Origin of the sequence: Providencia sp. TYF-12, assembly GCF_041344805.1 — a bacterium.
GTDB classification, from domain to species: Bacteria; Pseudomonadota; Gammaproteobacteria; order Enterobacterales; family Enterobacteriaceae; genus Providencia; species Providencia huashanensis.
In genome coordinates this window covers 2,535,851-2,651,193 of sequence record NZ_CP166833.1, presented here as the reverse complement: position 1 = coordinate 2,651,193, position 115,343 = coordinate 2,535,851, and the positions used below count along the sequence as shown (strand labels likewise).

The following is a 115,343-nucleotide window of genomic DNA, read 5'->3' as shown; positions in this document are numbered from 1 at the left end:
TAATAATAGCAGGCTAAATTGGTCGAATTTTAGACGATAACAGAGGGGCTCAATGTGATTGGTCGTTTACGTGGCATTGTATTAGAAAAACAACCACCAATAGTATTATTAGAGTTGCAAGGGGTTGGCTATGAAGTCCATATGCCAATGACGTGCTTCTATGAACTACCAGATATTGGCCAAGAAGCTATTGTTTTTACTCACTTTGTAGTTCGTGAAGATGCCCAATTATTGTACGGTTTTAATGATAAGCAAGAAAGAGCGCTATTTAAGGAATTAATTAAAGTCAATGGTGTTGGTCCAAAATTGGCTCTGGCGATTTTATCGGGTATGTCCGCCCAACAATTTGTTTCAGCAATAGAACAAGAAGCAATTGCATCACTAGTGAAACTTCCCGGTATTGGTAAAAAAACCGCAGAACGCTTAGTGGTTGAAATGAAAGACCGCTTTAAAGGCCTTAATGGGGATCTGTTTAATCAAACAAGTGATATCAATCTTCCTAATGTTAACAGTAAACAGCCAAGCACTGCGGATATTGAAGCTGAGGCAGCGGCAGCCTTGATTGCTTTAGGTTATAAACCGCAAGAGGCCAGCCGGATGGTCAGCAAAGTAGCTAAACCTGGTAGTGATTCAGAAACATTGATCCGTGATGCCTTACGTGCAGCACTCTGATTGAGAGACTATTAATATGATTGAAGCTGATCGCCTAATTACCGCTGAAGTGTTGCAGTCAGATGAAGAAGCTATTGACCGTGCGATCAGGCCTAAGCTGTTGAATGAATACATTGGTCAGCCACAAGTTAAAAACCAAATGGAAATTTTTATTCAAGCAGCCAAAATGCGGGGGGACGCACTCGATCATTTATTAATATTTGGGCCACCAGGGCTGGGTAAAACAACGCTTGCAGGGATTGTCGCAAATGAATTAGGCGTGAATTTACGTACCACATCAGGGCCGGTCTTAGAAAAAGCAGGCGATCTTGCTGCTATGTTGACTAATCTTGAACCCCATGATGTGTTATTTATTGATGAAATTCATCGGCTTTCGCCTGTTGTTGAGGAAATTCTCTATCCTGCCATGGAAGATTACCAATTAGATATCATGATTGGTGAAGGCCCAGCTGCACGTTCAATCAAAATTGATTTACCACCTTTCACTCTAATTGGGGCAACTACACGTGCTGGGTCATTAACTTCTCCGTTAAGGGATCGCTTCGGTATTGTGCAACGCTTAGAGTTTTATCAAGTGGACGACTTACAGCATATTGTTAAAAGAAGTGCACAATACATGGGGTTAGATATCACCGAAGGTGGTGCTCATCAGGTAGCCATGCGCTCAAGGGGGACTCCACGCATAACAAACCGTTTGTTACGTCGTGTACGGGATTTCGCACAGGTTAAAGGTGATGGGTCTATTGATGAACAGATTGCTAACCAAGCACTAGACATGCTAAATGTTGATGCCGCAGGGTTTGATTATTTGGACCGTAAATTATTAGTCGCAATTATTGATAAATTTATGGGGGGGCCGGTTGGCGTGGATAACCTTGCCGCAGCTATTGGTGAAGAACGCGAAACAATAGAAGATGTACTGGAACCTTATTTGATCCAACAAGGCTTTATCCAGCGTACACCTCGAGGTCGCATGGCAACAACACATGCCTACAATCACTTTGGTTTGTCTCCGAAAGAGGTTTAATTACTTTTTTCACGGTTGGGGAAAGCTAAATAACAGGTAGTTTGCAAGCTTGATATACGGTTGTAAATAACGACAAAGGCATAAACGGGCATGTTCACAGAGTATCAATATTCTGTTTAAACTTAAATTATTCGTTATATTATTAATAATTTATGCCTTATTCAATTCTATGACCTTGGCAAGTAGCAAGGTCTTAGTAGTCACTTTTTTATTACTATAATATTGTATCGTATTATATAACCTTGCTGTCTTATATCTGAAGTTAATATAGGCTAAACTTAATTATTATTTTAAATAATAATTGCCCTATAAAAATACGACTCTTTATTCTTTTTGATGAATGCTGAAAGTAAGCCCACTAGGGTAGAGGTAGCTTTTATTTAATCTTACTCAAATTAGTTAGCCACTCTATACAAAAAAATAAAAGAAAAGTAATAAACAAAGGAAAGGTAATAAATAAGAGGGTAAGCTCATAACAAAGTGCCCTAGTTAAAAAAGACTAGGGCATATGCATATTTTGATAATGAATTAATTCTTTGCTTTAACTAATAAGCTAAATATAAATAAGACCGCTGAAATTAACACCACAGACGGGCCTGCTGGCGTGTCGTAAAAAGCGGAAAAGGTGAGCCCCCCAGTAACTGAAAGCATACCAATGATAATTGCTATAAATGCCATTTGCTCAGGGGTGTGGGCAAATCGACGGGCTGTAGCTGCGGGTATAATTAATAAGGAGGTAATAATTAGCGCACCAACAAATTTCATTGCGATACCAATAGTTAATGCAGTAACTAACATAAGCAATAAACGTAAGCGTTGGATATTAATACCATCCACAAATGCTAATTCAGGGCTGACAGTAATAGATAAAAGTGCCCGCCAACGATAAAAAAGCAACCCACAAACGACAATAACACCAACCAGTATTATGGTAATATCTTCGTAACTTACAGAGAGTAGGTCGCCGAATAAATAGGCCATTAGGTCTACACGGACATTTGCCATTAAACTAACAACGACTAAACCTAATGACAGTGAGCTATGAGCCATAATACCAAGCAAGGTATCAACAGCAAGTTGAGGGCGTTTTTCTAACCATACCAGTATTAAAGCTAATAACAAAGTTACGGCAATAATCGCATAAAATGGGTTTATGTTTAAAAGCAACCCAAAGGCGACACCTAATAAAGAGGCATGGGCCAACGTATCGCCAAAATAAGACATTCGGCGCCATACAACAAAAGAACCAAGAGGGCCAGCCGCAATAGCAAGTAGCATGCCTGCAATCCAACCAGGTAATAACAATTCAATCATGTTTACAGTCCTTGTTATGCTGATGCCCTGAAATAATATTACCTTCTAAATCGTGTTGGTGATTATGTTGATGACGGTATACCCCTAATTGTTGTGCGCCTCGGTAGCCGAACATGGCAACAAATTCAGGGTGATTTGAAACTACATCCGGAGCGCCTGAACAACAAATATGCCCATTGATACATAGCACTTTATCCGTTTTAGCCATAACCAAATGCAAATCATGGGAAACCATTAATACCGCGCAACCGAGCTCAGTTCTTAATTGGTTAATTAAGTCATATAGCGCAACTTGCCCTGTAATATCGACACCTTGCGCAGGTTCATCAAGAACCAGCAGGTCAGGTTTATTCAGTAATGCGCGAGCGAGCAAAACTCGTTGGGTTTCACCACCTGATAATTTTTGCATTGGTTGGTCAAGTAAATGTGCTGCTTTAACCCGTTCCAGTGCAGGCAGTAAATGTTCTTTGCGTGCACCGAGTTTTAATAACATAAAGCGCTTAACAGTAAGAGGAAGGGTTGTGTCCAAATGAAGTTTTTGTGGAACATAGCCAATGGCAAGAGAAGAGTCGCGTGTTACGGTACCCGATGTCGGGGCCAGTAACCCTAACACGACACGTACAATTGTCGATTTCCCCGCCCCATTAGGGCCTAAAAGCGTGACGATATCCCCTTTATTTAGCTCAAAGGAGACGTTTTCGAGAACTTGTCTTTCGCCAAATGAAACAGAAATCTTATTTAAAGTGAGTAATGGTTGCATATGAAAAACATCTTGCAGAATTCATGTTGTGTTATATTATAACATTTCAAAATTAAAATCACGGAAAAAGACTGCTATGATACATAAATCGAAACATATTGCCCGTAAATTTCTTTTCGGGGCGGTGGCAACATCCGTATTGAGTGCAACTATGGTGTCTGCATCCTATGCGGATGTTGTCACTTCAATTCGTCCATTAGCTTTTATCGCAGCGGGAATTGCTGACGGTGTAACCGGTACCCAAGTTCTCCTTCCCGATGGCGCATCCCCCCATGATTATGCGCTTAAACCTTCTGATTTGAAAAAAATTAAACAGGCTGACTTATTCGTTTGGGTTGGACCGGATATGGAAATGTTTTTACAAAAGCCAATCAATACGTTACCACAGAATAAAAGACTAGCATTGGCCGAGCAGGAAAATATCAAATCATTACTTTTAGCAGAGCCTCACGAAGATGAGCACACCCATGAACATGGTGATGAGGCTAACTATGACAAGGATCACGAACATCATCACCATGGTGAGTATAATATGCACATCTGGTTATCCCCAGACATTGCAAATTCTGCTGCACAGGACATTTATGAACATTTAGTAGAGCTTTATCCGGAACAAAAAAATAAGCTAGACGTAAACCTTCGTAAATTCAAAGAAAATATGGCGCAAAATGATGAAAAAATTGCTAAGATTTTGCAGCCAGCTAGAAACAAGGGTTATTTCGTTTTTCACGACGCTTATGGCTACTTTGAAAAACACTATCAATTAGCTCCATTGGGGCATTTTACGATAAATCCGGAAATACAGCCTGGTGCGCAGAAATTACATCAAATACGAACTCAATTGGTTGAGCATAAAGCGCAATGTGTTTTTGCTGAGCCACAATTCAGGCCTGCTGTGATTGAAAGTGTAGCACGTAATACGGGAGTAAAAATGGGAACTCTCGACCCACTTGGAATTGGGCTGGCTATAGGGCCAGATAGCTACATGCAGTTTTTGACACAATTGTCGGAACAATACGCCAGCTGCCTGAATTAAAAAATAGAAGGAATTGTTTAAGTGCAGCAAATGGCCAAAAGTCTGGCTCAGGTATATGGTAGCCTGTCTAGAACTCACAAAATTGTATTAAGTACGCTCACAGTAGCTACCATGGCCGTCGCAATTTGGCGGCCAGTCCATATACCAGCCACTTCTGAAAATGATGGTACGCCTGATACTATTATTCCACTCTCTTTACTTTCTCCTCGTGACGCCACTGACGATATAATTCAAGATAGTAGCGATCAACTTCCTGATGAAGGGTTAGCTGACACTGAGGCTGAAGCTGCTGAGACCGGTGGAGAGGTTGCGCCATTACCCCATGAGTATGTTGTGGCAAGTGGTGATAATTTAACAACCATTTTAACCCAATTCGGTATAGAAGCAGGTGATGTTGCGACGCTATCAAATCAACATAAATCACTAAGAAATCTTAAAATAGGTCAATCGTTAAATTGGTCTTTGACAGATCAAGGCGAGTTAGAGTCTTTAACATGGGAGGTTTCTCGCCGTGAAACTCGTGTGTTTACCCGTGTTGGAGCAACGAATAAATTTGAAGAAGCTAAACAAATTCGCACTGGCGAATGGACAAATAGCGTCTTAAAAGGGACAGTCGACGGTACATTTGCACAAAGCACGAGTAAAGCAGGTTTAACGCGTAGTGAAGGTCGTGACGTGATTAAAGCTTTACAATGGCAAGTTGATTTTCGTAAATTGAAAAAAGGCGACAAATTTAGTGTTCTAATGAGCCGCGAAATGCTTAATGGTCGTAGTGAGCAAAGCCAGTTAATAGGTGTTCGGTTGCAAACTAATGGGAAAAGCTATTATGCATTCCGTGCGGAAGATGGCCGTTATTATGACAGTGAAGGGAATGGTTTAGAACGTGGTTTTTTACGTTTCCCAACGGCAAAACAATTTAGAGTTTCTTCCCAATTTAACCCACGTCGTGTAAACCCGGTTACAGGGCGTGTAGCACCTCATAAAGGTGTCGACTTTGCTATGCCAGTAGGGACACCTGTCCTTGCAGTAGGGGATGGCGAAGTGATTGTATCGAAATACAGTGGTGCGGCAGGGAATTTTATCGCGATCCGCCATGGTCGCCAGTATACCACTCGCTATATGCACTTACGTCAATTATTAGTGAAGCCAGGCCAAAAAGTTAAACGTGGTGATCGTATTGCATTATCTGGTAATACAGGGCGTTCAACGGGGCCTCATTTGCATTTTGAAATGTGGGTTAACCAACAAGCAGTGAATCCACTAACAGCAAAATTACCAAGTTCTGGTGGTTTAACGGGGAAAGAAAGGAAAGAATACTTAGCGTTAGTTAAAGAAACAAAACCCCAACTTAAACTGCAATAATTAATGATCTTATTTTTCATAGCTGGCAGGTACTTGTATCTGCCAGTTTTCTTTGTAATGCTTTCGAAAATTATTATTATAGGCTATAAAAGATAGCCGTTATTCACTTGAGTGCAGCATGAATAAAGACCAAGACACTGATAGTAAAAAAGGGTATGTGCCAACCTTTCATCGTTCCTATCTACTACCTAAATATTGGGGAGTTTGGATGGGCGCAGCTGTATTAGCAGGCTTAGCTTACATCCCTGTTAAAGTTCGGGACCCATTACTAGCAAAGGCAGGGAAATGGGTAGGACGGGTAGCTAAAAGTGCGCGTCGTCGCGCTAAAATCAATTTACTTTATTGTTTCCCACAATTAACGGAATCACAAAGAGAACAATTGGTTGACCGCATGTTTGAAACTGCGCCGCAGTCTTTTGTTATGTTAGCTGAATTATGTCTTCGCGGAGCAAATAAAACACTCGCAAGAACACATTGGCATAATGAAGAAATCATTGAACGCTTAAAACAACAACAAAGTAATGTGATTTTTATGGTGCCTCATGGTTGGGCAGTTGATGTCCCAGCTATGTTATTAGCGGCAAGAGGTCAGACTATGGCCGCTATGTTTCATCACCAGAACAACCCTGTAGCGGATTATTTATGGAATAAAGCCCGCTATCATTTTGGTGGGCGTTTACACTCAAGGGAGGCGGGTATCAAACCGTTTATCGCCTCTGTCAGGCAAGGATACTGGGGGTTTTATCTTCCAGACCAAGACCATGGTGAAGAGCACAGTGAGTTTGTCGATTTTTTTGGTACTTATAAAGCGACGTTACCTGCAATTGGTCGGTTGATGAAAGTGTGCAAAGCAAAAGTTGTTCCGCTATTTCCTGTATATGACCATAAAACACATCAATTACATATTTATATTCGTGAACCGATGGATGATATTGATGGTAAGGATGATGAATATATAGCACGAAGAATGAATGAGGAATTGGAATACCTTGTTTCACCGAACCCTGAGCAATATACGTGGATATTGAAATTACTAAAAACCCGCAAAGAAGGGGAAATTGAGCCTTATCAGCGTAAAGATTTATATCGCTAACTATCGGATACTATACGTTAACAATGAAATGAGCCCCCGCCTGAATAGGCGAGGGCAAAAGGTTATTCGACTTCTAAAATACGGCAAGTATTGGTACTACCGATAGTCCCCATCAAGTCACCTTGAGTAACTAGGACAATATCACCACTCATTAAATAGCCGTTGTCGCGTAGGCGAGTTACCGCTTCATTGGCGGCAGCAATTCCATCAGTATGGGTGCTACAGAAAACCGGAGTAACGCCACGGTATAGTGAACACTGGTTGAGTGTTTTCTCATGGCGTGACATTGCAAAAATAGGCAAGCCAGAACTAATACGTGACATCATACGAGCGGTACGGCCTGATTCTGTCATCGCAATAATGGCTTTAACCCCTTTAAGGTGGTTAGCTGCGTACATTGTTGACATCGCAATAGCTTCTTCTGGGCTATTAAATTCTGCATCTAAACGGTGTTTAGAGACATTCAAGCCAGGCATTTTTTCTGCGCCAAAACACACTTGCGCCATCGCAGCAACAGTTTCTGCTGGGTATTGACCTGCTGCCGTTTCAGCTGAAAGCATAACCGCATCTGTACCATCAAGCACCGCGTTTGCTACGTCCATAACTTCTGCACGAGTTGGCATTGGGTTGGTGATCATCGATTCCATCATTTGTGTCGCGGTGATCACGACGCGGTTTAATTGACGTGAGCGGCGGATCAATTTTTTCTGAACCGCGACCAGTTCAGGATCGCCAATTTCAACACCGAGGTCACCACGAGCAACCATAACGACATCAGATGCAAGGATCACTTCATCCATGACTTCATCATTAGCAACGGCTTCGGCACGTTCAACTTTCGCTACAATTTGGCATTCACAGCCTGCATCTCGTGCTAAACGACGTGCATAATCTAAGTCTTCACCTGAACGAGGGAAAGAAATAGCTAAATAGTCTACGTTAATTTTTGCTGCGGTTTTAATGTCTTCTTTGTCTTTATCAGTTAATGCTTCAGCAGAAAGGCCACCGCCTAATTTATTAATGCCTTTATTATTTGAGAGCTGACCACCAACCGTAACTTCAGTGAATACTTGCAGGCCTTGGACTTCACGTACTTTTAATTGAACACGTCCATCATCAAGGAGCAGGATATCGCCAGGTACTACATCAGCAGGCAAACCTTTATAGTCAATACCTACTTTTTGCTGATCGCCTTCCCCTTTACCTAGGTTAGCGTCAAGAATAAATTTGTCCCCAACATTTAAGAAAACTTTGCCATCTTTAAAGGTAGAAACGCGAATTTTTGGACCTTGTAAATCACCGAGGATCGCAACATGACGACCTAAACGAGCGGCAATTTCACGTACTTTATTAGCACGTATTTGATGGTCTTCTGGAGTTCCGTGGGAGAAGTTAAGGCGAACAACGTTGGCACCAGCGTTAATAATTTTTTCAAGGTTATTATCACGATCAGTAGCTGGACCAAGAGTTGTAACAATTTTAGTTCTTCTAAGCCGTCTAGACATGTATTACTCCGTTGACCTGTATGGTGTTGATAAAAGAGTGAAACCATTTCACTCCATTTCGAAACCTGTTTACTGCAAATAGGGATGCTGACACGAGCACAGCTATTATATACTGCGAATATTTTTATGCTATCAGGTCTGCAAAACTATTAAAGTCTGATAAGCAAAGAAAATCATTCACACTGTCAATTTATTGTATTCAGGCATTATCAAACCGCGAATCACGTAATGCTTCTTTGACGCGCTTCAAGTTATCTCTAAATTTTTCACCTCTTCTTAACGTAAAGCCAGTGGTTAACACATCAATAACAGCGAGCTGTGCCATTCTGGAAACCATTGGCATGTACATATCCGTATCTTCTGGGACATCGATAATAATGGCAAGGGAGGCGGCTTGTGCTAAAGGGGTATTTTCTGAGGTGATAGCAATTACGGTGGCATCATTTTCACGGGCTAAATAAGCCATATCAACGAGTGCTTTGGTTCTTCCTGTATGGGAAATTAACACGATGACATCTCCTTCAATACTATTGATGCAGCTCATGCGTTGCATAACAATATCATCAAAGTACATGACAGGAATATTAAAGCGGAAAAATTTATTCATCGCATCATGAGCGACAGCCGCAGAAGCACCAAAACCAAAAAAGCTTATTTTTCGTGCTTGCGTTAATAAATCGACTGCTCGATTGATGGCACTGATATCTAAGGTATGTTTTACGTTATCAAGGCCTGCCATAGCTGATTCAAAAATTTTGTGTGTATAAGTGTTTACGGTATCCGTTTCTTCCACATGGCGGTTTATATAGGGGGTGCCATTCGCTAAATTTTGTGCGAGCCGTAATTTAAAATCAGGGAACCCTTTAGTGTCCATTTTTCGGCAAAAACGATTCACTGTTGGTTCGCTAACGTCTGCTAATTGTGCTAAGGCTGCGATACTAAGATGAATAGCGTTTTGCGGCATGCCTAGAATGACTTCAGCCACTTTTTTTTCTGATTTACTTAAAAAATCGAGACTCATTTTCATTTGTTCTAAAATATTCATATAGCAAAAGCGCCTATTTCATCGAAAGGAGAAATTTTTGAGCCATCACGTTATCCTAGTGTTGATTTTAAGTTTCTTATTCATGAGGCTGTTATGGTGTGTGAAAATATACTATGTATGATGTGTAAACTATCTGAATGCAGAGGCTAAATGGTAGCTTTTTTGTGAAACTTTGACCCGTATCTAATTTTCAGATTAGTAAACATCCTACAGATTTGGTTATTTTGTTTCACGGGCTGGCTCCATTCAGTTTTGATGCGCACTTTTCGTACAATAAAGAATATTCCCGTTATAACATGAGATTAGGACAAAATTATGTTGTTTTTTTCAGCATAAAAACTGTGATCGGCATCATGAACATTTACTGGACACTTGCAACAGGGTACATTAGCGGAATTAGGGCTAATTTTAACAAAATTACAATAAGGCCTATCCTAGTTAGGTCTTAGATTCCGCAAATTGAGGAGAACCAATATGGCGGTACATAATGCTGCTCAAGCTTGTGACTTAATTATCTTTGGCACCAAGGGTGACCTTGCACGTCGCAAACTGCTGCCGTCGCTTTATCAATTAGAAAAGGCAGGCTACATTCACCCAGACACGCGTATCATAGGTGTTGGCCGTGCAGAGTGGAGCCAAGATGATTATGTTAACTTCGTCGAAGAAGCGTTACATAAGTTCTTAAAAGAGGAACTCGATTCAGCATTGTGGGAAAAGCTCAGCGCACGCTTAGATTTCTGTAACTTGGACGTTAATGAAACAGAAAGTTTTGTTCGTCTCGCTGAAATATTAAAACAAGATTCCCAGCCAGCTATCCATTATTTCGCTATGCCGCCAAGCACATTTGGGGCTATGTGCCAAGGGCTGGGTCATGCAAAATTAAATAAAAAACCTAATCGTGTCGTAATGGAGAAACCATTAGGAACGAATTTGGCATCCTCACAAGAAATTAATAATGAAGTAGCGAAGTATTTCGATGAAAGCCAAGTTTATCGTATTGACCACTACCTTGGTAAAGAAACGGTTTTAAACTTATTAGCTCTGCGTTTTGCTAACTCGTTATTTATTAATAACTGGGATAATCGCACTATTGACCATGTGCAAATTACCGTAGCAGAAGAGGTTGGTATTGAAGGTCGCTGGGGTTACTTTGACCAAGCAGGGCAAATGCGTGATATGGTACAGAACCACTTGCTGCAAATTTTAACGATGATAGCAATGTCACCCCCAGCAGATTTAACGACCGACCGTATTCGTGATGAAAAAGTGAAAGTATTACGTTCACTGCGCCGAATCGACCACAGCAATGTGCGTGAAAAAGCTGTTCGTGGGCAATACACTGCAGGTTTTGTGCAAGGCAAAAAAGTCCCTGGTTATTTAGAAGAAGATGGGGCGAATAAACAAAGCATGACTGAGTCATTTGTTGCCCTGCGCGTAGATATTGATGATTGGCGTTGGGCTGGCGTTCCTTTCTACTTACGTACCGGTAAACGTTTACCTGCAAAATGTTCTGAGGTGGTTGTTTACTTTAAAAAACCGGCATTGAATATTTTCTCTGAAAGCTACCAAGACCTGCCGCAAAATAAATTAACCATTCGTCTACAGCCAGATGAAGGGATTGATATTGAAATTATGAACAAGGCACCGGGTCTTGATCATAAACATCGGTTACAAACTACAAAACTGGATTTAAGCTTTTCAGAAACTTTCAATCAAACACACTTAGCCGATGCCTACGAACGCTTACTACTCGAAGCGATGAGAGGGATCCAAGCATTGTTTGTACGACGTGATGAAGTAGAAGAAGCGTGGAAGTTTGTTGATTCCATTATTGATGCATGGGCAATGGATAATGACGCACCAAAACCATACCAAGCAGGTACATGGGGGCCGATTGCTTCTGTTGCCATGATTGCTCGCGATGGGCGTTCTTGGAATGAATTTGAGTAACAGCTGATGTTATTTAGTTAACTCATCCCGCAAAAGCCAAACAATTGTTTGGCTTTTTTTGTCGTGAGGGGGAGATAAACACTTAGAGAATTAACTCACTGCGGCCCGTGGCAACCATATGAATAATGCCTTGTTCGATACGTAAACAGGCCATTTTGGCTGCGTCAGGTACTGAAAGCCCCGCAAGAAGTTGGGCGGTTAACTCTGCACCAAATAAGTCACCAGTCCCTTTGGGGGTCACGGGGTAACGTTTGTGACGGATCACCGCAACCTCATGTTGTGTCACGCAAACTACCTCGATATTGTCTTCATCAGGCTGAAATGCGCTGGTGATAATCACCCATTGAGTATTACCTTTTAATAGCGTGCGTGCCGCGTTAACAGCGTCATCTAAATTATTGACCTGTTTACCACTCAATGTCATTAATTCGAATTTATTTGGAATGATACCCGTTGCTAAAGGGATGACCTTGTCACGGTAAACTTCGGCGATTTCTGGCGGAATATAAAAGCCGCTATCTTCATCCCCCATAACTGGGTCAACAATAACTGGCAATGTTGGGCGTTGCTCCCGAATGCGTATTAGCCAGTTAGCTAAGTCTTGTGCTTTCTCAGGGGAACCTAAGTAACCTGTAAGGATAGCTCTTACTGAGTCTAAACTACCTCGCTCTATAAAGCCGTTTAAGTAGCCACGAAACCATTCACCAGGCAATTCACCACCATAGCAAGTAGAATAATGTGGGGTATTGCTGAGTACCACAGTGGGAACGGCAGCAACACGCAGGCCTTGCTTGGTGAGTGCAGGTACCGCAATACTATTACCGACGCTACCATAAATAACTTGAGATTGGATTGATACAACATCATAGGGTAGTGGAGTCGCATCGGCGGCATTTTGAAAACTATTGGAGGTAAGGCTGAAGGTGTTCATGACTCTCTCTTAGGTATATTTCAATCATATAGCTACTATAAGAAGCTTGTTCAACTGGCTTGTCAATGTTAAAGATCAAATAGCATATTAGTGCTGCCTGTAAAGTGAAAAAAAGGGTAAAAATCTATTTTTTTATTAAAAAATATTTGTGTAAAACGTATTATCTTCGACTGTTTATTCGTTTTTAGAATGCCAAAGTCACGTTTATCGTGTTTATCGATGCATAATTATGCGATTTTTTATTCAAACTAAAAGGTGTTTATATTCATTGACTTAATAAAAATGACATGCTAAAAATAAGCAGTAATTAACTATCAACATGAGGGTTCGGAGTAAATTGGGTAGATGTCTACCTGATGAAAAGAATGAGATATCATGCTTAGCTCAACTAGCGGCAAGATCAGTAAGTCCCAAAAAAGAACGACACATCGGCTTTTCCTTTCAGCTATCCTTTCCAGTGAACACTACTGGTGTGGTGCATTATAGCGTCTCTCTCGATTATTCATTCTGCTGAATAAACTCAGCAACACGTTGTTATTTATTTGAATTTTCAACAACTGCGTATGGGTATTTTGACCCCTTGGTCTGTATAAAAAATAGTCTATTACGCGGCTGCATATAGAGAGATATTATAATGATTTATTGGATATTTTTAGTATTAGCTATCATAACCGAGGTTATCGGTACCTTATCAATGAAACATGCCAGTGTCAGTGGCGATTTCACCGGTATGGTGGTGATGTATGTCATGATAGCAACATCATATATTTTATTGGCCGTTGCAGTAAAAAAAGTGGCTTTAGGTGTGGCATACGCACTGTGGGAAGGTATCGGGATCTTATTTATTACGACATTTAGCGTAATGTGGTTTGGAGAAACGTTATCACCCATGAAAATCGGTGGGTTAGTATTACTGATCACCGGTATTGGCTTGATTAAATCAGGGACCAAAAAAGCCACTGTTCGCCAATCTGCACAAAAGGTAAAACAAGTAACGCAAAATGCGGTCAATGCAGCCAAAACTAATGCTCTAGTTGGACGCGAAGCTAAGTCGGAGGCATAAGATGGCCAGTCATTTTGAATGGTGGCATGCAGCCTTTTTGATCCTAGCAGTAGTACTCGAAATTATCGCCAATATTTTACTAAAGATGTCGAATGGTTTTAAACGATATTGGTTAGGTATTTTATCGTTGGTGGCGGTATTAGGGGCTTTTAGTTCCTTAGCCCAAGCAGTAAAAGGCATTGAATTATCAATTGCTTATGCTCTATGGGGCGCGTTTGGTATTATTGCCACAGTAGCTGCAGGCTGGATACTCTTCAACCAGCGGCTAAATTATAAAGGTTGGGGTGGGATAGTGCTGCTATTGCTAGGAATGGTGCTGATTAAAATGTCTTAACCTATTTGGTATATTGAAAAGTAATATAAGCCCAAGTCGGACTGAGGAGTTCGGCTTGGGCTTATTGTTATCTATCAATAGGTTAAAAGTATATTCTTTTAATTTTTGCCTTTTGTCGTAGTTGCATCTCGCACTGATTTGACATCACTAACCGTCACTTTCTCTGCATTATTCCCCCAACTACTACGGATGAACGTCAATAAATTAGCCATTTGTAGGTCATCTAAACGCCACGCAAAATCAGGCATAGTTAACCCGGTTGGCGCATCTTGAGTCACAGGGACTTGGCTGCCATTTAATACTATCCTTATCAAAGAGTCGGGTTTTTCACTTAAGACTACTGGGTTGCCTGCAAGGGATGGGAAGGTTTTAGTATAACCCTGACCATCAATACGATGGCATGCAGAACAGTTGTCCATATACTCTTGAGCACCAGGTTGGCTCATATCTCCGGCAACTAACGAAGTGGTTGTGTTGCTAGTTGTTGAAGACGCTGAGTGTTTACTCGTTGATGTTAATGATTTTAAATACACGGCTATTGACGTTAGGTCTTCATCTGACAAATATTGTGTACTATTTTTAATCACATCAGACATTGAGCCAAATGCGGCATTTTTATCATTATGGCCAGTTTTTAAAAATTGAATGATATCTTGCTTAGACCAATTACCTAATCCACTTATCGCATTTTCAGTTAAGTCAGGTGCATACCAGTTATCGATTAGTGCCCCTGTTAAATAAGTCTGATCAGATTGGTCTAGTGCTTTTTCTGCGAATCCAATCCCCCTAGAGGTATGGCAGGCCCCACAATGCGCTAACCCTTGAACTAAATAAGCACCTCGGTTCCATTGTTCGCTTTTTGAATTGTCTGCTTGATAAATACTGTTGTCTAAGTAGATTTCATTCCAGACAGCCAGCGGCCAGCGCATACTGATTAGCCAAGGGATATCACTTTCTAAGTTGGCTTGCTTTACAGGTTTAACTTGCGTCATGAAATAATCATAAATCATGCGCATATCTTGGTCAGTCACTTTTGCATATGAAGTATAAGGCATCGCGGGGTAGAGGTTACGGCCGTCTTTGGCAACCCCCTCACGTACTGCCTTAACGAAGTCATCATAACTATAATTACCGATACCAAACGTTTTATCTGGTGTGATATTTGAAGAATAAACGGCCCCAATTGGGGTGATCATCTTCAATCCTCCCGCGAAAGGAGCTCCGTCTTTAGCGGTATGACAAGAAATACAATCTCCAGCTGCGACCAACTGTTGACCATTAGTGAAATTATTGTCTGCTTTGGCTGCAATGCTACAAAGGCCAATAATCAATAATAGAGAGTTTATTTTTAGCTTACCCATCATATTCCCCTTTATTTAGGCTTGAACCAAAGGACCTGGGTTTGGTAAATAAAGTTCACGTATAGCGTTTGCAGCAAACAGTGCTGTCGCACCCACTATCCCGGTTGGGTTATAAGCAAGGTTTTGTGGAAAACAACAAGCCCCTAATACAAATACATTGGGAACATCCCAAGTTTGCATGTACTTATTGACGACACTATTTTGTGGGGAGTCACCCATCACTGCACCACCGGTGGTATGGGTTGATTGGTATGGGCGTACATCATAATGTGCATCCATTGACATAAACCCCATTTCATAATGTTTAGGGTTCATTCTTTTTGTTATTTCTTCAGCCTTAGAACCGACAAAGCTAGTCATTTTCAATTCGTTGGGTTGCCAATCGAATGTCATTCTTAACAGTGGTAGGCCATGCTTATCTTGGTAAGTTGGATCAAGGTCTAGGTAACATTGTTTATAAGGCATGACAGACCCTGAGGCCCCAATATGCATTGAGTGTAAATAATTTTCTTTAATAGCTTTTTTCCAACCTGTTCCCCATGTTGGCGAATCTTTTGGTATCGTCATTTGCTGAATAGGGCGTCCACCTGAAGTTGTCGTCGATATTGTTGAACCGCCGATAAAGCCTAGTTGGCTATGGTCAAAATTTTCAGCGTTATAGTTATCAATAAAACTACCTGTGCAGCCCGCGGCGGCGAATGGATTCATGAATTGGTTTTGATCGTAAAATAAAGTGACTCCACCGTTCATTTGATAAGCAAAGTTACGACCGACAACCCCTTCTCCTGTAGTAGGGTTATAAGGCTTTCCTATATTCGATAACAAAAGTAGCCGGACATTATGTAATTGGAATGCACTTAAGATAACAAGGTCTGCTGGCTGTACAACACGCTGCCCATGGCTATCTATATAAGTGACTCCCGTTGCTTTTTTCCCCGTCGAATCCATATTGACTTGAACAACATGTGAGTTTGTTCGTAATTCAATGTTCTTATGTTGCCTTAATGCTGGGAGCACACAGGCTTGAGGGGATGCTTTAGAATAGTTAAAACAGCCAAAACGTTCACAATAACCACAATAATTACAAACCCCAAGTTGAACGCCATAAGGGTTGACGTAAGGCTCTGTACAGTTAGCACTTGGTGTTGGGAAAGGGTGGTAACCAAGGGATTTTGCTGCTTCATTAAATAATATGGATGAATATTGCATTTTTAATGGTTTAGTTGGATAAGGGTTTTTCCGTTCAGACTCGAAAGGGTTTCCTCCATCCAAAATTTTGCCATTAATATTACCGGCTTGGCCTGAAGTTCCACAAATTTTTTCAAATTTGTCAAAATAGGGCTCCATTTCTTCATAACTAAAAGGATAATCCTGTACAGTCATGTCCGATGGAATAAAGTCAGCCCCATACTTTTCAATAACAGTACTGCGCATTTTGATATCTGCATGTAACGGTCGCCAAAGCATGCCATTCCAGTGAACACCCGCACCACCAACCCCATTTCCGGGCAAGAAAGAGCCTAAACGCCGATAAGGCAGCGCAGTGTCTGATTGTTTATGCCTTACCGTTATGGTTTCTCCAGATATATTTTGGAATAATTTCAGTCGAATACCATAAGTCAATTCATCTGCAATTCGAGGATAAGCAAAATCAGGATAAGTATCCCGTTTTTCACCTCGTTCAAGAGCGACTATTTTTAGACCTGTATTGGCGAGCTCCATGGCCATTAATGACCCAGTCCAACCAAAACCCACAATGACAATATCAACAGGATCTTTTTTAATTTCCATGGCTATATTCCTCTTTTCTTACCTGAAATACTCACGGGCCCTAATGGGTACGGTTGACCAGGATTATCCATAACTTGTTGATAATCAGCTCTAGCACCAGGGAACCCAATTAATTTCCACGAAGCCATCGTTTGATTTCCGCCATGAATCGGGTCAGAAAAATAGCCCTCTTTTGTATTTTCAAGCATTTGTGTGAAGAACAGTTCGCTTGGAACGGAGGAAAGTTCAAGCGCGCCATTTTCAAGCTGAGTGAGTATTTCATCTTGCTCTGCCGTTTCTAGTTCAGCGAACATTTTATTGTGGTGTTGTTGACACCATACATTGACATCCTGAATCCCATTGCGCCATAAATCACGAGGGGTTAACGGAGATTGATAACCTAATTCTGGAACACTAGTTGCAAAGGGGCCATGCATATACCAAAGATGCCCATATCCATAAGGTTGTTCCATTTGTTTATCAATAAAAATAGGGATACCTTCATCGACGGCACCTGGACCATATTGGTCGGCAGGAATAAGCCTATTGGTGGCAGCAAGAACGAATTGCCACTCAATTTCATTAAAAAAAGCGGGGAATATAGCGTTGATAAATTATTGGGTGAATGAGATGTAGCAGCTAAACTGTCCATGGTTATTAGATTGCTGCCTAGCGCGGTAAGCGGAATGATAGCTAATGTTTTTTGTAAAAAAATTCGCCTAGGAGGTACGTTTTCTTTTTTGCTCATATTACTATCCCAGTTATGATCTATTAATTTAAATAAACACATAAGTTTCTTTTAGTGTGCGATAGAAGATAGAACTATCTAAAATTTATAGTCGTTTATTTTAATGAGGGATATTTGCCTAAAAAAGGTTTCTAAATGTGTTTTATGTAACAAAACGCAGATTTTAGTGGCAATAAATTGTTAATAAGGGAAGCTGGATTGAGAAAATTGGGATGCTGCTTTAGCTATTTTATTCGCGGGCGATTGCAGACAGGAGGCAGTTTTAAATTTAAAGGGTATATTTTTAGTTTAGAGCCCCAGTTTCGTTACTAGGACTCCTAAGCTAACCCTACAATCACTTATATTTAAATATAAAATCAATCAATTGCAGCAATTATCTTTATTTCAACTTTATATTCAGGCTTCATCAATAATGCCTGTACAGTACAACGTACAGGTGCACTTCCCGCAACGACCCATGCATCCCATGCTTGGTTCATCCCAGCAAAATCAGCTTTATCAGCCAAGAAAATTGTTGCATCGAGGATTTTGCTTTTATCCGAACCTATACGCTCTAACATGACATCAATTGCAGCAAGTGTATTGGCGGTTTGCGCCACGATATCGGCATCGAGGTTTTCTGGCACGCTGGTGTAGTAAACAACATTATTATGAATAACAGCTTCAGACCAACGATTATCTGGGTCAATACGTTTAATGGACATAATCATTCCTTATTATACATGTAACTCAAGAATAGCAGCTTGATAGCCGGATGAAAATCAGTTGTTCAACCAAGTATTAATTAGCTCAGCAGGGTAAGCCAACTCATGGTAAAGTGTGCTACTCATTTTTTTGATAAATAGGTTTTTGTTGTGCACGATGATTTTTCTGCGGATGGCTTTTTAGCCAGAACAATTCCTGGTTTTCAACCTCGTGAAGCTCAGGTTACTATGTCCAAAGCCGTAGCTGAGTCGATTGAACAGCAACAGGTGCTGGTGGCTGAAGCGGGAACGGGAACAGGAAAAACCTATGCTTATTTAGTGCCAGCATTGCGTAGTGGGAAAAAAGTTATTGTTTCAACAGGGTCAAAAGCACTACAGGATCAATTATATCATCGGGATTTACCCTCAATAATCGAAGCGATGAACTATACTGGGCGCACAGCTTTATTGAAAGGGCGCTCCAATTACTTGTGTTTAGAAAGGTTAGATCAGCAATCATTAGGTGGCGGAAGCCTCGAACCAGAAATTTTATCTGCCGTTGTTAGGTTACGTAGTTGGTCAATAGAGTCTGAGTTAGGCGACACCAGTACTTGCCATGATATTGCTGAGGATAGCCCGGTTTGGCCACTAGTCACTAGTACCAATGATAATTGTCTGGGAAGTGATTGCCCTCGTTATAAAGAGTGTTTTGTTCTCAAAGCTCGCCGTAAAGCTTTAGAAGCGGATATTGTCGTCGTCAATCATCATTTATTCATGGCGGATAGAGTCGTCAAAGATACGGGGTTTGGGGAACTAATCCCCCAAGCAGAGGTGATGATTTTTGATGAAGCACACCAAATTCCAGATATTGCCAGCCAATATTTTGGCCAACAGTTAAGTAGTCGTCAATTACTTGACCTTGCCCGGGACATGGTCATGACGTATCGAACGGAGTTGAAAGACCAAGTACAACTGCAAAAAAGTGCGGATAGGCTAACGCAAAGCACGTTAGATTTTAGGTTGAATTTGGGGGAAAACAGCTTCCGTGGGAACTTACGTGACTTACTTAAGCTACCTGCAGTGCAAAGGGCGCTGACATTACTCGATGATTCATTAGAATTATGCTATGAGGTAATTAAAACCTCTTTAGGGCGCTCTCAAAGCTTAGATTCTATTTTCGAGCGAGTGACTATGTATCGCAACCGGCTAAACCGGCTTAAAGATGTTTCTATTGCTGGCTACAGTTATTGGTTTGAAAGCTATGGACGTCATTTTTTACTCGCTTTGACCCCATTAACGGTCGCAGAAAAATTTAGTGAGATGATTAATAGCACACCTGCGAGTTGGGTTTTCACATCAGCAACGTTATCTGTCAATGAAAAGCTAAGTCATTTTACAGACCGATTAGGTTTGGTTAAAGCCAAAACATTATTACTGGCGAGCCCATTTGATTATCAACGTCAAACGTTGTTGTGTGTGCCGCGTTTTTTACCGGAACCGAATCAACGCGGAGTTGCACAAAAACTGGCAACGATGTTACGGCCTTTAATCGAGAAAAACCAAGGGCGGTGCTTCTTTTTGTGTACATCTCATGTGATGATGCGTGAATTAGCCGAAGAATTTAAAGCCTCATTAACGTTACCCGTATTAATGCAAGGGGAGAGCAGTAAGAACAAACTGTTATCTCAGTTTATTGCGGCAGGAAACGCTGTGTTAGTCGCAACAAGTAGTTTCTGGGAAGGGGTAGATGTACGTGGCGATGAACTTACTTGTGTGATTATTGATAAACTGCCATTTACGGCACCAGATGACCCCTTATTGAGGGCGCGAATTGAAGACTGTGAATTACGCGGTGGCGACCCTTTTGCCGATGTACAGCTACCTGATGCTGTTATTACCTTAAAACAAGGTGTTGGTCGGTTAATTCGTGATACAAGTGATTATGGTGTGATAGTGATTTGTGATAATCGCCTAGTGACTCGCCCTTATGGTGAGGTATTTTTACGCAGCCTTCCTCCATCTCCACGGACGAGAAGCGTAACCAAGGCTATCGAATTTCTTGAAGAAAAAAGGCGACAGTCTCCCTAAAAAGAGTCAATTCCTTGGCGTTTTTCTGCTGTTACGGAAGTTCTTTGTGTTAATATGCATAACATCTTTTAATCAAAAATTATTAATTTGCCGGAGTTTAGGCATGTCGACCCGTATTCTTGCTGTTGATACAGCAACCGAAGCATGTTCAGTTGCACTTTGGTGTGATGGTGAAATCATTTCACGCTTTGCTATTTCCCCTCGTGAACATACACAAAAAGTTTTACCCATGGTTGAAGAGGTTTTGGCCGAAGCAGGTATGGGGCTAAACCAGTTAGATGCATTAGCATTTGGTCGTGGCCCGGGTAGTTTCACGGGAGTGCGCATTGGTGTAGGGATAGCACAAGGGTTAGCATTAGGTGCTGATTTGCCAATGATTGGTGTTTCTTCATTAATGACTCTCGCTCAAGGTGCATTACGTCTCACGGGGCAAACGCAAGTCCTAGTTGCCATTGATGCACGTATGTCTGAAATCTATTGTGCTCAATATCAATATGTTGTAGATAGGCAATGGTTAGGTGAAGGCACAGAAGCTGTTCTACAACCTGATGACTTTAAAGCCCAATTCACCTCATTGACTGGGCAATGGTGCTATGCCGGTACAGGTTGGGCAGCTTATCCAACATTATTAGCTGGTGATAAGGCATTGAGTGATAGTCAGGTGACGTTACCTGATGCGCAAGACATGCTGCCAATTGCTGCACAGTTATGGCAACAAGGTAAAGCGATTGCAGTTGAAAATGTAGAACCAACTTATTTGCGTAATGAAGTGACTTGGAAAAAATTGCCCGGTAGAGAATAAGTTCAGCAGAAGTCATCAAAAATTGAATTGGCTGTATCTTATCACTAAATATATAGCCAATTTATTATCTAATTTAGGTAATACATAATATCTTGATAAATTAAAATACAAATCGAATTGTTTAAAAAGATAGGTTATTATTAAAAGGTAATGTATGCCTGTTTAACATATTGTGTTGTCTCAAATTAAGACTATTTTAAACAACACAATATAAAATTATACTATTGCTAATCGGAGGTGGTCTATGAATATTGAATTAAACTGCCGCACTGCACTTAAAGGTCTTTTTGTCGCAAGCGTATTAGCACTAACAGGGTGCGTCTCGATACCCGCATCAATTCAAGGGTCGGTACAAAACCCTACGGATAACTTAACATCCGTACAAAATGCACCTGAAATGTATATTGGTCAAGAGGCACGCTTTGGTGGAAAAGTCCTTGCTGTGGCAAATGAGCCGACAAGGACTCGCTTAGAAATTGCGGTGATGGCATTGAGTAAATACGATGCTGCACCTGAACTCAATGCTCCATCTATTGGTCGTATATATGCTTATTTGAATGGCTTCCGTGAGCCGAGTGATTTCACTAATCGTTACGTCACGGTAGTCGGTAAAATCACTGGTGAACAACCAGGTAAAGTCGGGCAAGTTCCTTACAAATATGTCACTTTAGATGTGACAGGTTTTCAACGTTGGAATATTGCACAAAGTGTTATGATACCACCGAGTGGGCCGTGGAATTATGGCTACTACGGGGACCCTTACTATTATAACCATCCTTGGGGGTGGGGATATGGCTATCCAGGCGGCCCGGCTCAGGTTCACACTTACTTAACTGAGTAATATTTTATCTCTGTTTTTGAACTTAAGACTCACTAAGTAAAAAGGAAAAGGCTGTTACCTTTAAAGTAATGGCCTTTTTTTGTGCTTGAAGATAAATAATGGCGTTCTTCGGCAGTCTTTTATACCACTAAAACTATCTTTTTTTGATATGGCAAGTTATTAAGCATCGATAAGCTCTCCAAACTTAGTGTAGTTCGGTGTATAATTACGTTATCTTGTATAGATTTACATCTATTTAATTAATCTTAAGACAAACAAGGCGGCATAGACCGCCTTGTTTTTTCTTAGAAGAATAAAATTTATTTAGTGATAGAGGTCTCAACCTTGACATTGTCTGTTTTTCAAACTGGTACGCTGAGTTAATAATTTGTTAAAACATGTGTTGAGTATAATAAATTCACTAAATTCAGGAGTAACATTTTGGAAAAAATCTGGCTAAAAAATTACCCTACTGATGTGCCGGAAGAAATCAATCCTGATCGCTTTGCCTCTTTGGCTGAGTTACTTGAAAACGCGGTTTCTCAATATGCTGATCAGCCTGCATTTATCAATATGGGCGCAGTCATGACTTATCGGAAGCTGGAGGAAAGAAGCCGTGCTTTCGCTGCTTATTTGCAAAATGGGCTTGGTCTAAAAAAAGGGGATCGTGTTGCATTAATGATGCCGAACCTCTTGCAGTACCCTATTGCTTTGTTTGGGATATTGCGGGCAGGTATGGTAGTGGTGAATGTTAATCCACTGTATACACCGCGAGAACTAGAACATCAACTAAACGATAGCGGTGCCGCAGCGATTGTGATTGTGTCGAATTTTGCTCATACGCTAGAAAAAATTGTTTATAACACCAAAGTTAAGCATGTCATTTTGACGCGAATGGGCGATCAACTCTCACGACCAAAAGCGACCATTGTGGATTTTGTTGTTAAGTATGTGAAACGCTTAGTTCCTAAATACAATTTACCCGATGCCATATCATTTCGTCGTGCAATGCATTATGGCTATCGTATGCAATATATTAAACCAAACATTGCAGGTAGTGATTTGGCTTTCTTGCAATACACGGGGGGAACAACAGGGGTTGCCAAAGGCGCGATGTTAACCCATCGCAATATGTTAGCGAATTTAGAACAAGCGAGAGCAGCTTACGGCCCTGTGTTGAAGTTTGGGGAAGAGTTTGTTGTGACTGCATTACCTCTTTACCATGTATTTGCGCTGATGGTGAACTGTTTGTTATTCATCAATGTTGGGGGAGTCAATTTACTTATAACTAACCCGCGTGATGTACCAGACACGGTGAAGCAATTAGGGCGTTATCCTGTTACATCCATTACTGGGGTGAATACATTGTTTAATGCATGGCTTCATAATGATGAATTTAAGAAGTTAGATTTTTCACGTTTACGTCTTTCGGTTGGTGGGGGGATGCCAGTACAAAAAGCAGTGGCTGAAAAATGGCAGCAGCTCACCGGGAAACATTTGCTTGAAGGGTATGGTTTGACAGAATGTTCACCATTAGTGACGGGGAACCCCTATACCTTAACGTCTTATAGTGGAAGTATTGGTTTACCTGTTCCATCAACTGATGTTAAATTCCTTGATGATGATGGTCATGAAGTTGCCATTGGTGAACCCGGTGAAATGTGGGTAAAAGGCCCTCAGGTTATGAAAGGGTATTGGAATCGCCCTGACTCAACCGCGGAGGCCATCGTTGATGGCTGGTTAGCGACAGGGGATATCGCTGAAATAGATACTGAAGGCTATATTCGCATTGTTGATCGCAAAAAGGACATGATTATTGTTTCTGGTTTTAATGTTTATCCAAATGAAATTGAAGATGTCATTTCGGCACACCCTGATGTGATTGAATGCGCTGCAATTGGTGTTCCTAGCGAAAGTACAGGGGAAGCCGTTAAAGTGTTTGTTGTGACGAAAAATACGAATTTAACTGCTGATGAACTTAAAACCTTTTGCCGTCGTTCGTTAACCGCGTATAAAGTGCCTAAGTTATTTGAATTTCGTGATGAATTACCAAAATCTAACGTAGGTAAAATTTTACGTAAAGATCTGCGTGATGAAGAAAAATTGCAAAGAGATAAAACACCAGTATGATGATGGTTTAGTCTCATAAAGATAATAAGTAACGCCGGTTTATACCGGCGTTACTGTGATGAAAATATAAAAAGAGAAACTTGTTTTGAATTATCGTTTAGTAACTACAGATAGTGAACTAGCCCAAATATGTCAAGAAGCGAGCCATGCGCCATGGCTTGCGTTGGATACCGAGTTTGTTCGTACCAGAACGTATTATCCTCAATTAGGTTTGCTACAGCTGTATGATGGAAAGCAAGTTTCGTTGATTGACCCGTTATCAATAACGGATTTTAGCCCGTTCAAAGCACTTTTGACTAACCCAAATCAAATTAAGTTCTTACATGCGGGCAGTGAAGATCTCGAAGTCTTTATGCATGATTTCGGCTGCGTTCCTGAACCCATGATTGACACGCAAATTATAGCGGCTTTTTTAGGGTATCCTATTTCGTGTGGTTTTGCGTCGTTGGTATCAGAACATCTGGGAATTGAGTTGGATAAAAGTGAGTCTCGTACTGATTGGTTAGCGCGCCCATTGAGTGAAAAACAGTGTGATTACGCAACAGCGGATGTGCTGTATTTACTACCATTAGCTGAAATCCTGATGGCTAAAGTGATGGAGGCTGGGTATTTAGAAGATGTTAAAGATGAGTGCCAACGTGTTGTCGCTCGTCGTCAAAAAACACTCAAACCGGAAAAAGCATACCTAAATATTCATAATGCTTGGCAATTACGTGATGAACAACTCGCGTGTTTACAGTTACTCGCGGCATGGCGATTAAATCAGGCAAAAGCTCGTGATATGGCAATTAACTTTGTTGTAAAAGAAGAGCACTTGTGGAAAGTGGCTCGTTTTTTACCGGGTTCTCTCGGCGAACTTGATAGCTTAGGTTTGACGGGGCAAGAAATCCGTTGTCACGGTAAGCGTTTGTTAGCTATTGTGGATCAAGCTAAAAAACTTGATGCAAGCCAATATCCTGCACCTGTGGCAAATATTACTGAACAAAGTGAATATAAAAATCTCTTTAAAGAAATTAAAGCTATCGTCAAAGATATCGCTGAAAATGAAAAATTTAATGCAGAATTATTAGCCTCAAGAAGGCAGATTAACCAGTTACTTTCTTTACATTGGGGGCTAAAAACTTCGGCAACGCCCCCTGAGCTTCTCGATGGTTGGCGTGGAAAGTTGCTTGCAAAACCTATTTCAAAGTTACTAACAAACGTATAATCGTTTAAGGTACAGGGGGTTTTCCCTTGTACCTACTAAAAACATCCTTTTCAGTTATATTATCATTTCATTACTCTAACAAATAAATTCTAGTTAATCGCCTGCTATATTTAAATAAAAATTGGTTTTTAATTAAATTTACTCTTAAAAATAAACAAACAAAAAAGAGTAAAGGGGGATAATATAATTAATTACTATAAGGTTATTTTTTAATAAACTGAAAATAAACCATTATTTTTGTTTTTCACCAAATAATAAAAAAGCTAATTATATTAAGCTTATTTGTAAATGAAAGGTGATTTCATATACTGACATCTACGCATTAAAGGAAAATATAATATTTTCTTAATGTGCATTTTTATTTAACAAGGTAAGTTAATTTCTATTGAAAAGGACCCAACAAATGGGAAAAATATCGGTATTAACATTAGCAGTTACATTCTCTATATTTTCTAGTAGCACTATGGCTGAAACCATCTCAGGGCAAAGCCAAAGTTATGATAATAATATGGTAAATATAAGAATAGATGAAACTGAATCAACAATGGGACCACACGGTGGTGCGTTAGGTACCCCCGGTATTGGTTATCGAAGCATAGCAGGAGGAAAAACTATATCATTTTCAGGCTTAAAAAGTAGCGATATTAAGAAGCCTGATAATGTTTATCTTCTTGATGGTACTACTATACCACATGGTAACATGGGCAAGTTTCAATTTAGTCAGGTTGCGGATGCCGAAGTATATTTCGGTGATTGGTCACAGACAGGGGTAAACGGTGATACAACACACACAGCTTATTTCTCGGGTGAGAACGCGATGAGTGAGGTTCCATCTAGTGGGCAAGCCAATTATACCCTAGAAGGAATCAACCAATTTGATGGTGAAACAAAACTAATAGGCTCATTCACGGCTGATTTTAATGATAAGTCGTATAAAGGCTCATTAAAAGGGAAAACATTAAGTATTTCGATGGGGGGGAATATTGCAGAGCAAGGGAAATTCAGTGGTAATGCTATAGCGAATGATACAATAACAGGTAGTAGTATGGGGCAGTTATTTGGCGATAATGCAGAGCAAGTTGCAGGTATTACTTCATTTAAGGGGCATGAGCACTTAGATACCGCATTTGGTGGCAAAAAAGACTAATAATTAAACTTAAATAAAGACAAGTAGGCAAAATATTATTTTGTCTGCTTTTTTTATCACTAAAGAATAGGTTATTTATGGTCGTATATATTAAGTATATAATTGGTTTTATTATTGTAAGCTCATGTAATTTTGTAACCCCAATATTTGCGGGGCAACAATTAGACGAACAATTTATTAGTATTTTAAGTATAGATAATAATGATAAACATGAACTGAAAATAAAAAAAACAAAAAATAATGAAAAAAACATCGACGAACTTGGGTTTATTCTTTATGATCTTGTTCGTAAAAAAGAGTTTGATAAAATAGAAACTATAATTTTTCTTTATAAAAGCGATCATCAGCATGATGAAAACCTAGTTAAATATATTTACGCTGAAAAGGCACTGGTAAGGCGAGAGTATGAGATAGCGATTGGTTTTTATAATGAAATTTTGGCTGTACAGCCGGATTTACCCTTAATTGAAATAAAGCTTGCACTTGCACTTATTGGTATTAAGCGCTATGAAGATGCTTTATTGGTGTATCAAACATTGCTAACCAAGTATAAAAATAAACTATCAGTAAGCCTGAGTAATTTCATTAGTAGTCAAATAATTTTACTGGAAACTAAAAATCATTGGCAGGGTACGATTAAACTTGGTGCAAGCTATGATTTTAATTTAAATGAAGCATCCAATAGTAATAATATTTATTGTTTTCGAAGCAAGTGTATGGGGAGTAGTAAAAAGGCGATAGCTGGTGGGGAATGGCATTATTCTATTGAACTATCGAAACGCTATCCATTATTAGGTAATCATGCTGGGCAGTTTTCATTTAACATTGTTGGGTTAGAACCGATGAAAACAGTGTCCACTAAAAAAATAAGTGTTTTACTCAATGGAGGCTACCAGTTTGAAGGTGCAAATAAAAAAATACAGTTGTTACCGATTGTTGAAACTAAATGGCATGATAATCAATATCATAGTTTGAAATTAGGGGCACGGATAGCCGTAGAATACGAATTTACGCCTCAAGTAATATTATTCGGGGGGGTAGAGTTAAAAAATAAAAATTATATTGATAAATATAACTTTAATGATGGTAATAAACTCTCTTATTCACTGATTAGTGGTTATTTTCTTAATCCAAATCTATTATTTTTTTCAGGGATAGATGTTATCAATAGGGAGAAAAAATTCAAAATCGACAGTTATCTGCAATATGGAACAAAAATTGGGCTATTAACAGTTGTCGACCCCTATAAGTTATTGGTTGTTACTGGTTATAAATATACAGAGTTTAAACAGTTTGATGATTATTTGAATACAAAAAGAAGTGATCATAATTGGTATTTGAATACACAACTGACATTAGAAAAATACAAAGTATTAAGCTTTACACCGGCGGTGTATTTTAATAGCCAAATAAATAAAAGTACGGCTCATATTCTTTATTCTTTTAAGCAAAGTGAAGTTGGTGTCAATTTTAGCAAAAAATTCTAATGTTTAGCGGAAGGAATAATGAAAGTAAAAACAGTAATAGCGATTAATATTGCGACAGGGTTGTCTGTTTGTAGTATTCCTAATTTATTGTATGCACAAGAGCGTGAAAATATCGGTTCTATCATAGTTAATGATAAAACAACCACAATTAAACAGCGCGATAAAAAAGGGGCTGATGATCAGTATGATAAAGATGAATCGAATATCTATATCAGTAAGGAAGAAATCGAGCGTTATAAGGGGACAAACCCAGCCGACACTATCAACCATGCTGTTGGGGTGTATAGTGGTGATGCCCGCAATAGTGGGGCGTTAGATCCTAACGTACGGGGTATTCAAGGGCAAGGGCGTGTTCCTGTTACGGTTGATGGTACTGAACAGGCTATCACGGTTTGGCGTGGTTACAATGGTGCTAACAACCGTAATTATATTGACCCGAACATGATTAGTCGTATTAGGGTGATGAAAAGCGGGGGACTCAGTCGTGATGTGCGTACTTCGACAGGTGGGGGAATCGCAATAACAACTATTGGTATTGATGATGTTGTTGATGCAGATGAACAATTTGGGTTTGATATCAAGTTAGAAACCAGTAGTAATTCAACAAAGCCGAGAATTCGTCAGGTAAATTATGGTGTGGATTATCGGGATGACAAACGCCTATTAGAAACTCTGAATTATAAAAAATTTCGCGGGATCTATTTCCAAGACTCCCAAGTCCTTGTTAAACCTCGTTCTAGAGGGAATGCCAATTTCTTTAATTTACAAGATAAAGCGGCACGTTTTGCCATTGGTACACGGCAAGAAAAATTTGACCTTATGTTAGCCTATAGTTATCGCAACCAAGGTAATTATTTTGCGGGAAGTCGTGGGTCAGGCAAATATACAGGCGAGATTATTACTTATGACCCAGCTTCGCCACAGAAATCCATTGACCCCTATATGCCATTTGTTGCCAAAATTTATGCTCCCAATAAAGAGGTTGGTAACACGTCTAATGAAATGTCTACATTATTAGCAAAATTAAATCTTATGCTGCCTAATGCACAAGATTTGTCTCTTGGTTACATGAGAACAACCAGCCACTATGGTGAAATCATGCCATCACAGATCCGCTATCATGATTTAACTGGCAGTATCCCACAGTGGTCTTTAGCTAATTTAACCTTAAATACCTTTTATGCGAATTATTCTTTCAAACCGGAATCTATGGATTGGGTTGATTTTCGTTTAGGGTATTGGCTGACGAAAATGGATTTAAATTCGAATACGGCGGGAGGTCAGCCTAGGGAGCCTATGCAAAGAGATTGGTCTTATGAATTTAAAACTCGACCTCGCTTAGCTGAGCTCAATGGTACATTAGTCAATGGCATTAAATTAAGCCAGCTTAATGATCGTTATGGTATTTCGTTATCCAATAAATTTCAATTAGCCCCTGAGTTTAAAATCACATTAATAGGAAATTTAATTGATGAAAAGATAGGGAGTAGAGACGATGTGTATAATTCAAATACAGTTCCGATAAGTGGTTTATTCCGTGCGGTACCAAGGGAAGGTAAACGCAGGGAATACAATGGTGCAATAAGGCTTGATTGGCAACCAACAGATTGGTTAAGCCTTAATGCAGGGGCTCAATATATTAGCTATTGGTCTAGGGACACTTTAAAAGAAAGAAGGGTAGCGGTAAAAGACATAAATTTTGCTCGAGTCAGTCAGGTAACAGCTAGAAATTTTCGGTTAACCCGTGTGTTAACAGCCGATGAATTTAAACTAATACAGAATTATGTTAATAGTAAGGGGCAAAGTTTTGCAAGCATAAAAGATAAACTACCATATGATACAAAGGTCTTGATTGAAGAAGCTTTAGGCATGCCGAAACATTCTTTAATATGGGCAAGTAATATTAAAGGAAAACGCGAATTTAGAATTGCGGGAAAAGACTACATAGTTAAATGGAAGGCCGATACCAACAACCGCTTTATGCGAAAAAATAATCCTTTTTATAATGGTGAAGTTGATTTAAAAGAAGAGGTTATCGACCCAGTCACTGGTTTGACAGCGAAAAAATATGGATTGACTGAGTTAAATAAAAGGAAAGATAAAATTAAATTTACAGAGGTTGAAAAATTTAAAGCCCCGAAAAGAAATGAAGATTCAGCTTGGGCGCCAGCCTTTGGTATAACTGCATATGTCACGGATAATGACCGTCTATTTGCCCGTTATTTAGAAACCGTTAGGATGCCAAGTCTTTTTGAAGATACTGTTGGTTTTTCGAGCAGTAGAGGTGTTAGTTATGTCCCCCCTACATTTTTACCTGAGCGTAGCCATACTATAGAATTTGGTTATGTGCGCAACTTCCAAGAATTATTAAATGCTGAAAACCACGCTGATTTAAGAATAAATTATTACAATACAGTGGTGACCAATGCGTTTGAGCGAGATATGAATTTAATTTTCACTCAAGTAGATAAACATAAAACAGCAGGGATAGAGCTATTAGCTCGTTATGATAATGGCTGGTTTTTTGGTGATGTGGGGTTAGATTACCGCTTAAAAAACGAAGTGTGTGATGAAGCGTCATTAGTATCAATGGACCCCTACAATAAATATGGAGGCTCAGAATGCACAACTGCAGGGTTTCCAGGGGGGTATTTACGGACTCAATTACAACCTAAATACAGTATTCATACTAACTTAGGGTTACGTTTCTTAGATGAAACGTTGGAAGTGGGTAGTCGTATGCGTTATCACAGTAGGGCGAAAAATGAAGATGAAGAAGCGATGATAAATAAATACCCATATCATTTTGCACCTTTAAATAATAGCCCAATGCATTGGAATGCTGTTTTTACTACAGATGCTTACGTCAATTACCAAGTGAATAAAGACCTATCATTAGAGCTCTTAGCGACTAACTTATTTGATGAATATTATATTGACCCATTAACACGTAGCATGATGCCTGCGCCAGGTAGGGCAATACGTTTTAATTTAACCAGCAGATTCTAACAATTAACCCTTTATGTGGTGAAGTGTGGTCGCATAAAGGGTTTTTTATGTAGGAAAAGAGATGACTTATTCACGTTTTGTGTATGCAGTTATTGTCTCATTACTGCTACATGGTGGGCTAACTTATTACAGTCTACGGAGCAGTTCAGTATCTGCAAAAATATTGGTACCGATTAATTCAGATGTCATAACGGTTGCTCTATCTCAATTACTGGTTGAAAAACAAATCGCTAAAACTGAAGAGCCCCTTGTTGGCTCTGGTGGATTAATGAGTTCGCCAGTTGAATTGGAAAGCGCACTAATTGAGGTCGCAAAAACAAACAGTGAAACGCATAGCGAAGACAGTTCATCGAAAACAAAAGTTAATTTGAATAAGCCCAAGAAAAGCTCAGAGAGTGAGAATAAAAAACGGGTCATCTCGAAAGAGATAGTAGAAAAAATAAACCATGATGAAACTGAGCAGCAGTTTAAGGAGGGGGATAACCAAATAGAATCGCTAGCGAGTGGGGAACAAGGGGAGCAGAAAACGAGAATGGTGGGCGATAATAGCAATGATATTCGGTTAAATTACCTTACAAGAATACGTAATGAGTTAGAACGCCATAAAAAATACCCACGGCGAGCGAAAATGATGAATAAGGAGGGCCATGTTGTTGTTCACTTTGAAATTACACCGCAAGGGGAGTTAACTAATGTTTATATTGTGAGGTCTGAACATAGTGAAATGTTTGGTAAAGCAGTACTTGACGCAACTAGACGTTACAGATCTGTTGGTGTAAAACCTGAAGGTGTTAATGCATTGAACAGCCTAACAATTTATTTCTCATTAGAGAAATAATAAGATAGAAAGACTGGCATCACAGCGATGTAATGCTTGGGTTGAAAAGCAAGCCGCCATAGTAAATAGCGGCTTCTTTGCAAATTATTTTTCAGCTGTTGAACTTTTTATTTCGTCACCTTCAGGTAACGTAACATTGAGCTCTAGAACAGAGATATCATCGCCTTTTTGTTCAAACTGCACTGATAACATATCAGGGTCAACCTGAACATATTTACAAATAACTTGCAGAATATCGCGTTTCATATCGGCCAGATATGGGGGCTCACTATCACCACGGCGACGTTCTGCAACGATGATTTGCAATCGCTCTTTTGCGATATTCGCTGTCGGTTTTTTTCTCGACAGAAAGAAATCCAATAAAGCCATTATTTATCCCCCAAATAGGCGTTTTAAGAAACCTTTTTTCTCTTCTTCAATGAAACGGATAGGGCGTTCTTCGCCTAAAATACGTGCAACACAATCATCATACGCTTGGCCCGCTTCGGACTCAGTATCTAAAATAACGGGTTCACCTTGGTTAGATGAGCGCAGTACCGATTGATCTTCAGGAATAACACCAATTAAAGGAATGCAAAGGATTTCAAGTACATCTTCCATACTTAGCATATCACCGCGGGTAACACGGCCTGGGTTATAACGAGTCAGTAGTAAATGTTCTTTAATTGGCTCTTCACCTCTTTCAGCACGACGTGATTTAGAGGCTAAAATACCTAAAATACGGTCAGAGTCACGGACGGAAGAAACTTCTGGGTTTGTAGTAATAATAGCTTCATCAGCAAAGTAGAGCGCCATTAATGCGCCACTTTCAATACCAGCTGGTGAGTCACAAACGATAAAGTCAAAGCCCAAGTTATCACTTAATTCATCAAGGACTTTAGCGACCCCCTCACGAGTTAATGCATCTTTGTCGCGAGTTTGTGAAGCGGGTAAAATAAATAGGTTTTCGGTGCGTTTATCTTTAATCAGTGCCTGATTTAGGGTAGCGTCACCTTGGATGACGTTCACGAAGTCATACACTACTCGACGTTCACACCCCATAATAAGGTCAAGGTTACGTAGGCCGATATCAAAATCGATCACTACCGTTTTGTTTCCTTTTTGTGCCAGGCCAGTAGCTATGGCCGCGCTTGAAGTGGTTTTACCAACGCCACCTTTACCAGAAGTCACTACAATTATGCGTGCCATGAATAATTCCTTGTAAATAAGGTCTAAATTAAATATTCGATGTTAAGTTTATTATCAACTAAACGAAGTTTAGTTGCTTTGGCAAGATAATCAGCAGGGATTTGATCGCTCAACCAATATTCACCTGCAATTGAAACTAATTCAGCTTGCAAGTGAGTACAGTAAATCTGGCTTTCAACATCACCAGAGGCACCTGCTAATGCGCGACCTCTCATCATGCCATATATATGAATATTACCATCTGCTAACAGTTCTGCACCTGCGCTCACATTACTTGTGACGATTAGATCACTATTTGGTGCGTAAATGCGTTGCCCAGAACGAACAGGGGTATTTATAATTCGAGTTTTACGATACTGCGGCTCAGTTTGAACCGTCGTAACCTGAGTTTCAGCTTGCACTTCAACAGGTTTTTGGCTTTTACCTTCATTCAATACCGGTAAACCAACATCATTTGCTTTTTGTCGTAACTGTGGGTCAGTACATCCGCTGACACCGACAATTCGTAAACCAGCTGAAATAACGGACTTGTGAATACTCGATAAGTCTACATTTGGTGATAGTTCAGCAATATTAATTACGACAGGGGCATTTTTAAAGAAGTCAGGAGCTTGACTTACTTTATCTTGCAGCGCTTTTTTGATGAGTTTAGGCTCTTCACTGTATAAGTGAATTACTGAAAGAGTAAAACTGCTGCCTTTAAGTTCTATTGGCGATTGTGGCATCTATCTAGACTCAGCAAATTAAAATTTCCGAAACAATCCTCGGGTGAAGATATTCTGTAAAACAATAGCATGTTATAGTTACTGTATTCTTCAAGCAAGCTAATGAACTAAGAAAAAGAGTTAAATATAATGATTTGTGCAATTTATAGAAGCCCTAAGCGTGAGCAAACTTATCTTTATATTGAAAAGAAAGATGATTTTTCACGGGTTCCTGAGGACTTATTAGCCCAATTTGGAACACCACAATTTGCTATGCTTATTGCGTTGGATAAACGCGACAGGCTTGCCAATGCTGACTTAGCACGTGTTAAGGCCGATCTTATCGATGTTGGTTATTACCTACAATTCCCACCTCCGGTGGAAAATTTGCTTTCAGAACACAAAGAACTGAATAACTGAAGCAAATTAAGAAAATCCTGAAAAGTAATTCTGTCTGGAGGATACGAATGAAACCAACATTATTATATACATTAGTCGCTGGTTTGCTTTTAGCAAGTTGTTCTGCGACACAACCTGAATCCGTGGTAACTCAACCGATTACTGCAAAACAAAACGAGGCAATAATTCAAGAAGTTGCCGCGCTAGATAAAGCATTTCCAATTGAACAACGTGAACCAGAGCAATTTCCTGCCTATGTGGAATTACTAAAAGAACATGCTGTTGCACAAGGGATTAAACCCGCAACGATTGAGCGAGCCTTTGCTAATATACATTTTATAGAGCGAGTGGTAAAAGCAGATAAAGGTCAGCCAGAAAAAAGAGCGACCGTTACATTAGCCAGCTATTTAAAAAATGTCTTGCCACAATCACGGGTTAACGCAGGGTATAATAAATACTTAGAAAATAAAAACTTGTTGGATTCCACTAGCCAAAAATATGGGGTGCCACCCCAATTTATTGTATCGTTATGGGGATTAGAAAGTGGATTTGGGCGCTCTCAAGGGAAAGAGGATGTCATTTCTGCTCTTGCGACACTGTCGTTCGAAGGGCGTAGAGAGGCGCTTTTTAGTAAACAATTATTAGCCGCACTTGAAATAATGGATAAAGGCTTCATTCCAGAAGACCAGCAATTGAAAGGTTCATGGGCCGGGGCGATGGGGCAGAGCCAATTTATGCCAACCTCATACTTATCCTATGCCGCAGATGGCGATGGCGATGGGAAAATGGATATATGGGCTAATAAGGCCGATGTTTTTGCCTCTATTGCCAATTACCTATCAACTGAGGGCTGGCAATCACAATTACCTTGGGGTTATCAAGTCACTTTACCTGCTGATTTCAATCGAACTCTGGAAGGCGTAAAAACTGAACAAGGGAAAACAGTGAGCGAATGGCAACAATTAGGTGTTAAATTGCCTACAAGTGCGCAATTATCTCCAGACGTGAAAACATGGGTAGTTATCCCTGATGATCCAGAAGGGAGAACATTTTTAGTGACTGAAAACTTTCGCACCATTATGCATTGGAACCGCTCATATTATTTTGCACTGAGTGTTTGTATGATGGCAGATGGCATCGCTAACAAAATAAAATAATGATAGTAGATAGGAGTCCCCTTATGTATCAACATCGTGATTGGCAAGGTGCGTTACTTGATTTCCCAGCAAACAAAGTAGTTTGTGTGGGTAGTAACTATGCAAAGCATATTAAAGAGATGGGGTCAGCGGTTCCTGAAGAGCCTGTGGTTTTTATTAAGCCAGAAACAGCTTTATGCGATATTACACAATCAATTGTTATTCCAAAAGATTTTGGTGAGGTTCACCATGAAATTGAAATGGCAATTTTAATTGGTATGCCGTTAAAAAATGCCGATGAAGACCGAGTTTCGCGTTCTATTGTCGGTTATGCAGTTGCTCTGGATTTAACATTACGGGATCTACAAGCTAAATTTAAGCAAGCAGGGCAGCCATGGGAAAAAAGCAAAGCTTTTGACGGTTCTTGCCCAATTTCTGGTTTTATTCCTGTTAGTAACCCGAATGACCTACAAAATATTGAGCTTTCTTTGGAAATTAATGGTGAAGTTCGCCAAAGCGGCTCGACGCGTGATATGATCACCCCAATTTTACCACTGATTAGCTACATGTCCCGTTTCTTTACTCTACGTGCAGGGGATGTCATTTTGACTGGGACTCCTGAAGGTGTAGGCCCATTGGCTTCTGGTGATATGCTGAAGTTATCGATAAATGATCATTCGCTGACTACTCGAATTATTTAATTATAGGATTAATTAGTATTATGTCGCAGTTTTGGCAAGTTAAAACATTGGATGAAATGACGGATGAGGAATGGGAGTCTCTCTGTGACGGGTGTGGGCAATGTTGCTTACACAAATTAATGGATGAAGACACTGATGAAATCTATTTTACTAATGTAGCTTGCAATCAGCTAAATTTAAAAACATGTCAATGTAAGCATTATGAAGACAGGTTTAGTTATGAAGCGGACTGTATTAAACTTAATCGTTATAATTTAGAAACGTTTGAGTGGTTACCCAATACGTGTGCTTATCGTTTGTTACTTGAAGGTAAGTCGCTCCCTGCTTGGCATCCATTGAAAACAGGTTCAAAAGCTGCGATGCATAGTGAGGGTATTTCGGTTCGCCATATTGCTGTAAAAGAAATTGATGTGGTGGATTGGGAAGAACACATTATGAACCGGCCTATGGGTAGGGGGTAATATTCCCCCTCATTGGTAAGGTAATTTTAATGGGTATCTCTTTACTAACCGCAGCTTTATCTATTCTCATCAATGCATCTTTATTGCCTGCTCTTGGGGTTTTTATCGAAAAATTCTGTCAGTATGCAGAGACGATGCTTTATACATTTTAGACATTATTGAGTTAAATAGAATCAATAATATCGAAAGAACTATTTTGAAATAATGTCAGTTTTAAGCATAAATATTATTTCATATGTTGACTTTAACGATAAAAAATTATTGATTAATATCACTCGATTGTTTTAGCTTATTAAAAACACTCCATTTATTAAGCTGTAATTTCCAATTAAACTGTGCCTTAGAACACATTTATTATTGTAGTTACGCAAAAAAAAGCCTATTTATAATAACAGCCGCACAACTAGCGGCTCCTTGCTTTGCTTTTATAAAGATAGTTCGCTACCCTATTTTAACAGAAGTGATTTGAGGGTCTGGAATGAAAACGTTTGGTGTTGTGCTCACAATCATTGGGTTAATTACAGCGATTATTTCTTATAATATGGATGTTAGTATCCCTATTGTTTATGGAGAGTCGATTAAAGACACAGGCTTAGCATTTGATAGGCAAAATTATATTATTGGTAGTTTGTTGGTTGCTTTTTTTGGTGTATTAATTGTTATTTTTGATAGTAGAAAGCGTAAATAATAAGGCCGCTTGGGGTGATAAGGCCTCTCTTTTTCTTACTAGATATAGACTAAAATCACTAAAATTAACTAACTATAATCCTATGTATTCCTTCCATATAGCAGAAAGAGTCTAAACCCTTAGATTCTTTTTTATCTTATCGACACAAATTGTCGTATCCAAAATAATAATGACATTTTTAATATACAACACTAACGTGTAGTATTTTTACCTACTAATAGGTGGTATTTACGGTAATTTGTTGTTAGTTTGCTATTATTTATTTATAATAAGCTAGCCTAACGTAAATAGGGGGTTGTGTGAAAAAATATTCATTTTTACTGCGTTAATAGCAATAGCGGGTTGTGTATCTAAAAATACTAAAACAGAGCCTCAACAAGCAGTAGGGATGCCTAATCCTGCATCGGTATATTGTGTACAATCTGGTGGTAAATCTGAGACGGTTGATACTCCTAGCGGGCAGGTTGGCTATTGTATTTTGCCTTCAAAAGAAAGAATAGAAGAATGGGAGCTATATCGTAAAGGCCATTCAAACTAACCTTCCTTTTCATCGTTATTAGCAAAGGCTCTACTCCTTATGGGCTTTTGCTATACCACCATCAGGCATTCTCCTTTTTTAGTGATTAATCATTTCAATTTATTAGCCGATATTAAATGAGTATCAATCGTTTTTTGCTCGTCATAAAGCAGATAACGGAATGATATGTTGCAGATAGTATCCGTCAACTATTCCGTATGTACTTTAGGCGACATTTTAAGAAAGGCATATTGATTTAGTAAAGGTAAGCTAGTCGGTATATGGCAAATTATTGATATAAAATATTTTTATCTGTTAATGTCTCAAAATTGTTAAATTATGATACTAAAATGGAGATAGCTACTTTATGTTATGTAATCGACAAAAAATGAGCGTTATTCACGGGATTGAATAGTTTGAAAAACGGTAAACTCTCTTTTTTATGCATAAATGAGGGTAAGAAAAACATCTTTTATTGATGGCTTTAAGCTTAGGATCACACTTTAACACACCATGAGAGTAAATTAGGAATATTCTTAATGATAAAAAACGGTGTATAGATCACATTTTTGGCTGCTGTTCGGTTTGAGAAAATACGCGTATTTTCATATGGTTATAAAATAGAAAAATTGACATAAGTTAGTTTATAGTTTGTGCAGCGATTCTGTTTTTTTATTTTATATCAAAAACAATGATAATTTTTTCTAACATAGGCTTACTTGTACAAGTTGATATTGAGTTTTTAGTAATAATTTAGAGTTGAATGAAAAGAGGATTATATTGCGATTTTATCGTCATTTTCGTTAACATTCTAAATTTGTCCTCATCATAAATATTATTATTTTAATTAAAATCGATGTTTCTCCCTCCAAAACACACATTTCAGAATTTTAATAACGACCAAAGCTGACTGTTGATATAAAAACTCACTTATACACTCATGGTGTGTTTTTTAGGTTTTAAGCATAAAAATTCGGTATTAAATTTTTTTTTGAAATCGAAATTTATTACGAATACCAGTAAAAATACATTAATAAAATTAATGATATAGTCTTTAAGTGATAGTCGTCAATAGATATATGCTAGTGTTATTTTGCGACTAAAAGTATCAAAATGTGTAATTTAGTATCATTTTAATATGGTAAATGTATTTTTTGTTGTTCATATAAATCTAATTTATTAGGAATTAATAGTTAATTAAATCTATAATTCAATAAAATTAAGATTTTTTTCTAAAATGTAAGCGCAGCACGAGTAATTTAGTGAAATGATCACATCAAGTAACTCAATCAATAGATCAGTTTTAATAGGCGTGGGCTATTAAAAAATAAATAAGCGATGGTAAAAACGATTTAATAAAACTTAAGTTATTATGTATCCTCTCTTCGAAATCATATAGAGCATATGATTATAAATTCTAAATAGGACTAATTAAGAAATATATTTATTTGCATTAATACGAAGGGTTCAAAGTGAAGCATAAACTACCAGTCATACTCTATGTATGACTAGGCTCTTGCATTTATTTTTTGCCTAACAATAAAACAAAAAACTTAATCAGTTCTTTTTAATGTGAAAAATAAATACCCTCATATTAGGAAATGAAAATGAAGAAAGTACTACTGACTGCAGTTGCAACAACTATTATTGGCTTATCAACAGCTAACGCTGTGACCTATCCCCGGAATTAGTACCAATCCCGTGATGAGATTTTCCAGCTTATGCTGCCTGCTTTGCATACTCAACAGGCGACATGTAATTCAACGAACTGTGCGGACGAACATGATTGTAATGCTCGCGCCATAAATCTATTTCGTATCTGGCCTCGTCCATCGTTCTAAACCAGTGTTGGTTCAGGCATTCGTTTCTGAACTTGCCATTCAAACTTTCAACAAATGCGTTTTGTGTTGGTTTACCTGGCTGAATAAAACCCAGAGTAACGCCGCTTTCTTTGCTCCAGAAGAACATCGCCTTACTTGTAAATTCAGTGCCATTGTCACAGATCACCTTATTTGGTTTGCCGCGTTGCTCAATCAGCAAACTCAAGAATCTGGCGACTTGCCTGCCACTGATGGAAACCAAAACCAATTGGCCTACCATTTCACGCGAATAATCATCCACCACATTTAAAACCCTAAAGCGCCTGCCATTGCTGAGTTGATCCGATACAAAGTCCATAGACCAACGTTGATTCACAGCTGTTGGCACTTCCATAGGCTGTCGTGGCCGAGTCAGCTTTTTGCGTTTTTTCGTACGCACCTGCAAACCTTCTTCGGTATAAAGGCGATAGGTATGCTTACGGTTTTTAACCCAACCTTCGCCCCGAAGCAGACTATGCAACATCAGATAGCCATAACGCGGATATTGGGTTGCCAATGCTTTCAACCGCTGTCGTATGCTGTTATCTGCATTCGTTTTGGGCTGATACCGCAATGCCGTTCGGCTTAATCCCGCCAACTTGCAAGCCACCCGTTCACTCAGGCGAAAAGCTTCTATCAAATGCTGAGCAACAGGTTTCCTTGCCGCTGGCGTCACCACTTTTTTGACAGTACATCCTTCATTGCTTCGACTTCCAGCATCTTGTCGGCCAGCATTTTCTTAAGCTTGTTGTTCTCTGCCTCAAGCTCCTTCAATCGCTTGGCTTCGTTCACTTCTAGGCCTGCGTACTTACTGCGCCAGTTGTAGAAGGTCCCGACGGATATCGCCATCTCACGGCATAAGTCCTCGACCTTCGAGCCTGCTTCATGCTGCTTGATGGCTTTGATGATTTGTTCTTCGGTGTAACGTTTTTTCATTTTGAGATCTCCATTGGTTCCATTTTATTGGAAATCTCATCAATGTCATGGTCTTAAATTGGGGGGATAGGTCAGCTGCAAGCACCAACGTTGGTGGCGGCCAAGTTAACTTTCACGGTAAAGTGACCGATGTTTCTTGTACTGTTTCTGTGGATGGACAAGGTAGTGATGCTAGCGTTTACTTAGCGCCAGTTTCATTAACAGAAGTTCGTGATGGTGGTGCAGATGCATTGTTAAAACCAAAATCTTTTGTTATTGACGTAACTAACTGTGTTGCAGCAGATGTTAAAGATGCAGCTAATGATTCCGCGATCGATAAAACGTTATTAAACGTTAACTGGACTGGTGGTAACTTACTGCAAGGTGCATCAGGTAACTCAGAAGGTTACTTAGCAAATACTGAAACTACAGGTGCTAAAAATATTCAATTGGCACTTTCAACTGATGATAGCTCTGACTTATCAGGTAAAATCATTCCTGGTAACCCATCTCAGAAAAAAGTTAAAGGTGACTTAACTAAAGTTGAGAATGGAGCTCGTTTCCAATACTACGTTGGTTACGCAACTTCTACACCTAAAGATGTCACAACAGGTGAAGTTAAAAGTTATGCAACTTATGAAATCACTTACCAATAAGAATGTAATAAGTTAATTCCTTATTAGTTTTAATTACATAAGCATTGTTTAAATATTAATTTAATCAGCATTACTTTGATAAGCGGTAGGTATACTGCCGCTTTTATTTTGAGGTTCAAATGAAAGCAATAGTATTTATCTTCTGCTTCATTTTCAGTATGCATTCATTTGCTAATAATATTATCGTTAATGGTACACGGTTTATTTATCCTGGAAATGAAAAAGAAATTACCGTGCAATTAAATAATACTGCCGATCGTCCTGCAATTGCACAAGCGTGGCTTGATACAGGAGATGCGTCAGAAACACCAGATACGATAAAAACCCCATTTCAGATTACACCACCAATTTCGCGTGTAGAAGCTAAAGGTGGGCAAACGTTACGAATCAAATTAATGGATAAAGGAAGTATTCCTCAAGATCGCGAAAGCTTATGGTGGTTGAATATTTTGGATATTCCCCCTATGGCTAAAGCTAAAGAAGGGGATAGTCAGAATGTATTGCAATTAGCGATCCGTTCTAGATTTAAATTCTTTTATCGGCCAGCAGGGCTGAGTAGCCGTGAATTAGCGCCAGAGCAACTTGTTATAAAAGCAAATGGCAAGAGCATTATTATAGATAACCCGACACCTTACTATATTACCATTACAAAAATTTCAACAGATGGTAAATCTGGGTTAAATGAAAAAACAATTTTATTAGAACCAAAAAGTCAAACGACAGTTGAATTAAAACAAGCCGTAAGGTCAGGAAGTCATATCGTAATTAATAATATTAATGATTATGGGTCAGATATTGCGGTGAAAACCACCGTTAAATAGGAATATATAATGAAACAGCGAGAGTTAATAAATAAATATAGCAATACGCTCTCTGTGACTTGCTTTGTCACTGCATGCATGGTGCCTACATTTAATGCTTGGGGTGAAGAAGATACAACCTATGAATTTAATAGTGGTTTTATTATAGGTAGTAAGGAAGATGTTGATTTAACGCGTTTCAATTCTTCAGGGATCAGCCCCGGTAAATATTCAGTTGACGTATATACGAATAACAATTGGAAGGGGCGCTACGATCTTAATTTTGAAGAACAAAAAAACGGTCAACTAGGAGTGTGTTATACACCAGAAATGCTTTCTGACTTTGGTATTAATATTGAAAAGCTAAATCCTACGGTTAGTAAAGATAGTAATACTTGTTTACCTTTAATGGATTGGAATGATCAAAAAGACGTTGTAGATACATTTCATTCTTCTACATTGCGTTTGGATATTTCTGTTCCGCAAATATATGAACAGAGAACTTCCCGTGGTTATGTTTCTCCTCAATTTTGGGAAACGGGCATTCCTGCACTAAATATCGGTTATATGGCTAACTATTATGATAACCATACCAGTGGCTCAAAGGGAACGAATAACGCTAGCGCTTATTTAGGGCTGAATGCTGGTTTAAGTTTTGATGGGTGGCTACTCAAACATATTGGAAACCTTAATTGGCAGCGTCATGGTGGAACGAATTGGAATAGCAATCAAACATATCTGCAAAAACCAATCGCCGAACTAAAATCAAAAGCGACAGCAGGGCAGTTTTATACCGATGGTGATCTCTTTGACAGTATTAGTTTGCGTGGTGCAAAACTAGCAACAGATGACAATATGTATCCTGATGGAATGGCAACATACGCGCCTGAAATCAGAGGAATAGCACAAAGTAATGCCTTAGTAACAGTAACACAAAATAACTCTATTATTTATCAAACAACGGTTTCACCTGGGCCTTTTAACTTGACGGATGTTTATCCATCAGGTTACGGGAATGATTTGGTTGTAACAGTAAAAGAAGCTGACGGAAGTGAAAGTAGCTTTAGCGTGCCATATTCATCATTAGCACAGCTATTACGTCCTGGTTTTACACGTTATCAAGTTGCTGGTGGTAAAGCTGATGCTGATGGGTTGAGAAATCGTCCATTTATTATGCAAGGTACTATTCAACATGGTTTGAATAATACGTTTACGCTTTATGGTGGTGTCACTGCATTTGATGACTATCAAGCTTACTTAGTTGGTACTGGTGTTAACACTGGGTTTGGTGCAGTTGCTGTGGATTTAACTCAGTCTAGAACCGCATTCAAATATAGAACAGAAAATGGGCAAAGTTACCGTCTAACATTTAGTCGTTTGTTTACTCAAACGGATACTAACTTGGTATTAGCTGCTTATCGGTATTCAACGAAAGATTACTATAGCGTCAGTAATGCATTATATGCGATAGATAACGATAAGCGTGGCGTAGAGAATACATTAGGACGCGAGAAAAATGGCTTTAGTTATACAGTAAATCAAAACCTTCCTGATGGTTATGGTGGGGTTTATTTTACGGGCCGTATTTCTAATTACTGGGATAAGTCAGGGACAGAAAAGCAATACCAACTGAGTTATAACAATAATTTTAATCGTCTTTCTTATGGCGTCGCATTTATGAGAGTTTATGCGGAAAATACCAATAATAAAAAAGATGACCGAATCAACTTAAACTTTAGCTACCCACTGTATTTCGGTGAGAGTCAGAGCGCAACATTAACTTCAAATACGACATTCAATAATGAAAAATTTGGTTCCAGCCAAATCGGTGCGAGTGGTGCATTTGATAGAGATAATAATTGGACTTATGGCGTAAATACTTCAGTTGCAAATGGTGGACAGAAAAATATTGGTTTGAATACGGGTTATCGTGCACCGTTTGTTAATACGAATGCGAACTATAGCCAAGGTCAGGGGTATCGTCAGTTTGGGCTTGGTGCAAATGGTTCAATGATTGTGCACTCTGAAGGCATCACATTCACACCAAATACTTCAACAACGTTGGCTTTAATTGAAGCGAAAGGTGCGGAAGGTGCATCAATCATGGGAGCACCGGGAACACGGATTGACGGAAATGGTTATGCTATTGCTCCTTATGTCAGAGCTTATCGCATTAATAATGTAGAAATTGATCCAAAAGGAAGTCCTGAAGATATTGTTTTTGAAAATACAGCAACGCAAGTTGTTCCTTATGAAGGGAGTATCGTTAAGGTTAAATTTGGTACTAAAGTCGAAAAGAATATCGCATTTAATGTTGTAAGACCTGGAAATAAGCCATTGCCATTTGGGGCGAATGTTACTGATATAGATGGTGAGTCCATAGGTATCGTTGGTCAAGGTGGTACAGTATTTATTAGTAGCGAAACTGCAAAAGTGGCAATTATAAAATGGGAAAACGGGCAGTGTTCATTTTCTTTAGAAGCTGGCAATAGTAAGGAAAGTTTATGTCAATAACGAAACAAATTTGCTTGTATATCGGAGTTGGTGTGTTTCTTACCGCGAGTTATGCTTCTGCGTATTGTAATAGAACTTCAACCCGGACATATGAATTAAATATGCAGATGGGGAGAGTCGTGGTAGACCCTAACTTAAATGTTGGCGATACCATTGCGGAGCAAACATGGGATATGCGGGAAAACTCAAGTGCTATTTATGCGTATTGTACGAGGAATACACCGATAACAGCCTCCGTGACTATGCCAAGTTTAGTTCCAGTAGGGAACAAAATTTACCAGACAAATGTGCCAGGAATTGGTATGAAATTTCACCGTGAAGGTGCGGTGAGAATGACGTACCCGGATACATTTTATGCGCCTAGATCAAGTAACTATTATCTTGCGGGTTCAAAATTTATTTTAACTCTGGTGAAAACAGCTCCGGTTACCGGTTCTGGAACTATAGCAAGTGGTCTTTATACGTCTTATGGATATACTCCAAACAACGACCCGTTTTTAATTACTAAGTTAGATGCTGAAGCTATCACAATAGTTTCACCTTCTTGCCAAGTTGAAGGGGGAACTGAAAAAAATGTGTATCTTGATCCTATTAAGCGCTCACAGCTGAATGGTACAGGGACGACGGCAGGCGAAAAAGATTTTGATATTCGATTAATATGCAGTGGTGGTGTTAGTATTTCTGGTTTTGCAAATGTTAATATGACTTTCAGCGGCGATATTCCAACAAATATGAATAACCGGCAAGGTGTTTTGGTTAATCAGAATAAATCCAGTAGCGGAGCTACAGGGGTTGGTATACAAGTTTTAGAACGTAAAGCTAATAAACCACTTATGTTTAATGAAAAATACAACGTTGGACGTTTAGTTGACCGGCAAACAAAATATCTTGATTTAAATTATAAAGCTCGTTATTACCAATATGGCCGTACAATTTCTGCTGGAGAAGTAAATTCTAAAATGGTTTTTAATATTACCTATGATTAAAGTTTTATACATAAATTTTGATTTAGTGTGATTATAATTAAACTAAATTTTTGGTGATGTTCTGTAAGTTGATAAAATCAACTTTAAATAAATGGCTAATCTTTATGTAGAAGATTAGCCATTTTATTTTAATAATCTTAGAAAAATAAAAGTACAAATAACATGGCATAAAAATGCTTATGTTATTTGTACTTTATTTGTATGAACTTAATGTTTTGATTGTATTAATATTGATCTTTAGAAGGGGCGATAACACTTTCAGCGGTGTATCTTAACTCTTGATTAAGTTCATTAGATAGTCCGTTTTCGTTTGATTTTGAACTACTTACATAACCTTGAAAAAACCATTCAATAGGGCAATTTAGCGCTTCTGCGATATCAACTAAATGATTAATTGGTATTTTATTAATACCATTTTCATAACGTGATATTTGTTGTTGGCTTAAATTTAGTTTATTAGCTAAATTGGCTCCAGATAGACCTAGTTCTTTTCTCCGGTTTTTTATCTTGATACCTATTAGAGTATGAATGTCCATATGACATCCTCAATTTATATGAAGGGTTATATTTAATATTTTTAATAAGATTTACATTATATAGTATATTAAAAACTAAAGTACTTTAAAAGTTCTAATGATGATAATTATGATAAAAATCTCCATTTACAACTAATGATTAATAAAAAATAACATTATTTTTAGTAGGGGGATTGTATCACTTAATAAGTAAAAATAATTAATTTTATTTTATTGCTTGAAAGTAAGGTTGTTAGCGCAAGTGAAAGATAGAAAATTTAACTTAATACTTTCAATCTGGGCATATTTTATATTGAAAGTACTATAGGTAACTCTATAAATACAACCAATTACGATATCTTTAATAGCAAACTATAAAATTCAAATGAAAAAGTTAAGAATGTGGTGTTATATTGTTAATTTTATGCTTAATATATTAACTCTAAATATAAGTTAACTATAAAACACACGCTTTAATAGGTTAATAATATTAATAAAATGTGAGTATTTATTAATTTAAATAAATGCTTAAATAATCTTATATGATGACTTTTTCAAATGGGTCATGTTTTGGGTTTTGGTTCCATATATACTCCATTTTAATAGCGATATCAGTTGCTATATTTAACCCATAGAAATCATTAACAATTTGCAACGACATATCAATACCGGCACTAATACCTGAAGAGGTATAAAATTTTCCGTCATGCACCCATCTTGCACTAGGTTGCCATAAAATTTTTTTATTTAGCGATGTAACCCAGTCATAGGCTAGTTTATTGGTGGTTGCGCGAAGCCCATTTAAAAGAGGGGTTTTTGCAATGAGTGCAGATCCTGTACAAACTGAAATCACAGTATCAGCAAACTCAAATTGTTTCATTAACCATTGGATGTACCTATCGTCTTGCGATAAAGGCCGAGTGCCTTGTCCCCCTGGGATTAAAATATGTTTATAGCGAGGCTTATCTACTCGTATAGTTTCAAGTGTGACACCTTGTGAGCTAGTCATAGGTAAGCCAGAAGGGGAAATAAAGTTAATTTTGCAATTATCTAAGCGGCCAAATACCTCTACAGGCCCCATGACATCAAGGGTTTCAAATTCATTAAAAAGAATGATAGCAATAGAGTCTAACGTCATAAGTCTCTCTGGCATTTCTGTAATGTGGCTATTTTGCCATGATTATTACTTCATTATTGGGATTTTGTGCACTTTATTAACACTAAAAGTAAGTGAAATTTTACAAATCATTCACACATAAACAAAATCACTAAAGTATACTGTAAATATGTATTGGGTTTTTTACTCCCTGAACAATGAGGTTAAAAATGAAACTATATGTTTATGACCATTGCCCATTTTGTGTCAGAGCCAGAATGATTTTTGGTTTGAAAAAGTTAGCGGTAGAACAGGTTTTTTTACTGGATGATGATAAAGAAACACCTATCAGTATGATAGGTAAAAAAATGTTACCTATCTTGCAAAAAGAGGATGGCAGCTATTTACCGGAAAGCTTAGATATTGTCCATTATATTGATAGCCTTAATGAACCTAAATATGCTAATGGAACGATTTTCCCTGAAATAGAAACTTGGTCTAAGGCCGTATCTTCAGTCGTTTATAAACTTGTGACACCTCGCTTCACTGAAACTGATTTTCCTGAAATCAGTACAACTAAAGCAAGGGAGGCTTATATTGAACGTTCTACCAAATCGCATGGTGATTTAGGAGAACTGAAGAAAGAAACTCACACTTTATTAATAGAGTTAGAACCTCAAATGTCATTATTAGATGCGTGGTTAGAAACACGTGGGGAAGTTATTGATATTAATGATTTTATTATTTTCCCGATTCTACGTAGTTTGAGTATTGTCGACGAATTGTCATTCAGTACAAATATTAGCCATTATATGACCCGTATTGCAGAAGCCGCGAAGATTAATTTACTGTTTGACCAAGCCAAATAATTTTTGTGTTAAATGAAAAATGCCTCCCAACAGGAGGCATTTTAGTCAATAGAATGCAAACCGTGAGTAGGTAATCTTGCCTGTTAATTCATATAATCACGTAAGGTATACACGAGTTTGTAATGCCCTTGAATCAAGACAAGTTGATTGTTTTTCAACGTAACAGTTGCACCATCAGTTAACATTCGTTTAATTAATGGGTCCCATTTTGATAAATCTTCATCGACACATTCAAGTTCTGTTTTATTTAGATCTTTAACGGTAATTTTAGCATTGTTAATATTACCGAACCCGTTGAAATCATTGCACATTGATGCTGAAATAAACATTTTTTCACCAAAAGAAATAGATGGCGTTGTTTGTTTATTTTGAATCGTTTTGCCGTCAACTTCGGTCAGAATAAAACGATGGTGCATTAATTTGTTTCTAAGTTCTTGGTCGTCATTTCTGGCATTCACTTGATGTGTTTGGCAAGCGGCTAATAGTACACTTAAAATTGTAAGTGGAATTAGGTGTTTCATTGTTCCATTATCCAACTAAGCATTAACAATATTAGGGCAAGTTTCACCACTATTAATTTGGCGAATATTATTAAGCGTTGTTTGGCTAATGCTTATCAACGCTTCTTCAGTTAAAAATGCCTGATGCCCCGTGAATAACACATTATGGCAAGATGAAAGACGACGGAAAACATCATCTTGTATAACATCGTTAGACTTATCTTCAAAAAATAAATCACGTTCGTTTTCATATACATCCATACCTAACGAACCAATTTTTTGTGATTTTAACGCATTGATTGCTGCAACAGAGTCTATGAGTGCACCGCGGCTGGTGTTAATGATCATGACCCCTTTTTTCATTTTATTAAACGCACTTTCATCAAGTAGGTGATGATTCTCTGCGGTTAATGGGCAATGTAGAGAAATAACGTCTGATTGCTTATATAAGGTATCTAAATCCACATATTCAGCCCCAAGATCTAAAACTGCTTGGTTTGGATATGGGTCATGGGCTAGGAGTCGCATCCCAAAACCTTTTAAAATACGTAGAGTGGCTTGGCCAATTTTACCTGTTCCAATAATGCCAGCAGTGCGGTTGTGCATGTTAAAACCGGTTAAACCTTCAAGAGAGAAGTTAGCATCTCTAGTCCGTTGGTATGCTCGGTGGATCCTGCGATTTAGGCATAGCATCATGCCAACAGTATGTTCAGCAACGGCTTCTGGGGAATAAGCAGGCACACGTACCACCTGAATCCCTAATTCTTTAGCCGCTTGTAAATCGACATTATTAAAACCCGCGCAGCGTAAAGCTAAAATTCGAATGTTTAATGCAGCTAATTCTTCTAAAACAGCACGGTTGGCTTCATCATTAACAAAAATACAAATAGCATCAGCACCTACCGCATTTTTTGCAGTCTGAACCGTTAATGGAAAATCAAAATACTCAATATTAAAATTAAACCCAGAACTTTGATTAACTTGTTCCATGTGCTTACGGTCATACAGTTTGGTACTATAAGAAACAATTTTCATCAGAGAGACTCCAGTTTTTAGGAACCAATAAAATAACAGTAGGTAAAAATGTGTACCTACAAAATATAAACTCAGAATAAGGCAATTAAGTTTGTAAATCACCTATAAATTAAGAAAATAGGTATCTGTTTACAATCAGATATAGTTTATGCTTGCTAGACAATGAGTTAATGTGACAGTCGAATGAACTTCATTACTTGCAGTGTAGAGCAAATCAGACAAGGACGAAGCTAATGCAGCTATTAAAAAGAGCATTTATGATATTACTTTGTTTTTCAGGGGTAAGTATTGCTCTCTTAGCATTATTATGGATTACTATTTCTCGTTGGGCTCCAGTGGTTGCTTCTCACTATCTTCCTGAACCGTTGAAGCTTTCATTTTCAACGCCGCGTATTATAGAAGGGCAATTACAACTTAGCGAGATCAATCTAAACGTCGATAAATGCAAGTTAGTTGAGATAAAAAATACTCGGGTTTCAATATTCCCATTGCATTTTATTGTTGATAACCTCACTGTGGCTCCTGAATGTTTTAGTGCTATTAAATCAAGTAGTCATGGCACAGATGATGCTATAAATGTTGAGCAGCTGATAGGCAGTATTCCCGAGTTTTCGCTTGTCATAAAAAATGTAGACGTTCATCCTTGGGAGGACTACCAAGGTAGCTTATGGCTCAGAAGTAGCCATACTGATCCTTTAAAATTGGATTTTAGAGGAGATAATTTACAGTTAACCTCTTTAATTACCGCGGATAATCAATTGGTTATTCAAGAATTTTCTACATACCTCCCAGAACAAAAACAAACGTTAGAGCTTTCAGGTGAAATCCAATTACCTTTGACGGCAAATCGATTACCTGAGAAAGGTGAGTTAAACGCTAATTTTAAATTATTAAACCCTGAAAAATTCCTGACTGCTAAATTTAGTTGGGGAAATAATAAAGGTAAAATAAGTGTCGTTGATATAGACAAACAGCAAGAAATACTCCACCTTCCTTGGGTTTTAACCCCTGAAGTTATTCAAATATCCGACGGTAAATGGCAGTGGAATGAGGCTGATATTCCTTTAAAAGGGGGAATAAACTTACAGGTTAATAACTGGAATAATATATTGAGTGAAATGGTTTTTTCAGGGCGAATCAATCTATTGACTCAAGGGAAAAAAGGAAAAGCAAACTTAGTATTAACTCTGCCCCCAACACATATTGATTTAATAAATACTGCGGTCAATTTTCAGCTTAATGGCAGAGTGAAATATGAAGATATGATTTTAGATATCAACTTGCCAGCTCAAGTATCAGGCGAACTAACCGCGGCAAAAATCTCATTTTTATCGGGGTCATTACTTAGAGCATATGGAAGAGCATCACCAACAGTATTAATTAAAGAAATCCGTTTACCTCTTGCAGGCACTTCCCTTAGTGAAGAGGGTATTTCCGGGCCTCTACAAGCGATATTAAAGGTTAAAGAGCAATATTGGGGGGATTTTGATATCCATTTAGATGGTAAAGCCAATAAATTTACCCTCGATAACGGCACATGGTTTTGGAATTATTGGGGGAATGCTGTATTGCCTTCAATCTCTGCTAATTGGGATATTAAAGGGAATGGTAGTTGGCAAGATACACTGATTACACTAAATAATTTAACGACAGGTTTTAACCAAATACACTATGGTTTACTGTCGATGAGTGCACCGCGTTTGCAATTAACAAAACCTTTATCTTGGCAACGAGATCTCAACAAAGCTAACTTTAAGGGGTCATTGCAACTTACGAGTGAACGAATGCAATTTGGTAAAGAAAGTTATTTACCAAAAATCACGGTAAATGCAGATATTAATGGTAAATCACCTGCTGATTTTCAGTTAAAAGGTGACCTGAGTACTAAGGATGTTGGGCCAATTGTGATTTTTAGTCGTTGGGATGGGGAAAGGCTAAGAGGTGAAGCCCGTTGGCCTGAGCAATCAGTGACTGCATTTCAAACATTAATACCCGCAGATCTTGGTATTGAATTAAAACAGGGTAAATTATTTTCTCAAGCTGCATTTTCTATTACACCTGAAGATGGCTTTATTGCTGGTGGGCACTGGAGAGTTGAAAATACTAGCCTTTGGCTGAAAGATGGAGACCTATCGGGGTTAAATTTTGTATTACCATGGCGGTTAAAGCAAAGCACATGGACTTTGGGTGGAAAAACACCTGTTGAATTACGGATTAAACAACTAAATAATTTATTTGAACTTACGGATATTAAAGCTGATTTATCTGGAAGTTATCCTCCAACAGATAGTGCGCCATTGAAGCTAACTAATGTCGGTTTTAAGACATTAGGAGGGAATATTTCAATGGATTTATTACGCTGGCCACAGACACAAGCTTCAACGATTAAATTGCGACAAATTGAACTTAGCCAGTTATTTACCATACTGAAAGTGTCACAGTTTGCAGTCTCAGGTAAAGTTAATGGAGAGCTGCCATTTTATTTAAATAATCCGGAATGGATAGTTAAAAATGGTTGGATGGAAAACAGTGGGCCGCTGACTTTACGGTTAGATACCCAATTTGTCGATTCTATTCGTGAAGATAATATATCTGCAGGTTCTGCAATGAGTTGGTTGCAGTATTTAGAAATACAGCGTAGCAGAACAGATGTAAATATAACTAATTTAGGGATGTTAACGATGAAAACGATCCTTGAAGGTTATAACACACAAGAAAAGAAAAGGCGTGAGGTTCATTTAAATTATCATCATGAAGAAAATATCTTTCAACTATGGCGTAGTTTGCGATTTGGTAGCTCTTTAGAAGAGTGGTTAGAAAAAAATTTATAATAGGCGTAGGGATGAATGTGAATATATTGAAACTGAGTACAGTAGTAGTAATAACCTTTTTATTATCAGCTTGTTTGCGAGTTGAGGTTGCCACCCCGGATAAGCCAATTAACATTAATATGAATGTGAAAATTGAGCATGAAATCCAAATAAAAGCGGATAGGCAGGTTGAGGAGTTACTTAAGGAAAACAGTGATCTATTTGGCGAGGTAAGTGAAAAATGAGTAAGATAATTAAAGTGTTAGCCTTATGCTCATTGTTTAGTGTTTTTCAATCTATGGCATTAACAATTGATGAAGCGAAAGATCGAGGGGTGTTAGGGGAAACATTATCAGGATACTTAGCCCCTGTTAATACAAATAATCCAGATGCTGTAAAGTTGGCAAACCAAATTAATCAAGAACGTGAAAAAAAGTATAGTGAGATTGCTAAAAAAAACAATCTAAAAACTAGCGAAGTAGCGAGAATTGCTGGGCAGAAATTAGTTGAGCGAGCAAGTGAAGGGGAGTATGTACGTGGAATTAATGGGCAATGGCTACAAAAGAATTAAAAAAGCGCACTAAGAAAGCGCGCAAATTATAACAATGGTAGCTTTAGGTATATGAGGTGCTTATTAATTTATGATGTTATTTATATGTTCTTGAGCTTGTTGATGAGCTTGTAAAACTGAATCGGGTCCTAACGCAGTCCCTTCAGCAAAAATAAACTCAATATCGCTGATACCAATAAAATTCAAAAATAATGTTAAATAAGGCACCATAGTATCAGCAGGTGTATCTTTATAGATGCCGCCTCGGCTTGTTAATACATAAGCGCGTTTATCTTTTAATAAACCAACGGAACCTTGTTCTGTATATTTAAAGGTATGGCCTGAACGTGCAATAAAGTCAAAGTAGTGTTTTAAATGAGACGAAATCGTAAAATTGTACATAGGTGCTGCAATAACAATCGTATCATGAGCTTTGATTTCTTCAATTAATGCATTTGATAGGTCTAAATGTGCTTGTTGTTGTTCTGTTTTCGTGTCACTAGGGCCAAAAGCTGCTAAAATTTCACTGTCAATTGCTGGGACCGGCTGATTGACTAAATCACGTACAGTAACTGCGTCTGCTGGGTATTTTTCCTGCCATTGCTGAATAAAGTAATCTGCCATTTTATTGCTTTGTGAGTAGTCAGCAAGAATACTTGATTTCAATAGTAATATTTTACTCATATGTTCCTCAAATTTATTGTATTACTTTACTCTAATCATACGTGATACATAACTGATTGATAGAAAGAAAATTAGATAGCTTACTTCAAAAAAAATGATGGTATTTTTATGTAATAACAACAATCAAAACCTAATCTAAATGCTACTTCTAAACGGCGAAGTTTAATGACTATCGTAATTGTAATTAAAAATATAAGGATTAAAAAGTGAAATCCATACTGACAGCATTAAACGCTGATATTGGACAAACTTCATTACGTGACCAATGGTTACTGAAAAAAAGAGTGCATGGAGTCGCGAAAATTCAAGATGAAAAATCGCGTTCAGCTGTACTTGATATCATTAAGTCGGATATTGAAACGGCTAAGCAGAAGGTGTTAGCCAAAAGGTTAAATCCACCTAAAATTGTTTACCCTGATAATTTACCGGTCAGCCAGAAAAAAGATGTTATTTTTGATGCGATTAAAAAACATCAAGTGGTTATTATTGCAGGTGAAACTGGCTCAGGTAAAACAACCCAAATTCCAAAAATCTGTCTTGAACTTGGACGAGGTGTACTCGGCTATATTGGCCATACCCAACCGCGTCGCCTTGCTGCTAGGTCAGTTGCTTCTCGGTTAGCACAAGAATTAGAGTGTGAATTGGGCACTAATGTGGGTTATAAAGTCCGTTTTAGTGACCAAGTGAGTGAAACCACCCAAATTAAATTGATGACGGACGGTATCCTCCTTGCAGAGCTGCAGAATGACAAATTACTCCTACAATACGATACGATTATTATCGATGAAGCACATGAGAGAAGCTTAAATATTGACTTCATTTTAGGGTATTTGCGTCAATTATTACCCAAACGCCCTGATTTAAAAGTTATTATTACTTCAGCAACTATTGATCCTGAAAGGTTCTCGAAGCACTTCAATCATGCGCCAATTGTTGAGGTATCTGGGCGTACTTACCCTGTAGAAGTGCGTTATCGCCCAATTGTTGGCGGAGATAATGACAGTGACCGTGACCAAATTGATGGGATTGTTGATGCTGTTAACGAATTATCACTAGAAGGTAATGGTGATATTCTGATATTCATGAGTGGTGAACGTGAAATACGTGATACTGCTGATGCTTTATCAAAGTTGTCATTACGTCACACTGAAATTCTTCCTTTGTTTGCAAGGCTCTCTAATACAGAACAAAATCGTATTTTCCATCCTCATGGAGGAAGGCGAATTATTTTAGCGACCAACGTAGCAGAAACATCATTAACAGTACCTGGTATCAAATATGTAATTGATACAGGTTATGCACGGATCAGTCGTTATAGTTATCGAACAAAAGTGCAACGTTTGCCTGTCGAGGCCATTTCACAAGCTTCTGCGAATCAACGAAAAGGGCGTTGTGGGCGTGTTTCTGATGGTATCTGTATTCGCCTATATTCGGAAGAGGATTTTCTTTCACGAGCGGAGTTTACTGACCCGGAAATATTACGGACCAATTTAGCCTCAGTTATTTTGCAAATGACTTCTATAGGCCTTGGTGATATTTCTGCATTCCCATTTGTAGAGGCTCCTGATAAACGTAATATACAAGATGGCGTAAAACTGTTGGAGGAGCTCGGGGCAATTAAACCTCATAGGCAGGCAGATAAGGGCTACCAATTAACAGATACAGGTCGTCAATTAGCCCAACTGCCTGTTGACCCGAGGTTAGCTCGTATGGTTATTGAGGCGAGAAAACATGGTGCCATTAGGGAAACGATGGTCATAGTTTCTGCGCTTTCAATCCAAGATCCAAGAGAAAGGCCTTTGGATAAGCAACAAGCTTCTGATGAAAAACATCGTCGCTTCCATGACAAACAATCAGACTTTTTGGCTTTTTTAAACCTTTGGGATTACCTGAAAGAGCAACAAACACAGCTGTCTAACGCTCAATTTAGGAAAATGTGCAAACAAGAGTTTTTAAATTATTTACGTATTCGTGAATGGCAAGACTTATATACGCAACTAAGGCAAGTTGTAAAAGAACAAGGTTTTGCGATTAATAGCTCAGCAGCTGATTTTCGTAGTATCCATATTTCTTTATTGGCTGGGTTACTTTCACATATCGGGCAAAAGGATGTTGATAAACCAGAATATACTGGAGCAAGGAATGCGCGATTCACCATTTTTCCTGGCTCAGGTTTATTCAAAAAGCCCCCTAAATGGGCAATGGTTGCAGAGTTAGTTGAAACATCAAAATTATGGGGGAGAATTGCGGCTTCTATTGATGTTGAGTGGATTGAACCATTAGCAGAGCATTTGACGAAGTATAGCTATAGTGAACCCCATTGGTCAAAATCTGAAGGTGCGGTAATGGCATCAGAGAAAGTGACCTTATATGGATTACCGATTGTTTCAGCGCGGAAAGTGAATTATGGCAACATTGACCCTTTATTATGTCGTGAGTTATTTATTCGGCACGCCTTAGTAGAAGGGGACTGGGTAACGCGTCACGCATTTTTTAAAGAAAACCTTAAACTGTTATCTGAAGTTGAGGATTTAGAACATAAATCACGTCGACGTGACATATTAGTTGACGATGAAACCTTATTTGCTTTTTATGACCAGCGGATCCCGAATGATGTGATTTCTTCACGCCACTTCGATAACTGGTGGAAAACTGCGTCAAAACAGCAGGCAGACTTGCTAAGTTTTGAAAAAAGCATGTTAATCAAAGAAGATGCCAGTAAAGTTTCGGCGCTTGATTACCCCAATTATTGGTATCAAGGGGAGCTTAAATTTCGCTTAAGCTATCAATTTGAACCAGGCACTGATGCAGACGGCGTGACAGTACATATTCCTCTCGCTATTTTAAATCAGGTGCAGAATATGGGTTTTGACTGGCAAGTGCCAGGTTTACGGCATGAATTGATTGTTGCATTAATTAAGTCATTACCCAAACCAATTAGAAGAAACTTCGTTCCTGCGCCAAACTATGCTTCAGCCTTTCTTGAGCGTGTGCCAGAACCTGAAGGTAGTGTGTTAGACAAGCTAGAAAAAGAATTGCGTCGGATGACTGGAGTGACTGTTGAACGTGAAGCGTGGCAGCTTGACCAACTTCCTGTACATTTAAAAATGACTTACCGTGTTATTGGCGACAAAAATAAAACTATTGCGGAAGGCCAAGATCTCGATATTTTGAAAAATAGCCTGAAGGAAAAAGTGCAAGAAACACTCTCTGAGGTCGTTGACGATGGGATTGAACAATCTGGTTTACATATTTGGAGTTTTGGCGAATTACCTCAACGTTTTGAGCAAAAGCGAGGAGGGTATTCAGTTAAAGCCTATCCGGCCTTAGTTGATGAAAAAAACAGTGTAGGAATTCGTGTATTTGAAACAGAATTTGAGCAACAGCAAGCGATGTGGTGTGGTATTCGCCGGTTATTATTGCTAAATATTCCATCACCCATTAAATATTTGCATGAAAAACTACCGAATAAATCGAAATTAGGGTTGTATTTTAATCCCTATGGTAAAGTTTTAGACCTAATCGATGACTGTATCTCTTGTGGGGTAGACCAATTAATTGCTAATTTTGGTGGAGCGGTGTGGGATGAAGCGCAATTTGAGAAGCTTAAAGAGTTTGCTCGTGCTGAATTAAACGATGTCGTTGTCACTATTGCAAAGCAAGTTGAGCAAATTCTTAGTGCAGTATTTGCAATTAGTAAACGTTTGAAAGGGCGAGTAGACTTTTCGATGGCTCTAGCACTTTCTGATATAAAAGCACAAATGGGGGGGCTGGTATTTAAAGGCTTTGTCACTGCTCATGGTTGGAAACGTTTGCCCGACGTGTTGCGGTATTTAAATGGTATTGAGCGTCGCCTTGAAAAGTTGGCTATTGACCCAAATCGTGACCGGGCTCAAATGAGTAAAGTCGAACACATTCAAAATATGTGGCAGCAATGGTTAGCAAAACTGACACCAATTCAAAAAGATATGCCTGAAGTACAAGAGGTTCGCTGGATGATAGAGGAATTGCGTATCAGTCTGTTTGCTCAGCAATTAGGGACACCTTATCCAATTTCAGATAAAAGAATTATTCAGACGATGGATAGCTTATCGCAAAAATTGTCGTAATAATCGCCTTTTGATTTACCAAAGCTTCGTACTTAACGGCACGAAGCTTTTTTATTTAGCTTCGTATTTAATAAAACTATTTTCACCCTGATTTAGTTACAACATACTGTAAGAATTACATCCAATTAGCCACTGTGCTCGTACAAAATAAACATTTAACTAGGTTGAAATTGAAAACAAAGAGAGTGGGGAGATAACGAAAAAAGATGATTTATACAGTGAGAATGATGAGCCTATATGGTCAAAGAAGGTAGGCTTAATAATATTAGACTAAGCCTACCTAAATGATGGACGCTATGCGAGTAAATAATAGAGTGCGGGTATTGCTGCGACAGCAATAGCATAAGCCATGATTATTTCTATCGTTTTTAATGGGGCCTTATTGGTCTGTTGTTGGCGAGCATAGAAAAAGACTAGAATGCCAGGGGCATATAGCACCACAGATAATAGCAAGTTAATTAAACCTGATGCATAAAGTAACCATAAACCATAGATGCTGGCAATAAATCCGACGGCAAGTAATGCTTTGTTATGGCGCTCAAATGCAACCTTCATCAAAAATGCGCCAACCAAGAAATAAGGCACTAAAATCATTTCAGAGGCAATTGTTAGCAATGTATTATAATTGCTACCACTGAGCCAAATTAAAACCAGTGAGAGCTGTACCGCACCGTTGGTTAGCCATAATGATGAAGATGGGGCATCATTTTTATTTAATTTATTGAAAACTTTAGGGAATGACTGGTATTGAGCCGCAATATAAGGTACTTCTGCAGCCATGATTGTCCAGCTTAAATAAGCACCGCATACCGAAATAATTAACCCAGCAGCAATGATGATATCACCACTTGAGCCCATTAAATTAACCATCAAAGCCGCCATTGATGGATTTTTGATTTCTGCAAGTTCAGCGCGAGGCATAATACCGAGTGATAGTAGGGTAACAAGGATATAGATGATTAGTGCTGAGCTAACTGCAAAGACTGTTGCTAAACCAACATCTCTGCGGTTTTTTGCGCGTGCAGAAACAACTACAGCACCTTCAATACCAATAAATACCCAAAGGGTAATTAGCATAGTATCTTTGACTTGTTCCCAAACCGGCATTTTTAGGTCTATTCCGCTGAAATCTGCATTAAAGATATCTAATTTAAATGCAAAAAACGCCAAGACAATAAACAAGCCAAGGGGAACTAATTTAGCCATTGTTGCTAATTTATTGATGCCGGCGGCGGTTTGTACGCCTCGTAGAACTAAATAATGAACAAACCACAATAGTATTGATTCACCTATCAATGCCTGCCAGGTATTTCCATCACCAAAAATAATGTTATCAGGGGTATCAGTAAAGAAGCTGATCGCCGCAAAAACAATAACGAGATAGGACACGTTTGCTACAACGGCACAGAGCCAATAACCCCACGCAGAACAAAACCCGATGAGTTCACCAAAGCCAACTTTTGCATAGGTAAAAATGCCGCCATCTAGATCAGGGCGTATTCGAGACAATAGTAATAGAGCAAATGCGAGAAATAAGATCCCAACACCTGTAATAGACCAACCAATGATTAAAGCGAGTGGACTAGCCACTTCGGCCATATTTTGCGGAAGGCTAAATACACCAGCACCAACCATTGAACTAAGAACAAGGGCGGTTAGTGCAGTAAGGCTCAATGTATTTTTCAAAGTAAATCCTGAGTGTTTAGCAATCAAAAGTTAAAATGACGTTAAAACGTCATTGCAGTAATGAGTTAAACTGGCAGGTTTAAATAATCTAGTGACTTTGACTGCCGTAATTTAAGTTGTGGGATTCTACGAATGAAATGGCCGATATGCAATGGGAAAGTATGCATTTTATTGGATGATTTATTCACTTTTATGTTAATGATGAAAAAGTATCAGAAGAAAGAGGTAAAGATGGGGTTTCAAGCATTTTGAGTTATTAAAATAAAAAAACCAGCCTAGATAATTAGACTGGTTTTTTAGAGACGTTATTTATTACTTAAATAAATCGGCACTAATGGTGACACTTCCACCGTTAGATTGCCATTCTCTTGTAATATGGAAATATTTGGCACCTTTCGCTTCAGCACGTTTTGCAATTTGATAACGTACTTCTGGTGTATTTGTGTAGTAACCAGAGAAGGTGATTGAATCAAATGGAACCATTTGTGCAGCAGCTGTTTTATTGACTTCTTCAATTACATAGCCACTTGGTAGTGTTACACTTGTTCGACCAGGTTGGCTGCTAGAAGTTTCAAAGAAACGACCTACCGCGGTTGTGGGTTCTTCGGATGAAGCAACACCAGGTATTCTTACCTTTTTAGCCGCTTCACCACCTTCAGCGAGCAGCGCTCGACCTGCATCTGAATCAGCGGGAACAACAGCATCTTCATTGAGAACTTGCCGTTTTGGTGCATCTTTTTTATAGATGTACGCGGTTGCTAAGGTATTACCACCATCGTTCATTGCAATATTACGTACGACATAGAATGATGCTGCATTCTTTTCGAGCGCTTTTTTTGCAATAGCTTCGTAAAGGTCAGGTTGAGAAGGGTAAAAACCGCTAACTGTAACAGTATCGAAAGGTTCGTACTGTGCAGCGTCAGTTTTAGTCATTTCTTCAACACCGCCAAAGACACGACGTTTTGGTTCGTCGACTTTAGGTGCATCTTTCGCGTAGACATCCGCAACAACACGCATGTTGCCGCTATCACCTACATCATCAAGGCTTTGAATGTAAAAGGCATATGCCCCCATTTTATCAGCCCTACGGGAGACTGCATCGGATGCTTCATAGATAGCATTAAAGCGCCCGGTAACTGTTATACGCTCATAAGGTTTTAATTCAGTAGCCTGTTTTGGCGTCAATTCAACAGCCGCCTGAGTAGCAGTTATACTAGTTAATGATAACACCGCGGCTGCGATGACCGTAGTTTTCAGCTTCATACAAAATCCTTCCGCCTTGCGCAATTTATTATAAAAGTGCTGAATCTTAGTTGTATCACATGTACGTGATTATTACACGTAACTGAACCTGTTGTCTCATGATTTTCTTTTTATAAGAAATAAATAATTATTGACTAGTTAAATTTACCAGATTTTTTAAAGTATCCAGTATTTTATTGACCTAAAACTAAGATTTTCACTGCGAATTCCATTTACTGTCTAAGAATCGTGATCAATTATGGATCAAGAAGCATATTTTCAGTAGGTTATTAGAACATTAAAAATCTGTTTATACACAAAATAAGACTTTTCTCTGTGATGATGGTCATTATTTTAGCAAACATTCAATCAACAACATTACTTTAGGCTTTAAAAAGGGAACATTATGCGTATTGGTATACCAAGAGAACGACTTGCCAATGAAGCGCGTGTTGCTGCTACACCTTCAACAGTGACTCAACTAGTAAAGTTGGGTTTTTCTGTCTGTGTAGAACAAGACGCAGGGCACTTAGCGAGTTTTGATGATGTAGCATACGAGCAGATAGGTGCAGAAATAGTTGATCGTGACACTGCATTTGCAGCTGATATTGTTTTTAAAGTCAACGCTCCACTGGAAGATGAAATACCGTTATTAAAAGAGGGAGCGACACTGGTGAGCTTTATTTGGCCAGCTCAAAATGCTGCGCTAATGGATGCTCTACAAGCGCGTAATATTAATGTGATGGCTATGGATGCAGTCCCTCGTATTTCAAGAGCACAATCACTTGATGCGCTAAGCTCAATGGCAAATATTGCCGGTTATCGTGCGATTGTTGAAGCTGCCCATGAATTTGGTCGCTTTTTTACTGGTCAAATTACCGCAGCAGGTAAGGTTCCGCCAGCAAAAGTCATGGTCATCGGGGCTGGGGTTGCTGGGCTTGCGGCTATTGGCGCGGCTGGCAGCCTTGGTGCGATTGTTCGTGCATTCGACACTCGCCCAGAGGTGAAAGAGCAAGTCCAAAGTATGGGCGCTGAGTTCCTTGAATTGGACTTTAAAGAAGAAGCTGGAAGCGGCGATGGTTATGCGAAAGTGATGTCAGAAGCCTTTATCAAGGCTGAGATGGAATTATTCGCGGCTCAAGCTAAAGACGTGGATATTATTGTCACTACTGCTCTGATCCCTGGAAAACCTGCTCCTAAATTGATTACTAAAGAAATGGTCGAATCAATGAAGCCGGGAAGTGTGGTTGTGGATTTAGCCGCACAAACGGGGGGGAACTGTGAGTTAACTCAAGCTGATAAGCTAGTTGTTACCGATAATGGTGTGAAAATTATTGGTTACACAGATTTACCAAGCCGCCTACCAACACAATCATCACAGTTATATGGTACTAACCTTGTTAACTTAATGAAATTATTGTGTAAAGATAAAAATGGTGAAATTGATATCGATTTCGACGACCTCGTTATTCGTGGTGTAACGGTGATCAAACAAGGGGAAATCACTTGGCCAGCACCTCCAATTCAGGTATCTGCTCAACCGCAGGCGAAGCCGCAACCAGTTGAAAAGGTTAAAGCGCCTGAGAAAAAGATGTCGCCAGTGGTGAAATATGGCTTGATGACATTAGCAATTGTATTATTTGGTTGGTTTGCCAATTCAGCGCCAAAAGAGTTTTTATCACACTTCACGGTATTTGCACTTGCTTGTGTTGTAGGTTATTACGTGGTTTGGAATGTGACTCATGCATTACATACACCATTAATGTCAGTCACGAATGCAATCTCAGGGATTATTGTTGTCGGTGCCTTACTCCAAATAGGGAGTGGTGGCTGGGTAAGCTTCTTATCCTTTATTGCCATATTGATAGCAAGTATCAATATTTTCGGTGGGTTCACAGTAACTCAACGCATGTTAAAAATGTTTCGTAAAGGATAAGGGGTAACTTATGTTGTCAAGTGGAATTGTGACAGCGGCTTACATTGTTGCTGCTATCCTATTTATTTTTAGCCTTGCGGGGCTATCGCGCCATGAAAGTTCTCAAAGAGGGAACACTTATGGCATCGTGGGGATGGCTATCGCACTCGTTGCTACCATATTAGGTCCCCATAGCGCAAATGTGGGCTGGATGATCGTTGCCATGGTGATTGGTGCCGTGATTGGAGTCCGTTTAGCAAAAAAAGTTGAAATGACGGAAATGCCTGAACTGGTGGCTATTTTACATAGCTTTGTTGGTTTAGCTGCGGTACTAGTCGGTTTCAATAGCTTTATCGCAAGTGAAGCACATGCTGATGTCGTAATGGAAAATATTCATTTAACTGAGGTTTTCTTAGGTATCTTTATTGGTGCGGTGACCTTTACGGGCTCGGTTGTGGCTTACGGCAAGTTGTCAGGCAAAATGTCATCTAAACCGATGATGTTGCCAAATAGACATAAACTTAACTTAGCGGCACTGGTTGTTTCATTTATTTTGTTAGTGATTTTCGTTAAGACCCAAAGCGTTGGTTTACAAGTGTTCTTAATGTTAATCATGACTGTGATCGCATTAGCTTTTGGTTGGCACTTGGTCGCCTCTATTGGTGGTGCTGATATGCCAGTCGTTGTTTCGATGCTTAACTCATACTCAGGTTGGGCAGCAGCGGCGGCAGGCTTTATGTTAAGTAATGACTTACTGATCGTAACTGGTGCATTGGTTGGTTCCTCAGGTGCAATTCTGTCTTATATTATGTGTAAGGCAATGAACCGCTCATTTATTAGTGTTATTGCGGGGGGGTTTGGTACCGATGGGTCATCGACTGGCTCTGAAGAAGAGATGGGCGAGTATCGTGAAACGTCAGCGGAAGAAGTCGCTGAAATGCTAAAAAACTCAACATCAGTGATCATCACTCCGGGTTATGGTATGGCTGTGGCGCAAGCTCAATATCCTGTTGCTGATATTACCACTAAGTTGCGGGAACGTGGGGTCAAAGTTCGTTTTGGTATCCACCCAGTTGCTGGGCGCTTACCAGGGCATATGAACGTATTATTGGCGGAAGCGAAAGTTCCTTACGATGTTGTATTAGAAATGGATGAAATTAATGACGATTTTTCTGATACCGATACTGTGCTAGTTATTGGTGCTAACGATACAGTTAACCCTGCGGCACAAGAGGACCCAAATAGCCCAATAGCTGGGATGCCAGTGCTTGAGGTTTGGAAAGCGAGTAATGTCATTGTATTCAAGCGTTCGATGAATACAGGTTATGCCGGTGTACAAAACCCATTATTCTTTAAAGAAAATACCCAAATGTTATTTGGTGATGCGAAAGATAGCGTTGATGCCATCTTACGTGCACTATAACTACTAAATAATTAAAACGTTTAATTAATATAATGGGGCTATTGGTCGATACCAGTAGCCCCACTTTTATGGTGTTAAGCCTTGTTAATATATTAAGCATAAAACTGGATATGGCTTTATTAAATAAGGTATTAGATACATTATTTAACTTTAAAGTTTAGATGGAAAATAAAATCATACATCATCAAATGTCTTATTATCTATTTGAAATAATCATTCATTGTGATAATGGTATTTTTTTATTGTTATTTTAATGTGCGTAATATACGAATATTAAATTTGTTTTTGGGTATTTAATGTATTATTGTTTTTCCTGCTCTTACTTTTTTATTTTCTTAAAACGGAGTTTTAAAATGAAAAATGCTATGTTTGATAAAGCTACTCAGGCTAATTATATTATTGATTTAGAATGTTCCATAATTTCTACAAATAATAATATTTCATATGTGCGAGAAATAACTGAGCTATATGAAAAACATATGGCAAAAAATGAGCCAGAACGCCAACGTATCTTGAAGGTAGACCTCCAAGGAAAGAGTGAAATACTTAAGCCTGAAGAATATAGATTAGTTAAGGAGTATCTTGAACAGATTGATAATCATTATAATGAATTAAAGGGTAGCATAGATACTCATAATAAATTAATATCTGAAATAAGAGGTTATATTGATAATCCAGGCTCTCGAAAAAAGGCTGCTACTTCAATTTTGGAACGATCTACAAAGCTAAAAGGGATGTTCGATAAGTTCGATAATATCCCTGCAATAGGGAGTGAACTACGAAAAATATTGTCTGACCTACCTTATGATGTTGAAAGGTATTTAATCAATGTGGAGCTTGAAGCTACACTTCTTTACCGTAAGCATGGGGAATTATTGTATAAGGCTAACAAAAATTATTCCGCGATAAATAACTATGAAAAAAATGGGGAATATACTGGGCCAAATCATCTTAGACATATAAGTAATTTTGAAAGAGATATGGTGGAATTAAATGCTAATATTAGTAGATTAAATGAAGAATTAAATAGTAAAGAAATGACTGAGTTTGAGCGAGTAGAGCATAATCGAACTTTAGATACCAGAAAAAAAGTATTTAATCTGAAAACATCATATATTAATTTGGCTAATAAGGTTGTTAAGGATATAGATAATTATGAAAATAGCAATAAAGTCATTTCAGGTTTGGATAATAACATCACGTTTGGCGTAGTGAATAAAAATGATTTCATTGGTTTTTTAGAGAATAAATTAATTGATTGTGTTGTGATTTTTAATACAACTGATGCTGATGTGGCTTATGCTAAAACAGAGGAAATCAATAATACTATAAAATCCGCTCCTTTATTTGTGAAAATTTCTATGTAAAATATTTCCAAATCTGCTCAACTTTGAGCAAATTGTATTTTTTATGATGGTTTTAGCTTATTTAAATTGCTTTTACATCTTTATTATTCCCCCTGTTTTACAGGGGGATAATTTACTACTGATGACGACAAAATATTGAAAGATGGTTTTACAATATAAGCCTGAGATGAGGTAGAGCTTGATAGGTTTAATCAAGTCATTTACAACCCGATGAAAGCTTGGCCGCTATTTAATGTAGAAATAAGTGTTAATAGGAACCCCCATTAAAAATGGGGGGAAGTGAAATCAATCATCATCAGCTGCACTGATAGGACATACAAAGCCATCCGGTTTTATGGCTAATAAGTCACATTTGAGTTTATCAATCACATGCTCAGCTGTATTACCTAAAAAGGCAGCAGAAATCCCTGTACGGCCTAAAATCCCCAATACAACTACACCGGCGTGTAGTTCTTCACACATATCGGGAATTATTTTTTCAGGTAGCCCTTCACGGACATGAGTGTATTTTTCATCGATAGCAAACTTTTGGCGTAATTCCTTCATCGCGATTAGGTGTTGGCCTCGAAGAGCGTTATTGTATAGGCTAGGGTCGAAATCCGGCAGCTCGATGGCGATATTCATCGGTGCAACAGGGTACGCGCTCACTAAATGAATCTCTTGTTCTTTAATGATACGGGTTGCTAAATCCCGAGTTTTTTCAACCAGTTTAATATTGAGATCGTCGTGGTAGGATTCTTCATTTGATAAGTTTACGGCCACTACAACTGAGCCATGATCAGGCCAAACTTTATCTTTTACCATCCAAACTGGCGCAGGGCATTTACGAAGTAGATGCCAGTCGAGTGGGGTAAAAATTATTGATTCAAAATTGTCGGTTTGATGTGCCATTTTCAGTAGCAGGTCGTGTTCTCCACTAATAACCTCTTGGATAATGGCCTCATATGGCTTGTTATGCCAAATAACTTTAATTTCAATATCAATCCCAGCTTCAAGGTAAAAATGGGCTTGTTGTTTAATCCAGGCCGCTTTTTGGCTAATGACCCCTTTACGCATTGCATTACGCTCTTCAGGGGAGAGTAATGTTGTCATATCATAGGAAAGATCATAGATAGGAAGAAACGCTTTTATCCGTCCACCATTACGCTGCACGATGTAGACAGCACGTCTTAATGCAGGTTGATCATCCTGATTTGGGTCAATTGCAACTAGCAGGTTTTTATAGTTTGCCATATTGAAATCCTCTCGATATACGGATACTTCCACATAGATAAACTATGATATTGGCATTAAATAGGCAAGAAATCTGGGAAAAAAAACGAAAACGGACCACTAAGAATGTGATCCGTTTAGGATGGTTAGCATGTAATAGCTGTAACTTTACCTGCAATATCAGTTAGCTTCGTCATATCTTCAATAGTAATGTACTTGCCTTTGACGCTAAGCATACCACTTTTTTGAAAACGACCTAAAAGACGGCTAATAGTTTCAACGGTTAGACCGAGATAATTACCAATATCACCACGAGTCATGGTTAGCCTAAATTCTCTTGGTGAAAAACCACGCTCTGCAAAACGATGAGATAAATTAAGAATAAATGCAGCTAATCGTTCTTCAGCATTTTTCTTGGACAGTAAAAGGATCATTTCCTGATCACCTTTAATTTCACCGCTCATTAATCGCATAATTTGTTGACGTAAATTAGGCATTTTGCCTGATAAGTCATCTAATGTTTCAAATGGGATTTCACAAACCATTGAGGTTTCAAGTGCTTGTGCAAAACTTGGGTGCTGTGTATGAATAATGGCATCAAAACCAACAAGGTCACCAGCTAAGTGGAAACCGGTAATTTGCTCATCGCCTTCCTCAGTTATTGTGTAGCTTTTTATTGTACCGGAGCGAATGGCATATAATGAGCGCAACTCATCACCAGCTTTAAATAAAGCTTGGCCTTTTTGGATAGGCTTTTTGCGCTCGATGATATTATCAAGTTGATCCAGTTCATGTTCATTCAGTGTAAAAGGAATGCAAAGTTGGCTAATACTGCAGTCCTGACAATGAATAGCACAACCACCAGACTGGATGCGACGAACAACTCTTTTTTCTGGGATCATATTTAAGGCTCAATCAAGTTAAAATTATTGATATGCGTCAATTTTAACATAAGATAATGAGACTGGTAAGTAGTAATGTATGACAGAATCGACTTAATAGATAAAAAAGCCAATTAGAGAGGAGCTAATTGTTAGCGTATTTAGACGTTAATGCTAAATTAAAGAAGATTATTAAAGATTAAATTTGATGTAGATTAAATTTTGACCTCTAAACAGTAAAAAAGGTGATTGCTATCACTTCGATAATAATTACTTAGAAATATGACTTTCAAGCTATAAATACTAAACTAATTAGCATTAATTTAACACAAAAATAAATTTATAAATATCAATTTTTCAACTTAACTTTAAGAAGGGAGATTATGATGATACACGCTCAACCATCTTTACCGACGACAATGACCGCTGTTGACATTATAGAACCTGGTGGGCCTGAAAAATTGCAATTAATAGAAAAACCACTACCAAGAATTTCTGCAGGTTATATGTTAGTAAAAGTCGAGGCCGCAGGGGTTAATCGACCGGATATTTTTCAAAGAAAAGGGGCTTATCCACCGCCTACAGATGCATCGCCAATTATGGGACTTGAAGTTGCTGGAACTGTTGTAGCTAAAGCTGATGACGTTGATGAGTGGCAATTAGGCGATAAGCTTTGTGCATTAGTCGCAGGTGGAGGGTATGCGCAATATTGCTTAGTACATAAGGACATAGCGTTGCCGCTAGGTTCATTATCTTTTATTGAAGGCGCCTGCATTCCAGAAAACTTTTTCACAGTTTGGGCCAATGTGTTCCAAATTGGTAAGTTAAAAAAAGATGAATCGGTACTTATTCATGGAGGAACATCCGGCATTGGTAGTGTTGCGATTATGTTAGCGAAAGCATTTGGTGCAGTAGTGATCACCACTGTTGGTTCAGAAGAAAAAGTTGACGCAGCCAAAAAGCTAGGAGCTGATTGTGTCATTAATTATAAAACCGATGATTTTGTTGAAGCGGCTTTAAATTACACCTTATCACGAGGGGTTGATATGGTGGTGGATATTATAGGCGGTGATTATGTCGAGAAAAACTATCAGGTAGCCGCTAAATTTGGCCGGATTATTCAAATTGGCATGATGAAAGGTAACCCTAAACAATTAAATATGATGCCGTTAATGGTAAAACGATTAGTTCATACAGGTTCAACAATGCGTTCCCGTTCAACTGAAGAAAAAGCATTGATTGCAACAGATCTTAAAACACAAGTTTGGGATATGTTGCAAAAAGGTAAAATAAAACCAATTATTAACAAAGTGTACCAATTGACACAGGTAAAAGAAGCCCATCAACATATGGAATCTGGTGATTTGCTGGGTAAAATAGTTTTATTAAACAATTAATTATTTGTTTTTTTTTCTTGGCGTTTTCACTACTGGCTGATGGCATGTGCTAGTAGTGAAAGCACTTGTCATTTATAACAAATAATTTACACTATCAAGTCTTTTTACCGTAAATATCTCTTTACAGCTAAATAATTATTGATTTTTTGTCCCCGCCCACAATTTCGAACGAAATTCTTATTAGTTTATTAATAATTTAATAGGAATAGATTATATCTATAGATAAGTTGGCCATTAACGGTTTGTCTATCAATATTTTCTTGTTAAATGATATTTAAAAAATGTATATCATTAACATATTGATGTCTTTTAAACACACAGCCCGTTATGCACTTTCCAATGATATTAAGTTAATTAACTTAAAGACAATTAACGTAAGTTATTTGTAGTTTGAAGGTGTAGTAATAATGAATAATTTTAAAAATTCAAAAATGAATGTCGATGCCTTGTTCTTAGGCCCTAAATCAGAAAATGCGGTGTTTTTCAAAGAGATGATGGAGTATTCCATCACAGAGCACATGCATTGGCGTTCAGGATACCACCCTGAAGACCCTGACCTTATCTCTACTGTTGACCGGTATGCCCCTGAATATAGGGATACATTATACCGTACCGAGGGTATTCTTAACCAACTCTCTTCAAAGCTAAAAACAACATCTGTTCCTTGGTTTTCACCCCGTTATATGGGGCATATGAATGCCGATACACTGATGATCTCTAATCTCGCTTATGTGATGGCGATGATGTACAACCCCAATAACTGTGCACAAGAATCTTCACCTACAACAACGGTATTAGAAGTAGAAGCTGGTTTAGATTTATGCGCTATGTTTGGCTATGACGTACAACAAGCTTGGGGGCATATTACCTCTGGTGGTACGGTGGCCAATTATGAAGGGTTATGGGTGGCACGAAACATCAAAACGTTACCATTAGCTGTTGCGCAACACCCAGAAGCACAACATTTACTGAATGGTAAATCAGAAAAAGAATTACTGAATTTGCCGGTTAGTAAAATATTGGACTTAATTGATGAATTAAAAAAACGCCACATTTTTGAAGAGGTTCGTGATTTAACGTGCCGTGGTGTTGGTATTGAGCAAGGAAAATTAGGTAAATTATTAGTGCCGCAATCCAAGCATTATTCATGGATGAAAGCGATGGATATTCTTGGTTTAGGTCAACAGAACATCGTCCAGTTACCCGTCGATGAAAGTTACCGAACTGATGTACAAAAAATGCGTGAAACGGTCTTTTCATTGATAGAGCGGGGTGAACCGATCCTTGCTGTGGTTGCTGTTGTGGGTACAACAGAAACCGGATCAATTGATAACATTAAAGAAGTCATTAAGTTACGTGAGGAATGCGAACAGCGTTTCGGGGTTTCATTTTATGTGCATATTGATGCAGCTTATGTGGGGTATGCTTGTGCAATGTTCCGTGATGAAAATAACCAATTCATTGATTATGATGCACTAATTAAACGCTATCATAGTGAAGGGATATTCCCTAAAGAGATCGTTTGGCCGAAGCCTGAGGTATACGAGAGTTTTAAAGCACTAAACCAAGCCGACTCTATTACTGTTGACCCGCATAAAGTTGGTTTCATTCCTTATTCAGCTGGCGCTATTTGTATGAAAGATAAGCGCATTGTCGATTTGATTTCTTATCATGCTGCTTATGTATTTGAGGAAGTACAAGAAAAACAGCGTAAAACGGACAAAGTACAGAATGTGTTGCTTGGCTCTTCTATTATGGAAGGTTCAAAATCTGGGGCAACCGCAGCTGCGGTATGGGCGGCACATCGTTTAGTGCCGCTAAATCTTTTAGGCTATGGGAAGGTGATCGCGGCAGGAGTAACGACGGCTCATTGGATAATTCAGGAAATTAACCAATGTGAGCCATTTATTATTGGCGACCGTCAATTTTCAATTGCTGCAATGCCCGCACCTGATTTCCACATGGTGAATTTTATGTTCCGCGAATCAGGCAACACATCATTAGAAAAGCAAAACCAATTAAATAAACGGTTATATGAGCTGTGTTCGTATGCTTCAGGGCGCACTTATTCTAATGATTTTCTAACATCCTCAACTTCGTTAACTCATGAAGAATATGGAGATACTCCGTTAAAACTATGCCGAGACGCACATTTTTCAGATGAAGAGTGGCAGAAGGTCCGTTCAGTATATGTATTAAGGGCGGCAATTATGACTCACTGTTTACGAGATAAAGGGCATTTCGATAATTACTGGGCGGAATTAAAAAATATCTTTGCAGACAAGCTACAACAACTCGTTGATGAAGAAAATAAACTCAATCATTCCAATTATAAAATTAGTGTTTAATTGACTTGCTAGGATCTCAATATGAAAAATCGCACGCTTGGTAGTGTTTTTATTGTTGCAGGTACTACGATTGGCGCAGGTATGTTGGCTATGCCAATTGCAGCCGCTGGCAATGGTTTTATGGCCAGTTTAGCCATGCTATTAGTGTTATGGGCATTGATGTGTTACACCGCATTATTATTGGTTGAAGTTTATCAACATGAATCCCATGAAACGGGGATCGGGAGTGTTGCTCAGCGCTATTTAGGTTCAGGCGGTAAGTTTATTACCGGTTTTAGCATGATGTTTCTGATGTATGCTCTGACAGCAGCTTACGTTAGTGGTGCAGGGGAAATTATCACATCAAATTTAAACAGCAGTTTGGCCATTGAAATGGCTGATTGGATGGGGATCGTGCTATTCACAGTAATCGGCGGCGGGGTAGTTTGTTTTGGCACGTCATCGGTAGATTTTATTAACCGTATATTGTTTACAGCAAAAATTGTATTTTTAGTGATTATTTTGGCGTTAATGATACCACATGTAGAACAGCAAAATTTGCTGTCGGCGCCGACTGAAAAGGTACTGATATTATCTGCTATTCCGGTATTTTTTACCTCTTTTGGCTTCCATGGTAGTGTGCCTAGTATTGTTAAATATATGGGAGGAGACGTAAAAAAATTACGGATCATATTTATCATTGGTAGTGCTATTCCTTTAATCGCTTATATATTATGGCAAATAGCAACTCTTGGAAGTATAGGTACAACGACCTTCGTGGGTATTCTTGCTGAAAATGCAGGGTTAAACGGGCTGTTAGATGCTATTAAAAATGTAGCGCAATCTGAAAGAACCGAACTGGTTGCTCAAATGTTTATGAGTCTCGCTTTAGCAACGTCATTCCTCGGTGTTGCATTAGGGTTATTTGATTTCTTAGCGGATTTGTTCAAACGGCAAGATAACGCATCAGGGCGTTTACAAACCGGAATACTGACTTTTGCTCCACCACTAGTTTTTGCCTTGTTCTATCCGAAAGGGTTTGTGATGGCGTTAGGCTATGCCGCGATAGCACTTTCAATATTGGCGTTGTTATTACCTAGTGCGATGGCGTTTAAATCCAGAGCATTAAATCAACGTAAGTATCAAGTCTTAGGTGGCGGGTTAGGGTTATCACTGGTATTCATTTGTGGTATTATCGTTATAGGTGTTCAGTTAGGTATAGTTTTCAATATATTACCTAATATAGGCTAATTACCATTCTTATTGTAAACCAGTCATATTTTAATGGCTGGTTTCTTCATCGTCAGTTTATCGCATTTTTTCACTATATTATCTCGACATTGCTGGTATGATTTATATACGAATGATTATCATTAGCACGATATGAGAAAAACCGATATATCTAAAGCTAGCATTTTCTGTAAAAATGGCTATTATGTTAGATATATCGGTTTTGATAGCGAATAACCACTGAGAGTTTTAATGATAAGGGAACCGCAGTCAGGGTCATGCTTATGTAATGGCAAAAGTGTCAGTCGCATGTTCAACCCAAAACAGTTGAGGATATATATCTTACATTTACTGACAGGGGGAATAAACTATGGTTATGACCTAATTAAAAAAATTGGGGAAGAAACCGCTGGTTTTTATTGCCCAAGCCCAGGGGTGATATATCCAACTTTGACTTTGTTAGAAGAATTAGGTTTTATCACAGAGGGTAAAGATAACGGGAAAGGCCGTAAATGCTATGTGATCACACCTGAAGGGCGGTGTTTTTTATTGCTCAAAGCTGAGATTTTAGCTGAAGTTCAGCTAAAATTAAAATATGCACAGGAATTGAAAGCCGGAAATCAGTTTGCTAATGAAATTGAATGTGCAGTAGATAAATTTAAATCATTGTTAAGGCATAAAATTGTTCTTCAACAATTGACGAAGGATGAATCGACTAAAGTGGTTGAGATCATCAATCGAGCAGTAGAAAGAATAGAACAAGTGAATGCAGTATTAGTGACAGAAGGAAAATCAAATGGCTAAAACAAATGATATTATACAAGTGAATGAGCAATCATATATGAAAGATACTAACAAAACACAGAAGAATAAAGCCTCAACACCCGCTGACGGTGAAGCAATACAACCTTCAAATAAAGACGTAAAATTCAAAGAAGTCGTTTGCCCTAGTGTGCCAACTTCTTATTTTAAACGTGCAAAAAATAAAAAACAAAAATTAAAATACTAAAAAGCTTGTTTAGTATTTAGGCTATTAAAAAAAGTATTTTATAAATAATTATTGATAGGGTAACTTATTTTATTGATAAACCAATAAAAAACTCCAGAGGACAGCGGTTGTATAACAAAGATGGGTACTGTCCTGCTAATGAAAAAGGTATTGAGCTTGTGCCATCAGTATAATGATGTTGTTACCTTTATGGGTTAAATTTTATTGGGTCATATTTATAGGAAAAATATTCCGATGAAAAAATCGAATAAGGATTGGTTTTTCTTATTTGAAATTCATATTTTTGGGAAAATAGATTAACCATATATTCGAGCCCCTCGTCTCCATAACGCCGCGTCGCACCCAGCAAAATTTTATTGACTTCCTCGGTTTCAAAATTTCCAGTTACGGGCCCTAAGTACGCTTTTACGGGTTTATTGGTTAACCTAGCTAACTGTTTTGCAAATGACTGCTCTCCTCCATTTCCTGAGTGGCACATAATTGTGCGTATATTGGTATAATTAGATAAGTCTTTTCTTTTTGATAATATTTCATACAATTCATTTGGGGTCATATGATTTTGAGCGCTTCTGTAGAGTAGTGCGGTACCGTTTTGTTGTTTTATTCCATGTGCAACAATATTTAGTCGCTTTTCATTATGATAGATATCTTCAAAAAAATAAAAATCTTTCCCCATAGGGACCATCCCTTCCATTTTGCCACCAAAGGTTGTTAATTTTGTACTGAGAGGTGAGCTATTTTTGTTTGTTAGTATAGAAAATAGCCTATTGGAATTGAGCTTAAGGCTACTTACACTAGTACCTATGCTGGCAATACCCAGTGCAAGAGATGCCCAGCCTAAGATACTTGAAGCTTGGGGGTCACTTTTCCGAGTTAACATGCTAGCGATCCCCGTAGCATCTGAGGCAACACTTAATATTAGTGTAATACTTGCCATGATGGCGCCAGAGGCTGCTAATGATGCACCAAATGTTACACCAGAGAAAATTATCCCTAATGCCCCAATCGCTAACCCACTCATTGCTTTAAGACTAAAGTGCCCTGATGGGTCAATCCGGTTTATCGGGTCTCCGGCACAATAGGCATAGGGATTTATCCCCCCTTTGCCAAAAGGGCTCAAACTATCAGGGCAATGAAAGCGCATTAGGCATGGGTTATATGCACGATAACCATTGCCTAGGTGATAAACACCTGTAATTGGGTCAATTCGCTCACCATTTAAGCCAAGAAAATGTTCTGTTGTTTTATCTTCGCCATATGGCAACCTAGAGTGGGACTGGCTAAGCTTATTGTTTGTATTTAAAGACCATATTAAATTGTCATTATATTCATTCGCCATTAAGGTTAGCTCAGTATTACATCCAACAGCTAAGCAAGTATGACCTGCTTTTATTAAACGAATTTTGTTGTTTTTTTCTGTGGTGATTTCATTAACTAGCTCGTCGGCGCGGTAATAGAGTTGATGATTTTGATTATTTTTGACGGTTTGGCTCACAATTTGATTTAGAGCATTGTAGCCATATTTGCTATTTTCCAGCCCATTAACGCGAATAAGCCGCCCTAGAGGGTCATAGTGTAATGTCCTACCTGCATTATCTAGTATCAGACGACCACATTTATCATACTCAAGTGGAATATTCGCAGGGTAATTACGGTGTGAATGAGATATGGCGGTTAATTGTGTAGGGTCATCTTTATTATTGTAATGGTGCAGGGCAATATCCACTTCGTGGTTTTTTAGTACGGTGCGTACCTGAATAAGGTTATTTAATGGGTCGTAATCATAGAATTGCTGTCTAACTGATTGCCCATAGCAGTCTATAGGGTGCTCATTACCTTCAAAAGAGTAACCTATTAAACGATTACGTTTATCATAGCGATATTTTTCATTTTTTACGGGCTTATTATCCAATGTCGTATGTTTGGATGATAGTAAGCCATTTTTTAGCCATATACTTTGAATAACCAATTGAGAACCTTGGTTATCGGTGATACTCCGTCTAATTTCCTGATTAAACTCATTGTAAGTGAATGTGGTGAGTATAAAAGCATGGGTAGAATTATCAGTTACTATTTGCGTAATTAAACGACCCAGCGCATCATAGGTAAAATCAGTTATCAGAGCACTATCAAAAATTCGACTTAATCGACCATATTTATCTCGTTGATAGTCTGTTTTTGCCCCTGTAATATCATGGTATGACACGGGCTTTCCTTGCAATGTCCATTGATATTCAGTCTGCTTAGTTACACCCGATAAAATCATTGTTTCTCGTTTCAATGTGCCTGAATTATTCCATTGATTGCTCACTTTTGTGTCTTTTTCTGTAGAATGTAACAGTTCTGCGGTGGCTAAATCATATTCAAACTCCTGAGTGACGCCACATACATTGACCTTATTTATGGCATTATTTAATTCAGGGATATACTCATAATGTACGGTTTCTCCTGAAGGTAATGTGATGAATGAAGGCGAGGGGGATGCGTTATCATATTGGTAGGTTGTGACTCGTTTGCCGCTTTCTTGTAGGGTTAAACGGCCTAAACTGTCAAATTCTTGGCTTCCTAGAACCCAGCAATGGCCATTGATATCAGTTACTTGAATGGATGAAACTTCTTTTCCCATTAAATATGGGACATATGTTTGTTCAATTACTGTGCCATCAGGTAATGTTTGGCTAAGAACACGACCATACACATCATAGGTCCATTCAATAGGATTGCCTAACTCATCAATTTGTTTACGTAAACGCCCTGAACCGTCCCAAAAGTGTTGTTGAGAGGCAATAATTTCACTATTCGAATCAATACGTAGTGTGAGTTTGGGCAATTGATTTTTCTTATTAAGAATAGTCATCCACTGGCCACTTTGTAGATGTTGGCCGTTTAACCAACCTTGCTGAGTATGTGTTTCGGTTAATAAGATTGGGTCAACTATTCGGTGTGTTTCAAAATTATTATTAAGCCTTGTCGTAGTAATTTCACCCCATGAGTCTCTTTTATAGGTTGTATTTATGGTATAGCACTGCTGTTTTCTATCAGAAAATTGGGTATCTTGTTCTGTTGTTGCTTGTAGGTTACCTAATGGCCCATATTTCTGATGCTTTACCTCGTACCATTCTTGAGTTCCATCATTATCAAATTGATATTGTTTTATAGGGTAACTTAAACTATTGAAGAGTATTTTTGCTTGATTACCATATGAGTCTTTTTCATAAGTAATAGGGCCTAAATGAGTGATTTTATAATGCCAATATATTGTTCGCTCATAGGCGGAACCCACAGCTTCAGTTTGGCTCAATATCCGGCCAATCTGGTCATAAGTATAATTAGTTTGAATGCCTAACCTATTTATTTCACTCAGCAAACATAAACTCAGCATTGATAGTTTTTTCATTGTTGCTAATTGGCAACCATCATGCCCTTGAAATTGATTTTTTTGAACTATTTGCTGGTTTTGTATAGAAGTGCTAATAGATTGTTTTGAATCGAAGTGGGTTGATTTTTCCCCATCTTGATAAAAAATATTATAACTAGCTGTTATTCTACCATATTCTATACCATTTCTCTGGCTACAAAATTCAAAAATACGTTTTTGCAATAAACGATTATCTGCATAATATTGTTCTTGGTGTAAAATAATTATCTCGGTATTTTCTAGGTAGCTGTAGGAATAATATGTTGATGTAGTCGGTGTTTGATAATCAGTTTGGTTAGGTATTACTATTTTGGATTTCATGAAGCGGACAAATCCATTTTTTTCGCGAGGGCACAATAAATTATTATTGGTATCGCTACTTTCTTCTGCTGAATACCATTGCATAATGGTTCGCGTACCATCGGGATGTATTTCTAATGTAGGGTTGCCATGTTCGTCAAATTCGGATTGATAAACATCTTGTCGTTTTTGACCTTGTTGATTTTCCCATGTGATAGTTTTTTTGTTAACGAATTGAAATTGAGGGGGTTGCTTATCAAAAGGAAGACCGATAACGGCGTAATAATCATAGTCTGTACGATTAATATTAATAGAACCATTATGTGATTGATATGTTGTAATTTCATTTGTCAGTAAATGATAGTTATTATAGAGCCGTTTAGTTTCTATAATTAGGTCATCACTTCTCTGTATTTCTGTAGACCCATAAGTATAATTAGTTAAAAGCGAATATAAATTATCAGTATCCGATTTGAAATTTAATCCGCTAGCAAAGCCTAAATAATTTGTGTTTGTATAAGTATAGGAGGTGACAATATCAGGTTGTTCTCCTTGGAAGGATAACGTATGGCGAGTTGCGGCAATTAGTGCAGGGTATATATCCTCAGGGAATCTAATGAGGTCTCTTTGATAATAAATAGATTCAACTAACCCAGTAGGATGTATTATTTTTTCTATGTAACCATATTCATTATAACTGAAATGCCAAATATAATTTTCTGTTGTTTTTATAAGTTGCTGTAAATGTCCATTGAATATTTTTAATTTTATTTTATAGCATTCTAGTGATAGGGGGTATATTGATATTATAGGCTGATTATAATTTTCGTAGTCTATCGATAATAAAACATTATTTTCATCTTTTATTTCTAAAAGGTGAGGGAAGCCAAAAAACGCCCATTTTAGGATAACAAAATGGCCATCATAACTTTCGATTTTTAATGTATTTTTGATATCACTTCCCGAAGATGGTCCTTCTAATATTTCAACTACACCTGATTTATAGGTGATTTTATAAAAATCATCAAAACGTTCAAAAATAAAATTATTTAACTTTTTTTGTTTTACTTCAAAATTGGCAACAGTATCATTAATAAGATATTTTTCACCAGATGATAAGTGAAGTAGTTTGTTCTTACTGTCATAGGTGGTTAATGGTAATGAGAAGCCCATACCAAAGCCACTATTATTATTTTGTAATGAACTACTGCATAATGATAAGTTAATTTCGGGGCCCATGCCATAGTTACAATTAATATTAACGATAGGGATATTTAAGGAAAAAATACCGGTTCTAGGGTCTATTCCTGTTTTTAATGCACTTATGAAATTTTGGCTTTGTGAAAAAAATTTATTCATAGAATGTTATCCATTTAATTTATTATTGATTTTTGTTGGATGTTTTTGATTATGACATTATTAAAATAATAAGCGTTATAATTTATAATGCTGAGAAATTAATAAATATAATAATGCGGTTGGTTAGCTAACATAAAATTTAATATGTTCATCATTACCTACCTTGGCTATAATTGTGGCTTCATTTCCATATTGGTCACGCAAAATAAACGCCATTTTTTCTCCCCATTCACTATAATTCCATAAAGCACCATACCAAACACGGTAACTCCAAAAGCATAACCCTGATTTTTCATGGTTTTTTGATGTAACAGTGATGGACCATTTTTGTGTGAAATGAAATGTTGTTGTATATGCGGCATCGTGATTTTGTTTGACTGAAGAGTCCGTTGATGTGCTACAACCTTTGTAATTACCTGTTTGTTTATAGTGGAACCATAGATGCTCTTGGCATGATGCGTCATGAGTAATTGTGCCATTTGTATTATTAAATCTTACGTAGTATTTAGTCAAAATGCTATTTGAGTAACCACCCACGCCTTTCTCGATAATGGGGTGTTCAAGAGAGTACTTATCAAGATCGGACTCTGAAAAAATACGTTTGGGTAGTACATTCAATAGAACATAATCAGGCATTTTATTTTTCCCATTATATTCTAGGGCTGTAGTATATTCATCTTGATTAATTTGACATCTTACACAGAGTTTAAATGCTTCAATTAGATGGTTAAGAGAGACATAGACAATACATGATGAAATGTTAACCTGTTTATTAGACGTACCACTGTTTGGGACATAGTTTCCGCATATATCAGTATAGTGAAGTACATTAGAAAACGGTTCATTCTTATAATCTACTAGTTGAATGTTTTTAAATATATCTTTTGGCGATATGTCAAGTGGTTGGTTGTGATTGTTTTTCGCTTCGATATTAATTTCAACCTGAACTTGGTGGTTGCCATTAGCATAAATAGATGCAGCTTTACCCCCACCAGGAATGAATATTTTTAAGGCGGATAGAGAGTGAATATCCTCCCAGTAGCAAATACCCGATACATAATCATTTCCCTCTATCACGGTGCCTAAATTTATTGACGCATTGCCATAAACCCTCGCATTACCTCTTATTATTGCATTATTCCTGATAAGGGCATTACCATAAACTTGAGCATTTTCACTAATGAGTGGACTGCCTTCTACAGTGGCATTTTCATAGACTTTTGCATAATTAGTTACCTGACAACTAATAAGTATTTTCGCATTGTCATAAACCTCAGCATGACCACTAATAATAGAATTATTAGTCACTATGGCATTACCATAAACTTTAGCAGAGTCTTTTATTATTACTGCGGTATAATCTTTTCCTGTGATTTTAGCAAATTCGCTTATTTCAGCTGAATTCATAATAAGGCATCTTCCTCTTAATTCAGCATTGCCTGAAACTTTAGCATTATCGAAAACATCGGATTTATCTAATACTTTAGAATTACCAGAAACACTAGCATTATCAGATACCTTTGCATTTCCATAAATATTTGCATTATCGGATATTAGAGCATTACCATAAACCATAGCATTGTCATATACTTTTGCATCGTCACATATGCAGGCATTACCAGATATTTGTGCATCACCAGAAATATGAGCGTTACCATATACCATCGCATCATCTAAAATAAAACAATTACCTTCCTGACTTAAATTACTTTCACTACTAACCCATCCACCATATTCTTTGGTTATTAGGTTTTCTATTTTATATAGTGTGATGCCATCATGATTTTTTTCAATATCGGTGATCCTATATTTCTGCATAATAATTAACCTTGTTTATTGGGTTTGTAGGTATACTAAATTTTGGACTATATGTTTATCTTTAATGGGAAATATAAAATATAAAAATATTATTAACATTCAAAGATTGTTAATGTTAATGAAAAAAATAAATAATTAGAATGCTAAAAAAAGAGTATTCTTACTTAAAATTATAATAAATTAAGTTTATCATAGAAACATGAATGGTATAAATTCCCCTGATAATATTGAATTATCAGGGGAATAGGTTATAAACCTAATTGAGATTGTATATAGGCAATTTCTTCAATCCATTGCTGCTGTAATTGTGGTTTTTGATGATTCAGTTTGCGTTTTTGGTCAGCTTGTAACTTTTCCTCTAACACTAACAATTTTTCTAGCAATTCATCTTCCTGAGTTGCTTTGCTAGGGTAAACATCAAGCTCCGCACTTGCATTAATAAGCGGGGGATTATTGACTAACAACAGCTGGGATTGCTGCTCAATTTTATGATAGATATCATCTACATTGAGGTATTCTTCCAAACGATTATCATTAATAAACCAAAAACGTTGGCAGCTATTTTCGATCAGCCACCTATCATGGCTGACGACCAGTAATGCCCCTGAAAATTGGCGGATTTGCTCGCTTAGTGCTTCTTTCCCTTCAAGATCAAGGTGGTTTGTTGGCTCATCCAGTAACAATAATTCATATTGAGCCAAACTTAAACCAATAAACAACAGTCTAGAGCGTTCCCCGCCACTCAGTGTTGCTACTTTTTGTGAGTGACGAGTATAAGCAAAACCTGCACTGATTAAGGCCATTTTGCGTTGTTCATCTGTTAACGGTGCAAAAGGGCGTAATGCATCCAGTAGAGTGTCATTATCATTTAGCTGCGCAAGTTGCTGATCATAATAACCAGTGCTAATTGCAGGATGAAACTTTAGCTGCGAACTATAGCGTAAATCTTGCTGATAGTGCTGCCAAAGTAGACGCAATAATGTTGATTTACCACAACCATTTGCACCGATAATAGCAATACGATCGCCACTTTTAACTTGATGAAATGCACTAGTAAATAAATGCAAGCCATTAGGTGTTGAAATGACGGTATTCTCTAACTCAAGTACGCGGTTTGCAGGGATGGATTTGCCATTTAAAGATAATGTCCATTGGTAACCCTCTGTGACTTCTGTTTGGTCATCCTTAAGACGATCAATATGCTTTTCCATCTGCTTTGCTTTACGAGAAAGTGCTTCGTTATCGTACACGTGTCCCCATATGGCTAAGCGCTTAGCACTTGAGGTTATGCGGTCAATTTCCTTTTGCTCTGCCTGAAACCGATGTTCGTCTGCGATATCTTTTTCAATTAGCGCTTGACGAGCGGCGCTACAAGCTAACCGAAAAAAATGGAGCGATTTATCCCGCAAAATCCATGTGCAGTTGGTCACTTTATCAAGTAACGCTTGGTCATGGGAAACAAGTATAAAGCTGCCTTTCCATGATTGCAGAAAATCACCTAACCAAATAAGGGTAGGCAGATCTAAGTGGTTACTCGGTTCATCTAACAGTAATAAATCAGGTTGTTCAATTAAAGCACGGCCTAATAATAAACGAGTATGTTGACCACCACTTATTGTGTTTGCTTTTTGTTCCCATTGTTGTGTCGTAAAGCCTAACTCAGATAATAAAACTTCAGCCCGCCAGCGGTCTGTTATTTTATCTTGCTCAGGAAGCTTCTCAACAATAGCATCAATGAGTGACAGATTAGCAACATCTGCAGGTAAATGCTGTTCGATGTAAGCGGTGACGCAATGGTTTGCATAAGTGATAGAGCCACTATTTGGAGATAACTGGTGGGTTATCAGTTTTAATAATGTACTTTTCCCACTGCCGTTATGGCCTATTAAGCCTATACGTTCACCTTGTTGTAAGGTAAAAGAAACATCATTTAATAAAGACGTTGTTGGTGTATCGTAGTTTAATGATTTTACAGATAATAAAGTACTCATAGCTTACTCAATTTTTAGGCATAAAAATGCCAAGGAATTGTCAGAACGACAACCCAGTAAGCTGAGGGAACACCCAATTGGTAATTTCGCTCAGGCAGGGTTATCGCAGTATAAAACTGTGAAAGCCTGAGCTTTGGCGATTACCAAAGAAGTGTGAATATTCAATTAAATCACACAACAACATAGATTAGCCTCCTTATTATTTAGTTAAGTTGAACAATGTCGGTATCATAGCAAATAGACTGTTTAAGGAGCAATGTCCTAAAATGCGCTGTTTAATTTATCTACTCAGAAGTAAGTTATTGGTATAAACAAAACTTATACAGCTAATGATGAGATGAATAAAATTTCTGATGGTTGGGATTTTAGCGAGTAATACATAAAATTGATGCTCAAATTATAAGGGAATGACTAATGAACGTAGAAATAAAACCCGCAACACGCCAAGATGCTGCATTAATTTTAGACATGATCATCGAGTTGGCTGATTATGAAAAGGCTCGTCATGAAGTAAAAGCCTCCGTTACTGACATTGAAAATTCGTTATTCGGTTCAGATTCAAATACTGAAGCTTTAATTTGTTATATTGACGGGCAACCTGCAGGATATGCCGTATTTTTTACAAGTTATTCAACTTGGCTAGGGAATAATGGAATATATTTAGAGGATTTATACGTTTCTCCTGATTATAGAGGCGCTGGTGCAGGGAAAAAATTATTGAAATACATTGCAACGCTTGCTGTAGAGCGCAAATGTCAGCGCCTTGAATGGAGCGTTTTAGACTGGAATCAGCCCGCAATCGATTTTTATAAAAGTATCGGTGCACAGCCACAAGATGAGTGGGTTCGTTATCGGATGGATGAAAAAACAATTGCAATATTTGCTAGTTAATTTTTGTAGAAAATAAACAACTTGTAAATGTAATATTAAAGATGTTTTTAAAGTTTATTCAAGTAAGCCAGTAAATTAAATACTGGCTTTATTTTTGTATAAACATATACAATAAATGCCTTATTATCACTTTTTCTAATCTATTCTATTTTTTTGTGATGTACGGCAACTATACTTAAGATAAATCCTGATAAAATGTCGTTAAATTAGATAGATAGCTAATAATCGAACTGTATTTGGAAAAATGTAGCTCGATTAAAAAAAGAAAGCATCACAACTTCAGTCTTAATCGTATTTATTTCGTATATAAACAGTTATACGGCTTTATTAATTTCACCAGGTTAATAATCAAAATAATTGTTGTTCATTGTTTTCTCATTTAATGGAAAAGGGATGGTATGAAAATAAATAAGCGAAAAGTATCGTTGTATCTCATTTTAATAATCATTATTGCCGTGGGCGGCTATTATTACTGGAGTGTGAACTCTGGGGGGCTACCTGCGGGCTTTGCGCAGAGTAACGGCCGTATTGAAGCAACTGAGATTGATATTGCGACTAAAACAGCAGGTAGAATTGAAACAATCAACGTAAAAGAAGGGGCTTTTGTTAAAGCAGGTCAAGAGCTCGCACGGATGGATACTCGTGCTCTTCAAGAGCAACTGCATGAAGTACAAGCACAATTGCGTCAAGCGGTTAGTGCCGTCACTACGGCTGAATCTGCCTTAGCACAACGTAAGAGCGAAAAATTAGCCGCTCAAGCAGTCGTTCGCCAACGTGAAGCTGAGTTGAATGCCGCACAAAAACGGCTTAATCGTTCTAGAGCATTAGTCAGAACAAACGCCGTTTCACAGCAGCAAGTTGATGATGATACCGCGCAGATGCAAGGGGCTAGAGCCGCTTTAGAAGCTTCTAAAGCACAAGTTGCCGCATCGACTTCTGCCATTGATTCTGCTTCTGCAGGGATTGTACAAGCTAAAAACCGTGTTGAAGCCGCGACGGCTACAGAGCGCAGGATTTTAGCAGATTTAGACGATAGTATTTTAAAAGCCCCAAGAAATGGACGCGTTCAATACCGTGTAGCTGAGCCAGGAGAGGTACTTGGAGCCGGTGGGCGGGTCTTAAATATGGTTGATTTAAGCGATGTTTATATGACATTTTTCTTGCCGACAGAAGATGCAGGGAAAGTTGCGATAGGTAGCGATGTCCATATTATCCTTGATGCTGCGCCTAATATTGTTATTCCGGCAAAAACAACCTTTGTTGCCAGCGTGGCTCAATTCACCCCAAAAACGGTGGAAACCCAAAATGAACGCTTAAAGCTAATGTTCCGGGTTAGGGCACGCATATCACCTGAATTATTAGAGCAACACCTTGAATACGTCAAAACGGGGTTACCAGGAAAGGCTTATGTGCGTTTAGACCCAAATGAACCTTGGCCTGCTGAACTTGAGGTGAGATTACCGCAATGACCAACAAATTGATGGATGATGTGATAATCGATTTACAGCATGTCAGCCAGCATTATGGTGAAAATTGTGCGTTGGATGACATTGTTCTTTCTATCCCTGCGAGGAAAATGGTTGGGCTAATAGGGCCTGATGGAGTGGGTAAATCGAGTCTAATTTCACTAATTGCAGGGGCTAGGGCGATTCAGCAAGGCCACGTAAGGGTACTTGATGGGGATATGAACAGCGCTTTGCATCGCAGGGCAGTATGCCCACGAATTGCTTACATGCCGCAAGGGCTAGGAAAGAACCTGTACCACACACTATCCGTATATGAGAATGTGGATTTTTTTGGCCGGTTGTTTGGCCAATCAAAAGCTGAACGTGAGTACCGGATTCAAGACTTACTTGAAAGCACAGGGCTCGCTCCGTTTAAAGACCGACCCGCTGGTAAGCTATCGGGAGGGATGAAACAAAAATTAGGCTTATGTTGTGCGTTGATTCATGACCCGGATTTACTTATTTTAGATGAACCGACGACAGGGGTAGACCCATTATCTCGTGCGCAGTTCTGGGACCTGATTGACCGAATTCGTTTACGTCAAACAAACATGAGCGTATTAGTGGCAACCGCGTATATGGAAGAAGCGGAACGGTTCGATTGGTTGGTTGCGATGGACGACGGTAAAGTTTTAGCCACCGGTCACGCATCGGAGCTAAAAAAACAAACCCATTGTGATGATCTTGAAGCTGCGTTTATTCAATTGTTACCTGAAGAAAAACGCAGTGGCCACAAAAAAGTCATTATTCCCCCGCGTGATAAATCAAAAGATGATGTGATTGCGATTGAAGCGCAAGGCTTGACGATGCGCTTTGGTAATTTTGTGGCGGTTGACCATGTGAACTTAAAAATCCCTAAAGGGGAGATATTTGGTTTTTTAGGTTCTAACGGTTGTGGTAAATCGACCACCATGAAAATGCTAACCGGGCTATTACAAGCGAGTGAAGGACAAGCTTGGTTATTTGGGCAAGAAATTGACCCTAAAGATATTGAAACGCGTAAGCGTGTGGGCTATATGTCACAAGCCTTCTCCCTGTATAGCGAACTGAGTGTAGAGCAAAACCTTGAACTGCATGCGAAACTCTTTCATATTCCAGAAGATAACATTGCACAGCGTATTAATGACATGTGCCAACGCTTTGAGTTGGAAGATGTTAGAGAAACCATGCCAGATGATTTACCTCTAGGCATCCGCCAGCGCTTATCGTTGGCCGTTGCGGTGATACATGAACCAGAGATGTTAATCCTAGATGAGCCTACCTCAGGGGTCGATCCTGTCGCGAGGGATATGTTCTGGAATTTGATGGTAGACCTATCAAGACGTGACGGTGTCACAATTTTTATTTCGACCCACTTTATGAATGAAGCTGAGCGTTGTGACCGAATTTCGTTGATGCATGCAGGGAAAGTACTGGATTGTGATACGCCAGTTAATTTAACCAAAAAAAGAGGTTTAGGCACTCTTGAAGAAACCTTTATCGCCTATTTGCAAGATGCTGTAGGGGAAGCGGGAGCTGAGCAAGAAACAGCCCCTGAATTCCATGTTGACCCTGCATTAAAAGAGCAAGCAACAGATGCACTTAAAAAGCGTTTTAGCTTACGTCGGTTATTCAGCTATTCCATTCGTGAAGGCATGGAGCTTCGCCGCGACCCGGTTCGTTCAACATTAGCGTTACTTGGAACAGTGATCCTAATGTTTATTATGGGTTATGGGATTAGCATGGACGTCGAAAACTTACGCTTTTCAGTACTAGATCGTGACCAAACGGGGTTAAGTCAAGGATATACTCTAAACCTCGCAGGTTCTCGTTATTTTATCGAGCAGCCGCCTATCAAAGATTATGATGATTTAGAGGCTGGAATGCGTAGCGGTAAGATTACCGTTGCTATAGAAATTCCACCTAATTTTGCGAGGGATGTTGCTCGAGGAAATAATGTCAAAATTGGGGTATGGATTGATGGCGCAATGCCAAACCGAGCAGAAACGGTACGTGGCTACGTGCAAGCTATGCACCTTGCTTGGCTAAGTACAATGGCTGCTCGTCAACCTGTCGGGGTTGCAGGGATGCCGGCTATCGATATCGAAACTCGCTATCGTTATAACCCTGATGTTCGCAGCTTACCCGCTATTGTACCTGCGGTTATCCCATTGTTATTAATGATGATCCCAGCCATGTTAAGTGCTCTTAGTGTGGTACGCGAAAAAGAATTAGGTTCGATAATCAATCTTTATGTCACCCCGATCACCAAATTAGAGTTTTTGCTTGGTAAACAATTGCCTTATATTTTATTAGGCATGTTTAACTTTTTATTACTGTGCATTTTATCGGTATATATATTTGGTGTGGAATTTAAGGGGAGCTTCCTAACGTTGACGTTAGCGGCTTTCTTGTATGTCAGTATTGCAACGGGGATTGGTTTACTCATTTCTTGTTTTATGAAAAGCCAAATCGCTGCTATTTTTGGTACATCAATCATTACTTTAATTCCTGCGACTCAATTTTCAGGAATGATTGACCCCGTATCTTCATTAGAAGGAATAGGTCGGTGGGTTGGTATGGTCTACCCGACATCACATTTCTTAACCATCACTCGGGGGACATTCTCTAAGGGGCTGAATTTATTTGATTTACAGGCATCATTTATCCCGCTACTTATCACGGTACCGCTTGTTATTGGCTTAAGCGTATTGTTTTTGAAAAAGCAGGAGGTTTAGTATGATGCGTAAAATACAAAATATCATCAACCTAGGGGTTAAAGAGTTACGCAGCTTAGGCCGAGATAAAGCGATGCTTGCATTGATCGTCTTTGCGTTTACCGTTTCGATTTATTCATCGGCAACGGTTACGCCGGGTTCGTTACATAACGCGCCTATTGCGATAGCCGATCAAGACCGCTCACAGTTATCGAATCGGATCATCAACAGCTTTTATGCCCCGTATTTTTTACCCCCGGCAGATATTACACCTGACCAAATTGACGGTTTATTAAATAGAGGTTCATACACCTTCGCACTCGATATTCCGCCTAATTTTCAAAAAGATGTTCTTGCAGGGCGACAACCTGAAATCCAAGTTAATATTGATGCAACACGGATGAGCCAAGCTTTTTTAGGAAATAGCTATATCCAAAATATTACATTAGGAGAGGTCAACGAGTTTTTAGCAAAGTATCGAAGTAATGCAAGCTTGCCAGTAGACTTAGAAGTGAGGATGCGTTTTAACCCTAATTTGACGCAATCGTGGTTCGGTTCCGTAATGGCGATTATCAACAATATCACGATGTTGTCTATTGTCTTGACTGGGGCTGCGTTAATCCGTGAACGGGAGCATGGCACAGTAGAGCACTTGATGGTGATGCCGTTGACGCCATTTGAAATCATGATGTCGAAAATATGGTCCATGGGGCTGGTGGTACTGATTGCATCGGGTGTTTCATTGTTGCTGGTGGTTAAAACCTTGCTGCAAGTCCCTATTGAGGGGTCTATATTGCTCTTTATGGGAGGGGTTGCGCTGAGTTTATTTGCGACGACGTCAATCGGGATTTTTATGGGAACTATCGCAAGGTCCATGCCTCAGTTCGGTCTATTGATGATTTTAGTTTTATTACCTTTAAATATGCTTTCTGGGGGAATGACGGCACGTGAGAGTATGCCTCAATTAGTGCAAGATATTATGCAAACTATGCCAACAACTCACTTTGTTAGCCTTGCGCAAGCTATTTTGTATCGTGGTGCAGGTTTCCAAATAGTTTGGCCGCAATTTGTTATTTTAATCGTCATTGGGAGTGTTTTCTTTACACTTGCATTGTTCCGCTTCCGCAAAACTATTGCCACGATGGCATAATCATAGAAAAAATACCTTCCTAACAACAAAACGCTTGCTGAAGAGTTCAGTAAGCGTTTTAATGTCGTACCTATTAATTACATGACAATGGTTAGGTTATACCTATCAAATCGATAGTGGGTACTGATTGGATTTAATTGCTGTAAAACAGTAACTTAATAGGCAACCAAACAGGAGAACATCATATGTCATTAATTAATACTCAAATCAAACCTTTTACTAACCAAGCATTCAAAGACGGTCAATTTATCGAAGTTTCTGAAAAAGACGTTGAAGGTAAATGGAGTGTTTTCTTCTTCTATCCAGCTGACTTTACTTTCGTTTGCCCAACGGAATTAGGCGATATTGCTGACCATTACGAAGAATTCCAAAAATTAGGTGTTGAGATTTTCTCTGTATCTACTGATACCCACTTTACACATAAAGCATGGCATGCAAGCTCAGACACTATTGGCAAAATTAAATATGCCATGATCGGTGACCCAACTGGCGCATTAACTCGTAACTTTGAAAATATGCGTGAGAATGAAGGTCTAGCAGACCGTGGTACGTTTGTTGTTGACCCACAAGGTATCATTCAAGCAATTGAAATCACTGCTGAAGGTATTGGCCGTGATGCTTCAGATTTACTGCGTAAAGTTAAAGCTGCGCAATACGTAGCTAGCCATCCAGGTGAAGTTTGCCCAGCGAAATGGAAAGAAGGTGATGCGACACTGTCTCCGTCTTTAGACTTAGTTGGCAAAATCTAATTAGTTTCTAGATTAATAAAAAAACTATTCAAGTTGCAGGTGTTTAGGCCTGCAACTTGAAGCATGGACGGGTATATGTACCCGATTTTATGATTAAAATTAAAGGGGATTACATGCTCGACAATAATTTACAGGCACAATTAAAAGCCTACTTAGAACGTTTAACTAAACCCGTTGAATTAGTTGCTAATATAGATGACAGCCAAAAATCAAATGAAATCAAACAGCTGTTAGAACAAATCGCATCACTATCAGATAAAGTCAGTGTGCGTGAAGAACGCAACGACGCGATAAGAACACCTTCTTTTTTAATTACTAACCCAGGAATAGATAGTGGCTTGCGTTTTGCAGGTTCGCCACTGGGACATGAATTTACCTCTCTTGTGCTGGCATTATTGCAAATTGGTGGTCATCCATCGAAAGAAGCACAAGAGTTATTGGAACAAGTTAAAGGCCTAGAAGGTGAGTTTCATTTTGAGACTTATTACTCGTTATCATGCCATAACTGCCCTGATGTTGTTCAAGCACTGAATTTAATGGCTGTATTGAACCCCAATGTTAGCCATACCGCGATTGACGGTGCGCTTTTTCAAAACGAAATTGACGAGCGTAATGTAATGGGCGTTCCTGCGGTTTTCCTTAATGGAAAAGAGTTTGGCCAAGGGCGTATGACATTAAGTGAGATTGTTAGCAAGGTTGATACCAACTCGGATGCACGCGCAGCAAAATCACTGACAGAACGTAAGCCATTTGAAGTACTGGTAATTGGCAGTGGCCCTGCGGGTGCTTCAGCTGCAATTTATACTGCTCGTAAAGGGATCCGTACTGGGGTGATCGGTGAGCGTTTTGGCGGCCAAGTAATGGATACCGTTGATATTGAAAATTATATTTCAGTGATTAAAACCGAAGGGGCAATTTTTGCGGGCGCGTTAAAAAATCATGTCGATAGTTATGATGTTGATGTCATTGATGGTCAATCGGTAGCGAAATTGATACCCGCAGCAGAGGAAGGTGGTTTACACCAAATTGAGACAGCATCAGGTGGTATCTTAAAATCACGCAGCATCATTATTTCTACGGGGGCTCGCTGGAGAAACATGGGTGTTCCTGGGGAACAAGAGTACCGCACTAAAGGCGTTACATTCTGCCCACATTGCGATGGTCCATTGTTTAAAGGTAAACGTGTAGCGGTAATTGGTGGTGGTAATTCAGGAATTGAAGCGGCTATCGATTTAGCGGGAGTCGTTGACCATGTTACTGTGCTTGAATTTGCACCAGAACTGAAAGCGGATTCTGTGTTACAAGAAAAAGTCCGCAGTTTAAGTAATGTCGATATTATTTTGAATGCACAAACCTTAGAGGTTAAAGGTGATGGTAGCAAAATGACGGGTCTTGAGTATAAAGACCGTACAGATGATAGCGTTCATTTACTTGAGGTTGCAGGGGCATTCGTACAAATCGGTTTATTACCCAACACCAATTGGTTGGGAGATACCATCGCAAGAAACCGTATGGGTGAAATTGAAATCGACGCACGTAACGAAACGAGTGTTAAAGGTATTTTTGCCGCGGGGGACTGTACAACAGTACCTTATAAGCAAATTATTATTTCAGCCGGAGAAGGGGCAAAAGCCGCACTTAGCGCATTTGATTACCTAATCCGCACAAGTACCAGAACCGCTGAATAGGTATAATTTACTTTATATTCAGTGAGTTGTAGTCAAAAGGCACTCGGGGGCGAGTGCCTTTTTTTTTGTGCATAATCTGTACAAAAAAGGCTCAAAAGTGCCTAAAAGTGTTCAAGTGTGGACATCAACCATTGACTAAATCCATTTAAATCAATTAGTTAACTCAATTTACATTTGCTTAACAAATGAGGTATTTTCAACAAAAGATAGAGTTTCGAACAACAGCACCGAGAAAATTATTGATGATGATATTCTATAGCTTCATCACACACATCGAAGTTTTCGTCATTTCAGCAGTAGATTACACCAGAGAATTGTGACCCATCATCATTATCATCACGTAGAGGTAGATAAATCTTCAAAGGCGAGCGTTCTACTAAAGGTGTCGTGATGGTTAAAATTACAAAGAGGTATGGCAAAATTTGATATTACCTCGCTGGAAAAGGGGGTATCTTCCGACATTATAAAGTTTCTTATCAAAATAAATTTTATAAATGTGGAGCAGTTCTTAGATGTTAATTATCAACAAAATCAAAAGCTAATCATTTTCTGGATACCACGATTAACACTTTATATTCCAGTCTTTATATGCTGATCTTTTGATCATGAAGATAACTCATGTTCCAAATGAAATTAAGTCGCTTTAACTCATTCATCGGCTCTGGCATAAATTAGGTTATTCAAAATCATTAACTTATTGACAACATAAATATTGATAAATGGAAACGTGATTTTAAAAGCGAGGCTCCGTTTCCATCTTGGCGCTTAGGATGCAACAAACACGATGAATAAAGATTTTACCTTTAAGATTAAAAGCAGTGTTTTCGACGAGAATTATAACCCTTCGGAAAATACTCGCATTACGACCAACTTTGCTAATTTAGCGAGAGGGGAAAACCGTCAAGAAAATTTACGTAACACGCTGGTGATGATGAATAATCGTTTTAATACACTAGCGTATTGGGATAACCCAAAAAGTGACCGTTATTCAATCGAAATTGAAATTATTTCGGTAGAGATGAGCGTTGAAAAAAGTGCCAATACTTTTCCTGTTATTGAAATACTAAGAACTAATATTATTGATAAAAAAACGGGTAAAAAGATAGAAGGACTTGTCGGAAATAACTTTTCGTCTTATGTCCGTGACTATGATTTCAGTGTTCTATTGCTAGACCATAATAAAAACCAAACAAACTTTAGCCTTCCCGAAAATTTTGGTGATTTGCATGGGAACATCTTTAAATATTTTGTAAATTCAAATGAGTATAAAGCGCGCTTTAACAAGGCGCCAGTGATATGTTTAAGTGTATCAAATAAAGACATTTACCACCGTACAGGAAATCAACACCCGGTATTAGGGATAGAATATCAGCAAAATGGTAGCTCATTAACGGATAAATATTTTAAAAAAATGGGATTACAGGTTCGCTATTTCATGCCGAAAAATAGTGTTGCACCGTTGGCCTTTTATTTTACGGGGGATTTGCTGAATGATTACAGCAATATTGAGTTGATTGGCACAATCAGCACGATGGAAACATTCCAGAAAATTTATCGCCCTGAAATTTATAATGCGAACTCTGTCGCAGGGCAATGCTATCAACCGAGTTTGACGAACCAAGATTATTCATTAACAAAAATTGTTTATGACCGCGAAGAACGTAGCCGACTGGCTATTGAGCAGGGGAAATATACCGAAGAACACTTTATTGAACCCTACAAACATATTCTAGAGAAATGGTCTGCTAACTGCGTGCTTTGATTAATTTAAAAATTTAAGGTCAATTATTATGAAAATATTATTACCAACATCCACTGCAGGTAGCTTACCGAAACCTTCATGGCTTGCTGAACCGGAGAAACTTTGGTCTCCTTGGAAATTACAGAATGATGAATTAATTGAGGGAAAACAAGACGCGCTTCGTTTATCTTTGGACGATCAGCTACGGGCAGGGATTGATATTGTTAGCGATGGTGAGCAAACACGCCAGCATTTTGTGACGACATTTATTGAACACCTTAGCGGCGTTGATTTTGAGAAACGTCAGGTGGTTAAAATTCGTGACCGTTATGAGGCAAGTGTTCCTACCGTTGTTGGTGCCGTTGCGCGCCAAAAACCTGTCTTTGTGGAAGATGCCAAATTTTTACGTCAGTTAACTAACCAACCGATTAAATGGGCTCTGCCAGGCCCGATGACGATGATCGACACGCTGTACGATAACCACTATAAAAGTCGTGAAAAACTGGCTTGGGAATTTGCTAAAATCCTCAATCAAGAAGCAAAAGAGCTTGAGGCGGCAGGGGTTGATATTATCCAGTTTGATGAACCCGCTTTTAATGTTTTCTTTGATGAAGTTAATGATTGGGGAATAGCGGCATTAGAAAGAGCTATTGAAGGGCTAAAATGTGAAACTGCTGTTCATATCTGTTATGGCTATGGCATTAAAGCCAACACAGATTGGAAAAAATCGTTGGGAACAGAGTGGCGGCAGTATGAAGAAGCATTTCCTAAACTGCAAACTTCGAATATCGACATCATTTCTTTAGAGTGTCATAACTCACGTGTTCCTATGGATTTGATCGAACTGATCCGTGGTAAAAAAGTGATGGTAGGGGCCATTGATGTGGCAACAAATACGATAGAAACCCCTGAAGAGGTTGCGAACACATTACGTAAAGCCCTTGAGTTTGTTGATGCAGATAAACTTTACCCTTCGACAAACTGTGGTATGGCTCCATTATCTCGTCAAGTGGCTAGCGGTAAACTCAATGCGTTAAGTGCCGGAGCAGAAATCATCCGTAGAGAGCTTTCAACGAAGTAGTTGCGCTAAATCCCCTAGTTTTGTAATAGGTTTATTTCTTATCATCACATGTTAAAGAAGCTTCTTACCTATAAGAAGCTTCTTTAATACAATTAGAGTTAAATGACATTTCTTCCCTATCACCGTTGGATGACTAATTAAATGTTAACCTATTAATAAAGGGTTAATGACGTTTTGGTTATCGTCAATTTACCGTCAATTCATCCGTAAAAAACACCATATATAGCCACTAATTAATATCCCTTTAAATAGTTAAAGTAGGAAATTATTTTTGATTTAAATCACATTAACTAAATATTATTCATACATTAACAAATTAAAAGCGCTATTGTTAAATTAATGGGAATGCATTGTTAATCTTTTGGGTGGTGGATCGGAAATGAATACAGAAAAATATGACTATATTATTGTCGGTGCGGGCTCTGCGGGATGTGTTCTTGCTGCTCGATTGATTCAGAACATTCAAGCTAGGGTATTACTTCTCGAAGCTGGAGGAAGTGATAACCACATGTTTATTCGTATGCCAGCATGCGTGGCTAAAATTATTGCACAAAAAAGCTGGCCTTACGAAACCGAACCGGAAGCTCATGCTAACAACCGTAAAATGCAGATTGCTCAAGGGAAAGTTCTTGGGGGAAGTAGCTCTGTAAATGGCATGATTTATATCCGCGGCCAAAAACAAGATTACGATAATTGGGCTCAAAATTATGGTTGCGAAGGTTGGGGTTACGATGATGTGCTCCCGTGGTTTAAAAAAGCGGAACGTAACGAAAGCCTGACAGGTGAGTATCATGGAACCGAAGGGCCTCTCCCTGTGAGTGAGAACAGGTACCGGCACCCACTATCGATGGCATTTATTCGTGCGTCACAAGAACATGGATTACCTTATGTTAATGACCTCAATGGGGGAAGCCAGCAGGGTACTGGTTTTTACCAAACGACAACCCACAATGGTGAAAGAGCAAGCACTTCAAAAACATATTTAAAATCGGTGGAAAATAGCGAAAAACTCACGCTAAAACTGAATGCACAAGTTAACCGCATTATTATCCGTAATGGCTGTGCTGTTGGTGTTGCTTATCAAGGGAAAAGTGGACATGAAATAGAAGCGTTTGCAACAAATGAAGTTCTTATTTGTTCAGGCGCGATGGGGTCAGCAAAACTATTGATGTTGTCAGGCATTGGGCCAGAAGAACATCTTTCCAGTCTGGGTATTGATACCGTTGCAAATCTGCCTGTTGGCAAAAATTTTCATGACCATTTGCATATGTCAATTAACGTGACAACCAAACAACCAATTAGCTTATTTGGTGCGGACCAAGGGCTAAATGCGATTAAACATGGACTGGAATGGATGGTCTTTCGTAGTGGGCTATTAGCCTCTAATGTATTAGAAGGTGCTGCGTTTAAAGACAGTTGTAACCAAGGGCGCCCTGATGTACAAATCCATTTTCTTCCTATATTGGATAGCTGGGATGATGTTCCTGGTGAGCCATTACCAGCGACTCACGGTTTTACATTGAAAGTGGGGTATCTTCAACCCAAATCCCGTGGTGAAGTTTTATTGCGTAGTCGTGACCCTCTCGCCCCGTTAAAAATTCATGCAAATTATCTTGCTTCGCCTGAAGATATGGAAGGTTGCAAACGAGCAGTTAAATTTGGTTTAGAAGTGCTCAATTCACCGTCATTGCAAGCGGTAAGCAAAGATATTTTGATGCCTCCTGCGGCGGTATATGATGATGAACGGCAGTTAGAAGAGTTTGTCCGTAATTTTTGTAAAACGGTTTATCACCCCGTGGGAACTTGCCGCATGGGAACAGAAACAACAAATTCGGTAACAGATTTACGTTTAAGGGTTCATGGTATTAAGAATTTACGGGTGGTGGATTGCTCTGTCATACCAGAGATCCCAAGTGGTAATACGAATGCGCCAACGATAATGATTGCAGAGCGTGCAGCAGCAATGATTATTGAGGATAGAAAATAAATTTTATTATTGTTATGTCTGCTGAGGGTAGTCTCAGCAGCTGACTTTTGGGGGGTATCAAAAAACACCTGAGCTACACAAGACATAGGTAACTGGTGTTTAATGTGGTTCTATATGTCAGGCACGTTGATCAGTTGATTAAAATTCTACTTTTTGCATTTCTCCTTTTGTTCCCAGATAGGGTATATTAAAGAAATCATCGTAAAGTTGTTTTTTATTATAGGTAACATTGGCAATGGCAGTGATCCCAAAAAACTATGCGCGCTTGGAAAGCGGCTACCGTGAGAAAGCACTTAAAATTTACCCGTGGATATGTGGGCGATGTACTCGGGAGTTTGTGTATTCAAATTTACGCGAATTAACGGTTCATCATATCGACCATGACCACACCAATAACCCAGAAGATGGTAGTAATTGGGAATTATTGTGTCTGTTTTGTCATGATCATGAACACTCCAAGTATACGGAAGCTGACCAGTACGGTACACGCGTGGTCGCAGGGGAGGATGCGCAAGATGATATTGAAGCCGCGACTTACAATCCCTTTGCAGATTTAAAATCAATGTTAAATAAAAAGAAATAATTTTAGTCGTAAAACTGCGCTTATAGTTAATCAATGATAGCAAATACATTTATCTGAGTGTATTTGCTATCGTTAATGCCTCACTAAATACCCATTTTTTAATTCCCTGATCCGCACGATATGTTCATATGATTGTTTGACAAAGGGGATTACTCAGGCTTATATTTAATTCATTCAAATGAATTAAATATAAAGAGAGATGATGATGAATACAATAACTGTTCCAAGCCCCTTTTCTTTTGAAGAACGTGATAGAAGGTGGGGGATAGCAAGGAAAATCATGCAGTTAAATGACCTAGAAGTCTTAATGATTTATGGGGATAGGGAGTCAGCTGCGCCAGCACCTTTTTGTATTGACCACTACTTTACTAATGACCGCTTAGGTTCCGTCGTGATTTTTCATCAAGATAAAGCACCGCTGGTGGTGACATTTGCGCCAATGATGGTGGCTGACCATATGCAAGCGCAGATGCGGGGCGATGTACAATGGATCTCGCCAGAGCAGATTATTGTGGGTAAAACAGGGCGAAATATTGCACAAATATTTGTTGATTTAGGGGTATCAGCCAATGCGAATATCGGTGTGGTGGGTTTGGAACCTTATCCCCCATTTTATTTTGATGGGGCGATGCCTTATAACACGTTAACAGGTATCAAAGAACGCTTACCTCAACTTAATTTTGTGCCTGTGTATAAACATTTTTTCCAGTTAGCTTCAGTGAAAAGTGCCGAAGAATTAGAGCATGTAAGATATGCTGCGATGATTGGTGAAGCAATGAGTGAATCAATGCGCGCAACTGCGTTGGTCGGTCACTCAGAAGCCGATATTGCCGCAGCAGTGACAGCCAAGTGTTTGTCCATGGGCGGGTTTACTGCCGAAATTTTAATGGGTTCTGGCCCTGAGTATATTGGTTGGGGGCAACCTGCTTGGCAATATCGTTCACAGCCACCGCGTAAAATTGAGCAAGGTGATATTGTCTTGAGTGAAATATTTGCACTGTATGGGATGTATGAAACACAACACCAAGCCGCAGTCGCTGTAGGGAAAATTCACCCTAACCTCGAAAAGGCTGCGGCCGTCGCACGGGAATGCTATGAAATAGGCGTTGAAAATCTGAAAGAAGGTGTCACTTTTGGGGAAGTGGTCGATAAAATGGAACAGCCTCTTTTAAAATCAAAAGGATGGCATGTTCACCCGTTGATCCACAGTATTAACCCATATGGGCCAATTGGTTTTGGTACTGCGCCGGGTATCGAGTCTTTACCTATTGCACAAAAGTATCGCCAATTAGAGCGTTTACCGAACCCTGGTCGTGAGCTGGTGTTAAAAGCAGGTATGACATTTGCCTTTGAACCTAATTGCGCATTTGGTTACCATTTATGTAATTTGGGCGGAACTGTCGTCGTTGGTCAAAGTCAGGGTATTGAACTGAATCATAATTCAACTTATCTTATGCGGGCAGATAATTAATAGATGGAATAACAGCGGGATATGACTGAAACCAATAAAAATACACTTTCTTCTGAGTCAACCAAAGAAAAGTTAATCAATGAAGGGATTAAACAGTTTGCTCTTCATGGTATTAATGGTGTAAGGACGCGACAACTAGCTGAAAATGCAGGAGTTAACCAGTCTGCAATTCCGTATCATATGGGCGGGAAATTGGGCGTTTATACCGCTGTTATCCAAAAAATAGCCGCTGATTTATCCCAAGCGAGTAATATTCAGCTATTTGATGATCAGATGGCAAAGATAAAAACACAGTCTGTTGTGGAAAATGAGCAAATAAATCAATTGGCATGTTTATTGATTAAAGGATTGGGTAATGCATTACTATTACCTGAACATGAATATTACTCAGTATTGATCCTTCGGGAGCAGTTAGAACCGACAGAAAATTATGATGTTATTTATCGTGATTTTATTGAGCCTTTTCATATTAGGTTATCTAGCCTCGTTCAATTGGCTCATTCGGTTGATGAGCAAACTGCAATTATTCGCGCCCATACATTAATCGGTCAAGTATTAGGCTTTGTTGTTGCACGCAAGCCATTACTCAAGCGATTAGAGCGCGAACAAATAGATGATGCGTTGTTAGCACAAATTATGCAGCAAATTTGTTTAATGACGAGCAACGCATTTCTTATCTCTATACAAAACTAATATGGCGAATATAGCTTTCCACATGGTGTTTTAATGGATATCTTGATGGCTACGGTACACTAGTGATAATTCAGGGTGATGCCATAAACTCGCTGGAGTAACGGTTGTACGTTCCCAAGGGATGTGTCCAATAAACCATAATTTCCAAAAATTTAATTTGGCTTTTGGGTTTTTGGTTAATAAAGCTTCAAAGGTTTCAATTTCGCCAATTTGGATAGATAACGCTGATTGGTATATATCAAACACGAATTTTGAACAAAATTGCCTCGAAGAATCATAATTAAACCCCGTATGGTAAAATTTATTTAAACGTGGTGGTACTTGTGCGACTAACGCTTTTTTCTGTTCTTGGGTCAATGACTGTCTGAGTCGCCGTACACTATAGCGCTTATCAGATGACCGAGAAATAAAACGGGATAAGGTAGTTGTGGTTGATAGTGGAACACGGCTTTCAGCGATTAAATAGTCATCTCCATCATGGCCTACAATCATGCCGACATGGTTGCTCCAGCATTGTGAAGCAGAGGCTATCTGGCGAAACAACTCTGTTCCGATACTGGTAAATACAATATCACCAACTTCGAATTTATGGGGATAATTTATTGTCGTCATCAATTTACCTCAATGAAATATAATGTCATTAAGGTACATTTATAATGGTTCGTAGAAATCAAGCTATCAGATAAAAGCTTAAAATAACCATTGTTTAGGTTGGGTATAGGTTCGTTAGTTTTTCGCTGAGCCGTTTTACACTACTTATGATGTCATTTTCATTATGAGCGGCATATCCAAAGAGAATCGCATTGTGGTTGCGGCTTTCAATACAATAACGAGATAACGGTTGTGCACCAAAGCCTAATTGCTGGCATTGTTCAAGGATTATCCGAATATCGTAACCTGCTTTGACCCAGCAAACAGTGTGAATACCAGAGTCTGTCATTTGTACGTCAAATAAATGGGGCAAGTATAAGTTGATTGCGCTGAGGAATGCGTTTTGCCTGTCATGACATATTTTGCGTATTTTCCTAACATGACGTGCATAATGCCCCTCTTGAATAAACTGAGCTAAGGCCGCTTGCTCTAGGTAGCCACAATGACTATCACTGTAATATTTCATCATTGTAAAAGGTTCGCTCAGTATTTCTGGGACAACTAAAAAGCCTAAACGGAATCCGGGATACATCATTTTAGAGAATGTGCCTGCATAAATTACACGTTGGTGATTATCCAGTCCTTGTAATGCTTGAATTGGTTTAGATGAAAAACGAAACTCACTGTTATAGTCATCTTCGAAAATCCATGCATTATTTTGTTGTGCCCAATCTAGCAATGCCAAGCGCCGAGGTAAACTTAACGTTGTTCCTAGTGGAAATTGGTGTGAGGGCGTGGTGTAAATTAATTTTGCATGGCTATATTGTTTTGCAGCATAAGTGATATCCATTCCCTCCTGATCTGAAGGAATAGCGGCGATTTTAGCCCCTGTTGCGGTGAGTATTGCCCTTGCACTATCATAACCAGGGTCATCTAACCAAACAGTATCACCTTGTTTTAATAGAACTTTGGAAACTAAATTAATGGCTTGCTGGGTACCGTTGACAATAATAATTTGATTTTCATTACAGTGGACTCCACGCGTTGAGCGAACATAGTCAGCCACCAGTTTTTTTAACGGCATATAACCATCGGGATGGTTAAAATGAGGGATTGCAGACTTAGATTTACGCCAAACACGGCCCAGTAAACGCCCCCAAAGTTCATGTGGAAATTGGTCTACACAGCCAATACCAATATTAAACATTTGGTGTGTGTTTGTATTCGGGCGTGATTTATCCCATAAGCTTTCTAGTGTGCTGATAATAGGGTTCAGATTAAGTGCATTGTATTCAGGGCAATTAATAATTTGAGGCTTACTTGTTGTTCTAACTAATTCGTCTGGGATCTTCGCTGAAACATAAGTGCCAGACCCTTTCTTGGTATACAAATAGCCTTCATCAATTAACCTATCGAATCCTGCAATCACAGAATTTCTAGAAATTGACATCATTTCCGCAAGTGCTCTAGTTGAGGGAAGTTTAATACCTGTATTAATACGCCCATCCAGAATTGCATCACGGATTGTGTGGTAAACATTTTCTTTAATGTAACCCTCTTTAAGTAAAAGAAGGGGAAATGGAGCTTGCTGCTTACGGCGCATAAAGTGGACCCTATTTAAATAACAAAAGTGTATCTTATACAGCACCAGATTGGTATGTACTATAACCCCACTAAGTTATAAATTAATAGATGGAAGGGTTATTATGAATAAAACAGCATTACCAGTCACAGTCGATTTTGTCGCGCCAGAACATTACCCTGAGTGGTTAGTTTATTGGCTAGAATATCAAAAATTCTACAAAGTGGATTTAAAAGAAGAGGTGACGTTAAAAGCGTGGGAGCGCTTCTTTGATGCTAATGAGCCGATGTATTGTGCTGTAGCACTGGAAGAAGGAAAAGTTGTTGGTTTTGTGAATTATTTATATCACCGGTCAACTTGGGCTGAAAATGATTTTTGTTATTTAGAGGATTTATATGTGACACCTGAAATGCGAGGTCGTCATGTTGGGAAACAGTTAATCGAGTTTGTACATCAGCAAGCTAAAGAAAAACAATGTGGTCGTCTTTATTGGCATACGCAAGAAACTAACTTACCCGGTCAAAAATTGTATAACTGGGTGGCAGAAAAGCCCGGCGTGATTGAATACAGAATGGCCTTGTAATAAATAGCCGCCGAATATCCTACATTTCAGTTAATTATTTGCTGACCCGTTGTTTGGCAACAACGGGTTTTTCATCTCAATCAGAGAGCATGCAAAAATAAACTGAGTTAATCAGCTAATTGGGAACGTACTTCCATCAATGCGAAACCCAGTAAATTTAACCCTTTCCACGTTAGAGGATTTTCGATATTTTCACTATCTTCAGCTAACCCAATTCCCCAAACTTTATCAACGGGGCTGGCTTCTACGAGTATTCGCTCATTTGTAGAAAGTAAAAATTGCTTTAGTTCTTCATTTTGTGAAAATTTTGCCATATTAGCGGCAACCACGATCTCAAAACGGTTTTTATCCCAGACATCTTGTTTAAACCCACGGACTTCGCGACCAAAAGCTTTAGCCGCACCTGGATTTGGTGCATGAATAATTTTATTTAGGGTTTCTGTATCACCAAATAAGCGTGCTTTTTCCGCCATCATAAAATGTTCAGCACTTGCAAATCGATGACCATCAACAATAAATGGGGAAGGGTACCATTGGCTAAAACAGCTTTTGGTTATGTGATTTTGTTTTGTTTGGTGGCCCCAGAAAAAAACATATTTATATTTTTTGCCTGAGCGAAATTGATTACAAAGAGTTTTTATATCCATAAGTTAGTCAGCTTTAGCTAAGAATAATATGCTTAGCTTAGCTTATCTATCACAGGTAACCCTGACTATCGGAATAGCCTGCTTAGTCAATTATAAGCAGGCGTGATGCCTAGAGTACCTTACTTAAAAATTCTGCAGTACGTGGGTTTGTCGGGGAGTTGAAAATTTGTTCAGGGCTACCTTGTTCTTGGATGATGCCTTGATCGATAAAGATAACGCGGTCAGCAACTTCCCGTGCAAACCCCATTTCATGAGTAACGATAACCATCGTCATTCCTTCATTGGCTAAAGTTTTCATGACTGCTAGAACTTCTCCCACTAGCTCAGGGTCAAGCGCTGAGGTGGGTTCATCAAATAATAAAATTGACGGTTGCATGGCTAAGGCGCGAGCTATAGCTACTCGTTGTTGTTGCCCACCAGATAAACTCGCAGGCCATGCATCAATTTTGTCTAATAACCCAACCTTGGCGAGTAGTTGCTCAGCTTGCTTAAGTGCCTGATCCTTTTTTAGTCCTTTGACCAATGTCGGCGCCATCATCAGGTTTTCAAGTACGGTCATATGAGGGAATAAATTAAAACGCTGAAAAACCATACCTATATTTTCACGCATTTTATTTAAATCAGTTTTAGGGTCATGGACGTTAAACCCATTAACTTTTATTTCGCCGCCATCAGGGCGTTCTAATGCATTTAAGCAACGTAAAAAGGTACTTTTCCCTGAGCCTGAAGGCCCAATGATACAAATAACTTCTTGTGGTTGAACTTCACATGAAATGCCTCGTAATACATGGGTATTACCAAATTTTTTTTGTAAATCATTAACGTAAATCACTTCTGCCCAACCTTTTTTCCATATATTGCACAAGCTGAGCAAGTATAAATGTCAGCATCCAATAAATTACTGATATGGTTAAATACGGTTCCCAATAGGTTGCGTAAGCACCGGAAACGGTTCTTGCTGCATAAGCAAGGTCGGCTAAACCGATAGCTGATGCAAGGGATGAATCCTTAACGATTGCAATGGCATTATTCCCTAATGGCGGAAGGATCCTGCGGAAAGCTTGAGGCAAGATAACTTTTCGCATTGTTTTAGCCCAGCTCATACCAAGCGCTCGAGAGGCTTCCATTTGCCCTTTATCAATGGATTGAATACCGGCTCTGAATATTTCAGAGACGTAAGCTCCTGAGTTTAGCGTAATTGCGATTACACATGATAAAAATGCACCGTAATCAGAGCGTAACATACGCGCAGTATCGATGGACATAATCCCTGATGTGACTAATAAGCCATCACGTGGGTTAATAAAAAGCGGTACTAAGGCAAAATGGACGACCATTATTTGTACAAACAGAGGTGTGCCACGAAATGCACTTACATAGAAACGGACAGGCCATTGAACGAAATAGTGTAAAACAGGTTTCCAGATCCCTTGTTCAGCCTTAGCTGTTCTTCCTAAACCTAATGTTAATCCCCAAAGTGAGCCTAAAATAACGCATATGATGGTTGCTTTGATAGTCATCATAGCGCCTTCGGCAAACAAAGGGGCATATTCTTCGATTATTTCCCAACGAAACGCAGACATCTTAATTATCACCCTGATTTATATCGCGAAAAAGCCACCCAACGATGGCTTTAAATTCTACTATTATTGTTTTGGTAGTTGCGGAACGTTCTCATCAAACCATTTTTGGTAAATTTTGTTATAAGTTCCGTTCTCAACAATTTTGTTTAAACCATTATTGATTTTTTGTTGTAATTCACTATTACCTTTAGCCACCGCAATACCGAAATATTGTTTTTCAAAATGGTTATCGTAGATCAGCTTAAATTTTTTCTCTGGGTGTGTTTTGATATAAAACTTAATCACACCCACATCGCCGACTGCTGCATCAATACCATCTTCAAATAGTTCTTGTAGTAGAAGAGGGGTATTATCAAACCGTTTGATTGAGGTACTATTTTTGCCAATAACTTCAGAGACTACAATGTCCCCCGTACTGGAATTGACCACGCCAACATTGAGATCTTTTAAGCTGTTCAGGTCAGTCACATTGGAGGACTCGCTGATAACGATAGCTTGTTCTGCTGGGAAATAAGGGTTGGAAAAATCGACCATATTTTTACGTTTATCTGTGATAGTGATACCGGAAATTAAAATGTCCCGATCACCTGAGGATAAAGTTGCAAAAATACCTTCCCAAGGGGTATTGATTAACTTCACATCAAAACCTTCAACTTCCGCTATAGCTTTAATAATATCGATATCAAAACCTTCCAGTTGTTTTTGGCTATTTTCAAATTCAAAAGGGCGGTATGTACCACCAGCACCGACCGTATAACTTTCTTTAGCGTAAACATTCCCTGAAAAAGCCGCGAGTGTCAGGCATCCCGCAAAAACTAATTTTTTAAACATCATTACAGCCTCTTTATTTATGCAATTATAGTGCATAAAAATACATAAACTTTAGGTTGTAAGCAAACAATATTTATAAATTAGTACTGTGATATGAGGTTGAATAATGCGGAGGGATACCGTTTTGTGTTGTCAGTGAGATTAGCGGAGAAAATAAAACTATTTAAGAATAAGAAATGTGAGGTATTTCTAGTTTTAATGAAAAAACCTTCTTACAAAAACGGATATTCACAATACCGCTTTTTTTACCTAACCATAACATTGCATTAACGATAAGCTTCTGCCATGTTTAGCTAGCTCATTGAATAAATTAACTTATCATGGAAAAGATTTTATTGGTGTTATGGCCCTTATTTGCGTTAATAGCAATTGGGTTTATCTTACGTCGTACAAGTTTATTTTCTAATGATTTCTGGCCGAGTGCTGAAAAACTTAACTATTTTATCCTATTCCCTGCATTGTTGATTAATAGTTTGGCCAGTGCACCGCTAGATAACCCTAAATTAACTTTCCTTGCCAGTGCAATATTCTGTATCTTAGGGGCAAGTTCATTTTTAGTTTTGCTATGTAAATATTTATTCAAAATTACGGTTCCGCGCTTCGGTGCTTATATTCAAGGGATCACGCGTTTTAACACCTACTTAGGCTTGGCAATAATAGCTGATTTATTTGGTCAAGAAGGGGTTGCAATTGCTGCGGTAATAATGGCAATTCTTGTCCCTAGTTGTAATGTGATTGCGGTACTTTCCCTAACATCAGGTGAGAAAATATCGATAAAGCAAATTTTATTCCCGATCATTAAAAACCCATTAATTATCTCTTGTTTGGTCGGTATTCTATTGAATTTATCCCCTATTGGTTTGCCATTTGGGTCTGGCCAATTATTAAAATTATTGGCGGCGTCCAGTTTACCATTAGGGTTGATATGCATTGGGGGCGCTTTGCAAACGGCAACCTTAAGAAGAGAATTCCAGCCTTTGATTATCTCAACATTGATACGTTTATTAGCGATGCCAGTATTGGCGGTATCAATCGCATATTTATTTTCCTTACCTGAATTTGAAACTCTTTTATTAGTTATTTTTTTTGCTATTCCAACTGCGCCAACAGCTTATATTCTGACTAGGCAATTGAATGGTGATAGCCAATTAATGGCAGGTATTATTACATTACAAACTGTGATGGCGGTTTTTACCTTGCCACTAGTTCTGTCATTAGCCATACAATAACAGCGATATATTTTGCAACCTTAGCCTCCATACACTATGTTATCGGGAGATTACTTCGTCTGATAAGGAGTTGTGTGTGTCTTTGGATAAATGTCAGAAATATGAAAATTTATCAATTGAAGAGGTATTGGATAAACTTTCATTGTTATATACAAATGCAATTGATTCATTACGAGATGCAATCGCTATTTATGTTAAAGATGGCCGCATACCTGAAAATGCTGAACGGGAAAATGGTTTATTTGCCTACCCAGAGCTATGCGTAACATGGTTAGGGGAAGTTGATCACTGTGAAAAAACACGTGCTTATGCACGCTTTGTTAAACGCGGTAATTATACTGTCACGATAACTCAACCAGAACTATTTCGGGCTTATTTAGTTGAGCAGCTTTCTATTTTACAACAAGACTATGATGTATCTTTTACGGTTCGCCCATCCAAAACAGAAATTCCCTACCCATTTGTGATTGATGGTTCAGATTTAGTCCTAGACCGTAGTATGAGCAGTCGTCTTGCTGCACATTTTCCGATTACAGACTTATCACATATTAGTGACGATATTACGGATGGTTTAAACCCAATAACTGATGAAATGCCATTATCGCATTTTGATGCGTTGCGGGTAGATTTCTCGTTAGCGCGCTTAAAACATTACACGGGTACACCGCCTGAGCACGTCCAACCTTATATTTTATTTACGAACTATAACCGTTATGTGGATGAATTTGTGAGCTGGGCATGCGAACAAATTCGAGACCCTGAAAGCCGCTATATTGCTTTGTCTTGTGTTGGTCATAATTATTTAACGGATGAAAATGCAGACCCACAAATTGCAACTTCCGATTTAACATGGAAAAAGTTCCAAATGCCTGCATACCATCTGATTGCAAAAGATGGCTCTGGTATCACATTAGTGAATATTGGCGTTGGCCCTTCAAATGCAAAAAACATTTGTGATCACCTTGCTGTATTAAGGCCACATACCTGGCTAATGATTGGTCATTGTGGTGGTTTACGAGAAAGCCAAAAAATTGGTGATTATGTGTTAGCTCATGCTTATTTACGTGATGACCATATTTTAGATGATGTATTACCGCCAGATATTCCTATTCCAAGTATCGCAGAGGTTCAGCGTGCTCTTTATGATGCAACAAAACAGGTAAGTAATATGCCTGGTGAGTTGGTCAAACAGCGGCTACGTACTGGAACGGTAGTTACCACAGATGATAGAAACTGGGAACTGCGTTTTTTTGCAACCGCACGTCGGTTTAGTTTAAGCCGTGCGGTCGCGGTGGATATGGAAAGTGCAACAATCGCAGCGCAAGGTTATCGTTTCCGAGTACCTTATGGCACACTGCTTTGCGTTTCAGATAAACCTCTGCATGGTGAAATTAAATTACCGGGACAAGCCAATAGTTTTTATGAAGGAGCGATATCCGAACACTTACAAATAGGTATTCGTGCTATTGATTTATTAAGGCAAGAAGGGGATAAATTACATTCTAGGAAATTAAGAACTTTTGATGAACCGCCATTTAGATAGCAAGGAGATGCCATCTATGAATTTGATACCAGAAATTGAAACGGATAGGTTGATTTTATCCAAACATCAGGTAAGTGACTTTCCTGCACTGACCAAGTTATGGGCAACAGAATCTATGGTACGCCATATTGGTGGCGTTCCATCTTCAGAGCGTGAATCGTGGATGAGAATGCTTGCGTATGGAGGGCTGTGGCCATTACTGGGGTTTGGTTATTGGGCTGTGCGCGAAAAAAACACGAGGCAGTATATAGGGGATTTAGGCTTTGCTGATTTTCACCGCATGGTTGAGCCTAAAGTTAAAGGTGTCCCTGAAGCTGGTTGGGTAATAGCACCTGAATTTCAAGGTCAAGGTTATGCAAGCGAGGCGATGAGCGCCGCTCTAATGTGGTTAAAAAAACAAAAAAAACATAAGCAATCAATTTGTTTTATTGAGCCGAGAAATATAGCGTCTTTGCGTGTTGCTGAAAAAGTAGGCTATGTTGTCGACCGTGAAATATTTATGAACGGTTGCATTACGGTATTATTACGCCAGGAATTAGATGTTGCATAACTAGTTGATGTAGTTATTTAATCATGAATTTTTATTGCATAACGGGTTATTATTTTATGTATGATGAGCTAGATATTTCCCAAGTTAGCCAGTTATCAGGTTTGGCACCCTCTACACTTCGTTATTATGAGGAAAGAGGGTTAATTAAACCGATAGGCAGAAAAGGGCTAAAACGGGTTTATCATGGCAAAGAAGTTATAACCCGTTTATCTTTGATTTCGCTAGGGCAGGAGGCAAAGTTCTCACTTGAAGAAATAGCTGAAATGCTAAACCATAAAGGGGGCCCTATAATTGAACGAGAAAGTTTACTGGCAAAAGCGGATGAGATTGAACAAACCCTGCAAAGTCTGTCAGTTTTAAAAAATGGTATTTTACATATTGCTAATTGCCCTGAAGAGAATCATTTTTTATGCCCTAACTTCCAAAAGATTATGGCAAGTCGTTTAAAATTAAACCAGTTAAAGAAAAAAGGACCCTGATTATATTATCCCACTTTTGATAATAATGAATCCTAATTTCAAGCATAGAATGGGATGGCCAATCTGATTACACTGCTAAAATTGTAATAACGATTTTAGGGAAATTATGACAACTCATTTTTTGGCGTTTGAAAAACCGATTATTGAACTTAACGAAAAAATAGCAGCTTTGATCGCCTTTAAACAAAAAGGCCACCCATCTGAAATTAAACTCGATGAAGAAATCCAATTATTAAAGAAAAAAAGCCTCTCATTGACTAAAACAATATTTTCATCACTTGGTGCATGGGAGGTTGTTCAGTTAGCTAGGCACCCATTAAGGCCTTATACCTTAGATTATATCCCATTAATATTTACTGAGTTTCAAGAGCTTGCAGGTGATCGCGCATTTGCTGATGATAAAGCAATGGTAGGCGGGCTTGCGCGTTTAGACGGTAAGCCTGTGATGGTTATTGGCCAACAAAAAGGACGTACAACGAAAGAAAAAGTGATGCGCAACTTTGGAATGCCCTCACCAGAGGGGTATCGAAAAGCATTGCGTTTAATGAAAATGGCGGAACGCTTTCATTTACCCGTCATTATTTTCATTGATTCAGCAGGGGCCTATCCGGGTGTTGGTGCGGAAGAACGAGGGCAAGCTGAAGCTATTGCCCGTAATATTATCGAAATGTCTCGTTTAAAAACACCGATCATTTGTGTGATAACAGGGGAAGGCTGTTCAGGTGGTGCATTAGGGATAGGTGTAGGGGACAGAATAAATATGCTGGAATACAGTACTTATGCAGCAATATCACCGGAAGGGTGCGCATCTATTTTATGGAAAGATGCACAAAAAGCCCAAATAGCCGCGGAAGTGATGGGGATGACAGCTCCTAGATTAAAAGACCTCGGAATTATCGATACAATTATACCTGAGCCAATGGGAGGGGCACACCGTGACTATACATTGGCAGCCGAGCACTTAAAGCAGCAGTTATTGGTCGATTTAGCTGAATTAACTCAATTAGATATAGACACATTGCTCGCTTCTCGTTATCAAAAAATAATGGATTTCGGTTATTGTTAATGTTATTAGTTCAGGCCCATATGTTGTGGAGCATGGAGGAAATATGACGGTTGACCTGAATTTATTGAAAGTTTTTATTGCGGTAGCCACTCAAGGGAATTTTGTGAATGCGGCAAAGCAGCTTTCCATGCCTACATCAAATGTAAGCCGTTATATTAAACAACTGGAACATCAACTAAATAGCCAATTAATTGAGCGAACAACGCGGCAAATGCGTTTAACCGAGGCCGGTAATATATTATTTGCTCAAAGCCAAAAACTGGTAGATGAATTGGAGCAAGTCGTCCAGAGAATTTGTCATCCTCAAGCGCTCACAGGGACATTGAGGCTGACTATTCCCAGTGAGTCTGGTAGTTTATTATTGGCTGATTTACTCGCAAAATTTGCATTATTGCATCCCCAACTAAATATCCATTGTGATACTCAATTAACACCACAAGATGTTATCAGTGACGATATTGATTTATTGCTGACTTTTCATCGGGGCCATCTCGAAGACAGTAGTTATCACTCACGGTTAATTAAATCATGGCCAAGTGCGGTAGTCGCATCACCAAAACTAATTGAAAAAACGGGGAAACCTTCTACATTGGCTGATTTGGCTAGTGTGCCTTGCATTTCAAGTTTAAGCGCTTTACAAGGGCAGCCGTGGATATTTATTGATGCACATGACCGCCAGCAAAAAGTAGTAATAAACAGCACATATCGGGTTAACAGTGGGTTACTTGCTAATGCCGCTGCGGCAAACGGCGTAGGTTACGCGATTTTATCGTTAGAGGCTTGTCGTGAGCAAATACAGCAAGGGGTACTTGAGTTGATTGAATTTGGTGATATAAAACCTGCACCTATTGAGTTACGTGCTGTTTATGCCAGTCGCAGTGCATTATCACCAAAGATAGCTGCGTTTTTAAATTATTTATTACAGCAAATATAACAAGCTTACTACCGGTTAAATCGTGGGTCAAAAGCAAAGTCGAGGGGCTTAATGGTTTGGGTCACTTTTTGAAATTGCGGGTGCATAGGGTTAATAATGGCATTATATTCATAAGGAATAATACAAGAAGGGACAATTAAGGCTAGGCTGTCTTGGTTAGTTAACCAGGTTGTGCCTATGTCCATTGTAGAGGTAGGTGCTGGGCCACGCTGCCAATCATCAGGGAGATGCTCTACTGACAGCTTCATCACATACCTATCGTTGATCTCAATTGATAATAAAGTGAAATGATTAAGCACGGTATCTTGGTTTATATGAACGAGAATTTCTAAAGCAGCTAATGAAATACTTGTTGATGTGTAGATAGCGGGCGTACCTTTATGGTTCCAGCGCCCACCGTATAACCTAGCACCTTGACCGGACCACGCATCATGAGCAAAGTCAGATTTAATCAAACGATATAAAATCATGAAAAAACACCGTGTTCAATGCGGCCAATAAGGTCGATAACTTCAAGAGCACCACTTTCCGTGGCAATCAACTCTATGGGGCGCGTATGTCCTAAGCCTTTCACGGGGTGATTCAACCAATCACTTGCCATTGACTTATCACCATTGAATAAGCGTACAGCGGCATCAAATACACGCACTAAGCGAGCAATTCTTTCACTTTCATCGGCATTGAGTGGCTGACCTGCATTTCTACGCCTTGCCACATTGCGCTCATTAATACCTGAAATACGGAGTAATTCAGATTTGCTGATGCCAGACCATTCTTGAATGTTGTCTAACACCGTAACGGAAAGACCTTGTCGTAGGAAATGAGTGAGTTCGATACCACGTTCTGCGGGTAGGCCAGCAAAGCGCCATAGGGGCTTAAAAGGTGGCGTGGCGGGTTGGGTTGGGAGTGCTGGAATATAGTTTCTCATTGAATACCTCCTGACATTTGTCTTGTTTATTATAGACAATTGTCAGTAAGGTGTAAAATGAAAGATTAAAAAATAGCCATTGGTGAAGACTATTTATCGCCTCGAAAACGCGTTGTGAGGCCTTTTAGAAAGTAACGAAGTAGCTGGTCTCCGCATTCACGGTAGTTTTTATGCCCAGGTTTACGAAAAATGGCATTTAGTTCGGGTTTTGAAACACGAAAGTCAGCGAGTTGGTAAATTTCAATCATATCAGTGTCTTTTAGTTCAAAAGCGACACGTAATTTTTTGAGAATAATATTGTTGTTTAAACGAGTATCGATTTCAGGTGCAGGACGACTTTCATCTTTACCACGGCGATAATAAATCAGCCCATTCAAAAAATGCCCCATTACATTATCATTACATTCAATGTATTCAGGGTCTGTATCTTTCTTTAACCAACTCACCATGTCTTCTTTTGAAATTGTGAGGTCTGCTAGTTTTACGATATTAACCATCTGAGCATCGCTCAAGTCCAACATATAGCGAATACTACGTAAAACATAATTATTAAGCATGGTTGTATTTTATCCATTATTTATAAAATTAATTAACGCAATCATATTGTTTGCATTAATGGTTACCGTGACAACGCTGACAAGATATTGTTTGAAAAGAAACTTGCGATGACGAGGTGGCTATTATGAGGGAATAACAGGATAAAGCAAAGCACTGAACGATGCTTTACCCCATGTAGCGTTATCTAGCCCATAAAATAAATAAGGGAATAGAAAAAGACTAAGGTAAGCCCAACGGTTAATAGCATATTTTTAAGCACTGAAGCTACGACCACACAAAAGAGAGCACCCCAAAGGTAAGGGTTGTCTGGGAAGCTGCGAATCTCATGGTTTTCTAGCAAAATTACAGGTGCGCAAATAGCGGTCAATAAGCAGGGAGCCGAATAGCTCAAAGCTTGACGAACGACAAGGGGTAACCGTATTGGTAATTGGGGGATTAGAAAAATATAGCGCAGAGTAAAAACAATAGCGGTTAAGCTAATAATTAACAACCAGATCATTTTTCCTCCTTCAATAAACGTGAAACTGCGACAGAGACAAACATCCCACCAACGCCTGCGATAACAATAGCACTACTGAAGGAGTACATTGAAAGTATGATAGCGACAACGAGTGAAAAGATAACTCCGCAAAGTGTACTTATTTTTCTTGTTAATGGAACGACGATTGCGAGCAAAGTTGCAACCACAGAAAAATCAAGATGTAATCGACTCAAATCGCCCACAATATTGGCCATCGCAATCCCGCAAAGACTGGTAATTAACCAAACCAGATAAAAACTAAAACCTGCACCAAAGAGATAAGGAAAACTTAAACTCTGGCGTTTTGCTGCACTAATCGCAAATAACTCATCAGTCAGTAAGAAGCCGATACTAAGGCGCTGAGGCGTTGTAAAGTCTTTAACTTGGGGTCGCAGTGTCAACCCATATAGTAAGTGTTGAGAAGTAATAAAGAAAACCGAGATAATAATCGTGATATAACCAGCACCAGAATTAAGTAACCCAAGTGTAACTAATTGAGCTGCACCAGCAAATACCATGGCTGACATGGCAAGACTTTGCCAAAAATCAAGCCCTGTTTCGACAGCCATAGAGCCAGCGAGGACTCCCCATGGAATAACGGCAAGGTTGAGAGGGGCAGTGTGAACAGCGCCGTTCATCATTGCTTTTTGCCATGAGTGATGTTGTTGAGAATACATGTAGATATATACCTATTATGAGTAAAAATAATTATAGCAATATAATTTATATTAAAGACTTATAACTCAATGGGATAAAACAAGATTGCTCTTTTATATCCACCTGATTACGTGCCATTGATCATTTCAAGCCCACCAAGGCCTTGTAAATGAAAGTAATGGGTACTTTCCATAGCATTCCCAAAAGTGAGTCGTTTATGAGCTATTTTTATTAAGCGACTTATTGATAGCATTATTTTAATAACAACTAATAAGCAGAAAGATGGCATTTGGAATACTAATTTATATAGGGTGTTTAATAAATAGATGTTAGCGCCATAGCTACTTTTATGTAATACAGGCTGTTATGTTATATCTTGAAATACAAACTTAATCACTACTGCTAATAGATGGCCATAAAAAGTTTAAAACTCCAATTAATTATGAAATGTAAGCATAAAAACACGCTGGTAAATTATTTTCAGCACGCTACTGAATAGGGTGACCGCTCTGGTTTTATGTTCTGTTGTGTGTGCCAGAGACTCATTGGTTAAGCTGGTTTTTTGTTTATATGTAGATAATAAATCCATATTGAAATTATTAATTAGTGATATCTTTCATATAAAACAGAAGATCTGTATCATAGTAACCATTAAGAAAGAATGTGAATTTTTTGTTATAACTTTTATAGAGTTAGCAGGTTTACTATGCTTGAAAATCTCGGTATTACAAACTTATGGACTTATCTTATTGGTGTAATATTTATTACTCTGGTACCCGGCCCTAATTCTTTATTTGTTTTAACGAGCAGTGCAAAATATGGCGTAAAAAATGGTTATAAAGCAGCGTTAGGTGTTTTTACTGGTGATGCTGTACTCATATTTTTATCATTTTTGGGTGTCGCTTCATTGGTGAAAACCTCCCCTATATTCTTTAGCGTCATAAAATATGCAGGGGCAGCTTATTTATTTTATTTAGGGATTAAAACACTCTATAGCGTTCTACATAAAAAAGACACGGCGGGTGATGTTGATTCTATTGTCCTTGCCACTAAAGGGACATTTAAAAAAGCCGTCTTTTTAAGTTTACTTAACCCCAAAATGATCATTTTTTATGTGTCGTTCTTTATTCAATTTATAGACCCTGCTTACCCAAGCGCTGGAGTGCCATTTTTCATTCTGGGCCTCATTTTAGAAACTTGCAGTATGATTTATTTATCATTACTAATTTTTGGTGCAGTTGCAGTGACTAATATGGTGAAACACAATAAAAAATTATCCAAATTTTCCAATAGCTGTATTGGTGCCGTGTTTCTAATGTTTGGTGTGAAACTGGCTTTAACCGCATAGGGATAAATTATCCTACTACCTACTAATAGCCGATGGTATATCGGCTATTTTTATGGAGACTAACGTTTCATCACTGTAACCTGCTCATGGTTCACTATCCGTTCCTCGACATCTTTCCAGCCCATTCGACGATAGAGTTGCTGCATATCCGGAGTGTATAAGTAAAGGCTTTGGCCTATCAGGTTGTGATAGTAGTTATATAATTCTTCAATAAGTTTACTGCCCATTTTATGTCCACGGGCTTCAGGGACTGTGAGCACTTCGCCTAGCCACCAAGTAGCTTGGTGGACACCCGTTAATTCATGCAAAATAGTACTTGCAGTAGCAAGGAGATTGCCATTTTTATCCGCATAACAAGATAGTATTTGCGGGTTGTCATGACTACAGCGTTCTATTAGCCGCATACGAATGGCAGAAATATTTTCCCATGGGGGTAAATGCCGCCATTCATGATGTAAGGCACTGCTAATTTGTTCAATAAGTTGTGTGTCCTGAGGTGTAACGACGATAAAGTGCATAGCATCCCTATTGAGCAGATAATATAAGTAATGGTGAAAGGGCGTCTAGTAGACTGAATATTTGCCTATAAATATAACTTATCACTTTATTTTTGTTATGGTTATACGTTTTTATGTGGCAATTCCCAGTATGTACCTAGGGTTTCGCAACGATATAGCGTGTCCATCATCTAATTGGTGAAGTAACAAATGTAGGGTAAATATTAAGTCTGGGTCGCTCCAATAGTGCGAAAATCTGTTATAGGTTATTTTTTCGCAACAGCACAGATAATAACGTCCTATGTTGTAATAATCATTAACCTACAACAGCAAGTGATATTGTTGTGACTAGGCTTACAATAACGCACGAAAAACTTGATGGTTTTTATTCGATTAGTTTTTAATAGTGTTGAATTAAAAGATAAATCTGGGGTTATTTATGCTAAAACATCTAATAGAAATTGCTAAAAATTATGCAAAGCCCGCAACCTTTAATGGGTATATAGAAAGCGGGCATGTAGCAGCTGCATTAG

The 115,343-nt window shown here is 38.6% G+C and carries 99 protein-coding genes (1 of these 99 cut by a window edge); 62 read left to right on the top strand and 37 right to left on the bottom strand.

Annotated features, from left to right (window positions below; translation table 11 throughout):
* Nucleotides 1-54 precede the first annotated feature (54 nt).
* Nucleotides 55-672, top strand: coding sequence for a Holliday junction branch migration protein RuvA (gene ruvA, locus ABE954_RS11965; protein ID WP_042843897.1), 618 nt, complete (start codon nucleotides 55-57; stop codon nucleotides 670-672).
* A 16-nt stretch (nucleotides 673-688) separates the two neighbouring features.
* Complete coding sequence (ruvB, locus tag ABE954_RS11960; protein ID WP_042843896.1) at nucleotides 689-1,699, top strand: Holliday junction branch migration DNA helicase RuvB; 1,011 nt, start codon at nucleotides 689-691, stop codon at nucleotides 1,697-1,699.
* A 528-nt stretch (nucleotides 1,700-2,227) separates the two neighbouring features.
* On the opposite strand, the gene znuB is transcribed toward ruvB, so the two are convergent.
* Both znuB and znuC read right to left on the bottom strand, forming a co-directional pair.
* Nucleotides 2,228-3,013, bottom strand: coding sequence for a zinc ABC transporter permease subunit ZnuB (znuB, locus tag ABE954_RS11955; RefSeq protein ID WP_042843895.1), 786 nt, complete (start codon nucleotides 3,011-3,013; stop codon nucleotides 2,228-2,230).
* A complete protein-coding gene (znuC, locus tag ABE954_RS11950; RefSeq protein ID WP_042843893.1) occupies nucleotides 3,006-3,773 on the bottom strand; it encodes a zinc ABC transporter ATP-binding protein ZnuC in 768 nt (255 codons plus the stop codon). Before znuC ends, znuB begins: the two co-directional genes overlap by 8 nt.
* 76 nt (nucleotides 3,774-3,849) lie before the next feature.
* Here znuC and znuA point away from each other — a divergent pair, with 76 nt between their 5' ends.
* The 3 genes from znuA (at nucleotide 3,850) to lpxM (ending at nucleotide 7,264) form a co-directional block, all read left to right on the top strand.
* Complete coding sequence (gene znuA, locus ABE954_RS11945; RefSeq protein WP_042843892.1) at nucleotides 3,850-4,809, top strand: zinc ABC transporter substrate-binding protein ZnuA; 960 nt, start codon at nucleotides 3,850-3,852, stop codon at nucleotides 4,807-4,809.
* A gap of 21 nt (nucleotides 4,810-4,830) precedes the next feature.
* Nucleotides 4,831-6,171, top strand: coding sequence for a murein DD-endopeptidase MepM (mepM, locus tag ABE954_RS11940; protein ID WP_129465874.1), 1,341 nt, complete (start codon nucleotides 4,831-4,833; stop codon nucleotides 6,169-6,171).
* A gap of 118 nt (nucleotides 6,172-6,289) precedes the next feature.
* Nucleotides 6,290-7,264, top strand: coding sequence for a lauroyl-Kdo(2)-lipid IV(A) myristoyltransferase (lpxM, locus tag ABE954_RS11935; RefSeq protein ID WP_166686507.1), 975 nt, complete (start codon nucleotides 6,290-6,292; stop codon nucleotides 7,262-7,264).
* 62 nt (nucleotides 7,265-7,326) lie between these two features.
* On the opposite strand, the gene pyk is transcribed toward lpxM, so the two are convergent.
* Together pyk and ABE954_RS11925 are read right to left on the bottom strand one after the other, a co-directional pair.
* Nucleotides 7,327-8,769 carry a pyruvate kinase gene (gene pyk, locus ABE954_RS11930; protein ID WP_042843889.1) on the bottom strand — a complete coding sequence of 481 codons (1,443 nt, stop codon included), beginning with the start codon at nucleotides 8,767-8,769 and terminating at the stop codon, nucleotides 7,327-7,329.
* 199 nt (nucleotides 8,770-8,968) lie between these two features.
* Nucleotides 8,969-9,814, bottom strand: a complete 846-nt coding sequence (locus tag ABE954_RS11925; RefSeq protein ID WP_042843888.1) for a MurR/RpiR family transcriptional regulator — start codon at nucleotides 9,812-9,814, stop codon at nucleotides 8,969-8,971.
* Between the two features lie 474 nt (nucleotides 9,815-10,288).
* Here ABE954_RS11925 and zwf point away from each other — a divergent pair, with 474 nt between their 5' ends.
* The gene (gene zwf / locus ABE954_RS11920) at nucleotides 10,289-11,764 is read left to right on the top strand and encodes a glucose-6-phosphate dehydrogenase (protein ID WP_371025466.1); all 1,476 of its coding nucleotides are present in this window, start codon (nucleotides 10,289-10,291) and stop codon (nucleotides 11,762-11,764) included.
* A gap of 82 nt (nucleotides 11,765-11,846) precedes the next feature.
* On the opposite strand, the gene pdxK is transcribed toward zwf, so the two are convergent.
* Nucleotides 11,847-12,695: a pyridoxine/pyridoxal/pyridoxamine kinase gene (pdxK, locus tag ABE954_RS11915; RefSeq protein WP_048607124.1), complete on the bottom strand. Its 849-nt coding sequence runs from the start codon at nucleotides 12,693-12,695 to the stop codon at nucleotides 11,847-11,849.
* A gap of 634 nt (nucleotides 12,696-13,329) precedes the next feature.
* Here pdxK and mdtJ point away from each other — a divergent pair.
* Together mdtJ and mdtI are read left to right on the top strand one after the other, a co-directional pair.
* Entirely contained in the window at nucleotides 13,330-13,758 is a 429-nt protein-coding gene (gene mdtJ / locus ABE954_RS11910) for a multidrug/spermidine efflux SMR transporter subunit MdtJ (RefSeq protein WP_042843885.1), read from the top strand.
* Nucleotide 13,759: 1 nt separating this feature from the next.
* On the top strand, nucleotides 13,760-14,092 hold the full coding sequence (gene mdtI / locus ABE954_RS11905; RefSeq protein ID WP_042843883.1) for a multidrug/spermidine efflux SMR transporter subunit MdtI: 333 nt from the start codon (nucleotides 13,760-13,762) through the stop codon (nucleotides 14,090-14,092).
* A 98-nt stretch (nucleotides 14,093-14,190) separates the two neighbouring features.
* Here mdtI and ABE954_RS11900 read toward each other — a convergent pair whose 3' ends face one another.
* The 4 genes from ABE954_RS11900 to ABE954_RS11885 all read right to left on the bottom strand — a co-directional run bounded on the left by ABE954_RS11900 (nucleotide 14,191) and on the right by ABE954_RS11885 (nucleotide 18,675).
* Entirely contained in the window at nucleotides 14,191-15,456 is a 1,266-nt protein-coding gene (locus tag ABE954_RS11900) for a cytochrome c (RefSeq protein WP_371025465.1), read from the bottom strand.
* Between the two features lie 12 nt (nucleotides 15,457-15,468).
* Nucleotides 15,469-17,244 carry a GMC family oxidoreductase gene (locus tag ABE954_RS11895; protein WP_129465875.1) on the bottom strand — a complete coding sequence of 592 codons (1,776 nt, stop codon included), beginning with the start codon at nucleotides 17,242-17,244 and terminating at the stop codon, nucleotides 15,469-15,471.
* Between the two features lie 2 nt (nucleotides 17,245-17,246).
* On the bottom strand, nucleotides 17,247-17,762 hold the full coding sequence (locus ABE954_RS11890) for a gluconate 2-dehydrogenase subunit 3 family protein (protein ID WP_371025901.1): 516 nt from the start codon (nucleotides 17,760-17,762) through the stop codon (nucleotides 17,247-17,249).
* A gap of 565 nt (nucleotides 17,763-18,327) precedes the next feature.
* Nucleotides 18,328-18,675 carry a RidA family protein gene (locus ABE954_RS11885; protein ID WP_042843880.1) on the bottom strand — a complete coding sequence of 116 codons (348 nt, stop codon included), beginning with the start codon at nucleotides 18,673-18,675 and terminating at the stop codon, nucleotides 18,328-18,330.
* Between the two features lie 150 nt (nucleotides 18,676-18,825).
* Between ABE954_RS11885 and ABE954_RS11880 the strand changes: the two genes are divergently transcribed.
* The 9 genes from ABE954_RS11880 (at nucleotide 18,826) to ABE954_RS11840 (ending at nucleotide 32,182) form a co-directional block, all read left to right on the top strand.
* The gene (locus ABE954_RS11880) at nucleotides 18,826-20,742 is read left to right on the top strand and encodes an ATP-dependent DNA helicase (RefSeq protein WP_048607135.1); all 1,917 of its coding nucleotides are present in this window, start codon (nucleotides 18,826-18,828) and stop codon (nucleotides 20,740-20,742) included.
* A 103-nt stretch (nucleotides 20,743-20,845) separates the two neighbouring features.
* Nucleotides 20,846-21,544, top strand: a complete 699-nt coding sequence (tsaB, locus tag ABE954_RS11875) for a tRNA (adenosine(37)-N6)-threonylcarbamoyltransferase complex dimerization subunit type 1 TsaB (RefSeq protein ID WP_071548049.1) — start codon at nucleotides 20,846-20,848, stop codon at nucleotides 21,542-21,544.
* A 244-nt stretch (nucleotides 21,545-21,788) separates the two neighbouring features.
* On the top strand, nucleotides 21,789-22,385 hold the full coding sequence (locus ABE954_RS11870; RefSeq protein ID WP_042843877.1) for a Slp family lipoprotein: 597 nt from the start codon (nucleotides 21,789-21,791) through the stop codon (nucleotides 22,383-22,385).
* A 420-nt stretch (nucleotides 22,386-22,805) separates the two neighbouring features.
* Nucleotides 22,806-24,494, top strand: a complete 1,689-nt coding sequence (gene fadD, locus ABE954_RS11865) for a long-chain-fatty-acid--CoA ligase FadD (RefSeq protein ID WP_042843876.1) — start codon at nucleotides 22,806-22,808, stop codon at nucleotides 24,492-24,494.
* 85 nt (nucleotides 24,495-24,579) lie between these two features.
* Entirely contained in the window at nucleotides 24,580-25,701 is a 1,122-nt protein-coding gene (gene rnd / locus ABE954_RS11860; protein WP_042843875.1) for a ribonuclease D, read from the top strand.
* Nucleotides 25,702-26,104: 403 nt separating this feature from the next.
* Nucleotides 26,105-26,848, top strand: a complete 744-nt coding sequence (locus tag ABE954_RS11855; protein ID WP_371025464.1) for a Slam-dependent surface lipoprotein — start codon at nucleotides 26,105-26,107, stop codon at nucleotides 26,846-26,848.
* Nucleotides 26,849-26,925: 77 nt separating this feature from the next.
* Complete coding sequence (locus tag ABE954_RS11850; RefSeq protein ID WP_240133663.1) at nucleotides 26,926-28,335, top strand: surface lipoprotein assembly modifier; 1,410 nt, start codon at nucleotides 26,926-26,928, stop codon at nucleotides 28,333-28,335.
* A gap of 18 nt (nucleotides 28,336-28,353) precedes the next feature.
* Nucleotides 28,354-31,344, top strand: coding sequence for a TonB-dependent receptor domain-containing protein (locus ABE954_RS11845; RefSeq protein ID WP_371025463.1), 2,991 nt, complete (start codon nucleotides 28,354-28,356; stop codon nucleotides 31,342-31,344).
* Between the two features lie 61 nt (nucleotides 31,345-31,405).
* Complete coding sequence (locus tag ABE954_RS11840; RefSeq protein WP_272663508.1) at nucleotides 31,406-32,182, top strand: energy transducer TonB; 777 nt, start codon at nucleotides 31,406-31,408, stop codon at nucleotides 32,180-32,182.
* Nucleotides 32,183-32,266: 84 nt separating this feature from the next.
* Here the strand turns inward: ABE954_RS11840 and minE are convergent, their stop codons facing one another.
* From minE to minC, 3 genes are read right to left on the bottom strand one after another with little or no spacing between them, the layout of a single operon-like run.
* Nucleotides 32,267-32,551, bottom strand: a complete 285-nt coding sequence (minE, locus tag ABE954_RS11835; RefSeq protein ID WP_042843873.1) for a cell division topological specificity factor MinE — start codon at nucleotides 32,549-32,551, stop codon at nucleotides 32,267-32,269.
* Nucleotides 32,552-32,554: 3 nt separating this feature from the next.
* Nucleotides 32,555-33,370 (bottom strand): septum site-determining protein MinD, encoded by an 816-nt coding sequence (gene minD, locus ABE954_RS11830; RefSeq protein WP_042843872.1) that lies wholly within the window; start codon nucleotides 33,368-33,370, stop codon nucleotides 32,555-32,557.
* A gap of 23 nt (nucleotides 33,371-33,393) precedes the next feature.
* On the bottom strand, nucleotides 33,394-34,095 hold the full coding sequence (minC, locus tag ABE954_RS11825; protein WP_129465877.1) for a septum site-determining protein MinC: 702 nt from the start codon (nucleotides 34,093-34,095) through the stop codon (nucleotides 33,394-33,396).
* Between the two features lie 129 nt (nucleotides 34,096-34,224).
* Between minC and ABE954_RS11820 the strand changes: the two genes are divergently transcribed.
* The 7 genes from ABE954_RS11820 to ABE954_RS11790 all read left to right on the top strand — a co-directional run bounded on the left by ABE954_RS11820 (nucleotide 34,225) and on the right by ABE954_RS11790 (nucleotide 37,997).
* Nucleotides 34,225-34,494, top strand: coding sequence for a YcgL domain-containing protein (locus ABE954_RS11820; RefSeq protein WP_042843869.1), 270 nt, complete (start codon nucleotides 34,225-34,227; stop codon nucleotides 34,492-34,494).
* A 47-nt stretch (nucleotides 34,495-34,541) separates the two neighbouring features.
* Nucleotides 34,542-35,630 carry a lytic transglycosylase domain-containing protein gene (locus tag ABE954_RS11815; protein WP_042843868.1) on the top strand — a complete coding sequence of 363 codons (1,089 nt, stop codon included), beginning with the start codon at nucleotides 34,542-34,544 and terminating at the stop codon, nucleotides 35,628-35,630.
* Between the two features lie 23 nt (nucleotides 35,631-35,653).
* Complete coding sequence (locus ABE954_RS11810) at nucleotides 35,654-36,310, top strand: fumarylacetoacetate hydrolase family protein (RefSeq protein ID WP_042843866.1); 657 nt, start codon at nucleotides 35,654-35,656, stop codon at nucleotides 36,308-36,310.
* 20 nt (nucleotides 36,311-36,330) lie between these two features.
* Nucleotides 36,331-36,771, top strand: a complete 441-nt coding sequence (locus tag ABE954_RS11805) for a YcgN family cysteine cluster protein (protein ID WP_042843865.1) — start codon at nucleotides 36,331-36,333, stop codon at nucleotides 36,769-36,771.
* 29 nt (nucleotides 36,772-36,800) lie between these two features.
* Entirely contained in the window at nucleotides 36,801-36,923 is a 123-nt protein-coding gene (locus ABE954_RS11800; RefSeq protein ID WP_259671930.1) for a hypothetical protein, read from the top strand.
* A gap of 326 nt (nucleotides 36,924-37,249) precedes the next feature.
* Nucleotides 37,250-37,459 (top strand): hypothetical protein, encoded by a 210-nt coding sequence (locus tag ABE954_RS11795; RefSeq protein WP_042843864.1) that lies wholly within the window; start codon nucleotides 37,250-37,252, stop codon nucleotides 37,457-37,459.
* Nucleotides 37,460-37,847: 388 nt separating this feature from the next.
* Entirely contained in the window at nucleotides 37,848-37,997 is a 150-nt protein-coding gene (locus tag ABE954_RS11790; RefSeq protein WP_197679473.1) for a DUF333 domain-containing protein, read from the top strand.
* Nucleotides 37,998-39,695: 1,698 nt separating this feature from the next.
* Here the strand turns inward: ABE954_RS11790 and ABE954_RS11785 are convergent.
* A protein-coding gene (locus ABE954_RS11785; RefSeq protein WP_104768132.1) for an IS3 family transposase occupies nucleotides 39,696-40,771 on the bottom strand; the annotation gives its coding sequence in 2 pieces (ribosomal slippage) (nucleotides 39,696-40,522 and nucleotides 40,522-40,771; 1,077 coding nt in all).
* Nucleotides 40,772-40,818: 47 nt separating this feature from the next.
* Between ABE954_RS11785 and ABE954_RS11780 the strand changes: the two genes are divergently transcribed.
* The 4 genes from ABE954_RS11780 to ABE954_RS11765 all read left to right on the top strand — a co-directional run bounded on the left by ABE954_RS11780 (nucleotide 40,819) and on the right by ABE954_RS11765 (nucleotide 45,706).
* The gene (locus ABE954_RS11780) at nucleotides 40,819-41,406 is read left to right on the top strand and encodes a fimbrial protein (RefSeq protein WP_371025462.1); all 588 of its coding nucleotides are present in this window, start codon (nucleotides 40,819-40,821) and stop codon (nucleotides 41,404-41,406) included.
* A gap of 119 nt (nucleotides 41,407-41,525) precedes the next feature.
* Nucleotides 41,526-42,227 carry a molecular chaperone gene (locus tag ABE954_RS11775; RefSeq protein WP_129465880.1) on the top strand — a complete coding sequence of 234 codons (702 nt, stop codon included), beginning with the start codon at nucleotides 41,526-41,528 and terminating at the stop codon, nucleotides 42,225-42,227.
* Nucleotides 42,228-42,236: 9 nt separating this feature from the next.
* Entirely contained in the window at nucleotides 42,237-44,720 is a 2,484-nt protein-coding gene (locus tag ABE954_RS11770; protein WP_371025461.1) for a fimbria/pilus outer membrane usher protein, read from the top strand.
* Entirely contained in the window at nucleotides 44,711-45,706 is a 996-nt protein-coding gene (locus ABE954_RS11765; RefSeq protein ID WP_210788924.1) for a fimbrial protein, read from the top strand. The genes ABE954_RS11770 and ABE954_RS11765 overlap by 10 nt, the downstream gene beginning before the upstream one ends.
* A gap of 224 nt (nucleotides 45,707-45,930) precedes the next feature.
* Here ABE954_RS11765 and ABE954_RS11760 read toward each other — a convergent pair whose 3' ends face one another.
* On the bottom strand, nucleotides 45,931-46,242 hold the full coding sequence (locus ABE954_RS11760; RefSeq protein ID WP_042843858.1) for a helix-turn-helix domain-containing protein: 312 nt from the start codon (nucleotides 46,240-46,242) through the stop codon (nucleotides 45,931-45,933).
* 517 nt (nucleotides 46,243-46,759) lie between these two features.
* Nucleotides 46,760-47,359 carry a DJ-1/PfpI family protein gene (locus tag ABE954_RS11755; RefSeq protein WP_129465883.1) on the bottom strand — a complete coding sequence of 200 codons (600 nt, stop codon included), beginning with the start codon at nucleotides 47,357-47,359 and terminating at the stop codon, nucleotides 46,760-46,762.
* Nucleotides 47,360-47,547: 188 nt separating this feature from the next.
* Between ABE954_RS11755 and grxB the strand changes: the two genes are divergently transcribed.
* Nucleotides 47,548-48,186 carry a glutaredoxin 2 gene (grxB, locus tag ABE954_RS11750; protein WP_129465884.1) on the top strand — a complete coding sequence of 213 codons (639 nt, stop codon included), beginning with the start codon at nucleotides 47,548-47,550 and terminating at the stop codon, nucleotides 48,184-48,186.
* Nucleotides 48,187-48,269: 83 nt separating this feature from the next.
* On the opposite strand, the gene ABE954_RS11745 is transcribed toward grxB, so the two are convergent.
* Nucleotides 48,270-48,707 carry an META domain-containing protein gene (locus ABE954_RS11745; RefSeq protein ID WP_042843855.1) on the bottom strand — a complete coding sequence of 146 codons (438 nt, stop codon included), beginning with the start codon at nucleotides 48,705-48,707 and terminating at the stop codon, nucleotides 48,270-48,272.
* 15 nt (nucleotides 48,708-48,722) lie between these two features.
* Nucleotides 48,723-49,721, bottom strand: coding sequence for a 2-hydroxyacid dehydrogenase (locus tag ABE954_RS11740; RefSeq protein WP_042843854.1), 999 nt, complete (start codon nucleotides 49,719-49,721; stop codon nucleotides 48,723-48,725).
* 233 nt (nucleotides 49,722-49,954) lie between these two features.
* On the opposite strand from ABE954_RS11740, the gene ABE954_RS11735 reads away from it, so the two are divergent.
* The 3 genes from ABE954_RS11735 to ABE954_RS11725 are packed head-to-tail and all read left to right on the top strand — an operon-like array spanning nucleotide 49,955 to nucleotide 53,102.
* Nucleotides 49,955-52,552, top strand: coding sequence for a YdbH family protein (locus tag ABE954_RS11735; protein ID WP_371025460.1), 2,598 nt, complete (start codon nucleotides 49,955-49,957; stop codon nucleotides 52,550-52,552).
* A gap of 11 nt (nucleotides 52,553-52,563) precedes the next feature.
* Nucleotides 52,564-52,776 (top strand): YnbE family lipoprotein, encoded by a 213-nt coding sequence (locus tag ABE954_RS11730; RefSeq protein WP_042843852.1) that lies wholly within the window; start codon nucleotides 52,564-52,566, stop codon nucleotides 52,774-52,776.
* Nucleotides 52,773-53,102: a YdbL family protein gene (locus tag ABE954_RS11725; RefSeq protein WP_042843851.1), complete on the top strand. Its 330-nt coding sequence runs from the start codon at nucleotides 52,773-52,775 to the stop codon at nucleotides 53,100-53,102. Before ABE954_RS11730 ends, ABE954_RS11725 begins: the two co-directional genes overlap by 4 nt.
* Nucleotides 53,103-53,165: 63 nt before the next feature.
* On the opposite strand, the gene ABE954_RS11720 is transcribed toward ABE954_RS11725, so the two are convergent.
* Nucleotides 53,166-53,765: an FMN-dependent NADH-azoreductase gene (locus ABE954_RS11720; RefSeq protein WP_042843850.1), complete on the bottom strand. Its 600-nt coding sequence runs from the start codon at nucleotides 53,763-53,765 to the stop codon at nucleotides 53,166-53,168.
* Nucleotides 53,766-53,971: 206 nt separating this feature from the next.
* On the opposite strand from ABE954_RS11720, the gene hrpA reads away from it, so the two are divergent.
* Nucleotides 53,972-57,874 carry an ATP-dependent RNA helicase HrpA gene (gene hrpA, locus ABE954_RS11715; protein ID WP_048607147.1) on the top strand — a complete coding sequence of 1,301 codons (3,903 nt, stop codon included), beginning with the start codon at nucleotides 53,972-53,974 and terminating at the stop codon, nucleotides 57,872-57,874.
* Nucleotides 57,875-58,168: 294 nt separating this feature from the next.
* Here the strand turns inward: hrpA and ABE954_RS11710 are convergent, their stop codons facing one another.
* The gene (locus ABE954_RS11710) at nucleotides 58,169-59,509 is read right to left on the bottom strand and encodes an amino acid permease (protein WP_371025900.1); all 1,341 of its coding nucleotides are present in this window, start codon (nucleotides 59,507-59,509) and stop codon (nucleotides 58,169-58,171) included.
* Between the two features lie 363 nt (nucleotides 59,510-59,872).
* Complete coding sequence (ydgH, locus tag ABE954_RS11705; protein ID WP_071548056.1) at nucleotides 59,873-60,823, bottom strand: DUF1471 family protein YdgH; 951 nt, start codon at nucleotides 60,821-60,823, stop codon at nucleotides 59,873-59,875.
* 385 nt (nucleotides 60,824-61,208) lie between these two features.
* Between ydgH and pntA the strand changes: the two genes are divergently transcribed.
* The 3 genes from pntA (at nucleotide 61,209) to ABE954_RS11690 (ending at nucleotide 65,507) form a co-directional block, all read left to right on the top strand.
* Nucleotides 61,209-62,738 (top strand): Re/Si-specific NAD(P)(+) transhydrogenase subunit alpha, encoded by a 1,530-nt coding sequence (gene pntA / locus ABE954_RS11700; RefSeq protein ID WP_371025459.1) that lies wholly within the window; start codon nucleotides 61,209-61,211, stop codon nucleotides 62,736-62,738.
* Between the two features lie 13 nt (nucleotides 62,739-62,751).
* Entirely contained in the window at nucleotides 62,752-64,140 is a 1,389-nt protein-coding gene (pntB, locus tag ABE954_RS11695) for a Re/Si-specific NAD(P)(+) transhydrogenase subunit beta (protein ID WP_042844348.1), read from the top strand.
* Between the two features lie 353 nt (nucleotides 64,141-64,493).
* Complete coding sequence (locus tag ABE954_RS11690; protein ID WP_371025458.1) at nucleotides 64,494-65,507, top strand: hypothetical protein; 1,014 nt, start codon at nucleotides 64,494-64,496, stop codon at nucleotides 65,505-65,507.
* A 285-nt stretch (nucleotides 65,508-65,792) separates the two neighbouring features.
* On the opposite strand, the gene uspE is transcribed toward ABE954_RS11690, so the two are convergent.
* Nucleotides 65,793-66,740, bottom strand: coding sequence for a universal stress protein UspE (gene uspE / locus ABE954_RS11685; RefSeq protein WP_048607154.1), 948 nt, complete (start codon nucleotides 66,738-66,740; stop codon nucleotides 65,793-65,795).
* A 125-nt stretch (nucleotides 66,741-66,865) separates the two neighbouring features.
* Nucleotides 66,866-67,621, bottom strand: a complete 756-nt coding sequence (locus ABE954_RS11680) for an FNR family transcription factor (RefSeq protein ID WP_042843842.1) — start codon at nucleotides 67,619-67,621, stop codon at nucleotides 66,866-66,868.
* 365 nt (nucleotides 67,622-67,986) lie between these two features.
* On the opposite strand from ABE954_RS11680, the gene ABE954_RS11675 reads away from it, so the two are divergent.
* The 5 genes from ABE954_RS11675 (at nucleotide 67,987) to ABE954_RS11655 (ending at nucleotide 73,563) form a co-directional block, all read left to right on the top strand.
* A complete protein-coding gene (locus tag ABE954_RS11675) occupies nucleotides 67,987-68,997 on the top strand; it encodes an NAD(P)H-quinone oxidoreductase (RefSeq protein ID WP_370661194.1) in 1,011 nt (336 codons plus the stop codon).
* 407 nt (nucleotides 68,998-69,404) lie between these two features.
* On the top strand, nucleotides 69,405-71,345 hold the full coding sequence (locus ABE954_RS11670; RefSeq protein WP_371025457.1) for an aspartate aminotransferase family protein: 1,941 nt from the start codon (nucleotides 69,405-69,407) through the stop codon (nucleotides 71,343-71,345).
* Nucleotides 71,346-71,426: 81 nt separating this feature from the next.
* Nucleotides 71,427-72,575 (top strand): tyrosine transporter TyrP, encoded by a 1,149-nt coding sequence (gene tyrP / locus ABE954_RS11665; protein ID WP_230232918.1) that lies wholly within the window; start codon nucleotides 71,427-71,429, stop codon nucleotides 72,573-72,575.
* Nucleotides 72,576-72,806: 231 nt separating this feature from the next.
* On the top strand, nucleotides 72,807-73,358 hold the full coding sequence (locus tag ABE954_RS11660; protein ID WP_042843839.1) for a PadR family transcriptional regulator: 552 nt from the start codon (nucleotides 72,807-72,809) through the stop codon (nucleotides 73,356-73,358).
* A complete protein-coding gene (locus tag ABE954_RS11655) occupies nucleotides 73,351-73,563 on the top strand; it encodes a hypothetical protein (RefSeq protein WP_042843838.1) in 213 nt (70 codons plus the stop codon). Before ABE954_RS11660 ends, ABE954_RS11655 begins: the two co-directional genes overlap by 8 nt.
* Before the next feature lie 187 nt (nucleotides 73,564-73,750).
* Here the strand turns inward: ABE954_RS11655 and ABE954_RS11650 are convergent, their stop codons facing one another.
* The 3 genes from ABE954_RS11650 to ABE954_RS11640 form a co-directional block, all read right to left on the bottom strand.
* Nucleotides 73,751-78,640 carry an RHS repeat domain-containing protein gene (locus tag ABE954_RS11650; protein WP_371025456.1) on the bottom strand — a complete coding sequence of 1,630 codons (4,890 nt, stop codon included), beginning with the start codon at nucleotides 78,638-78,640 and terminating at the stop codon, nucleotides 73,751-73,753.
* 123 nt (nucleotides 78,641-78,763) lie between these two features.
* On the bottom strand, nucleotides 78,764-80,458 hold the full coding sequence (locus ABE954_RS11645; protein WP_048607158.1) for a hypothetical protein: 1,695 nt from the start codon (nucleotides 80,456-80,458) through the stop codon (nucleotides 78,764-78,766).
* 248 nt (nucleotides 80,459-80,706) lie between these two features.
* Nucleotides 80,707-82,449 carry an ABC-F family ATP-binding cassette domain-containing protein gene (locus ABE954_RS11640; protein WP_131680000.1) on the bottom strand — a complete coding sequence of 581 codons (1,743 nt, stop codon included), beginning with the start codon at nucleotides 82,447-82,449 and terminating at the stop codon, nucleotides 80,707-80,709.
* A 414-nt stretch (nucleotides 82,450-82,863) separates the two neighbouring features.
* Here ABE954_RS11640 and ABE954_RS11635 point away from each other — a divergent pair, with 414 nt between their 5' ends.
* From ABE954_RS11635 to ABE954_RS11580, 12 genes are all read left to right on the top strand, one after another.
* Nucleotides 82,864-83,340: a GNAT family N-acetyltransferase gene (locus tag ABE954_RS11635; protein ID WP_042843836.1), complete on the top strand. Its 477-nt coding sequence runs from the start codon at nucleotides 82,864-82,866 to the stop codon at nucleotides 83,338-83,340.
* 398 nt (nucleotides 83,341-83,738) lie between these two features.
* The gene (locus ABE954_RS11630; protein ID WP_210814280.1) at nucleotides 83,739-84,809 is read left to right on the top strand and encodes an HlyD family secretion protein; all 1,071 of its coding nucleotides are present in this window, start codon (nucleotides 83,739-83,741) and stop codon (nucleotides 84,807-84,809) included.
* Nucleotides 84,806-87,562: a ribosome-associated ATPase/putative transporter RbbA gene (gene rbbA / locus ABE954_RS11625; RefSeq protein ID WP_048607162.1), complete on the top strand. Its 2,757-nt coding sequence runs from the start codon at nucleotides 84,806-84,808 to the stop codon at nucleotides 87,560-87,562. Before ABE954_RS11630 ends, rbbA begins: the two co-directional genes overlap by 4 nt.
* Nucleotides 87,563-87,566: 4 nt before the next feature.
* Nucleotides 87,567-88,691, top strand: a complete 1,125-nt coding sequence (locus ABE954_RS11620; RefSeq protein ID WP_162493717.1) for an ABC transporter permease — start codon at nucleotides 87,567-87,569, stop codon at nucleotides 88,689-88,691.
* A gap of 185 nt (nucleotides 88,692-88,876) precedes the next feature.
* Complete coding sequence (ahpC, locus tag ABE954_RS11615; RefSeq protein ID WP_042843832.1) at nucleotides 88,877-89,440, top strand: alkyl hydroperoxide reductase subunit C; 564 nt, start codon at nucleotides 88,877-88,879, stop codon at nucleotides 89,438-89,440.
* 113 nt (nucleotides 89,441-89,553) lie between these two features.
* On the top strand, nucleotides 89,554-91,128 hold the full coding sequence (gene ahpF / locus ABE954_RS11610) for an alkyl hydroperoxide reductase subunit F (protein WP_042843830.1): 1,575 nt from the start codon (nucleotides 89,554-89,556) through the stop codon (nucleotides 91,126-91,128).
* Nucleotides 91,129-91,912: 784 nt separating this feature from the next.
* Nucleotides 91,913-92,890, top strand: coding sequence for a DUF1852 domain-containing protein (locus tag ABE954_RS11605; RefSeq protein ID WP_129465897.1), 978 nt, complete (start codon nucleotides 91,913-91,915; stop codon nucleotides 92,888-92,890).
* Nucleotides 92,891-92,918: 28 nt separating this feature from the next.
* Nucleotides 92,919-93,950, top strand: coding sequence for a methionine synthase (locus tag ABE954_RS11600; protein WP_042843827.1), 1,032 nt, complete (start codon nucleotides 92,919-92,921; stop codon nucleotides 93,948-93,950).
* A gap of 379 nt (nucleotides 93,951-94,329) precedes the next feature.
* Nucleotides 94,330-95,937, top strand: a complete 1,608-nt coding sequence (locus tag ABE954_RS11595; protein WP_371025455.1) for a GMC family oxidoreductase — start codon at nucleotides 94,330-94,332, stop codon at nucleotides 95,935-95,937.
* A gap of 235 nt (nucleotides 95,938-96,172) precedes the next feature.
* Nucleotides 96,173-96,520, top strand: coding sequence for an HNH nuclease YajD (gene yajD, locus ABE954_RS11590; RefSeq protein ID WP_166686520.1), 348 nt, complete (start codon nucleotides 96,173-96,175; stop codon nucleotides 96,518-96,520).
* A gap of 205 nt (nucleotides 96,521-96,725) precedes the next feature.
* Complete coding sequence (locus ABE954_RS11585) at nucleotides 96,726-97,991, top strand: Xaa-Pro peptidase family protein (protein ID WP_131680003.1); 1,266 nt, start codon at nucleotides 96,726-96,728, stop codon at nucleotides 97,989-97,991.
* A 21-nt stretch (nucleotides 97,992-98,012) separates the two neighbouring features.
* Complete coding sequence (locus ABE954_RS11580) at nucleotides 98,013-98,684, top strand: CerR family C-terminal domain-containing protein (protein ID WP_042843824.1); 672 nt, start codon at nucleotides 98,013-98,015, stop codon at nucleotides 98,682-98,684.
* Nucleotides 98,685-98,714: 30 nt separating this feature from the next.
* Here the strand turns inward: ABE954_RS11580 and ABE954_RS11575 are convergent, their stop codons facing one another.
* The gene (locus ABE954_RS11575; protein WP_166686521.1) at nucleotides 98,715-99,296 is read right to left on the bottom strand and encodes a YebB family permuted papain-like enzyme; all 582 of its coding nucleotides are present in this window, start codon (nucleotides 99,294-99,296) and stop codon (nucleotides 98,715-98,717) included.
* 94 nt (nucleotides 99,297-99,390) lie between these two features.
* Nucleotides 99,391-100,878, bottom strand: coding sequence for a PLP-dependent aminotransferase family protein (locus ABE954_RS11570; protein WP_042843821.1), 1,488 nt, complete (start codon nucleotides 100,876-100,878; stop codon nucleotides 99,391-99,393).
* 103 nt (nucleotides 100,879-100,981) lie between these two features.
* Here ABE954_RS11570 and ABE954_RS11565 point away from each other — a divergent pair, with 103 nt between their 5' ends.
* Complete coding sequence (locus ABE954_RS11565) at nucleotides 100,982-101,440, top strand: GNAT family N-acetyltransferase (protein WP_042843820.1); 459 nt, start codon at nucleotides 100,982-100,984, stop codon at nucleotides 101,438-101,440.
* A gap of 107 nt (nucleotides 101,441-101,547) precedes the next feature.
* Here ABE954_RS11565 and ABE954_RS11560 read toward each other — a convergent pair whose 3' ends face one another.
* The 4 genes from ABE954_RS11560 to ABE954_RS11545 form a co-directional block, all read right to left on the bottom strand.
* Nucleotides 101,548-102,087, bottom strand: coding sequence for an NADAR family protein (locus ABE954_RS11560; RefSeq protein WP_042843819.1), 540 nt, complete (start codon nucleotides 102,085-102,087; stop codon nucleotides 101,548-101,550).
* Nucleotides 102,088-102,196: 109 nt separating this feature from the next.
* A complete protein-coding gene (locus ABE954_RS11555) occupies nucleotides 102,197-102,919 on the bottom strand; it encodes an amino acid ABC transporter ATP-binding protein (protein WP_042843818.1) in 723 nt (240 codons plus the stop codon).
* A complete protein-coding gene (locus ABE954_RS11550; protein ID WP_042843817.1) occupies nucleotides 102,906-103,670 on the bottom strand; it encodes an amino acid ABC transporter permease in 765 nt (254 codons plus the stop codon). Before ABE954_RS11550 ends, ABE954_RS11555 begins: the two co-directional genes overlap by 14 nt.
* Nucleotides 103,671-103,733: 63 nt before the next feature.
* Nucleotides 103,734-104,501 (bottom strand): basic amino acid ABC transporter substrate-binding protein, encoded by a 768-nt coding sequence (locus tag ABE954_RS11545; protein ID WP_042844340.1) that lies wholly within the window; start codon nucleotides 104,499-104,501, stop codon nucleotides 103,734-103,736.
* A gap of 320 nt (nucleotides 104,502-104,821) precedes the next feature.
* On the opposite strand from ABE954_RS11545, the gene ABE954_RS11540 reads away from it, so the two are divergent.
* From ABE954_RS11540 to ABE954_RS11515, 6 genes are all read left to right on the top strand, one after another.
* Entirely contained in the window at nucleotides 104,822-105,730 is a 909-nt protein-coding gene (locus ABE954_RS11540; protein WP_048607173.1) for an AEC family transporter, read from the top strand.
* A 115-nt stretch (nucleotides 105,731-105,845) separates the two neighbouring features.
* Entirely contained in the window at nucleotides 105,846-107,273 is a 1,428-nt protein-coding gene (locus ABE954_RS11535; RefSeq protein WP_370661193.1) for an AMP nucleosidase, read from the top strand.
* Nucleotides 107,274-107,289: 16 nt separating this feature from the next.
* Nucleotides 107,290-107,823: a GNAT family N-acetyltransferase gene (locus ABE954_RS11530; RefSeq protein ID WP_226619150.1), complete on the top strand. Its 534-nt coding sequence runs from the start codon at nucleotides 107,290-107,292 to the stop codon at nucleotides 107,821-107,823.
* A 56-nt stretch (nucleotides 107,824-107,879) separates the two neighbouring features.
* A complete protein-coding gene (locus tag ABE954_RS11525; protein WP_371025454.1) occupies nucleotides 107,880-108,302 on the top strand; it encodes a helix-turn-helix domain-containing protein in 423 nt (140 codons plus the stop codon).
* 106 nt (nucleotides 108,303-108,408) lie between these two features.
* Nucleotides 108,409-109,368, top strand: coding sequence for an acetyl-CoA carboxylase carboxyl transferase subunit alpha (gene accA, locus ABE954_RS11520; protein ID WP_129465903.1), 960 nt, complete (start codon nucleotides 108,409-108,411; stop codon nucleotides 109,366-109,368).
* A 43-nt stretch (nucleotides 109,369-109,411) separates the two neighbouring features.
* A complete protein-coding gene (locus tag ABE954_RS11515) occupies nucleotides 109,412-110,302 on the top strand; it encodes a LysR family transcriptional regulator (protein ID WP_131680005.1) in 891 nt (296 codons plus the stop codon).
* Between the two features lie 8 nt (nucleotides 110,303-110,310).
* On the opposite strand, the gene ABE954_RS11510 is transcribed toward ABE954_RS11515, so the two are convergent.
* The 5 genes from ABE954_RS11510 to ABE954_RS11490 all read right to left on the bottom strand — a co-directional run bounded on the left by ABE954_RS11510 (nucleotide 110,311) and on the right by ABE954_RS11490 (nucleotide 112,985).
* The gene (locus tag ABE954_RS11510; protein WP_166686523.1) at nucleotides 110,311-110,772 is read right to left on the bottom strand and encodes an RES family NAD+ phosphorylase; all 462 of its coding nucleotides are present in this window, start codon (nucleotides 110,770-110,772) and stop codon (nucleotides 110,311-110,313) included.
* Entirely contained in the window at nucleotides 110,769-111,230 is a 462-nt protein-coding gene (locus ABE954_RS11505; RefSeq protein ID WP_048607179.1) for an antitoxin Xre-like helix-turn-helix domain-containing protein, read from the bottom strand. The genes ABE954_RS11510 and ABE954_RS11505 overlap by 4 nt, the downstream gene beginning before the upstream one ends.
* Before the next feature lie 89 nt (nucleotides 111,231-111,319).
* Nucleotides 111,320-111,787, bottom strand: coding sequence for a DUF1456 family protein (locus ABE954_RS11500; RefSeq protein WP_042843807.1), 468 nt, complete (start codon nucleotides 111,785-111,787; stop codon nucleotides 111,320-111,322).
* A 185-nt stretch (nucleotides 111,788-111,972) separates the two neighbouring features.
* Nucleotides 111,973-112,287: an AzlD domain-containing protein gene (locus tag ABE954_RS11495; protein WP_042843806.1), complete on the bottom strand. Its 315-nt coding sequence runs from the start codon at nucleotides 112,285-112,287 to the stop codon at nucleotides 111,973-111,975.
* Nucleotides 112,284-112,985, bottom strand: a complete 702-nt coding sequence (locus ABE954_RS11490) for an AzlC family ABC transporter permease (protein WP_048607181.1) — start codon at nucleotides 112,983-112,985, stop codon at nucleotides 112,284-112,286. Before ABE954_RS11490 ends, ABE954_RS11495 begins: the two co-directional genes overlap by 4 nt.
* A gap of 686 nt (nucleotides 112,986-113,671) precedes the next feature.
* On the opposite strand from ABE954_RS11490, the gene leuE reads away from it, so the two are divergent.
* Complete coding sequence (gene leuE, locus ABE954_RS11485; protein WP_048607183.1) at nucleotides 113,672-114,313, top strand: leucine efflux protein LeuE; 642 nt, start codon at nucleotides 113,672-113,674, stop codon at nucleotides 114,311-114,313.
* A 59-nt stretch (nucleotides 114,314-114,372) separates the two neighbouring features.
* Here the strand turns inward: leuE and ABE954_RS11480 are convergent, their stop codons facing one another.
* Complete coding sequence (locus ABE954_RS11480; RefSeq protein WP_042843802.1) at nucleotides 114,373-114,831, bottom strand: GNAT family N-acetyltransferase; 459 nt, start codon at nucleotides 114,829-114,831, stop codon at nucleotides 114,373-114,375.
* A gap of 418 nt (nucleotides 114,832-115,249) precedes the next feature.
* On the opposite strand from ABE954_RS11480, the gene ABE954_RS11475 reads away from it, so the two are divergent.
* Nucleotides 115,250-115,343 carry the start of a cytidine deaminase gene (locus tag ABE954_RS11475; protein ID WP_048607185.1) on the top strand. Its footprint extends 293 nt past the window's final position, so the window shows 94 of its 387 coding nt (coding positions 1-94); its start codon is at nucleotides 115,250-115,252; the stop codon falls past the right edge of the window.

Bases quoted from the DNA above. Each gene is read 5' to 3' on its own strand.
- znuC (WP_042843893.1), bottom strand. From the start codon at position 3,773: ATGCAACCATTACTCACTTTAAATAAGATTTCTGTTTCATTTGGCGAA.
- ahpF (WP_042843830.1), top strand. From the start codon at position 89,554: ATGCTCGACAATAATTTACAGGCACAATTAAAAGCCTACTTAGAACGT.
- ABE954_RS11645 (WP_048607158.1), bottom strand. From the start codon at position 80,458: ATGCAGAAATATAGGATCACCGATATTGAAAAAAATCATGATGGCATC.
- ABE954_RS11925 (WP_042843888.1), bottom strand. From the start codon at position 9,814: ATGAATATTTTAGAACAAATGAAAATGAGTCTCGATTTTTTAAGTAAA.
- ABE954_RS11710 (WP_371025900.1), bottom strand. From the start codon at position 59,509: ATGGTTGGTGCTGGTGTATTTAGCCTTCCGCAAAATATGGCCGAAGTG.
- ABE954_RS11745 (WP_042843855.1), bottom strand. From the start codon at position 48,707: ATGAAACACCTAATTCCACTTACAATTTTAAGTGTACTATTAGCCGCT.
- ABE954_RS11550 (WP_042843817.1), bottom strand. From the start codon at position 103,670: ATGTCTGCGTTTCGTTGGGAAATAATCGAAGAATATGCCCCTTTGTTT.
- yajD (WP_166686520.1), top strand. From the start codon at position 96,173: ATGGCAGTGATCCCAAAAAACTATGCGCGCTTGGAAAGCGGCTACCGT.
- ABE954_RS11575 (WP_166686521.1), bottom strand. From the start codon at position 99,296: ATGACGACAATAAATTATCCCCATAAATTCGAAGTTGGTGATATTGTA.
- ABE954_RS11540 (WP_048607173.1), top strand. From the start codon at position 104,822: ATGGAAAAGATTTTATTGGTGTTATGGCCCTTATTTGCGTTAATAGCA.
- mdtJ (WP_042843885.1), top strand. From the start codon at position 13,330: ATGATTTATTGGATATTTTTAGTATTAGCTATCATAACCGAGGTTATC.
- ABE954_RS11805 (WP_042843865.1), top strand. From the start codon at position 36,331: ATGTCGCAGTTTTGGCAAGTTAAAACATTGGATGAAATGACGGATGAG.
- ABE954_RS11885 (WP_042843880.1), bottom strand. From the start codon at position 18,675: ATGTCCATTAAACGTATTGACCCAGATAATCGTTGGTCTGAAGCTGTT.
- pyk (WP_042843889.1), bottom strand. From the start codon at position 8,769: ATGTCTAGACGGCTTAGAAGAACTAAAATTGTTACAACTCTTGGTCCA.
- ABE954_RS11515 (WP_131680005.1), top strand. From the start codon at position 109,412: ATGACGGTTGACCTGAATTTATTGAAAGTTTTTATTGCGGTAGCCACT.
- ABE954_RS11845 (WP_371025463.1), top strand. From the start codon at position 28,354: ATGAAAGTAAAAACAGTAATAGCGATTAATATTGCGACAGGGTTGTCT.
- lpxM (WP_166686507.1), top strand. From the start codon at position 6,290: ATGAATAAAGACCAAGACACTGATAGTAAAAAAGGGTATGTGCCAACC.
- ydgH (WP_071548056.1), bottom strand. From the start codon at position 60,823: ATGAAGCTGAAAACTACGGTCATCGCAGCCGCGGTGTTATCATTAACT.
- ABE954_RS11495 (WP_042843806.1), bottom strand. From the start codon at position 112,287: ATGATCTGGTTGTTAATTATTAGCTTAACCGCTATTGTTTTTACTCTG.
- ABE954_RS11560 (WP_042843819.1), bottom strand. From the start codon at position 102,087: ATGGATATAAAAACTCTTTGTAATCAATTTCGCTCAGGCAAAAAATAT.
- pntA (WP_371025459.1), top strand. From the start codon at position 61,209: ATGCGTATTGGTATACCAAGAGAACGACTTGCCAATGAAGCGCGTGTT.
- ABE954_RS11870 (WP_042843877.1), top strand. From the start codon at position 21,789: ATGAATATTGAATTAAACTGCCGCACTGCACTTAAAGGTCTTTTTGTC.
- minC (WP_129465877.1), bottom strand. From the start codon at position 34,095: ATGCCACAATCGCCAATAGAACTTAAAGGCAGCAGTTTTACTCTTTCA.
- minE (WP_042843873.1), bottom strand. From the start codon at position 32,551: ATGGCTTTATTGGATTTCTTTCTGTCGAGAAAAAAACCGACAGCGAAT.
- mdtI (WP_042843883.1), top strand. From the start codon at position 13,760: ATGGCCAGTCATTTTGAATGGTGGCATGCAGCCTTTTTGATCCTAGCA.
- ABE954_RS11585 (WP_131680003.1), top strand. From the start codon at position 96,726: ATGAATACAATAACTGTTCCAAGCCCCTTTTCTTTTGAAGAACGTGAT.
- ABE954_RS11755 (WP_129465883.1), bottom strand. From the start codon at position 47,359: ATGACGTTAGACTCTATTGCTATCATTCTTTTTAATGAATTTGAAACC.
- ABE954_RS11840 (WP_272663508.1), top strand. From the start codon at position 31,406: ATGACTTATTCACGTTTTGTGTATGCAGTTATTGTCTCATTACTGCTA.
- leuE (WP_048607183.1), top strand. From the start codon at position 113,672: ATGCTTGAAAATCTCGGTATTACAAACTTATGGACTTATCTTATTGGT.
- ABE954_RS11720 (WP_042843850.1), bottom strand. From the start codon at position 53,765: ATGAGTAAAATATTACTATTGAAATCAAGTATTCTTGCTGACTACTCA.
- ABE954_RS11690 (WP_371025458.1), top strand. From the start codon at position 64,494: ATGAAAAATGCTATGTTTGATAAAGCTACTCAGGCTAATTATATTATT.
- ABE954_RS11800 (WP_259671930.1), top strand. From the start codon at position 36,801: ATGGGTATCTCTTTACTAACCGCAGCTTTATCTATTCTCATCAATGCA.
- ABE954_RS11775 (WP_129465880.1), top strand. From the start codon at position 41,526: ATGAAAGCAATAGTATTTATCTTCTGCTTCATTTTCAGTATGCATTCA.
- ABE954_RS11675 (WP_370661194.1), top strand. From the start codon at position 67,987: ATGATACACGCTCAACCATCTTTACCGACGACAATGACCGCTGTTGAC.
- ABE954_RS11635 (WP_042843836.1), top strand. From the start codon at position 82,864: ATGAACGTAGAAATAAAACCCGCAACACGCCAAGATGCTGCATTAATT.
- ABE954_RS11545 (WP_042844340.1), bottom strand. From the start codon at position 104,501: ATGTTTAAAAAATTAGTTTTTGCGGGATGCCTGACACTCGCGGCTTTT.
- ABE954_RS11570 (WP_042843821.1), bottom strand. From the start codon at position 100,878: ATGCGCCGTAAGCAGCAAGCTCCATTTCCCCTTCTTTTACTTAAAGAG.
- tsaB (WP_071548049.1), top strand. From the start codon at position 20,846: ATGTCGACCCGTATTCTTGCTGTTGATACAGCAACCGAAGCATGTTCA.
- ABE954_RS11855 (WP_371025464.1), top strand. From the start codon at position 26,105: ATGGGAAAAATATCGGTATTAACATTAGCAGTTACATTCTCTATATTT.
- znuA (WP_042843892.1), top strand. From the start codon at position 3,850: ATGATACATAAATCGAAACATATTGCCCGTAAATTTCTTTTCGGGGCG.
- tyrP (WP_230232918.1), top strand. From the start codon at position 71,427: ATGTTGGCTATGCCAATTGCAGCCGCTGGCAATGGTTTTATGGCCAGT.
- ABE954_RS11770 (WP_371025461.1), top strand. From the start codon at position 42,237: ATGAAACAGCGAGAGTTAATAAATAAATATAGCAATACGCTCTCTGTG.
- ABE954_RS11655 (WP_042843838.1), top strand. From the start codon at position 73,351: ATGGCTAAAACAAATGATATTATACAAGTGAATGAGCAATCATATATG.
- accA (WP_129465903.1), top strand. From the start codon at position 108,409: ATGACAACTCATTTTTTGGCGTTTGAAAAACCGATTATTGAACTTAAC.
- znuB (WP_042843895.1), bottom strand. From the start codon at position 3,013: ATGATTGAATTGTTATTACCTGGTTGGATTGCAGGCATGCTACTTGCT.
- ABE954_RS11900 (WP_371025465.1), bottom strand. From the start codon at position 15,456: ATGATGGGTAAGCTAAAAATAAACTCTCTATTATTGATTATTGGCCTT.
- ABE954_RS11605 (WP_129465897.1), top strand. From the start codon at position 91,913: ATGAATAAAGATTTTACCTTTAAGATTAAAAGCAGTGTTTTCGACGAG.
- ABE954_RS11660 (WP_042843839.1), top strand. From the start codon at position 72,807: ATGATAAGGGAACCGCAGTCAGGGTCATGCTTATGTAATGGCAAAAGT.
- ABE954_RS11620 (WP_162493717.1), top strand. From the start codon at position 87,567: ATGCGTAAAATACAAAATATCATCAACCTAGGGGTTAAAGAGTTACGC.
- ABE954_RS11815 (WP_042843868.1), top strand. From the start codon at position 34,542: ATGAAACCAACATTATTATATACATTAGTCGCTGGTTTGCTTTTAGCA.
- ABE954_RS11670 (WP_371025457.1), top strand. From the start codon at position 69,405: ATGAATAATTTTAAAAATTCAAAAATGAATGTCGATGCCTTGTTCTTA.
- ABE954_RS11765 (WP_210788924.1), top strand. From the start codon at position 44,711: ATGTCAATAACGAAACAAATTTGCTTGTATATCGGAGTTGGTGTGTTT.
- ABE954_RS11780 (WP_371025462.1), top strand. From the start codon at position 40,819: ATGGTCTTAAATTGGGGGGATAGGTCAGCTGCAAGCACCAACGTTGGT.
- ABE954_RS11640 (WP_131680000.1), bottom strand. From the start codon at position 82,449: ATGAGTACTTTATTATCTGTAAAATCATTAAACTACGATACACCAACA.
- ABE954_RS11600 (WP_042843827.1), top strand. From the start codon at position 92,919: ATGAAAATATTATTACCAACATCCACTGCAGGTAGCTTACCGAAACCT.
- ABE954_RS11725 (WP_042843851.1), top strand. From the start codon at position 52,773: ATGAGTAAGATAATTAAAGTGTTAGCCTTATGCTCATTGTTTAGTGTT.
- ABE954_RS11490 (WP_048607181.1), bottom strand. From the start codon at position 112,985: ATGTATTCTCAACAACATCACTCATGGCAAAAAGCAATGATGAACGGC.
- ABE954_RS11895 (WP_129465875.1), bottom strand. From the start codon at position 17,244: ATGGAAATTAAAAAAGATCCTGTTGATATTGTCATTGTGGGTTTTGGT.
- ABE954_RS11650 (WP_371025456.1), bottom strand. From the start codon at position 78,640: ATGAATAAATTTTTTTCACAAAGCCAAAATTTCATAAGTGCATTAAAA.
- ABE954_RS11810 (WP_042843866.1), top strand. From the start codon at position 35,654: ATGTATCAACATCGTGATTGGCAAGGTGCGTTACTTGATTTCCCAGCA.
- ABE954_RS11795 (WP_042843864.1), top strand. From the start codon at position 37,250: ATGAAAACGTTTGGTGTTGTGCTCACAATCATTGGGTTAATTACAGCG.
- ABE954_RS11735 (WP_371025460.1), top strand. From the start codon at position 49,955: ATGCAGCTATTAAAAAGAGCATTTATGATATTACTTTGTTTTTCAGGG.
- ABE954_RS11565 (WP_042843820.1), top strand. From the start codon at position 100,982: ATGAATAAAACAGCATTACCAGTCACAGTCGATTTTGTCGCGCCAGAA.
- ahpC (WP_042843832.1), top strand. From the start codon at position 88,877: ATGTCATTAATTAATACTCAAATCAAACCTTTTACTAACCAAGCATTC.
- ABE954_RS11580 (WP_042843824.1), top strand. From the start codon at position 98,013: ATGACTGAAACCAATAAAAATACACTTTCTTCTGAGTCAACCAAAGAA.
- ABE954_RS11525 (WP_371025454.1), top strand. From the start codon at position 107,880: ATGTATGATGAGCTAGATATTTCCCAAGTTAGCCAGTTATCAGGTTTG.
- ABE954_RS11760 (WP_042843858.1), bottom strand. From the start codon at position 46,242: ATGGACATTCATACTCTAATAGGTATCAAGATAAAAAACCGGAGAAAA.
- ABE954_RS11595 (WP_371025455.1), top strand. From the start codon at position 94,330: ATGAATACAGAAAAATATGACTATATTATTGTCGGTGCGGGCTCTGCG.
- grxB (WP_129465884.1), top strand. From the start codon at position 47,548: ATGAAACTATATGTTTATGACCATTGCCCATTTTGTGTCAGAGCCAGA.
- ABE954_RS11740 (WP_042843854.1), bottom strand. From the start codon at position 49,721: ATGAAAATTGTTTCTTATAGTACCAAACTGTATGACCGTAAGCACATG.
- zwf (WP_371025466.1), top strand. From the start codon at position 10,289: ATGGCGGTACATAATGCTGCTCAAGCTTGTGACTTAATTATCTTTGGC.
- uspE (WP_048607154.1), bottom strand. From the start codon at position 66,740: ATGGCAAACTATAAAAACCTGCTAGTTGCAATTGACCCAAATCAGGAT.
- ABE954_RS11510 (WP_166686523.1), bottom strand. From the start codon at position 110,772: ATGATTTTATATCGTTTGATTAAATCTGACTTTGCTCATGATGCGTGG.
- ABE954_RS11790 (WP_197679473.1), top strand. From the start codon at position 37,848: ATGCCTAATCCTGCATCGGTATATTGTGTACAATCTGGTGGTAAATCT.
- ABE954_RS11680 (WP_042843842.1), bottom strand. From the start codon at position 67,621: ATGATCCCAGAAAAAAGAGTTGTTCGTCGCATCCAGTCTGGTGGTTGT.
- minD (WP_042843872.1), bottom strand. From the start codon at position 33,370: ATGGCACGCATAATTGTAGTGACTTCTGGTAAAGGTGGCGTTGGTAAA.
- ABE954_RS11850 (WP_240133663.1), top strand. From the start codon at position 26,926: ATGGTCGTATATATTAAGTATATAATTGGTTTTATTATTGTAAGCTCA.
- ABE954_RS11500 (WP_042843807.1), bottom strand. From the start codon at position 111,787: ATGCTTAATAATTATGTTTTACGTAGTATTCGCTATATGTTGGACTTG.
- rbbA (WP_048607162.1), top strand. From the start codon at position 84,806: ATGACCAACAAATTGATGGATGATGTGATAATCGATTTACAGCATGTC.
- ABE954_RS11505 (WP_048607179.1), bottom strand. From the start codon at position 111,230: ATGAGAAACTATATTCCAGCACTCCCAACCCAACCCGCCACGCCACCT.
- ABE954_RS11820 (WP_042843869.1), top strand. From the start codon at position 34,225: ATGATTTGTGCAATTTATAGAAGCCCTAAGCGTGAGCAAACTTATCTT.
- ABE954_RS11530 (WP_226619150.1), top strand. From the start codon at position 107,290: ATGAATTTGATACCAGAAATTGAAACGGATAGGTTGATTTTATCCAAA.
- ABE954_RS11480 (WP_042843802.1), bottom strand. From the start codon at position 114,831: ATGCACTTTATCGTCGTTACACCTCAGGACACACAACTTATTGAACAA.
- ABE954_RS11630 (WP_210814280.1), top strand. From the start codon at position 83,739: ATGAAAATAAATAAGCGAAAAGTATCGTTGTATCTCATTTTAATAATC.
- ABE954_RS11730 (WP_042843852.1), top strand. From the start codon at position 52,564: ATGAATGTGAATATATTGAAACTGAGTACAGTAGTAGTAATAACCTTT.
- pdxK (WP_048607124.1), bottom strand. From the start codon at position 12,695: ATGAACACCTTCAGCCTTACCTCCAATAGTTTTCAAAATGCCGCCGAT.
- ruvB (WP_042843896.1), top strand. From the start codon at position 689: ATGATTGAAGCTGATCGCCTAATTACCGCTGAAGTGTTGCAGTCAGAT.